Consider the following 113,881-nt stretch of genomic DNA (forward strand, 5'->3'; position numbering starts at 1 on the left):
CCGTTCCCGTGTCCGGGTCAGCCCTCCAGGACGTACCCCGCCCCGCGGACGGTGCGGATGCGGTCCGCCCCGATCTTGCGGCGCAGGTAGGAGATGTAGACCTGCACGAGGTTCGCCGAGGCCGGCTCGGACCAGACCTGGGTGGCCAGCTCGTCGTGCGACACGGTGGCACCCGGCTCGGCCAGCAGGGCGTTGAGCATGGCGAACTCGGTGGGCGACAGGGACACGGGGGTGCCGTCGACGCTCACCTCGCCGAGCTCGGTGTCCACGAGCAGCTCGCCGCGGCGGATCATGGTGTGGCCGAGGTTGCCGACGAGGCGCAGCCGCAGGCGGATGCGGGCGGACAGCTCGTCGACCGCGAAGGGACGCAGGACGTAGTCGTCCCGGTCGCTGCGGAGCTGCGCGATCACAGACGAGCGGCGTTCACGCGGCGTCAGCACGACGACCGGCACCGAGGGTGACTCCGCATGGACGGCGGCCAGCACGGCGGCGTGCTCGGGGCCGGGCAGGTCGACGTCGAGCACCAGCAGGGCCGGCGGCGAGGCCCGGACCGAGTCGAGGACGGCGATGCCGTCGCTGACCAGGTCCGCGGGCATGCCGTCGGCGCGCAACGAGCGCAGCACGGAGGTCGAGGCGGCTGTCATGGGCAGCGCCACGAGGACGGGGGCATACGGGGGCACGGACGATCGAGCCGTCGCCTGAGACGGCACGAACACGGACGCACCCCCCGGGGGAGCAGCGGGGAGCATCGCGTTACAGCTTGACCGGGATTCGTCCTCACTACAATCCGTCAGCGGTCGAAGTGCCTGTTTCGCACCGACGAACGGCACCGCCTGAGAACCTCACTGCTCTGTTCGGACCAGTGCGCGCGGGGATCTCTCGACCGTTGCCACGCTCCAGCGCGCTCGGACGACCTGTCGGCGCGGGCACGCAACCCCGGCTCTCAGGATCACAGGAGATCCCTCGGGGTCCTCCATAGTGTTGCCCATCATGCGACGGAAACCCTCCGCTGCGGCAGACCGGCTCGATCCCCGCGAACTGGTTGCACGACTCTCCGCAGAGCACAGCTCCCCCTCTGTGCACTCCCCCGCTCGATCGGGTGGCGGCCGCCATGCGGCGGCACCGGCCGTCCCCGCGGCCCGCACCCCCGATCCGGCCGAGTACCTCGACGCCCCCCTGCTCACGCACACCGCGTCGTTCTCCCGTATCGACCCGGACTCGCGTATCGACCCGGACCGGGCGGAGGCGCCGGACCCCGAACCGGCGACCGCCCCCGCCGGGCTGGCCGTGGTGACCGCCGACCCGGACGACCCCGAGGCGTCCGTGATCGAGCGCGAGGCCACGACGGTGGTGCCCCGCCCGCGGACCGGCCGCCGACGCGCGCCGCGGTCGATGATCAGGCGGCTCGCGCCGCTGACCATCGGAGCGGCCGTCGTGCTCGTCGCGGCGCTGATCGCGGTGCTGCTGCGGCCCGCGTCGCAGGACGGCCCGGATCTCGCGGCCTCGCTGGCGTCGAACGCCGCCGCCCAGGCCACGCCGCCCACGACGACGTCGTCGACCGGGGTGGCGGAGGTGCCGGCCCCGCCGGCCCTCGCCGACGCGGCCAAGGCCGCCCGCACCGAGGCGACCACGACCACGCGCAAGCCGGCGCCCACCACCACCAACCGGGCGGCCGCCCCCGGCACCCAGGCCGCCGCACCGCGCGCCACCGGCTCGGCGAGCGACGGCGCCACCGCCGCCGGGGCCAAGGGCTGGACGCTCGTCGGCGGGGACGAGTTCAACGGTTCGTCGCTCTCCGGCCAGTGGGGCGCCTACGACGGCGCCGGGCACGGCGGCAACGGGCGGCGCACCCCGAACGCCATCTCGGTCGGGGGCGGTGTCCTCACGATCACCGGCGACTCCAACGGCAACACCGGCGGCCTGGCCTCGAACGACAGCCGCCAGTACGGCAAGTGGGAGATGCGGGCCAAGTTCCCGGCGGGCGACGACCAGTACCACCCGGTGCTGATCCTCTGGCCGACGGACATCGCGTGGCCGCAGGGCGGCGAGATCGACTTCGCGGAGACCAGCAGCGCCTCGAAGGACGTGTCGTTCTTCCTGCACTACAGCGCGTCGAACCAGCAGAAGTCCGCGCAGAAGGCCCTGGACATCACCCAGTGGCACAACTACGCGGTGGAGTGGACGCCCAGCGGCATCACCGGCTACATCGACGGCGTGCAGTGGTTCCAGAGCACGGACAAGGGCACGCTGCCGCCCGGCAAGATGCACCCGACGATCCAGCTGGACTACTTCCCGGACGGCGGGTCGCCCCGACAGAGCCAGCTGATGGTCGATTGGCTGCGGGTCTACTCCTAGAACCAGCGCTCGACCACGGCGAGCCCTTCGCGCAGCAGCGTGAGGGGCTCGCCGTCGGCGATCTGCCAGATCACGGCGGCGCCCGCGAGGCCGGCCAGCAGCACGAACACCGCGAGCCAGCGCCCGAGAACCACGTGGCGGCGGCGGCGGCGCCGGCGGGCGGCCAGCTCGTCCCAGGTGGTGGGCCCGCGGTGATGGCGGGCCCGCTGGACCGGGATGCGGTCGGTGGGCACGTCGGACAGGTGCACTGAGCTGATCGTCATGGCGGCTCCCGGCGGACGGTGCGGTCACCCGGACTGTCGAACGGGAATCCCGGTGCGTTAGCGAAATCCGTAGGCCGAAAGGTCTAGCGGTCTGCGCCGTCTCCGCAGGTCACCGCGGGTAGCGGATGAGGAGCGAGGCGTGCACGTCGGCGGTGCCCTCCGCCGCGTACCCGTGCGGGACGTCCGCGGCCCACTCGAGGAAACCGCCCGCCTCGGCCCGGCCGGGTGCCTCGACCGGGCCCGCACGCAGGCACCCCGCGAACACCGTGGCGTGCTCGGTGACGCCCGGGTGGTGCGCCGGGGAGACCTGGCTCGCCCCGGCGGGGATCTGCATCCGGTAGAGCTCGTAGGTGGCGGGACCGTCGTCGAAGGCCCGGAGCAGGTCGATCCGCACCGCCCGGCCGACGATCCGGGCCGGCCGCCCCTCGACCAGCGCGGTCAGCGCCACCCCGAGCGCCGCGGCCACCGAGTGCAGTGTGTCGAGGGTCGGGTTGCGGGTGCCGGCCTCGAGCCCCGAGAGCGTCGCCTTGCCGACGCCGGCGGCGCGGGCCAGCGCGGACAGCGACATCCCCCGCTCCTCCCGCAGCGCCCGGATCCGTGGGCCGACGTGATCGGAGCCGCCGGGGAGCGCGGTTGCCGGGTCCGGGGTCACGCGGCTACTGTCCCACATCGTTCCGTTTACGGAACGACGAGAGGGGGTGCCGTGCGAGGAACGGCAGGAGTCGCACGGCCGGTCCTCGCCGGGGTGGTCACGGCCGTCGTCGGCTTCGGGGGATCCTTCACCGTCGTGCTCGCCGGGCTCAAGGGGGCCGGCGCGACCGACGCGCAGGCGGCGTCCGGGCTGCTGGTGGTCGCGGTCGGGTCCGGCGTGGTCGCGCTGGTCCTGGGCCTGCGCACCCGGCTCCCGATCAGCATCGCCTGGTCCACGCCCGGCGCGGCGCTGCTGGCCACCGCGGGCGTGCCCGAGGGTGGGTTCGCCGCGGCCGAGGGGGCGTTCCTGCTGTGCGGGCTGCTGATCGTGGTCACCGGGCTGGTGCCGGCGCTGGGCCGGCTGATCGCCTCCATCCCGGGGCCGATCGCGGCGGCGATGCTCGCCGGCGTCCTGCTCGACATCTGCCTCGCGCCCGTCCGCGCCCTGCACGACGTGCCGCTCATGGCCGCACCGGTGATCGTCGTCTGGGTGCTGGTGACCCGCTTCGCCCGGCCCTGGGCCGTGCCCGCCGCGCTGGTCACGGCCGTGATCGCGATCCTCGTCGCCGGCAGCCCGACCGGCGCGGAGCACCTCGCGCCGACGCTGGAGTTCACCTCCCCCGCCTTCACGCCCGCGGCGCTGATCGGCATCGGGCTGCCGCTGTTCCTGGTGACCATGGCCTCGCAGAACGTGCCGGGGATGGCGGTGCTCGCGCAGTACGGCTACCGACCCCGGCTGCGTCCGATCCTGCTCTCGACGGGGCTCGCCACGCTCGCCGTCGCCTCCTTCGGCGGGCACGCGATCAACCTCGCCGCGATCAGTGCCGCGCTGGCCGCGGGCCCGGACGCGGATCCGGATCCGAAGCGGCGGTGGATCGCGTCCGTCACGGCCGGGATCGGGCTCGCCGTCCTGGGGCTCGGCGCCGGGCTGGCCGCCGCGCTGCTCGTGCTCGCGCCGCCGGTGCTCGTCGAGGCCGTCGCCGGGCTCGCGCTGCTCGGGGCGCTGGCCGGGGCCCTGTCGTCGGCCGTCTCGTCGGCCGAGGGACGGGAGCCGGCGATCGTCACCTTCGTGGTGACGGCGGCGGGGATCGCCTTCCTCGGCCTCGGCTCCGCGTTCTGGGGCCTCGTCGCGGGCCTGGCCCTGCACTTCGCCTTCCGCCGCCGCGCCCAGGCCTGACCCCGCGAGTCGGCAGTTCCGGGAGGCCGAATGTGACGGTCACGACGTCGTGAGCGTGTGTTTCGGCCTCCCGAATGTGCCGACTCGCGGGGGGTTAGAGGAGGGTGCGGCGTTCGAGGAGGGGGCGGATCTCGGGATTGCGGCCGCGGAAGTTGCGGTAGGCCTCCATGGCGTCGATCGCGCCGCCCTTCGAGAGCAGCTCGCGGCGGAAGCGGTCGCCGTTCTCGCGCTTCAGGCCGCCGTTCTCCTCGAACCATTCGACGGTGTCCGCGTCGAGGACCTCGGACCACAGGTAGGAGTAGTAGCCCGCCGAGTAGCCGCCCGCGAAGACGTGGTTGAAGTAGGTGCTGCGGTAGCGCGGCGGGATCAGCGGGTGCGCGATCCCGGCCTTGCGCAGCGCCTGCGCCTCGAAGGCCAGCACGTCGTCCACGGTGTCGTCGACGGTGAGGGTGTGCCAGGCCTGGTCCAGCAGCGAGGCGGCGAGGTACTCGGTGGTCCGGAAGCCCTCGCCGTAGGTGCGGCTGGCCAGCAGCTTCGCGAGGAGCTCCGCCGGCAGCGGCTCGCCGGTCTCGTGGTGCTTCGCGTAGCGGGCCAGGATCTCCGGGCGCTCCAGCCACATCTCGTTGACCTGCGACGGGAACTCGACGAAGTCCCGCGGCACGGACGTCCCGGAGAAGGTCGGGTACCGCACGGCCGAGAAGAGCCCGTGCAGCGCGTGCCCGAACTCGTGGAACAGGGTGCGGACCTCGTCGATCGTCAGCAGCGTCGGCTCGCCGGCGGCGGGCTTGGTGATGTTGAGGGTGTTCATCACGACGGGCTTCTCGTCGAGCAGGAAGGACTGCCCGACCAGCGCGTTCATCCACGCGCCGCCGCGCTTCGTCTCGCGCGCGTAGTAGTCGCCGCCGAACAGCCCGATCGGCGTGCCGTCGACGTCGAACACCTCCCAGAACCGGACGTCCGGGTGGTAGCCGGCGAGGTCGTGCCGCGGGTGCAGCTGGATCCCGTAGAGCTGCTCGGCCGCGTGGAACACCCCGTGCTCCAGCACGGACTCCAGCTCCAGGTAGGGGCGGAGCAGAGCGGCGTCGATCTCGAAGCGCTCGCGGCGGACCCGTTCGGCGGCGAACGCCCAGTCCCACGGCTCGAGGACGCCGGCGCCGGCGAGCTCGACCGCCTCGGCGTCGGCGTTGCGCATCGCGGGCGGGGTGAGGTCCGCGAGCATGGCGGCGACGGCGTCGACCGTGCCGGCCGTCGAGTCCTCGATGACGTAGGCGGCGTGCGTCGGGTAGCCGAGCAGGCGGGCCCGTTCGGCCCGCAGCGCCGTGATCCTCAGGACGATCTCGCGGGTGTCGTGCTCGTCGCCGCCGGAGCCGCGCCCGACCGACGCCTCGAAGACCTCGCGCCGCAGCCCCCGATCGGTGAGCGAGTCGAGGACCGGCTGGTTGGTGGGCAGCACCATCGTCAGCAGGAAGCCGCTGGTGTGCCCGCGGGCCTCCGCGGCCGCGGCCGCCGCCGAGATCGCGCCCGGGGACAGGCCGTCGAGCTTCGCGGGATCGTGGACGTGGACCGCGGCGGCGTTCGCGCCGGTCAGCAGGCGCGCGCTGAACGTCGTCGACAGGGAGGAGAGCTCGGCGTTGAGTGCCGTGAGCCGCTCCTTGTCCGCATCCCCGAGCTCGGCGCCGGCCCGGACGGCGTCCGTGTGGTGGCGCTCGACCAGCCGCGTCGACTCGGGATCGAGGTCCTCGCGGGCCTCGTGCACCGCCTGGATGCGGGCGAAGAGCCGAGGGTCGAGCGCGATCGCGTCGGAGTGGGCCGCGAGCATGGGCGCGACGACGGCCCGGACCTCCTCGATCCGGGGCGAGGTGTGCGCACCGGTGCGGGTGAAGAACACCCGCGAGACCCGGCCCAGCGTGCCGCCCGAGCGCTCGAGCGCCTCGATCGCGTTGGCGAACGTCGGCGGGCCGGCGGCGATGATCGCCTCGACCTCGGCGCGCTGCTCCGCCATGCCCTGCTCGAAGGCCGGGAGGTAGTCCTCGTCGGTGAACGAGGCGAAGTCCGGCAGGCCGTAGGGCAGCGTGCTGGGGCGGAGGAAGGGGTTCGCCATCCGGCCACGGTAGCGGGGAATCGGACGGTCGCGGTCCGTGATCGGCTACCGTCGCCACCACCGAGGGGGACGGGTGGGGCACGCGGAGGAGTTCGGACCGTACCGGCTGGACGAGCTGGTCGGCCGTGGCGGCATGGGCGAGGTCTGGCGCGCGTGGGACACCCGCCGCAGGCGGACCGTCGCGCTCAAGCGGCTCGGCGCCGAACACTCCGGCAACCGGGAGTTCGAGGCCCGCTTTCGCCGCGAGTGCGAGCTGGCCGCCCGGCTCGCGGCGCCGCACGTCATCCCGATCCACGACTACGGCGAGATCGACGGCCGGCTCTTCCTCGACATGCGCCTGGTCGACGGCGAGGACCTCGGGTCCCGGCTGCGCACCCTCGGCCGGCTCGAGCCCGCCGCGGCGGTCGCCGTGATCACCCAGCTGGCCTCAGCCCTGGACGCCGCGCACGCCGCGGGGCTGGTGCACCGGGACGTCAAACCGTCGAACGCGCTGATCACGGCGGACGACTTCGTGTACCTCGTGGACTTCGGGATCGTGAAGGCGCTCGCCTCGGACACGGTCCTGACCAGCACGGACGGCGTGGTGGGCACGGCGGGCTATCTCGCGCCGGAGCGGATCACCGGCAGCGGTGAGGACGCGCGGTCGGACGTCTACGCGTTGGCCTGCGTGCTGTACGAGTGCCTCACGGGCAGCAAACCCTTCCCGGCGGCGACGGCCGCCGCGGTCGTCCTCGCGCACGTCAACTCCCCCGTGCCGCGGCCCGGCGACCGGGACGCGCGGCTGCGGGCGTTCGACGCGGTCGTGGCGGCGGGGATGGCCAAGGAACCGGCGGCGCGGCCGGAGTCGGCGGGGGCGCTGGCGCGGATGGCCGCGGCGGCGTTGCGGGCGCCGTTCGTGCCGGTGGGGCCGCCGTTGGCGGGTGGTCCGACCGCATTCGGGCCCACGCTGCCGGGGCCCGGAGGGGCGGCGCCGTCCTCCCGGTCGGGGCCCGGAGGTGCGGCCTCCGCTCCCGCCGCGGCCTCGGGCGGCGGGTCGAGCTCGGGCGGCGGTCCGGGCCCGGGCTCGGGGCCGTCTGCGCCCGGCGGGTACGCGCCTGCCGGATCGGGCAACGGGTACGGCGGTGGGTACGGCCCCGGCGGCACCCGGGCCGGCGGAAGGGGCTTCGCCGAGGCCCCGCCCACCATGATCGGCCCGGTCTGGGGTTCCACGCCCCCGCCGCAGCCCCCCGCTCCCCCGCGGCGACCCCGCTGGCCGTGGGCGGCCGGGATCGGGGTGCTGCTCGTGGCCGCGGCGGTCGCGGCCGTGGTCGTCCGGCCCTGGGAGCGCCAGGCCGATCCGGTCGTCGAGGTCCCGGTCATCACCTCGTCGACCACCGCCGCGCCGCCGACGCCGCCGCCTGCGGCCGTCCCCGCGGTGCAGCGGATCGTGTCGCTGGGCGGGGATCCCCGCTCCCTGGTCGTCGACGACCGGGATGCGCACGTCGTGATCGTCCCGAAGCGGTTCACGGACCAGGTCGTGCCGGTGGAACTGGCCAGCGGCGCCGTCGGGTTGCCGCTCGACGTGTCCGAGGCCGGTGGCGGGATCGCGCAGGACGCCGCCGGCGGGCTCTGGGTGCCGCGCTGCGCGCCCGGCGGCGGGGCCTGCTCGCTCGACGAGGTGGAGCGGGAGGGCCCGCTGCGCACGGGGGCGGCGCTGGACCGGGTGCCCACCAACCTCGTGCTCGAGAAGCGGACGGGGCTCGCGCACGTCGTCGTCCTCAAGGGTGGGGTCAGCTCGGTGGCCGGCGTGGACACCGCGACCGGCCGCGTGGTCGGCGGGCCGGTGCCGCTGGGCAGCGGCAACGCGAACCTCGCCCTCTCCCCCGACGGGAACGTGCTCGCCTTCGCCGACGGCACCGGCCTCGTCTCGCTGATGTCCACCCGGTCGAGCCAGGTGCTGGGCACGGTCGCGACCGGCGAGGGATCGACCTACCTCGCGTTCTCCCCCGACGGCCGGCGGCTCTACGTGAGCGCAGGCGCGGCGGGGACGGTCGCGGCGGTCGACGTCGCCACCCGCCGGCTCGCCGCCCCCGCGATGCCCGTCGACCCGGGGCTGGCGGGGATCGCGGTGTCCGCGGACGGGAGCCGACTCTACGTGGCGGACAAGGACAGCGGGATGCTCGACGTCCTCGACGCGGCCACCCTGAAGACCCTCGCCCCGGCGATCCGGATCGGGGGCGCCCCCACTGTCGTCGCGGTCTCGGGCAACCGGGTCCTCGTGCTCGACGAGGCCACGGACAGCCTGGTCGTCCTCGGCTGAGTTCCACGCCGGGGCCCGGACGTCCTCACAGGGCGGCGGCGCGTTCGCCCAGCATGACCGCCGTCGCGGCGGGCCCTCGCCGGGGAACCGTGGGAAGGACGGAGGTGTCCGCCACCCGCAGGCCGTCGACGCCCAGGACGTGCAGGGACTCGTCCACCACCCGACCCATCGCGGCGCTTCCGCACAGGTGAACCGAGGTCGTCAGGACCTCCGCGATCCAGCCGTCGAGGCGGCGGTCGTTGCCCAGCATGAAGCCGTCGGGGGTGCTGCGCCACAGGCCGGCGCAGCGCAGGAGGTCCGCGGCGACGCGGATCGCGGCGCGCAGGCGGCGGCGGTCGGCCTCCGTGCGCAGGTAGCGGTGGTCGAGGTGGGGCGGGGCGAGCGGGTCCGCGGAGGTGATCGTGAGGTCGCCGCGGCTCTCCGGGTGCTGTAGCGCGCACATCAGGTGCAGGTCGCCGTCGGGGACGAAGGGGCGGGCGTACAGCAGGATCTCCAGGTCACCGGCCGGATCGGACCCGGAGTCGAGGTTCAGGGAGGCCTGCCCCGCGACCGCGTCCGGGTGGATCGGGCCGCCGGGCCAGCGGAAGGGCAGGTAGACGCTGGGATGGTCCGAGAAGCCGGCGCCGACCGGGAGGTCCTGCCGGACCGGCACACCGGCGGCGGACAGGACCGGAGCCGGGCCGATGCCGCTGTGCATCAGCAGGGTCGGGGTGCCGACGGCCCCGGCGCAGAGCCAGATCTCACCCCCGCGGATCGGGCCCTCGGTCGTCTCCACGCCCGCGGCCCGGCCGCCCTCGACCAGCACCCGGAGGGCCCGGGTCCCGCCGAGCACCGTCAGGGGGTGGGCGGGGGCGGTTCCCCACGGCGGCGGCAGGTACGCCGTCGCCGCGTTGACCCGCACGCCGTCGACCGCGTTGGACGGGATGAGCCCCGCCCCCGGCGGCCCGCCCGCGTTCTTGTCCGGCTCGGCCGGATAGCCCAGCGCCGCGCAGGCCTCGAGGAACGGGGTCGTCACCGGTGCCAGCAGCGCCCCGGCGGGGCGGGTCACCCGGAGCGGGCCGCTGCCGTACCCGAGGTCGAGGTCCTCGGCCGTGTAGAACCGCGCGACCTCCGGGAGGGACCAGCCGGGGACCGCCCAGTCCGCGAAGTCCTGCGGCACGGCCCGCACGAAGTACGCGCCGTTGATCGCGCTCGAGCCGCCCACGACCCGTCCGCGCGGCACGGCGACGGTGCGGTCCCGGATCAGGGTCGCGGCATACGCCCAGTTCAGCGCATGTCCGGGGGCGGTCGCGGCGAGCGACGCCACCCTCGTCACGTCCGGCGGGGAGGACTCCGGACCCGCCTCCACCAGGCACACCGAACGATCACCGCGCGCGGCCAGCCGGCCCGCCAGCGCACAGCCCGCGGAGCCCGCGCCCACCACCACCACGTCGTACATCGAGTGCGAGGATGCCCCACGTGAGCCATCCTGCGAACGATCTCGCCGAGTTCGTGTCGGCCTCGCCGACCCCGTACCACGCGGTGGCCGAGGCGGTCCGCCGGTTGCAGGAGTCGGGCTTCACCGAGCAGGTCGAGACGGCCGAGTGGGACGACACCCCCGGCGGGCGGTACCTGGTGCGCGACGGCACGCTGCTGGCCTGGTCGGTCGGCGACGGCGTCCGCCCCGGGGCGCCGCTGCGGATCTTCGCCGCCCACACCGACTCCCCCACGCTCAAGGTCAAGCCCCGCCCGGACACCGGCGCCGCGGGCTGGCGGCAGGTCGCCGTGGAGGTCTACGGCGGCGCGCTGTGGAACTCCTGGCTGGACCGCGACCTCGGGCTCGCGGGCCGGCTCGCCCTGTTCGACGGCCAGGTCGTGCCGGTGAACGTGGACCGGCCGCTGCTGCGCGTCCCGCAGCTGGCGATCCACCTGGACCGGCAGGTCAACCAGGGTCTGACGCTCGACGCCCAGCAGCACCTGCTGCCCGTCTGGGGCATCGGGGACGTGCACGAGGGCGACCTGATCGAGTTCCTGGCCGCCGAGGTGGGCATCGACCCGCGGCAGGTCGCCGCCCACGATCTCGTGGTCCACGACCTCACCCCGCCGGCCCTGATCGGGCGCGACGAGGAGCTGCTCGCCTGCCCGCGACTGGACAACCTCGCCTCGGTGCACGCCGGGCTCGCCGCGCTGCTGGCCGCGGCCCGCGCGAACACCGGCACCATCCCCGTCTTCGTCGGGTTCGACCACGAGGAGATCGGTAGCGGCTCGGCGACGGGCGCGGCGGGCCCCCTGCTGGAGACCCTGCTGACGCGGCTGGCCGGCGGCTTCGACGGGCGGTCCCGCGCGTTCGCGGCGTCGCGCTGCCTCTCCGTGGACGTCACGCACGCGGCGCACCCCAACTACCTGGAGCGCTACGACCCGGGGCACCGCAGCATCCCGAACGGCGGCCCGTCGCTCAAGGTCAACGCCAACCAGCGCTACGCCACGGACGCCCCCGGTGCGGCGGCCTGGCAGCGGGCGTGCCGCGGCGCGGGCGTCCCGACGCAGGTGTTCGTCGGCAAGAACACGGTCCCGTGCGGGACGACGGTCGGCCCGATCACGGCGACCCGGCTCGGCATCCGGACCGTGGACGTCGGCATCCCGGTGCTGTCGATGCACTCGGCCCGCGAGCTGTGCGGGGTCGACGACCCGGGCCATCTCGCTGCCGCGGGCGCGGCATTCCTCGCAGACGCGACATAAACGCCACTCCCGGTTGCCGGTCACCCGGACGAGGGTGACCGTCGCCACATGGCGGACACAGAGGGCGTTCTCCGGTCACAACGGCGTCGGGCGGTGTTCGCCTCGACGGTGGGCACCACGATCGAGTGGTACGACTTCTTCCTCTACGGGACGGCGGCGGCGCTCGTCTTCCCCAAGCTGTTCTTCCCGGGCGCGGACCCGTACGTCGGGATCCTGCTGGCGTTCGGCACGCAGTTCGGCGGGTTCGCCGCGCGCCCCATCGGCGCCGCGATCTTCGGCCACTACGGGGACCGGATCGGCCGCAAGTCCACCCTGATCGTCACGTTGCTGCTGATGGGGATCGGCACGGCCCTCATCGGGCTGCTGCCCTCGTACGCCGCGATCGGCATCGCCGCGCCGATCCTGCTGACCGTCCTGCGGATCCTGCAGGGCGTCGCGGTCGGCGGCGAATGGGGCGGCTCGGTGCTGCTCGCCATGGAGTGGGGCACGACGAAGCGGCGCGGCTTCATGGCCAGCTGGCCGCAGCTCGGGGTCCCGCTCGGCCTGCTGCTGTCGACGGCGCTGGTGCAGCTCATGTCGTCGACCACCGGTCCGGGGTTCCTGACGTGGGGCTGGCGGGTGCCGTTCCTGGCCAGCATCCTGCTCGTCGCAGTGGGGCTGTACGTGCGGCTGAAGGTGCTGGAGAGCCCGGAGTTCGCGGCGGTCAAGCAGAAGAAGACCGTGCACCGGATGCCGATCGTGGAAGCCCTGCGCACGCAGTGGCGCGAGATCGTCACCTCGGCCTTCGTGCGACTCTCGGAGCAGGCGCCCTTCTACATCTTCATCACCTTCGTGCTCACCTACGGCACCGAGCAGCTGCAGCTGAACCGCTCCGGGCTGCTCAACGACACCCTGGTCGCCGCGGCCGTCGGGCTGGTGAGTGTGCCGCTGTTCGGCTGGCTGTCCGACCGGATCGGGCGCCGGCTGATGTACGGCATCGGGATCGTGTGCACCGGCCTGTTCGCCTTCCCGTACTTCGGGCTGCTCGACACGCGCGTGGCCGGGCTGGTGCTGCTGGCGATCGTGGTGTCGCTGATCTTCCACGACATGCAGTACGGGCCGCAGGCGGCGCTGATCGCGGAGAGCTTCGGGACGAACATCCGCTACTCCGGCGCCGGGCTCGGGTACCAGCTGGCGTCCGTGATCGCGGGCGGGCCGGCGCCGCTGATCGCCGCCTGGATCCTCAAGAACACCGGCTCCAGCACGGGTATCGCCTGGTACATCGTGGGGTGCGCGGTCGTCTCCCTCATCGCGTTGATCCTCATGCCGCGCCCGGCCCGGGAGACCGAGAAGTCCGTCGAGGCGGCGGTGGCGCACGGCTGAGCTGTCCTGTGAGTGGCAATAGTCGCTATAGCGACTATTGCCACTCACGAGGTCGGCGGGCGGGTCGCGACGGCGTTACGGTTTGCCGGTGACCGATCCGACACTGTGGACCGCCCTGGAGATGGCGGCCGCGCTGCGCCGGAAGGACATCTCGGCCCGCGAGCTGGTCACGGCGCACCTCGAGCGGATCGACGCCGTCAATCCCTCGGTCAACGCGGTCGTCACCCTGGTGTCCGAGCGCGCGCTCGACGAGGCCGCGGCGGCCGACGCGCGGCTCGCCGCCGGCGAGTTTGTCGGGCCGCTGCACGGCCTGCCCGTCGCGCACAAGGACACCCACCAGACCGGCGGGATCCGCACGACCAGGGGCTCACCCGTCTTCGCCGACGACGTCCCGGCCGAGGACGAGCTGGTCGTCGCCCGGATGCGCGCGGCCGGGGCGATCACGATCGGCAAGACGAACGTGCCGGAGTTCGGCGCAGGCTCGCACACGTTCAACCCGCTCTTCGGGCCGACGCGCAACCCGTACGACCTCTCGCGCAGCGCCGGCGGCAGCTCGGGCGGCGCCGCGGCGGCGCTGGCCACCGGCATGCACCCCATCGCCGACGGCAGCGACATGGGCGGCTCGCTGCGCAACCCGGCGTCGTTCTGCAACGTCGTGGGCCTGCGACCCGCCCCCGGCCGGGTCCCGAGCTACCCCAGTGAGGCCGCGTACTCGCCGCTGACCGTGCAGGGCCCGCTCGCGCGCACGGTGGGCGACGTGGCCCTGCTGCTGTCGGTGCAGGCCGGGCCGGACCCGCGCAGCCCGATCTCCATCGACGTCCCGGGCTCGGTGTTCGCCACGCCGCTCGACGGGTCGGTGGCCGGCCTGCGGGTCGCGTGGTCGCCCGATCTCGGCGGCTCCATCCCGGTCGACGCCGCCGTCACCGCGGCCCTCGAACCGCAGGTCAGGGTGTTCGAGCAGCTCGGGGCCCAGGTCGAGCGGGCCGATCCGGACCTGCGCGGCGCCGACGAGGTGTTCCGGACGCTGCGGGCCTGGTCGATGGCGATGTCGCTCGGCCCCGTGCTCACCCGGCACCGCGACCGGGTCAAGGCCACGCTGGCCGGCAACATCGAGGAGGGCCGGCGGCTCTCCGGCTCCGACGTGGCGCGGGCCGAGATCCTGCACTCGGCCCTGTTCCAGCGCATGCGCGAGTTCTTCGACCGCTACGACCTGCTGCTCCTGCCGGTGTCGCAGCTGCCGCCCTTCCCGGTGGAGATGGAGTACCCGACCGAGATCGCCGGCGTCGCGCAGAGCTCGTACATCGACTGGATGCGCTCGGCGTACCTGATCTCTGCCTTCGGGCACCCGGCGATGTCCGTGCCCGCCGGGTTCACCCCGGACGGGCTGCCGATCGGGCTGCAGATGGTGGGGGCGCACCGCGGCGAACTCGCCCTCCTGCGTGCGGGGCACGCGTTCGAGCAGGCCACGCGCGTCGGGGAGGTCCGCCCCGCCATACTCGGCCGATGAGGTTCACCACCACCGTCGAGCTGGGCGGGAAGACCGCGACCGGCTTCGAGGTGCCCGCCGCGGTCCTCGAGGGGCTCGGCTCCGGCAAGCGGCCTGCGGTCAGCGTGACCATCGGCGCGTACACCTACCGGACGACGGTCGGGTCCATGGGCGGGCGGCCCATGATCCCGCTCAGCGCCGAGAACCGGACGGCCGCGGGTGTGGCCGCCGGGGACGAGATCGACGTGGAGATCGAGGTCGACACGGCACCCCGGACCGTCGAGGTACCCGAGGACCTGGCTTCCGCGCTCGCCGACGCCGGGCTCCGGGAGAAGTTCGACGCGCTCGCCTTCAGCCACCGCAAGGAGCACGTCCGGGCGGTGGACAGCGCCAAGGCGGCCGCCACGCGCGAGCGGCGGATCGCGAAGTGCGTCGAGATGCTGCAGGCGTGAATTCGTCCCCGGCGCCCGTGAGGGAACGGGCGCCGGGGGCGAGGGCACGCGTCAGCTCCCCCTGACGCGTCGGTCTTCGAGAATCCGCGCCGCCAGCTCCGGGATCAGCGCGTCCCGGGCGAAGCGGTGGCCGAAGTCCGCGTAGGCGAGCAGCTCGCGGTAGAGCAGCTCGCCGACCTCACCGGGATAGAGCCGGCGCGCCCGCAGCGCTGCGACGCGGATCTCGCCACGCTCGGCGTGCGGCATCTCGGTGGTCGTCATCGGCTCCCCCTTTCGAGTGATAACCAGCATGGGCCCCGATCCGAGTCCCCACCAGGTGGGAGAACTGCGTACGCAGTTCTGACGACTCGACTGTCCGGTGAGGGGAAACGATGCTGATCACGACCATGAACGACGTTCCGGGACACCGCGTCCAGCAGGTGCACGGGGAGGTCTTCGGCCTGACCGTCCGCTCGCGCAACGTCGGCTCCCAGATCGGCGCCGCCTTCAAGTCGCTCGCCGGCGGCGAGCTCAAGGGCATGACGAAGAACCTCGAGGCCAGCCGCCAGGAGGCGATCGACCGGCTCATCGCCAACGCCCAGGGGCACGGCGCCAACGCGATCATCGCGATGCGCTTCGACACCACGGAGATGGGCGACACCTGGACCGAGGTCTGCGCCTACGGCACGGCCTGCACCATCGTCCCGGTCTGAGGCCGGTCAGCGCCTGCCCGCCTCCGCCGGGTCGTCGGTGCAGTGGAGCCGGAGCTGGTAGCTGGCGTTGCGGAAAGCCCAGTTGGTCGCGCTGGAGTCCAGGGGTCCGCTCTTCGTCCCGGTGATGAAGTTGAGGCTCTTGCTGTTCGGGTCCGGCGACAGCTCCCAGCCGGTGATCGAGATCCCGATCGGCCACAGCCGATCGGGCAGGGCCTCGGACTGGGCGACCTCGACGCCGGGCGGGAGGGTCACGAAGTCGGGCGCGTACTTCTCCTTGGTCAGCCACGGGTGATCCGCCGGGCAGGTGTGCGCCGGCACGATCTCGCTCTGCAAGGGCGCCAGCGTGCGCCACGGGCCGTGGACGACGATCGTCGAGTCGTCGCCGGAGGTGGAGGCCGTGCTCGCCTGCGCCGCGGTCGCCCCGAGCACGGTGGCGGCGGTGACCCCGGCCGCGACGAGGGCGGTGCGACGGAGCCAGCTGTGCTTCGACATGACTTCTCCCTGAGGTGCAGCCGGTCCCGCTCAGCCGCCCGGGTGGGCGGTGCGTCCGGCATGGGAGAAATCTCGCCGATTGTGAGCCGCGCCACCGTCGGGCGATCGGGCCCGCCGGGGCCGACACGGACGTCCACCGATCGGAGGACCTGCGAAGCAGCTGGCGGAAGCGGAGGGATTCGAACCCCCGGACCCTTTCGGGACTCTCGCTTTCACGGTGTGCTGGCGCGCTGGTCAGACGGCGTTCTGGCTGCTCAGCCGTTCATCGGAGTACGGGCTCGGACGGGCTGAGCGGACCGGGTCGCGGCACGGGTTGCTGTCAGGTTGCTGTCCCCCGGCGTGGACCTGCCACGCCCTCACACTGCCCTCCGAGCGCCGTCCCGTCGACCTGGCGAAGCCCGACCGCCCGTCCGCTCGTGGGCGGCCCTTGATCCCACCGCCGGCCTACCTACGACAGCTCCGCCCACGAGTGGACGGGTGGTAGCCCTCGGGGAGGTCGTTGGGACGGCGCGGGCCGCCATCCTGTTGATCTGCCCGCCCGGCGAGGGCTACCGCTTGGCGCGCGACAGGGTCACGTCGTCTCTTTCTTACCTACGATCAGTCGCGCTCCGGTGGTCACTCGCCGCCTGGTCGAGACCGCCGGCAGGTTAGGGGTCACCCGGTCGAGCTAAGCCGCTGAGCTGCCGATACGTTCGGTTTGTGCGCCCTGGCGAGGCTCTTCACCGTGCTGGGGACGACGGTGCCCGAAGAGCGCGTCGCTACCTGGAGTCAACAACCCGGGTCAAGACGGTCTGGCTTAACACCGATCCGTACCAGGCTGGCCGCCTGACCTTCAAGTGGCCCCATGACCCCGGTACGTACTCGTTCGACCTCGGCGGCGTCTTCCACGAGGGAGACCTCGATCGCCAGCACTTCGCGGCAGAGTCGAAGGCCTACACGAACAACCAGAACCACCAGGCGACTGAGTTTCGGACATTCCTGGCTGGTTGCTACTGCGTAGACTTGGCACAACCGATGCTGTATCAGCACTATATGTGGCTGACATCACATCCGTTCAGCGTAGACGACTGGAGCAGACTGTGCCGCCCCGACTGGATCATCAAGTCGCTCCTCCAGGAACGCGCCCGCGCACTCGGAGCACAGGACGAGGCTGCTGCGAGAAGCAAGATCAACATGGACCTCGTCGAAGCACTCTCTAAGAAGCTATGGCTAACCCTGATACCTGACAGGCACGAAGAGCTCTCGATCACAAAGAGCAACAGAGCCCTCATCATGAGCAGAGCCGTAGAGGAGGAGACCCTGTGACTCTTCCAGCCTCCTACTCTGACGCTCTCGACGTTGCCTATTCAGGAAAGACTCCCGATTCAGTAATCGGCGCAGTGAAGCAAGTTATCATAAACCAGCTACGCGAGATGGACTCGCGAGTCGAAATCGAAAGCACGGACTTCTTCAATCACAGCTTTGCCCCAGACTTCGTGCTGCACTGGAAGACATCGTCGATTAAGAGAGAAGTCTACGTCCGGCAGTCGTCTAATGACCCATACTTTTCTGAAGACATCGCCCTCCTCGTTGAGAAGTCTCCCGTCGTCTTCAGTCTGGAGCCGACCCACGGGCGTATGCGGGTCCGGAAAGAGACTGAGATTGATGCTCGCAGAGGCGACACTCTTCTAACCGACGCTCCTGGGCTGCACGAGATAACAGAGCGACGTGCTGGAAGCAAAGTATTAGACGTCGCCTCCCCTTCGATACTTCAAGGCGGGCGAGGCGTCCTAGATGAGGCAACTGCCGATAGCGTTGCGTCGGGCATTTCAAGAGGATTCCTCTCCGCGGCAGCGCTCAGTCTTGAAGAAACAAGGGAGACTGTTGCCCTATTCAGGTACTTCTTCAAATCCAGCCATGCAGCACGCCTGACACAGTTCCTTCGCGCCGTTTGGATCGGAGCGGGTGGCGCATACGAGGACTTCCCAAGTGACTCGCACCTCGATCGAGAACTCAGCCCTGAGGCACTTTCATTTCTCCTCCAGATACAAGATCGCGCAGACCTTCATTTTTGGAGGAGAGTCGGCTATGGCTTGTCCATCGGTAAGCTCGGGAGCCTCGAAGGAAAGGAGACCGTCAACTTCGAACGCCTAATCCTCGCGAACTTCGATCGCATACAGGCAAGGGCTGCACAAGCCTCAGATCCAGTTGAGAAGACAGGCGATCGAGTCGACAGATTCGGTAGTTGGTCTTCCCAAGCAGACTGTCTGGTGTGGAGCGGATCATCTGGAGCGCTTACCTTCGTAGAAGCAAAGCGCGCGCTCACGGATGCTGTCGATGGCGATGAACCGAACGCTGTTCCACTTGTCGAACTTCTCGAACGAGCACGCCGCCATCAAATCTCTCTTGAGAATCTAGAGCTAGAGAGCAACGGAAGACTAGTCTCTTACGGGGCGTCTCCGAAGGGCCGCAATCGCGACATCTCGTTGGACGACGAGTTGCTCCGTCTTATAGAGTCACTTGGTCCCGCAGCCGTCGTAAGACGCGCAGCTGTGACACTTGCGAATTCTCGTGCCCTTACCTGTGACTTCGAGACTTCAGTAGCCGCCGGCAGAGCAGGTGCAAAATACTCCCTCCTAGACCTGCTTCGCAGTGCTGCGCCTCTGCTGATCGACCTTTCCGACACCGACAGCCAAGCGCTAGCACGCCTGATCGCTGACCACCTTGAACTCGTGCAGCCGATTCCTCTCTTCTAACTCGTCTCCGAACCGAGCCCTCAAATGGTCGAAGCGCCTTGGACGCTGCGGATCTCGGAAGGCATCGCTGTCACTGAACGGGATCAGCTCGGTCACGATGCGTCGCAAAGAGCACTCAGCTATGGAGTTCTGTGCGCGAACCAGTCATCGTGGGCGTACGCCACGACACAGGAGCCAGCAATGAGTGACGTCGCAACGATGATCGAGAGCGCATACCGGAACGTCGCCACAGCGTCAGACCCGGTGGGGGGCCGCCAAGCTGCGGCTGAGATCGCGAAGACGCTGGCTTCCTGGCACGTCTCAGAGATCATCGCAGCTAGCACCGCTGCTGAGGTCCTCCGCGGGGCCCTGACATCTGCTTTGGCCGCACGCTCCGAGCCGTCCACCGATTCAGTGTTTCCTGTCGCTCTCTTCGACATCAACTTCGCGAGCGGTACGGAATTCGCCCGGGCGGCCGCACTCGCGCGGTCACGGGGAGCAACCGCTGTCTACGGAATCGCTCTTTACCAGCTCGGCAGGAGCGGCCCTACAGCGGCGGAGTGTGGATTAGATGCACTCCATATCGTCAACCCGTGGATGAACGCTGACGACGACCGCGAAGCCGCCGAGCGGAGCATCACATCAAGTGGCTTAACCGCCTAACGCTGCAAGCGCTGCTGAGCATGCGCCCGCATGCTTCTCGGCCAGATCACCACCAGCCTTAACTGCAGCGTCTTTAGAACAGCCAAGGGCTAGGCCGATGTCACGCCCGTTCATTATGCGTATGTCTACGATTCCCTGGTCTCGGCAACCGAAGACCAGAGCACCTTCAATCATGAGACGGGTCCTCGGCGCTTGCAGCTTGCTCGGCTTGGGCGACTGGTCAGCAACCTTTACCACACACCGGTCGATACTCGCACCGGCCAACTTACTTCGAAGCGCTCTGACCAGGTCGTTGATCTGCTCGGCAACTGCGGTCGAGCCGCTCTTTAGTTCGAATACTTGCTCGACCGCCGGCTCTGCTGAGGTACCGCCCAGCACGACGCCTGTCACGACTGGCCGCTTGACCTGGTAAACGATACAGATACCGAGTGCACCCACGGCTGCACTATAGAGTGATGGCATGTCGCCGTCGAAGGCGCCGTACCCTGACGGCACAGTGTTCAATGGACGCTACGAGGTGCGCGGATTCCTCGGCCGCGGCGCAGCTGGCGCTGCCTACAAGGTGTTCGATGCCCACCTCGGCGTAGAGGTTGCCCTCAAGCTGCTGGATCCGGTCGGAGGAGGACCTGCGGCGTGGAGCGAAGCTCAGGTCCTGGAGAAGCTCGGAGGCGATTACCTCCTTCCCGTCCACAACGCAGACGTCATCGCCGGAACCGATATTCGGTTCATCACAACAAAGCTGATGACGGGCGGAGACATTGCAACCGCTTGTCAGCGACTGGGCGTAGCGATAGCGACCGCGACAGCCTGGTCGTCGCAAATCGCTCACGCCGCTGAACGCCTCCACTCATATGGCCTGCTTCACCGAGACATCAAACCTGGAAACTGTTTCCTCGGGGAGGATGGCTACGCCTATCTAGCCGACCTTGGGATGGCTATTTCAATCGATCCATCAGGTACATCACTTCCGGATGGAACTCCAGTGACGGTAGCGCCCGAAGTGCTCGATCCCCAGAGTGGTTACTGCTCCGTGAAATCAGATGTATTCTCATTGGGAGCAACCACGTTCTTCATGATAACCGGAGAGTACCCGGTGGCCGACACAGGCCAAGGAAAAGCTCAGTACCTTGATGATGTCCGCTCTGGGAAAGGGAGACGTCTCCGCGAGTTGTCACCGCATGCCACGAAAAGCATGGCGATAGTGATTGAACGCGCTCTATCTAAAAATCCCGAAGATCGACAGACGTCCGCCCTTGAATTTGCCAACCAGCTCGCGACGGCCACTATCCATCGGCGCAGCTGGCATCGTGTCGAACACGCAGGGCACCATTGGTGTCTTGAAGCGCCTAAAGAGAAGACGCGGCAAGGAGCGGTGATCTGCACAAACGGAGCCTCGCCCGGTTACAGAATTGAGTCGAAGACATCGTCTGGGCGTGCTATTCGGGATGGTCAGCGGTCGGGAGTGAAGCTGCGTGATATACCAAAGGAGCTACGCACGATCACTGCGTCGATTTAGTAACCCGGCGAGTCCAGCGGCAACCTCCGTGCGTGCCGCTCGCTGGGCGGGGACCGGCCGGAGGCCGCACGCCCCGGCCAGCGGAAGCGGCGCGGCGGCAGAGCCGCCGCCTTGATCAGGTAGAGAAAGTCTGAACCCGGCGGCCTCGCGGCGGTTGTCGGGCTCCGCTTGATCGGTAACACGCTGGCTCCAGTTGAGGGGTAACGCTCCCGCCCTCGGTTCTGCTCGATGCGACTCGTCGTCGTGTGGAGGGGCCGGGGCTGATGCTCGTGGAGTTGAGCGTCGTGGAGCAGCGCTATCACGCCGTCATGGAGGTCCTGTCCGCCGGAGCGCCGGTGGTCGAGGTCGCCGCCCGCTACGGCGTGTCCCGCAAGACCGTGCACGCCTGGGTCCGCCGCTACCGCTCAGACGGCCTGGCCGGGCTTGCCGACCGATCCCATCGCCCGCACCATCATCCGTGGCAGCTCGCCCCGGACGTCGAGGCCCGCATCTGCGAGCTGCGCCGCGCCCACCAGTTCGCGCACGCGGTCCTGCGCAACGCGCTCTCCAACGCCGTGCGTGAGGAGCTGGTCGGTCGCAACGCCGCGAAGCTGGTCAAGATGTCGAACCCGGAGTACGACGTCGGCGCCGGCCTCGACCCGATCGCCGCCCGCGCGCTGCTCAAGCACATCGCCGACGACCGCCTGTTCGCGTTGTATCTCTGCGCGATGGTGCTCGGGATGCGGCGCGGCGAGCTGCTGGGGCTGACGTGGGACGCGGTCGACCTCGACGGCCACCGGCTCGTGGTTCGGTAGTCTCTGAGCTGGATGCAGGGCCGCGCGGTGCTCCTTCCGCCGAAGACTCGCGCCTCGCGCCGGGTGATCCCGCTGCCGGAGGTAGTCGTGACCGCGCTGCGTGATCATACGAAGAAGCAGGAGGACGAGAAGCTCGCGGCTGGTGAGACATGGGATGACAGCGGGTTCGTCTTCACCACCCGCCGCGGCGCTGCCATGTCGCCCTACACGCTTGGGAAGTACTGGCGGGATCTCCGAGATACCGCGGGCCTGGAGACGCTGCGCTTCCACGACCTCCGCCACACCGCTGTGTTGCTGCTGCTGGCCCTCGGTGTCCCTCCGCACGTCGTACGGGAGATCGCCGGGCACAGCGACATCAAGGTTACGATGACCGTCTACGCTCACGGAAGTTTGAATGAGAAGAGACTAGCGCTGTCGCGATTGGGAAGCGCACTAACGAGAATGGCAGACGAGGCCTGACTTCAAGAGTTGTGTTCGCCATCTTCCACCTGACGACTGCCGATACCCGGCGTCGAAATCCGCGGAGGCTTCGGGAATGGCCGCTTTCCAGAGATCTTCTGCAGTTTGAGCTCCTCCATCATTTGTTCTGGTGGAGTCTTTCGGACTCGAACGACTAAGTCCTCGTAGAACTCCTGATACGTCCCTTCCGTGCGACGCTGCCGTTCAGTTCGGATGAATGGCCACAGCTTCTCCCAGCAGGCCAACGCACTGCCCCCCATGAACGCCAAGATGAGCTTCTCAGGCGCAGCTCCCGTCGCCACCAGCGCGGCCAGATTATCCCAGAAATGGGACACTGCCAGCGCGTCGCTCTTGACCTTTGGCGGCAGCTCCTCAAAGTCTTCCGTACCGCTTTCATTCAATTGATAGACGGTCCACACCTTCTCCTTGAATTCCGGACTCCTGAACTCCTTGAACATGTCCACCGCCACTGGGAACATGTTCGCCCTTTCGAGAAGGCGGACCTGTCGCAGGGCAAAGAATCCGGACACCAGGATAGCGAGTAGAGAGAACACGAGCGCCAATATCGTTAGCGCCATACTGACCGCCGATCCACTATTGAAGGGCCAATGGAATGCATCCTATAGACGGTTAGCCCACTCTGCACGGACCCGACGCCCGGTATACGAAGGGCCCGCGCAGCCTCGTGGCACGAAGGCTCCGCCGACCGACATCACGCGGGCGTTGCTGTCACCGGTTGCTTTCAGCGCCCCGACGCGACAGGGCCGAAGATCTGTGATCATGCCTCTGAACTGGCGGAAGCGGAGGGATTCGAACCCCCGGACCCTTTCGGGACTCTCGCTTTCAAGGCGAGTGCATTCGGCCGCTCTGCCACGCTTCCGCGGGGCAGCCTAGCGGGCGGGGCCGGCGGCTAGGGACACTCCCGCAGACCGGCGACCACCCGCTCCAGGAAGTCCGCCGCCTGGGCCCGTTCGCTCGAGTCCAGCAGGTCGACGACGTAGCGGCGGACGCCGGAGACGTGGGTGGGCGCCGCCGCGGAGAGGCGCTCGTACCCCGCCGGGGTGAGGCAGGCGAAGATGCCGCGGCCGTCGGAGGCGTCCCCGTCCCGGCGGACCAGGCCGGCCTTCTCCAGCCGCGAGACCTGGTGGGACAGCCGCGACTTCGACATGGCGAGCATGTCCGCGAGCCCGCTCATCCGCATCCGGTGGTCCGGCTGCTCGGAGAGCACCACCAGCACGCCGTAGTCCATGTGGGACAGACCGTGCTCGTCCTGGAGATCGCGGTTGAGGCGCGCGTCGAGCAGCGTGGCGGACAGGATCCAGGCACGCCAGAACCGCATCTCCTCGTCGTCCAGCCACTGCGGCGACGACCCGGACCCTTCCGACACGGAAGGCAGCTTAGTCATCGGGGACGAGTCGACCCCGCGCCCGCGGTGTGGTGGGATCTCGATCGTCGCCCCGCCGGGGATCCGGTCGGGCGCCGAAAGGGGTGCCGGGATGCGGTTCGACGAGAACGCCGAGCTGGACACGTCGCGGATCGACGACCAGCGTGGATCCGGTGGCGGGGGCGGTAGCCCGCTCGGCGGGCGGGTCGCGCTGGGCGGTGGCGGGCTGGGCATCGTCGGGCTGATCATCTTCTTCCTCATCTCCGCGCTCGGCGGGGGCGGCACCACGACCGGGGGCGGCGGGCTCGGCGGTGGCCTCGCCCTTCCGAGTGGTCTCTCCGGGCTGTCGTCCGGCCAGAGCACCGACAACAGCCAGATCGCGCAGAGCTGCCGGACCGGCGCGGACGCGAACCGCAGCGTGGACTGCGAGGTCACCGCCGTCCTCAACTCGCTCGACGGCTACTGGTCCGACGCGTTCTCCCGCTCCGGCCAGACCTTCCGCGCCCCCCGCACCAACTTCTTCAACGGTCAGGTCAGCACCGGCGGCTGCGGCTCGGCGACCTCGGACGTCGGCCCCTTCTACTGCCCCGGCGACTCCGAGATCTACATCGACCTCTCCTTCTTCCAGGAGCTGCAGACGCGCTTCGGCGCGCAGGGCGGCCCCTTCGCCCGCGCCTACGTGATCGCGCACGAGTACGGCCACCACATCCAGAACCTCCTCGGCACGAACCGGCAGGTCCGGGCCGGGGACAGCGGGCCGACCTCGGGTTCGGTGCGGCTGGAGCTGCAGGCGGACTGCTACGCCGGCGTCTGGGGCAACCACGCCACGACCACGCCGACGTCGTCGGGCCGCCCGCTGATCACGGACGTGGACCAGGCGGACATCAAGGCCGCCCTGGACACGGCCTCGCGGATCGGCGACGACTACATCCAGAGCAACCTCGGCGGCGGCCGCGTGGACCAGAGCCAGTTCACCCACGGCAGCTCGGCGCAGCGCGAGAAGTGGTTCAGCACCGGCATCCGGACCGGCGACCCGGCGCAGTGCAACACGTTCACCACCAACAACCTGGGCTGAGCTCACGACCGGGCCAGCACGTCGAGGGCAGCGCAGTCGCACGGCGCACCGAGGGCGAGCAGGCCCTCGACGACGGGCCCGGGATCGAGGCCGCGGCGGTGTGCCCAGCGCCGCGTCTTGTGGAGGCTGCCGTCGCAGCCGCGGGCGTCGAGCGCGCCGGCGAGCCACCGTCCGAGGAGCCGGACGTGCTCGACCGGCAGGCCGAGGGCGGTGCAGAGGACACCGGCCCAGCTCGAGTGCGGGTCGTCGGGGAGGTCCGAGTGGTTCATGGCGCCGACGCTCGGTGTCGGCACCGACAGTCCAGGCCGGGTCAGGGGCCGAAGGGCCCGAGTTGTCCACAGGTCGGGTTCGCGCAGGTCAGCGGAGGCGGTGGGCACTCACAGGAAGACGAGGGACGGGGAGTGGCCGACGACGTCGAGGCTCCACCCCGGCCGTCGGTAACCCTCGGCGGACAGAAGTAGCCGGTGCTCGACGACAGGCTCACCGCGCGGCGCGACCAGGGCCGAGCCGTCGGGCAGGTAGCCCAGCCTCGCCGACACCCGTAGGGACGCCGTGTTGCCGGCCAGGGCACCCGAGCGGGCCTGCCGGGCACCCAGATGGTCGAAGGCGTAGGTCAGGACGGCGGCGCGCATCTCCGTGCCGAAACCCTTCCCCTGGTGGGCCAGCCCGAGCCAGGAGCCCGTGTCGACCTCGCGGAGCACCGCGAAGTTCCGCCCGGTCATGCTCTGCACCCCGACCACCCGGCCCTCGTGGCGGACCAGGAAGTGGAGCGTCCACGCCTCCGGGGAGAAGCGGGCCCGCTCGCCCCAGAAGTGCTGCAGGATGCCGCGGCCCAGGTAGCGCGGGTCGGCGTCCGTCCAGGCGTACTGGAAGGGCATCTCCTCGGGCGGGTGCACGCCGCCGTAGGCGAGCTCGACCAGCTCGTCGAGGCCGGCGTCGTCGTCCGGGCGCAGCTCGAGGCGCGGGGTGCGCAGGACCAGGGCGCGGGCGGGCCAGTGCATGCCCCGGGAGCGTGCCGCACTGCGGGGAACGGGTCGAGGCGAATAGCGTCGGTGAGCATGTACGCCATCACCGTCCCGGAGCCGGGCGGGCCCGAGAACATGCACTGGACCGAGGTCGAGGACCCGAAGGCGGGGCCGGGCGAGGTCGTCCTCGACGTCGCGGCATCCGCGGTCAACCGGGCCGACCTGCTCCAGCGCGAGGGGAACTACCCGCCGCCGCCCGGGGCGTCGGAGATCATCGGGCTGGAGTGCTCGGGCGTGATCTCCCAGGTCGGCGACGGGGTGTCGGGCTGGTCGGTCGGCGACTCCGTCTGCGCGCTGCTGACCGGCGGCGGCTACGCGACGAAGGTGGCGGTCCCGGCGGCGCAGCTGTTGCCGGTCCCGCAGGGCATCGACCTGGTGACGGCGGCGAGCCTGCCCGAGGTGGCGTGCACCGTGTTCTCCAACGTGGTGTCCTTCGCCGGCCTCGCCGCCGGCCAGACGCTCCTGGTCCAGGGCGGCAGCTCGGGTATCGGCACCCACGCGATCCAGGTCGGCAAGGCGCTCGGGGCGCGGGTCGCGGTCACGGCCAACCCGGCGCGGTTCGACGTCTGCCGCGAGCTGGGCGCGGACATCGTCCTCGACTACGCGGGCGACTTCGCCACCGAGCTCAAGGAGGCGACGGACGGGCGCGGCGCCGACGTCGTCCTCGACAACATGGGGGCCAAGGGGCTCAAGGCGAACGTGTCCGCGCTCGCGCCCGACGGCCGGCTCATGGTCATCGGGATGCAGGGCGGGGTGAAGGCCGAGCTCAACATCGGGGCCCTGCTGGCGAAGCGGGCCAGCGTGACGGCGATGGGGCTGCGCGGGCGCCCGGTCGACGGGCCGCAGGGCAAGGGCGAGGTGGTCCGCGGGGTCCGGGAGCGGATCTGGCCGCTGGTGGCGGACGGCCGGGTGCGGCCCGTCGTGCACGGCCGCTTCCGCCTGCAGGACGCCGCGGACGCGCACCGGACGCTGGCCGCCGGGGGCGTCGTCGGCAAGCTGGTGCTCGTCGCGCCATGATGGGCACATGACGGCACCAGACGAGAGCGACGGGCAGCAGCAGGTCATGGTCGTCGGACCGGACGGGCGCCCGGTCGGGATGGCCGCCGTGCCGCACGGCGACGACGAGGACGGCCAGGCCGGCCTCGGCGGCATGGTCGAGCAGCCCGCGAAGGTCATGCGGATCGGCACCATGATCAAGCAGCTGCTGGAGGAGGTCCGGGCGGCACCGCTCGACGAGGCCTCCCGGGCCCGGCTCCGCGAGATCCACGAGAACTCGATCAAGGAGCTGGAGGAGGGACTGGCCCCCGAGCTGCGGGAGGAGCTCAACCGGCTCTCGCTGCCCTTCACGGACGACTCGGTGCCCAGCGAGGGTGAGCTGCGGATCGCGCAGGCCCAGCTGGTCGGCTGGCTGGAGGGGCTCTTCCACGGCATCCAGACCGCGCTGTTCGCCCAGCAGATGGCGGCGCGGGCGCAGCTGGAGCAGATGCGCCGCGGCCTCCCACCGGGGATCGGTGGCGCGCAGATGCCGGGCCAGCCTCAGGAAGGTGGCGGCAGGGGGACCGGTCAGTACCTCTAGGCGGTCGCGGGCAGCCGGTTCCGCAGCATCCGCGCTGGTCGCGGGCGGTGCACCACCGCTCGCGGCGGGTCACGGAGGCGTCGGTACCCTCGTCGGGTGGCCGTGACCGTGGACGAGGACACCGCCGGGCGTGCGCGCCCGGTGATCGCCGATGCGCCCGGCTCGCGGAGCTGGGCGCGGGCGTTCGGCGACCTCCGCGAGGGCTGGCGCCAACGGGCCCTGTGGGGGCACCTCGGCTGGCAGGACATCAAGCAGCGGTACCGCCGCTCGGTGCTCGGGCCGCTCTGGATCTCGATCTCGATGGGCGTCATCGCGCTCGGGCTCGGCGTCCTCTACTCGCTGCTGTTCCAGGTCGACATCGCGACGTTCCTGCCGCACGTGGCCGTCGGCCTGCTGATCTGGAACTTCATCTCGGGCTGCATCCTCGAGGGCAGCGAGGTCTTCATCGCCAACGAGGGCCTGATCAAGTTCCTGCCGGCCCCGCTGTCGCTGCACATCTACCGGCTCGTCTGGCGGCAGACGCTGTTCTTCCTGCACAACCTGGTGATCTGGGCGGTCCTCGTGATCGTCTTCCCGCACCCGCTGAGCTGGACGCTCGTGCTGGCGGTCCCCGGCTTCGCGCTGCTGGCGGTCAACGGCGGCTGGATCTCCATCCTCTCCGGCATCCTGGCCACCCGGTTCCGGGACATCCCGCCGATCATCGCGAGCGTCGTCCAGCTCGCCTTCTACATGACGCCGATCGTCTGGTCCGTCGACATCCTGTCCGGCAACCCCGCCGTCCAGGAGCGCGCCCGGCTGGTGGAGATCAACCCGCTCTACCACTTCCTGGAGATCGTGCGGGCGCCGCTGCTGGGCCAGCACATCGCCTGGTTCTCCTGGGCCGTCGTCGGCGTGATCACGGTCCTGGGCTGGGCCGTCGGGCTACTGTGCATGCGTAACTACCGGGCCCGCGTGGCCTACTGGGTGTGAGATGAACGAGCCGAGCATCGACCTCGACCGCGCCTGCGTCGACTTCCCCATCTTCGACGCCAAGTCGCGCTCGCTGAAGAAGTCCGTCCTGGGACGGGCCGGCGGCCGCATCGGCACCGAGTCGCGGGTGCCGATCATCGAGGCGCTGCGGGACATCTCCCTCGCCCTGCGCAAGGGCGACCGGGTGGCCCTCGTCGGGCACAACGGCGCCGGCAAGACCACCATCCTGCGCCTGATGGCCGGCATCTACGAGCCCACCCGCGGGCGCGCCGCCGTCCGCGGCAAGGTCGCGCCCATCTTCGACCTCGCCGTCGGGATGGACCCGGAGATCTCGGGCCTGGAGAACATCATCATCCGCGGGTTGTTCCTGGGGATGACCCGCAAGGAGATGAACGCCCGGGTCGACGACATCGCCGAGTTCACCGAGCTCGGGGACTACCTGTCGATGCCGCTGCGCACCTACTCCACGGGTATGCGGGTGCGGCTCGCGCTCGGCGTCGTGACCAGCATCGATCCCGAGATCCTGCTGCTCGACGAGGGCATCGGCGCGGTCGACGCCGAGTTCCTCGCCAAGGCCCGGGACCGGCTCAACGAGCTGGTCGAGCGCTCCGGCATCCTCGTGTTCGCCTCGCACTCCGACGAGTTCCTCGCCGACCTGTGCGACACGGCGATCTGGATGGAGCACGGCACGATCAAGGAGTTCGGCCCGCTGCGCGAGGTCCTGCACCACTACAAGGGCCGGGACGTGCTGGCGGACCACTACCTCCACGGGGACAAGTCCGCGTGACCGCACTGCCGCCGGGTTCGGTCGTCGCCGTCGTCGTCACGCGGCACCGGACCGAGCTGCTGGTCGACTCGCTCGCCGCGATGGCCAAGCAGACCCACCCGATCGCCCACCTGGTCGTCGTCGACAACGGGCCGGACCAGCCGGCGCGCGAGATCGTGGAGTCCTGCGGGCTGCCCGCGACCTGGCTCCCCTCCTGGCACAACCTCGGCGGGGCCGGCGGCTTCGCACTCGGCATCCTGGCCGCGCTCGCCATGGGCGCGGACTGGGTCTGGCTGGGCGACGACGACGGGCACGCCGGATCCGAGTCCGCCCTGGCGGTCCTGATGGACCTGGCCGTCCGCAGGGACCTCGCGTCGGTCTCGCCGGTCGTCGCGGACAAGGCGGATCCGGACCGGCTGGCGTTCCCGCTGCGTCGCGGGGTGGTCTGGCACCGCACCCGCACCGCGCTCCTCTCGGCGGACGGGGACGGCGACGACGAGCTCCTCCCCGGCATCGCGTCGTTCTTCAACGGCGCCCTGGTCCGGGCCTCGACGCTCGACGTGATCGGCGTGCCGGACCTGCGGCTGTTCGTCCGGGGCGACGAGGTGGAGTTCCACCGCCGGATGGTCCGCTCCGGGCTGCCCTTCGGCACCGCGCTGCAGGCGACCTACCTGCACCCGCAGGGCGGCGAAGAGTTCAAGCCGATGCTCGGCGGGCGCCTGCACGCGCAGGACCCCGAGGACCCCACGAAGCGCTACTACACCTACCGCAACCGCGGGTTCCTCATGAGCCAGCCGGGGATGCGGAAGATCGGGATCCTCGAGATCCCCCGCTTCGCCTGGTACTTCCTCGTCACGAAGAAGCAGCCGCGCGCCTTCGTGGAGTGGCTCCGCCTGCTCAACCAGGGCCGCTCGGAGCGCTTCCACCGCGCCCCCTGAGCTGCAGCCCCCGGCGCTCGGAGACCCTGAGCGGTGCTCGGGGGGCTCGAGTGTCACCGAGCGGTGCTCGAGGAGCTCGGGCGTCACCGAACGGCGCTTGGGCTCTCCCGCGTCGCTGAGTGCGTGAGGATCCCGAGCTCGCGGAGCGTGGTGATCGTTCTCGGAGGTACGTGGTGGTGCTCCCGACCGCACTGGAGTCACCTTCGTGCCGATCATGCGGCTCATGATCGATCCGAGGGTGACACGAGCGCGGCGACGGTCGCGGTGGTGTCGCGGTCGGACCGATCTTTGCGACGTGTGCGGGGTCGGCCGCCGGCGCCGCGGGCACCTCGCTACCCTCGTTCCGTGACCGCGACCCAGCCCGAGGAGGCTCCTGCGCCGGCCGCGTCCCATGGGCTCGTCGCACAGCTGCTGCGGTTCGCCGCGGTCGGCGGCATCTCGGCGCTGGTCGACTTCGGGGTCCTGCACCTCGTGCTGCTGACGGACGTCCCGTCGTGGCTCGCGCGCGCGATCTCGTTCATCTGCGGAACCACCACGGCCTACTTCCTCAACAAGCGCTTCACCTTCGGGGAGGCGGCCGGCGGTCGAGGGCGGCTGGCCGGGTTCGTCCTGCTCTACGCCACCACGTTCGCGATCGCGGTCGGCGTGTACCAGCTCGCCCTCTCCTTCCTTCCCGAGATGAGCTTCAAGACCTCGATCGCCTGGGTCATCTCGCAGGGCACCGCGACGGTGATCAACTTCGTGATGCTCCGCACGGTTGTCTTCCGGAGCACCCCCACCTCCTGACCGGCGGGTTCATCCGGGCGCCGGTGCGTCCTGTCGAGGCCCGAGCTCGCTGACGCTCGAGGCCGGAGCTCGCTGACGCTCGGGGCTGCAGCCCGGACGTCGCAGACGTGTGTTTCGGGCTCCCGAAAGTGCCGACTCGCGGGTTTGGGTTGCGGCCACCAACAGCTTTGCGCTACAAAGTTCCTCACGGCGCAGAGTTCGCTGCGTCGCGGAGCTCGCGGGGGGAGCCATGACCGAGGTGCACGACGATCGTCCGGGCAGTGCGGCGGACGCGTTGGCGATCATCCAGGCCCAGCAGGCGCAGGTGTCGTCGGCGATCTCGCCGAAGGCCTACCTGTTCTTCCTGTTCTGGGGCGCGGCCTGGATCGTCATGGGGGTGTCCGGCTTCCTCGCCGGCATCGACGTCTTCCCCGGATGGGTCGCGGGAGTGCTCGGTACCGCCGCGATCGTGGCGGCGGGGATCGCGAGTGCGGTCGTCGGGATCCGGTCGGGCCGCGGGCTCGCCGGGCAGTCGACCCGCCAGGGCATGCTCTACGGGCTCTGCTGGCCCTTCGCGATGGTCGGGGTGAGCGTGTTCGTGGCGGCGATGAGCGCGGTCGGCGGGCTCTCGAGCGACCAGATGGCGATCATGGTCCCGGCGGCGTACGCGCTGGTGGTGGGCGCGCTGTATGCCGCGTCTGGGGCCGTGTGGGGCTCGATGAACAACTTCGTCCTCGGCATCTGGATCGTGGTCGTCGGCGGGGTCTCGCCCTTCCTCGGCACCCCGGCCAACCTGCTGTTCTTCGGGGTCGGCGCGGGCGGCGGGATGCTCGCCGTCGGGGTGGCGGAGCTGGTGCGTTCCCGGTGACCGGTGTCCCCCAGCTCGATCCCGTCATCCACGCCCAGGCCCGCCTGCGCGTGACCGCGAGCCTCGCGACCCTCTGCGAGGGCGATCGCGTGACCTTCCCCCGACTCCAGGAGCTGCTCGACATGACCGCCGGGAACCTCTCGACGCACCTGCGCAAGCTCGAGGACGCCGGGTACGTCCTGATCACCAAAGCGCACGAGCGCCGCACGCCCGTCACGTACGTGGAGCTGACCCGCGACGGGCGGCGCGCGTTCGAGGACTACACCGCGGCGCTGAAGTCCCTGCTCGGGGACGCGACGTGATCGCCCGGGCGCTCGGCGTGACCCGCCGGTTCGGGTCGACGGTCGCGGTGGACCAGCTGGATCTCGACGTCGCGGCCGGCGAGCTGGTCGGCCTGCTCGGGCCGAACGGCGCCGGCAAGTCCACGCTGATCAGCCTGCTCGTGGGGCTGCGCAAGCCGGACTCCGGTCGCGTCGAGCTGTTCGGCGGCGACCCGCGCGACGCTCGGTTCCGCCGGGAGCTGGGAATGACTCCCCAGGAGACCGGGCTGCCCACGACGCTGCGGGTCGGCGAGGTCGTCTCGTTCGTCTCGCGGCACTTCCCCGATCCCCTGCCGGCCGGCGAGCTGCTGGAGCGGTTCGGGCTCAGCGGACTGGAGAAGCGGCAGACGGGTGGGCTCTCCGGCGGGCAGAAGCGGCGCCTCGCCGTGGCGCTCGCGTTCGTCGGCCGGCCGAAGCTCGTGGTGCTCGACGAGCCCACCACGGGTCTGGACGTCGAGGGCCGCCGGGCACTGTGGGAGGGCGTCCGCCACTTCCACGCCGAGGGCGGCACGGTGCTGCTGACCAGCCACTACCTCGACGAGATCGAGAACCTCGCGAGCCGCGTGGTCGTCGTCGGCAAGGGCCGGGTGATCGCCGACGGGCCGGTGGACCACGTCCGCGGCCTGGTCGCCGTGAGCCGGGTCAGCCTGACCTGCCCGGTGCCGCCGCCGCTCGACGGCGTGGTGCACAGCGAGCGCGAGGGCGACCGCTGGGAGCTCCACACACCCGACGCGGACGCGCTCGTCCGCCACCTGGTCCGGGCCGACGTGCCGTTCACGGCGCTGCAGGTCCGGCCGGCATCGCTGGAGGAAGCCTTCCTCACGCTCACCGGGGAGACGTCATGACGCTCGTGGCCGCGCACTACCGGTTCCTCGTCCTGGAGCAGATCCGGATCCCGATCGCGCTGCTGTCGTCGGCGCTGTTCCCCGCGCTGTCGCTGCTGTTCTTCGTGGTGCCCTTCGACTACAGCAACGATCCCGCCGCCGCGACCACGTCGGTCGCCCAGCTGATCGTCTTCGCCGTGATGACGAGCTTCCTGTTCACCTTCGGCGTCGGGGTGGCGGACGACCGGGAGAAGTCCTGGGATCCCTACCTGCGGACGCTCCCGGCGCCGGCCTGGCCGCGGATCGCCGGCCGGGTGCTGATGGGCGCCACGTTCGCCCTGCTGTCGGTGATCCCCGTGACGATCGTCGGGGCGCTGTTCACGAGCGCCACGGCCTCGCCGCTGCAGCTGCTGCTCGGGCTGGTCGCGCTGGTGGTGGCGGGGCTGCCGTTCCTGTTCGGCGGACTCGCGATCGGCTACTCGATGCCGGTCAAGGTCGCCCTGCCCGTGACCAACCTGGTGTTCTTCCCGATCGCCTTCGGCGGCGGCCTGCTGATCCCGCCCGGCCTCTTCCCGGGCTGGCTGCAGGGGGTGTCGACGCTGCTGCCCTCGCGCGGGGCGCGGGACCTGGTGGTCTGGGCGGTCGTGGGGACGCCGCCCTCCGTGCTCGCGGTGATCGCCATGGGGGTGTGGGCGGTCGCCACGGCGGCGGTCGCGGTGTGGGCGTACAAGCGCGACCAGGGCCGCCGGTTCCACTGAGCCCTCGTGAGTGGCGATAGTCGCTCTGGCGACTATCGCCACTCACGGCTACACGAGGTGGCCGGCGATCCGGTAGCGGCGGCGGACGACGACGGAACCGATGCCCGAGCGTCCGTAGATGCGGAAGTGGGGGGCGTGGGCGGGGGCGACGGGGACCCGGCTGCGGACCATGCCCAGGCCTGCGACCAGGCCGTCGAGGTCCGCAGTGGCTCCGGCCGGGACGAAGAGGCGGGCCGCGCCCGCGCCGAGCTCCAGCTCGATCTCGACGACGGGATGGGTCAGCTCGGCCTCGGTGAAGTCGAGCAGGACCGCGCCCATCGTGCTCTGGACCCGTAGCCGCGCCGGGACCTCCCAGCGGCCGGTGCGGCGCAGCGAGCCCACGCCGGCGCGGAGGACGAGCGGCGGGCCGACCGGAGTGCTGAGGACCGGCTCGTCGTCCGGGAGGTCCTCGAGCGGGGGGACGAGATCGGCGGCGAATCGGGCCGCGTAGACCACCTCGAGCCGTTCCTCCAGCTCGGAGAAGGTGATCCGGCCCTCGCCCACGGCACGCTGCAACCGGACCGCGGCACGCTCCCGATCGGCGTCGGAGATCCGGATGCCGGGGCGCGGGCCCGCGGGCTCGACCCGCGCCGGCGGGCGCGGCCGCCAGATCGAGGACCCGCTCATCCGTGCAGCGTAGCGGCCATCCGGGGTGGGCACGCGGGTCGAAGGGCGACCGTCGGTAGCCTGACTCCCGATGACCAGCCCAGCCAGCGAGACCCGGACCCTGCACGGATGGGGGCGCACCGCACCCACCGTGGCCACGGTGATCACGCCGCGCGGCCCCGACGACGTCGCCGCCGCGATCACCGGGGCGGGCACGCGCGGGATCATCGCCCGCGGCCTCGGCCGCTCCTACGGCGACCCGGCGCAGAACGCCGGCGGCACCGTGCTCGACATGACCGGCCTGTCGCGGATCCACACGATCGACGCGGACACCGGGCTCGTCGACCTCGACGCCGGTGTCTCGCTCGACACGCTGATGCGCCGCGCACTGCCCTTCGGCCTGTGGATCCCGGTGCTGCCGGGTACCCGTCAGGTCACCATCGGCGGCGCGATCGGCGCGGACATCCACGGCAAGGCGCACCACGTCGTCGGCAGCTTCGGCAACCACGTCGTCGCGATGACGCTCGTGCTTGCCGACGGGTCGGTCCGCGAGCTCACGCCGGAGGGTCCGGACGAGGAGCTGTTCTGGGCGACCGTCGGCGGCATGGGGCTGACCGGTGTCGTCGTGCGGGCCACGCTGAAGCTGCACCACGTCGAGACCGCGTACTTCAAGGTCGACACCGAGCAGATCGGCACCCTCGACGAGCTCATGCGCCGCCAGACCGAGGACGACGAGAAGTACGCCGAGTCGGTCTCCTGGTTCGATGCCGTCACCACCGGGGAGCACTTCGGCCGCGGGCTGCTGACCAGGGCGAACCACGCCGTGCTGGACGATCTCTCGCCCAAGCAGCGCCGGGACCCGCTCAAGTTCGACGCGCCGCAGCTGCTGACCGTGCCGGACGTGTTCCCGCCCGGGATGCTCAACCGCTGGACCGGCAAGGCGTTCTCCGAGCTCTGGTACCGCAAGTCGCCCACCAAGCTGGGTGCGGTCCAGAACATCACCCAGTTCCTGCACCCGCTGGACATCGCGGGCGAGTGGAACCGGGCGTACGGGCCGCGCGGGTTCCTGCAGTACCAGTTCGTGGTGCCGCTCGACCGGGACGACGTGATCCGCGAGGTGCTCTCGCTGGTCACCGCGGCCGGGCAGGTCTCCGCGCTCAACGTGCTGAAGCGCTTCGGCGAGGGCAACCGGGCGCCGCTGTCCTTCCCCAAGCCCGGCTGGACGCTGTGCCTGGACATCCCGATCGGCCCCGGCCTCGGCGAGCTGTGCGACGAGCTGGACCGCGTGGTGCTCGACGCCGGCGGCCGGCACTACCTGGCCAAGGAGTCGCGGACGACGCCGGAGGCGATCCGGCGCGGCTACCCGCGGCTCGACGAGTGGCGCAAGGTCCGCGCCACGGTGGATCCCGAGGGCGTGTTCGCCTCCGACATGGCACGACGACTGGAGCTGATCTGATGATGGACGCCGTCGGTAACCCGCAGAGCATCCTGCTGCTGGGTGGGACGTCCGAGATCGGGCTCGCGACCGTCGAGGCCTTCGCCACCGACCGGCCGCTCCGCGTCGTGCTCGCCGGCCGTGCCTCCACCCGGCTCGACGAGGCGAGGACCCGGCTCGAGGGCCGCGGGTGCGCGGTCGAGACCCTGGACTTCGACGCGGTCGCCGTCGACACCCACGCGTCGGTGGTCGACAAGGCGTTCGCCTCGGGCGACGTCGACGTCACGATCGTGGCGTTCGGCCTGCTCGGGGACAACGAGGAGGCCTGGACGGACGCGGCCAAGGCCGTCGAGCTGGCCCAGGTCAACTACACCGCCGCGGTCTCGGTCGGCGTGCTGGTGGGCGACAAGCTCAAGGCCCAGGGCCACGGTTCGCTCGTCGCGCTCTCGTCGGTCGCGGGCGAGCGGGCGCGGCGCTCCAACTTCGTCTACGGCTCCACCAAGGCCGGCCTCGACGCCTTCTACTCGGGCCTCACCGAGGCCCTCCGCCCGTCCGGCGTCACCGTCACGGTCGTCCGCCCGGGCTTCGTGCACACCAAGATGACCGAGGGTCTGAAGCCCGCCCCGCTCTCCACGACCCCCGAAGCGGTCGCCGAGGTCATCGTGCACGCGGTGCGGGTGAAGCAGGAGCTCGTCTGGGCCCCGGCCCCCCTCCGCTTCGTCATGTCGGCGCTGCGCCACGTGCCTCGGCCGCTCTTCCGCCGACTGCCTCTCTGAGGCCGCCTCTGCGAGCCCCGGCCCCACGTCGGGACCCGTGTCCTGTCGATCGTGGGAGCCGGGGCCGTTCAGACCTGAGGGCGATGCCGGCCCGCGAGGCCGACGACGATGATCCCGGCCAGGAGGGTGATCCCGGCGCCGACCTGCAGGGCTGTGCCGGACCCCGTCACGAAGGCCTGCGTGATCGCGCCGTACCCGGTCGGGTCGAGGTCGAGCGCGGCGGCGACCGTGCGGGGTACCGGATCGTGTGCCTGCAGCGCGGCGGGCAGGTGGCCGGCGAAACCGGCGACCGTGATCGTGCCGATCACGGCGATGCCGAGGGCACTGCCGAGCTCGCGCGTGGCCGACTGCAGGCCGCCGGCCACGCCTGCCTGCGCCGCCGGCAGCCCGGAGGTGAGCACGGTGGTGAGGGTGGGGAGCGCCAGGGCGAATCCGATGCCGAGCACCACGAGCCAGAGTGCGTAGGCGAGGAAGGACTGGTGGACCGCGAAGGAGAGCCCGAGCAGGCCGCCGCTGATGAACAGGAAGCCGGCGCCGAGGGTGACCGGGACGCCGATCCGGACGGCGAGAACGGGCAGGAAGCGGGAGCCGACCAGGATCGGGATCGCCAGCGGCAGCGTGCCCAGCCCGGCCTCGATCACGGTGAAGCCGCGGCCGTACTGGAGCAGCGAGGAGTTCAGGTAGAACAGGCCGAAGCTGCCGAACCAGGTCACGAGCATCCCCAGGCTCGCGCTGGACAGCAGTGGCGAGCGGAACAGCCGGGGATCGAGGAGCGGGTGCGTGACACGCAGCTCGACGAGCACCCAGGCGCACCACAGGAGCACCGCGAGGACGAAGGCGCCCAGCACGACCGGGCTTCCCCAGCCGCGTTCGGGGCCCTCGATGATGCCGCCGAGCAGCGCGACGGAGGCCGCCACGATCAGCACCGTGCCGGCCGGGTCGAAGCGGCGGAACGTGCGCGGGCTCGCCTTGGTGGCGAGCATGATGCCGGCGGCGCAGAGCGCGGCGAGGGGGACGATCCCGGCGAACAGCGTCCGCCACGAGCCCGAGCTGAGCAGCGCGGCGCCGCCGAGGTTGCCGAGGGCACCGGCCAGGCCCGACACGATGCCCCAGGTCCCGAGCGCGCGGAGGCGCTGGGCTTCCCGGGTCGCGTGCACGAGCACACCCACGCAGTTCGGCAGGACGAGGGCGGCGCCGAGCCCGGACACCGTCCGGCCCACGAGCATGATCGCAACCGTGGGGGCGAGCGCCGAGGTGGCGGCGCCGAGGGCGAGGACGAGCAGGCCGGTGAGCAGCGTGCCCTTGCGTCCGAAGCGGTCGCCGACCGCGCCGCCGGGGATGACGAGGCAGGCGAAGACGATGACGTAGGCGTCGACGATCCACAGCAGTTCGGCCGAGCTCGGGTGCAGGGAGCTGGCGGCCAGCATCGGCTGGGCCACGTTCATCGACGCGACGAAACCGACGACGAGCAGGGTACAGAGGCAGACAGCGATCAGGGCCAGCGTCTCGCGCCGCCTCACCGAGGCGGAGGCTTTCGTGGTCGTCGCGGGGCCACCGGCCTCACCTGTCATGACACGCATTGCGTTCCTTCCCTCTCCCCCGGTGCGGGTTGGCGCACCGAGGGATTACGAGTCACAGTGTCCCGAAAAGCTAACAGATAACGGTGCACACTGTCCATGAACTCGGTGAGGGGTCGGCCCCTACGATCGGTGCGGGGTGTCCGGCGGAGGGAGCGGGGATGGGCGGCGAGCACGGCAAGGTCGGTCGCCCGCGCAGCGAGGAGGCCCGGATCGCGGTCCTCCACGCCGTCGACGATCTCGTGGCCGCGCGCGGGTACGGCGCCGTCACCCTCAAGGGCATCGCGGAGCGTGCCGGGGTGTCGCGCCAGACCATCTACCGCTGGTGGGCGACCAAGGCCGAGATCCTGCTCGAGGCCAGCGTCACCGACGCCCGCCAGGAGCTGGACGTACCGGCGCACGACGATCCCGTCGACGACCTCACCGCGTACCTCGAGGCGCTCGTCACCTTCCTCACCAGCTCGGATGCCGGTGCGGCCTACCGGGCACTGGTCGGCGAGGCCCAGCACGACAAGGCCGTCGGCGAACTGCTGAGCGGCACCGACCCGATCGGGCAGAGCGCGGCCGTCGTGATCGCTCGCGCGGTGCCCGCCGAGGCCCTGACCGTCCCGATGCCGCAGGCGACGGCCCTGCTGGTCGGCCCGGCGTTCTTCTGGATCCTCAGCGGCCGACAGCCGGGCGATCTCCGACCCGACACGCTCGCCCGCGAGTTCCTGAGCCGCGCGGCTCCGTCCCTCGGCGCTGCCTGAGCGGGGCTACCAGGTGTCGACGTGGAGGACCTCGTCGAGGGGCTGGCGGGGGGCGGGCTTGAAGGTCGTGCCCTTCGTGTACGCGACGGGGAGGAGGACGCCCTGGCGGACCTCGGGCGGGATGCCGAGGTACTCCGCGATCTCCTTCTCGTAGCTCAGGTGCAGGGTCGTCCAGGCGCTGCCGAGGCCGCGGGCGCGCAGGGCGAGCTGGAGGCTCCAGGCGGCCGGGAGGAGGGAGCCCCAGAGCCCGGCCTGGTTCGACGACGACAGCTCGGCCGACGCCTCGATCGCCCCGATGACCAGCACGGGAGCCTCGGCCATGTGCTCGGCGAGGTACTCGGCGCTGGTGGCGACGCGCTGCTGGGTCGCGTCCCGGTCGGCGTCGCCGGTGGGGTTGCCGGCCGCGTAGATCGGGGAGTTGCGGTAGCGGTCGAAGGCGCGGGCGTAGTACTCCGAGACGACGCGGCGCCTCTCCGGGTCCGTCAGCACGATCCAGTGCCAGCCCTGGCGGTTGCTCCCGCTCGGGGCCTGCAGCGCCACCTCGAGGCTCTCCCGGATCACCTCGAGCGGCACGGGGCGCTCGAAGTCCAGGCGCTTGCGGACGGAACGGGTGGACGTGAGCAGGTGGTCGGGGTCCAGCGGGAGCAGCTCTGCCATGGGCACGATCATGCCCCGCGGCGGATCGCTCCCGCAGCTCAGCGGGGGTCGTGAGTGAGAATGAAGACGGACCGCTCCCCCTCGCCGGGGTTGAGGAACAGGCGGCCGGCGCCGCGCTGGGCCAGGGCGGGGGCGCGGCGGGTGTCCAGGAGTGCCGGGACCTTGCCGTAGGGGCCGCGCCACAGGCCGTCGGAACCCTCGCGGACGACGGTGAAGCCCGACGCCGTGAGGAGGCGGCTCCAGTCCTCGTGGGGGCGCAGCGAGTGGCCGGGGCGGGCGGCCCACCACTCGGACCCCGTCAGGGCCCGGCCGCGGCCCGCGGGATCGGCGACGGCGACGAGGAGCCGGCCACCGGGCGCCACCACCCGGCGCCAGGTCAGCAGGATCCGCGGGACGGCGTCGGCCGGGACGGTGTCGAGGACGTCGATCGCGACGAGGCTGCGGAAGCCGTCCGTCGGGAGCTCGTCGTCGGACTCGTGGACGGGGCAGCCGGGAGCGGCCGCCCGCACCGCGTCGGGATCGACGCCGACGGCGAGGCCCGAGGCGGGGCCGAGGCCGGCCAGCCGGCGCAGCAGGGCGCCGGACCCGCAGCCGTAGTCGAGGTAGGGGCCGCGGCCGACGTGCCGGCGGACGAGCTGGACGTACCAGGAGAGCAGCCGGTCGTCAGTGCTCGGCGCCTCCACCGAGCCGCTCACTGCCGTTCACGGGTGTCGATGCGCTCCACGCCGACATCGTGGCAGCCGGGTTCCCGGGGCCCGGCTCGGGCCCGGCTCAGCGGGTCTTCGGCCCCCGCTGACCCGCGATCTGCGGGGTGTGGGGCTGGTCCCGGTGGACGCGGTGCCGGCCCCGTCCGCGGGCCCCGACCAGCTCGTCGGCCAGCTCGGGATGGGGGGAGCGCACGTGGGCGCGGCGGGCCTCGACGACCCGCTCCACCGGTCGCTGCACGGGAACGGCGGCGGTCACGGGCTCCTGCGGTCCGGTCGTGGGCTCGCTGGGTGCAGGAATCCGGAGGGCCGGCTCCGGGAGGGCACGCTCCGCGGCGGCGTGGTCCGGCGCGAACTCGGCGGGTCCGACGGGCTCCGTGGCGTGGACCGGCGGGAACAGACCGGGGAGGGCAGGCTCCGCGGCATGGGTCGGCGCGAACGCCGCAGGGCGGACGGGCTCCACGGCGGGGGTCGGCGCGAAGGCAGCGGGGCGGACGGGCTCTGCCGCGGTGGGCTGCGGACCCGCGGGACGCAGCTCCACCGGAGCCGACCAGGCCGCGGGGCTGAGGGGCTCGGGGGCCGGGGCGGGGACGGGGCGGAGCGGGGTGATCGGCGCCGGCCGCTCCACCTCCGCGGCGAACGCCGGGAACGGCACGGCGGGGCGCACCGGCAGGACCGGGGCGGGCTCGGAGCGGTGCGGCTCCCCGCCCCGGAACGGGCCCGCGTCCGCGATGCCGACGGCGAGCTCGGGCTCCAGCGGCGGGAGAGCCGGGAAGGCCCGGGTGTCGGGGTCCTGCCGCGCCGACTCCGTGTCCACCGCGGCCCCGACGACGACGGGCGCGAGCGGCCTGGTCAGGTGCAGCACCTCGGTGGGCAGCTCGGCCACGGGCGTGCTCGCGACCGCCTTGGCGGTGAGGCGTTCGGCGCGGGCCGCGGAGGCCCGCAGCTGCACCCCCCACTGCGCCGGCAGGTCCTTCATCGCGGCCCGCGCCGGCTCCTCGACCCACCGGAACAGCAGGTGGGCGGCGACGAGCGTGCTCAGCAGCACCGCGAGCGCGACGAGGTGGGTGAGGATCCGCCCCGGGGCGAGCAGCGAGCTGCCGCCGAAGCCGCCGTAGCGGCGCATCGCCAGCCAGAACACCTCGAACATCGGGATGTGCACGAGGTAGAGCGCGTAGGAGATCCGACCGCCGTGCACCATCGCCGGCGTCGAGAGCAGGCGGGCGAGCCCGGTCGGGCGGGCCAGCGCGAGCGCCCCGACGAGCACCGGGAACAGCACGATCACCACGCCGCCGCGGCCCGGGGCGACGTACTCCCCCGCGACCAGGCCGACGGCGATCAGGACCGGCGTGAGGGTGGCGACCCGCGACGCTGCCTCCGAGGTCCGCATCCGCCGCACCGCCAGGTACGCCAGCACCCCGCCGCCGAACCCGCACAGGATCCGGACGAGCCAGCTCCACGGGTAGTACGGGCTGCCGGTCGCGGCGTAGGCCAGCGCGATCGGCGCCATCATCGCCACCGCGCCGAGCCCGAGGACGACCACCGGCAGGTTCCGCATCCGGTGGGCGACCACGGCGATCAGCGGGAACAGCAGGTAGGCGAGCCACTCGGCGCTGATCGACCAGGTCGAGCCGACCCAGGACGCGCCGTCGAAGTAGCTGTTGTCCCAGAGCTGCACCATGAACAGCTGCTGCAGCCACTCCCCGACGGACAGCGTCGGCTGGACCGCCTGGAAGGCGATCTCCGGGTCGGCGCCGTAGACCGCGCGGGCCACCAGCCAGATCCCGAACATGTGGAACACCAGCACGTAGGCGGGCCAGATGCGGCAGGCCCGGGCCCACACGAACCGGCCGGCCTCGCGGGCGCGCAGCCGCGGGCCGAGCTTGTCCAGGTATGTGTGCGCGATCACGAAGCCGCTGAGCACGAAGAACAGGTCGACGCCGAGCGCGCCGTTGGTCAGCAGGGGTCCGAGCAGGTCGGACACCGCGGCGACGCCGGGCAGCGCGGTGAAGTGGAAGTGGAACAGGACCACCCAGCCGGCGGCGACGATCCGCAGCCCCGTGAGTGCCCGGAACTCACCGGTGCGTACCTGGGGGGCCTGCTCAGCGGTCGCCGTCACAATCGCCACAACGACGGCTCCCGATCAACGTCACGGGTGTCCCCCAACTGCGCCCGAACAGCCCAACGTGTTACGCAGAGTGCCGGAATCCCCAGATTGTCATTCTTGATGCCCGGGCCGGATGACATCCGATGGACGGCCCTGCAGCGGCCGGAAGGTCGCGGGATAGCCTCGGGCGTCGTGCTGACCACCGACACGGTGGCCGTCCGCTCCCCGGATGCCCCCGCTCCTCCCCACCCGGCACGGGGTCCGCGACGGCTCGCCGCCGCACTCGGCCTGCTCTCGGCCGTGCTCTCGATCGCGATCCCGTTCCTCCCCGTCTCCCAGAACACCGCCGAGCTGTCCTGGCCCACCGCCACGGCCGGCACCGCCCCCGTCACCGCGCCCCTGGTGACGCTGCGGCCCGAGTCCTTCGACGCCACGATCGCCTGCCCGACCCTGCGGAGCCTCGACGCGCGCGGCCCCGCCACGGTCTTCACCACCACCGCCCCCGGAGCCCCGGACGGCGCGACCGTCGGCATGCGGGTCGGGATCGACGGCGGCCTGCTGACCGTCGACGACCGCGGCCGCCGCCTCGCCGAGAGCCCCCTCCCCGCGGGCGACTGCACGCTGGTCGTGCGGTCGGACGCCACGAGCACCACCGTGACCCTCGGCGGCACCCGGCTCAGCGGCTCCACCGAGGACCTGCGACCCCAGGTCGTCGGCCTCTGGTCGGATCTCGACCAGGCCCGGGATCCCGTGGCGGGCACGGTGATCCGGTTCGCGACGGACAACCGCTTCGACAGCGCCCCTTCCTGGACCAAGATCGCCGCCGGCGCACTGGCGGTCGTCGCCCTGCTCGGCTGCCTGCTCGTGCTCCGGCGCCTCGACGACCGCGACGGCCGCCGGATGGTCCACACCGGACGGCTCTCGGGACGCCTGCGCGGCCACGACTGGCTGCGCGACTCGGCGGTGGTCGCGCTGCTGGCCGGCGCCACCGTGTTCGGCAGCATGACGCCCGACGACGGCTACATCCTGACCATCGCCCGCGGCGTCGAGACCTCGGGGTACATCGGCAACTACTACCGCTGGTTCGACGTCCCCGAGGCGCCGTTCGGCTGGTTCTACGAGCTGTACTCGCGCTGGATCGGGGTGAGCGACGCCGTGCTGTGGCTGCGGATCCCGGCGCTCGCCATGGGCGTCGCCTCGTGGTTGCTGATCAGCCGCGGGCTGCTGCCCCGCCTCGGCACCCGGGTGCGCCGCAGCCGGTCCGCCGGGTGGGCCGCGGCAGGCGTGTTCCTGTGCTTCTGGATCCCCTTCGACAACGGCCTGCGGCCCGAGCCGGTGGTCGTCATCGCGGCGCTGCTGTCGCTGGTCCTGCTCGAACGGGCGCTGGTGACACAACGGCTCGTGCCCATCGCCTTCGCCCTGGTCTCGGGTGCCTTCGCGGTGGCCGCCACGCCGACCGGGCTGATCGCGTTCGCCCCGCTGCTGGCCGCCGGACGTCCGTTGCTGCGGCTGCTCTCCCGGCGCGCCAAGGCATCCGGCTGGCTCCCGGTGCTGCTGCCGCTCGTGGCCGCGGGGGTGGTCGTGCTCGTCGCGGTGTTCGACGACCAGACCTGGTCGACGATCGCCGAGGCCACACGCGTCCGCACCGAGATCGGGCCCAACCAGCCCTGGTACCAGGAGCTCTCGCGCTACGACCTGCTCTTCTCCGACACCCGCGACGGCTCGCTGATGCGCCGCTTCCCGGTGCTGCTGCTGATCCTCTGCCTGATCGTGAGCACCGCGGTGCTGTTGCGGCGCAAGCGGATCCCGGGCGCCGCGCTCGGGGTGTCCCGACGGCTGATCGGCAGCAGCGTCCTCGGGTTCGTGGTCCTGGCCCTCACCCCGACGAAGTGGACGCACCACTTCGGCGCGTTCGCCGCGCTCGGGGCGGGCATGGCCGCGCTCGCCGCGCTGGCGACGGGCACCAGCGTGCTGCGCTCGCGGCGCAACCAGGCGATCCTGGTGGCCGGGCTGCTGGGCATCACGGCGTTCGCGTTCGCGGGCCCCAACACCTGGTGGTACGTCTCGAACTGGGGCGTGCCGTGGTTCGACAAGCCGCCGTCCGTCCGCGGGATCTCGGCCACGTCGCTGCTGCTGCTCGCCGCCGCGCTGACGCTCGTCTACGCGCTGGTGGAGCACCTGCGCGGGCCGGTCATCCCGCGGCCGGTCACGTTCAGCCGCGCGCCGCGCCTGAACAACGCCCCGATCGCGGCCTTCTGCGCACTGATGGTGCTGTTCCAGATCGCGGGACTGGCCAAGAGCGTGCAGAAACAGTGGGGCAGCTACTCGCTGGCGGGCGACATCGTGAGCGACCCGACCGGATCCCGGTGCGGGCTGGCCGGGCGGATCCTGGTGGAGACGGACCCGGAGCGCGGGCTGCTGCCCGTCACCACCGGTCCGGGGCTGCCCGGCGACTCGTCCGGGTTCACGCCGGACGGCCTGCCGCCGGACGGGGCCGGCTCGCTGCGCGACACCGACGGTCAGGGCAACCATGATCCCGGGGTGACCGGGACCGGGCCGCACGGGCCGGTCACGGGCAGCTGGAGCCCGGACCTGCAGGCCACCGGCGACTACCGCAGCCCCTGGTACGCGCTGCCGCAGGCGGCCCGGGACGGGGCCGCGCCGCTCGTGCTGGGGGTGGCCGGGCAGATCGGCTCCGGCACCTCCGTCACGCTGCAGTTCTCCCGCGGCGGCGAGGTCATCGACACCGTGGAGCCGTCCGGCTCGGGCGGCGCGGTCACCGCCACCTCCGACCCCACGGGCACCGGCTCGGCAGGGCAGGGCTGGCGCGACGTCCGGCTGAACCTCGCCGGGACCACCGCCGCCACCGCCGACGCCGTGCGGGTCATCGCACGGGACCGGGCGCTGGGACAGGCCGGATGGGTCGCCGTCACCGCGCCGCGGGTGCCGCAGCTGACGCCGTTGACGCAGGTCGTGGCGGGGACGACGGGCTACCTGGACTGGCCGACGGCCTTCCCCAGCCCGTGCCTGCAGCCGTTCGGGATCCACCGGGGCGTCGCCGAGCTGCCGGGCTACCGGATCCTCGCGGACCCGCAGCAGCGGGCGGTCGGGGACGCCTGGGGCTCTCCGTCGACGGGCGGGCCGCAGGGCTGGATGGACCAGCTGGTGCGGCAGCGGGTGCTGCCGACCTACCTGCAGGGCCAGTGGGACTTCGACTGGGGCCAGCTGCGGATGCTGGAGCCGTACGCCCCCGCCGGGGCGCCGGACGTCGAGAAGGGCCTGAGGACGATGTGGGGCTGGCAGCAGGAGGGCCCGATCGGCGGCCCCCCGACCGACCCGCCCCTCGACCGCCCGTAACCCCGACACCCGCGTTATGGATCCTCGACGCGCTCGGAAGCCCTCCGAAATCGCGTTGAGGATCCATAACGCGTCAGGGGGTGTCGCGGGAGAGGGCGAGCCACCCCCACCCCGGAGCGCGGGGCGGCCGGGCCGGGCTGGCAGCCTGTGCGCGTGGCCTCCCCCGCACGCCCCGCCCCCGATGCGCTCCGGGAGGAGCCGGGCCCCCCGCCCGCGCCCCCGCGGCGGCGCGGGCTCCTCGCCGGCGTGCTCGGGCTGGTCGCGCTCGCGTGCGCGGTGGCCTTCCCCTTCGCGCCGGTCGTGCAGCCGCAGGCGGACTACTCGTGGGGCGGCGCCGGCGCGGTGCCGACCGCCCTCCCGCTGATGCCGTACCAGCCGACCCAGCTCACCGCCGTCGCCACCTGTGGGGCGGCCCGCGCGCTCGGCGACGGGACGCTCATCGCCACCGTGCCCGCCGACCCGGACCCCCGTGCCGCGCGGCTCGACGGGCTGCGGATGGCGGTCCGGGGCGGATCGCTGCTGGTCACGACCGCGGGCGTGGCGTTCGACCCGATCCCGCTGCCCGCCGGCGACTGCACCGTCGAGTTCCGCAGCGACCCGACCGCCACCACCCTGCTGCTGAACGGGGCGCCGGTGGTGAACCGGGCCGGGGACCTGCGCCCGGCCGTCGCCGCCCTGCTCACCGACGCCCGCGACACCTCCGGCCTCGGCGTCCGGCTCACCGCCGACACCCGTTTCCAGACGACGATCTCCCCGGTCAAGACCGTGATCCTCGTGATCGGGGTGCTCGCGGTGCTCGGCATGATCGTCGCGCTCGCCCGGGCCGAGGACCGGCGGCGGGTACGCGTGCTCCCACGCGGCTGGTGGCGGCCCCGGCTCACCGATCTGGCCGTGACCGCGACACTCGCCGTCTGGTGGGTGATCGGGCCGGTGACCGTCGACGACGGGTACATCGCGGGGATCGTGCGGGACCGGGCGTCGTCGGGGTTCATCGGGAACGTCTACCGCTGGCTCAACGCCCCCGAGGCCCCCTTCAGCTGGTTCTACGACGTCTACTTCGTGTGGTCGCAGGTCTCCGCGTCGACGCTGTGGATGCGGCTGCCGTCGATCCTGCTCGGGCTGCTGAGCTGGTGGTTGCTCTCCCGGCTGGTGGTGCCGCGGCTGCTGCCCCGCGCCGGCCGCGGGATCCGCTGGCTCGCCGGTGCGACCTTCCTGATCTGGTGGCTGCCGCTCACCCTGGGCCTGCGGCCCGAGCCGTGGGTGGCCGCGGGCACGCTGCTGGTGGTCGTCGGGGTGGAGCGGTCGCTCGCGCTGCGGCGGCTGACGCCGCTGGTCCTGGCGCTGCTCGTCGCGGGCGTGACGACGGCGGTCACCCCGGGCGGGCTGATGGCCTTCGCCCCCGTGATCGCCGGCGCGGTGCCCCTGCTGCGGACGCTGCGCACGTCGCGCCTCGGGCCCGTGGTGATCGTGCTGTCGCTGCTCGCCGCGCCCGCCGCCGCGGTGTTCCTGATGCTGCCGGACCAGAGCCTCGCGTCGATGCTCGAGGCCACCCGGGTGCGCACCCTGATCGGCGGCGGGCAGCCCTGGTACGCCGAGTACAACCGCTACGCGCTGCTGCTCACCGGCGACGACATGCAGGGCTCGCTGGGCAAGCGCGCGCCGGTCCTGCTGTCGATCGTGGCCGCGGTCGCCGTGCTCTGGGCGGCCGGGCGCCGGTTCCCGGGCGGGCCCGCGCGGCGGATCACCGTCACGTTCCTGCTCGGCCTGGCCGCGATGACCTTCACGCCCACCAAGTGGACGCAGCACTTCGGCGACCTCGCCGGCGTCGGGGCGGCGGTGCTGCTGCTGGGGATCGTCGCGGTCGGCAGGCGGTCGCTCGCCGGGCGGACCGCACCGTGGCTGGCCGGCCTGGGTGTGGTGACCGTCGTCGGGTCGCTGGTCTGGGCCGGGCAGAACATCTGGCCGTTCGTCTCGAACTGGTGGGGGCTGAGCTGGAGCTCCGTGCCGCCGCAGGTGGCGGGCTTCGGGGTGGCGACCCTGTGGCTCGGCCTCGGCATCCTGACGGTCGGGGGCACGCTCCTGGTGCTCGCGTGGCGCCGGGCCGGCGGGGGCGCCCCGGCTCTCCCCCGTCTCCTGCCGACGCCCGCGTCGGTGACCGTGGTGCTGGTGGTCGCGGTCGTGGCACTGCAGGTGCTGACGTTCGCGCGGACGAGCTGGACCCACCGCGACAGCTACACGCTGGCGTCGGACGCCGTGTCCACGCTCCGCGGCGCCCCCTGCGGCCTGCAGGAACGGCTCTCCGTCGAGACCGATCCGGCAGCCGGCCTGCTGCCCGCCGACGGGCCCGGTGGGCTCCCGGTCGTCCCGGTCGACGTGGGTGGCACGGCAATGCCCGGCATCCGCGCGGTCGGCACGGGCGACACCGCGTGGTTCACCCTCGATCCCGCGCAGCGCGACGGCCGGCTGCCGGTCGTGGTGACGCTCAGCGGCGCGCTGCGCGGCGGTGACGTGCTGGCCGCGGAGTTCGCGGGCCCCGCCGGCACGGTCTCGCGGAGTTCGCTCTCGCCCAGCGGGAACACCCCGACCGACGTACGGCTGATGGCGCCGGGCGGGGCGGACCGGGTGCGGCTCGTCGTCGACGTCGACCCGGTGGACACGCCGGCCGTCGCCTCCCTGCCCCGCGTCCCCCGCCTGACCCCGATGGACCAGCTGCTGCCGCGCGGCACCGAGGCGATCCTCGACTGGCCGGTCGCCTTCGTCTTCGGCTGCCTCACCCCGGCCCCGCTGCCCGACGGCACCACCGCGCTACCGCAGTGGCGGGTCGCGCCGCCGCAGGCGGACAACTCCGGGGCCGTCACCTACGCGCCGAGCTTCGGCGGTCCGTTCGCCGCGGCCCGGCTGCTCGTGACCGAGCAGCGGATGGCGACCTACCTCGACGGCGACCCCACCCGGGATGCCGCGCAGGTGTACCGCTGGGTGCCGCGTGAACCACTGGCCACGGCGCAGCCGCAGGTCAGCGAACGGACGGTGTCCGGATGGTCCGAAACGGGGAGGACCCGCGTCCCGGGGCTGGATCCGGTGGGGTGACCCGCGACACGACCTGGGGTGTTCCGCCGTTCGAGGGTGCCGTACTCCACAATAGGGATCGGTCCGGGGCGATCCCGGCGCCGTGGCCCGACCGGAGGACCGACCCGCCATCATGCTCAGCACCGCCGAGACCAGCGACGCCGTGACGCCCGCAGCCGCCGCGACGGAAGGCACCGGTCCGGTCCGGCTCCTCGCCCAGCGCGGTCTCTTCTTCGGCCCCTCCGCACTGGTCCCGGAGGACCTCTACTCGAAGGTCGCGCGCGGTGTGGCCCGCCGTGACCGGGGCTCGGTCATCCTGGCGCCGGGCACGACCGTGCACACGAACACCTACTTCGGCCGCTTCCACGCCACCTACTGGCAGCGCTGGACGTCCGTCGAGCGCGTCGAGGTGACGGCCACGGCGTCGGGCACCGGGCGGATCCGGCTGCTGTCCTCGGACACCAACAAGGTCTGGCGCTACACGGACGCGGCCGAGATCGGCACCGCCGTGGGCCCGGAGACGTGCGAGATCCGCCTGAGCGGGCCGATCGACCGCTTCCTCGACGGTGGCGGCATGTGGCTGGAGATCTCCTCCGAGCTCGGCGAGCTGACCGTCTCGGACGTGCGCTGGACGGTGCTCGCCCCCCGCTCGGTCCCCGCCACGGACATCGTGATCTGCAGCTACAACCGGGTCGAGGAATGCCTCGACACGCTGCAGGCCCTCGCGGACGATCCCGAGGCCCTCGCCGTGATCGGCACGGTCCGGGTCGTGGACCAGGGCAGCGACCCGCTGGAGTCCCGGGACCGGTTCACCGCCGTGTCGGCGGCGCTCGGCGAGCGCTTCGTCTACGTGCGCCAGCCCAACCTCGGCGGCGCCGGCGGCTTCACCCGCGGGCTCTACGAGGCCACGAGGGGCGCCCCCGAGGAGCACCGCGACGTCCTGCTCATGGACGACGACGTGATGCTCGAGCCCGAGCTCCTGATCCGGCTCACCACGTTCGCGGCCAGCACCACCACGACGACCATCGTCGGCGGGCAGATGCTCAACCTGCTGCACCCCGGCCACCTGCACGTCTCCGGTGAGTACGCCGACCCGGAGAACCTGATCAACGGCCTCCCCACGCCCGGTGCGCTGAGGGAGGCCTACCTCCTGGGCGCGGACGACCGGGGGCTCCCGATCAACCAGGAGCGCCGGACCGACACGATCTACAACGGCTGGTGGTCCTGCCTGATCCCGGCGGAGATCGTCCGCCGGATCGGCTACCCGCTGCCGATCTTCTTCCAGTGGGACGACGTCGAGTACGGCTACCGCGCCCGCGCGGAGGGCTTCCCGACCGTCTCCCTGCCCGGGGCCGGCGTGTGGCACGGCGACTTCGGGTGGAAGGACTGGGACGAGTGGCACCGGTACTTCAACCTGCGCAACGGCCTGATCATGTCGGCGCTGCACACCGGCTTCTCGACCACGAAGATCGGCGCCCGGGTGGCGCACCTGCTCTCGGTGTACCTGCTCGGCATGCACTACGGCCTGTCGGCGACGCTGCTCCAGGCGGTCGAGGACTTCCTGGAGGGCCCGGAGATCCTGCGTGACGGCTCGGCCGAGTCCGCCGCCCGCATCCGCGCGATCCGGGCCGAGTACCCCGAGACCAAGCTGCACAAGATGTCCGACGTCGCCGAGGACTTCCGGGCGCTGGGTGTCGAGCGCGCCGCCGGCGAGCCCAGCAACGAGCTGGTCACCTGGCTCAAGCGGGTCGTCATCCAGACCAGCGGCAAGGCGACCCGGCCGATGGGCTTCATCCCGGCCGGCGACGCGCACTGGTGGCACGTCGGGCTGTTCCGCCGCGCCGTCGTCACGGACATGGGCGAGATGGGCGTGCGCATCCGCGAGCGGGACCGCGACAAGCTGTTCGCGCTGGCCAAGCGGGGCACGGTGGCCCTGCGCCGGCTCCGCGCGGAGGGTCCCGCGGTGGCCGAGCGCTACCGCGCCGCGGTCCCCGAGCTGACCAGTCGCGAGAACTGGACCCGCCTCTACGACCTCGAGGACTGACGCCACTCGTGGCTGCGTCGCGGTGCCGGAGCACCGCGACGCACCCACCGGGCGTTCAGGACTTCTTGTCGAAGATCTCCGTGGCCCAGGCGTCGCGGCTGGTCAGCCAGGGCTGGGCCTCGCGGTAGCTCGCCCGGAGCTGCGGCCAGCGCTTCTGCACCTCGCGGTGCAGCTCGAAGGACTCCCGGACCATCTTCTTGAACAGCTCCGGGTCGCGGCGGCGGAAGGTGACGCCGCGGCCGTCCGGGGTGGACACGGTGGCCGAGTCGAGGTGCGACAGCACGAACCACTGCGCCTTCTTCCACGGCACGTTCCGCTGCGGGACCTTGGCGTGCTCGGGGTTCGGCGCCTTCAGGTTCCGCGCGATCCCCTTCACCAGGCCGAGCCCGGCCTTGACGCGACCGACCGGCGGCTCGGGGAAGAGCTGGGCACCCAGGGCGTCGAGGGTCGAGAGCGGGACCTCGGTGGCCGAGTCGAGCGGGCGGCCGTCGTCGTACTCGGCGCGCTCGGCGCGGATCTCCCCGAGGACCACCGGGAGCTTCGGGAACAGCGCCTCGGGGCCGGCCAGGAAGTCCGTGAGTCCCTTGATCTGCAGCGCGACGGCCGAGTACTCCATGAGCATCAGGTGCCGCAGCGTGCGCTTGAAGCTCTCCTGCAGCATCGCCTTGGGCGAGTCCGGGCCGTGCAGCGCCGCGGCGACGAACCGGTTGCGGTAGTGGAAGTACGCCTGCCAGTCCGAGCTGTCGTCCTTCTCGATGAAGCTCATGTGCCAGATCGCGATGCCCGGCACGGTCGCCGTGCGGTAGCCGCGGCCCCGGGCGCGCAGGCCGTACTCGGCGTCGTCCCACTTGATGAACAGCGGCAGCGGCAGGCCCAGATCCTCCGCGACGGAGCGCGGGATCAGGCACATCCACCAGGCGTTGTAGTCGACGTCCACGCGGCGGTGCAGCCACGGCGTCTGTCGCAGGGTCTGGTCCGCCAGGTCGTGGTGCGGCTCGGTCTCCGGCGCGCTGCGCCACATGAACTGGTTGCGGTCGACGACCTCACCCATCGTCGACAGCTGCGAGCGCGACTGCAGCGACAGCATCTGCCCGCCGACGAGCATCGGCTCGCGGGAGAACCGGGAGAACGCGATGGCCCGCAGGATGGAGTCCGGCTCGAGCAGGATGTCGTCGTCCATGTAGAGGATCTGCTCGCAGTCGGTGCTGCCGAGCGCCTCGTACATGACCCGCGCGTAGCCGCCGGAGCCGCCGAGGTTGGGCTGGTCGATGATCCGCAGGCGGTCCCCGAGGACCGCCGCGGCCTGCTCGTACCCGGCCTGGTCCCGGACCTTCCTCGTGCCCTGGTCCGGCAGGATCACGGCGGTGACGGACGCGAGGACCGCCGGGTCCTCACCGATCGCGGTGAGGGTGGCGACGCAGTCCGCGGGACGGTTGAACGTCGGCATGCCGATCGTGACGGCGGCCCGGCCGCGGGGCTGAACGCCGTCCGGGGCGTGCCAGCCGCCACCGTGGAGCACCAGCTCCTCGTCGACCGTGGTGAGGTCGAACCAGTACCAGCCGCCGTCCTCGAAGGGACGCAGGTCGAGCGGCATGTCGACCTCGTGGCGACCGCCGCCGAACAGCTCCCCGCCGACATAGATGTGCGAGCCGTCGGCCTTGGATCGGTAGACGTCGACCCGGCCGGCGCCCTCCAGCGACAGCTTCAGCCGGATGTCCGTGAGCGCCGACCAGTGCCGCCAGTAGCCCGCCGCGAAACCGTTGAAGTAGGCGCCGAAGGAGACCTCGCTCTGCGCGGGCAGCACGGCGGTCGTCCGCGACGTCACGCGCAGGGAGCGCCCGGTGCTCGCCGAGACCGTGAGGGTCATCGGCTTCTCCTGCGTCCCGGGCACCGGCGTGGTGGGCGCCAGGGTGGTCCCCGCCCGCTCGTCGACGTACAGGGCGCGCACGGCCAGCGGGTCCGCCGGCCGGGGCAGGATCACCCGCTGCAGCAGGGTGTCCCGCGCGGGCTCCCGGGGGTCGTCCTTGCGCAGCTTCTCGGCCGTGGGGGCGGTGGTCATCGTGGGCGTGGCCTCAGTTCCGGCGGGTCGGGGCGGGTGACGGGGCGGTCAGTCCTCGGCGACGGTGCCGGAGAGCGGGGTGCCGTCCGCGAAGTGCGGGGTGATGCGGTTGTCGAACATGGTCAGCGCCGACCCGATCGCCATGTGCATGTCAAGGTACTTGTAGGTGCCGAGGCGGCCGCCGAACAGCACGTTGCGGTTCGCGGTCTCCTTGCGCGCCAGCTCGCGGTAGCGCTCCAGCTTCACCCGGTCGTCCGGCGTCCCCACCGGGTAGTACGGCTCGTCACCGGACTCGGCGAAGCGGCTGTACTCGCGGACGATGACCGTCTTGTCCTTCGGGTAGTCCCGCTCCGGGTGGAAGTGCCGGAACTCGTGGATCCGGGTGTAGGGCACGTCCTGGTCGTTGTAGTTCATGACGCTGGTGCCCTGGAAGTCGCCCGTGTCTCGCTTGACCTCGATCTCGAAGTCCAGCGTGCGCCAGGACAGCTCGCCCTCGCTGTAGTCGAAGTAGCGGTCGAGCGGGCCCGTGTAGACCGTCGGCAGGTCACCGAGGGAGTCCCGCACGTCGAAGTAGTCCGTGTCGAGGCGGACGGTGATGTTCGGGTGCGCCGCCATCTTCTCGAGCCACGCGGTGTACCCGTCGACCGGCAGGCCCTCGTAGGTGTCGTTGAAGTAGCGGTTGTCGAAGGTGTAGCGCACGGGCAGCCTGCTGATGATCGACGCGCCCAGCTTGGTCGGGTCGGTCTGCCACTGCTTGGCGGTGTACCCCTTCACGAACGCCTCGTAGAGCGGGCGCCCGATCAGCGAGATCGCCTTCTCCTCGAGGTTCTCCGCGTCGGCGGTGTCGAACTCGCTCGACTGCTCCGCGATCAGGGCGCGGGCCTCGTCCGGCGAGTGCGACTTGCCGAAGAAGCTGTTGATCAGCGCCAGGTTCATCGGGAAGGCGTAGACCTGCTCGCCGACGCGGGCGAACACCCGGTGCTGGTAGTTCGTGAACTCGGTGAAACGGTTGCAGTACTCCCACACGCGCTTGTTGGAGGTGTGGAAGAGGTGCGCGCCGTACTTGTGGATCTCGATGCCCGTCTCGGGCTCCGGCTCGGAGTAGGCGTTGCCACCGATGTGACCGCGACGGTCCAGGACGAGCACCTTCTTGCCCAGCTCGGCAGCGGCGCGTTCGGCGATCGTCAGCCCGAAGAAGCCCGAGCCGACCACGACGAGATCGAACGCGGAGGCAGAGCTCGCGGAGCCGACCATGGGCTGAGAGTCAGTCACGGACACCGAGGGTAGCGGCGCCTTCCGACACGGCCCCCTCGGGTGGCCCACCTGCTCGGAGAGCGGGGCACACGGCTGGCAGACTGCCCGTCGAGCGCCCCAGGGCGCCCACCGCGCGAACGACCCGGTCCACGTGTGCCCCACCCGAGGGCCCGCAGGCTCCGGGTCGGATGGGGATCGAATCGGATGACCTGGCTGACCGCAAGCTTCGTCGCACTCGCGGCGATCGCCTGGGTGGTGATCCCCGGTGCCCTCGCCACCTACGGCCTGGGGCTGCGGGGAGTCACCGCCTGGGGGGTCGCGCCGGTCGTGTCGGTCGCGACGATGTCGGTCGCCGCCATTCTGGGCGGAGCGCTGCACATCGCCTGGTCGCCGGTCTTCGCCGCCGTCGCGGCGGCCGTGGTGGCCGCGGCCGCGACGGGGATCGGGATCCTGGTCCGGCGCCTGCGCGGTGGCGCACCCCGCGACGGCGACGGCCGCCTCCCCCTCGCCGCCGGCGCCCTCGGCATGCTCGGCGCGATGGCGCTCGGCGCGCTCACCGTGCAGAACGGAATGGGGACCCCCGACGCGTTGTCCCAGACCTACGACGCGGTCTTCCACTACAGCGCGACGGCGCGGATCATCGAGAACGGCAACGCCTCGTCGCTGCTCCTCGGCACGGTGACGAGCCCGGGAGCGGGATCGGCGTTCTACCCGGCGGCGTGGCACGACTTCGCGTCGCTGATCGCGCTCAGCACCGGTGCGTCCGTCCCGCTGGCCAGCAACATGGCGGCGTTCACGGTGGCGTCCGTGGTCTGGCCGCTCGGCTGTCTCGTCCTCGTCCGGCAGCTCACCGGCCCGTCGGCGGTCGCCTCGCTCGTCACCCCGATCGTGGGCATCGCCTTCGGAGCGTTCCCCTGGACCCTGCTGGCGTTCGGCGTCCTGTGGCCCAACCTGCTCGGTTTCGCCCTGATGCCGGCCGTCCTCGCCGCCCTCCTGGCCGTGTGCGGACGCCCGGTGGGGGACGACTCGTCGATCCCCCGGGCCACCGCCGTGGTGCTCCTCGGCACCGGGGCCGTGGCGCTCGGGCTCGCTCACCCCAACGCGATCTTCAGCCTCGCGGCGATCGGCGCGGCGCCCGTCCTGTGGGGCCTGCTCAGCTGGGCGATCCGGAAGTTCCGCGCCCGGCAGATCGCCGCGCCGGCCGTGACGCTGGTGCTGCTGGCGGCGGCCCTTGCCGGCCTGGCCGTCTTCCTGGTGAAGTCGCCGCTGTTCGACAACGTCCGGTCCTTCAGCTGGCCCGCCTACCAGAACCCCGCTCAGGCCACGGGCGAGGTGCTCACCAACGCGACGAACGGGAAGGACGCGGCCTGGGCGATCTCGCTCGTGGTGGTCCTCGGTGCCTTCGCGGTCGTCCGGCGCCCCGGGCTGCGGTGGCTCATCCCCGCGCACCTGGTGTCGGCAGGTCTGTTCGTCTTCGCGTCGTCGCTCAAGACGCCGCTCGCCGCCCTGCTCACCGGCTTCTGGTACAACGACTCGTACCGGCTGGCGGCGATGATCCCGGTGACCGGCGTCTGCCTGGCCGTCGTCGGGCTCGTCGCCCTCGGGAGCCAGCTGGCGGGCGGCGCCGCCGACCGGCCCGGGCTCGCCGGGACCCGGCGCCCGGCACTGTTCACGGTGGCCGCGACCGCCGTCCTCGTCCTCGCATCGAGCTTCCTCTACGTCCGCGAGCACTCGGCCGTCATCGCGGCGAGCTACACGAACGGGCCCCTGGTCGACACCGAGGAACGGGCCTTCTACCTGCGGGCGGCCTCCTCGGTCCCGGCCGACGCCGTCGTCGCCCAGAACCCGTGGAGCGGCAGCGCGCTGTTCGAGGCGCTGACCGGGAAGCAGGTCCTCTTCCCCCACCTCGCCGGGGCGTGGACCCCCGACCAGCAGCTCCTGGCGGCCCGGTTCCGGGACGCGGCCGCGGATCCCGAGGTGTGTCGCGTCGCGGAGCGCCTGCGGGTGGACTTCATCCTCGTCGGCAAGCCCGACTTCTGGCAGGGCGACGCACGGGCCAACGACTTCCCGGGCCTGACGGCGCCGGCGCCCGGATCGGGATTCGACCTCGTGGCCGCGGACGGCGACGGGAACAGCCTCTACCGCCTGACCGGGTGCGCGGCCGGCTGACCGGACCGGGCGCCGTCAGCGCCCGACGATGTGCCGGACGAGCACGGAGGCTCCGTCCCGGTTGCGGAGGGCGCCGGGCATCCGGGTCAGGGCGTTGATCCTCGACGAGGTGTGGCGGCGCGCGGCCCGGGCGGCCCGCGGCCAGCCGCGGTCGTCCAGCCGGGCGGCCGTCTCGACGAAGAAGCGGCGCTCCTCGGCGAACCGGCGGCCGTCCGCCGCGTGGGCCGACGAGACCGAGCCGCTGTGGCGCCGGTAGTGGAAGCACGTCGTGGGATCGACGAGCAGGGACTCCCCGTCGAGGACGAGATCGAGGACCAGCGCCAGGTCCTGGACCACCGAGAAGCCCTCGCGGAAGCCGGTGCGCTTCAGCGCGTCCGCCCTCCAGCACAGCGACGGGAAGTAGAGCCAGTTGCCGCGGACGAGGCTCAGCGCGAGCTCCTCGCCCCGCAGGACGACCTGCTCCGAGACCCGTGGCGCGTAGACCCAGCGCTTCGCGAGGTCGACCATCCCCCGGGAGGGCTGCCCGTGCTCGTCGATCACCTCGACGCCGGGCTGCACGATCGCGACGTCGGGCCGGCGGGCGTAGGCCTCCCGGACGCACCGGACGTACCCGGGCAGCATCAGGTCGTCCGAACCGATGATCACGGCCAGCTCGTTCTCGACGAGCGTCACGCAGCGCTGGAAGTTCCGGTTGATGCCGAGGTTCCGCTCGTTGCGCAGGTAGACCACGCGCGGATCGTCGAGCGCGGCGCACCAGGCGGCCAGCGCCTCCTCGGCGCGGTCGCCGTTGTCGTCGACGATCGTGAGCCGCCAGCCGGGATCCGACTGGGCCAGGACGCTCGCGACGGCCTCCTGCAGCAGGTCCATCCGCCCGTAGTGAGGCAGGAGGATGTCGACCGTGGTCACAGGGCGTGCTCGTCCGACCGGATCGGGGCGCGGTCCACGTCACCGCTCGCCACGCTGACGACCGGTGTCCGGCGGAGGCCCCGCTCCGCGTTGATCAGCTCCGCCTCGCGGATCGCGACCGAGCGGGCGAGCTCGGTGTAGCGCCGGTCGACCACGCGGAAGCGCTGGTACATGCTGAACATCCCGGCGATGAACGCGATCACCAGCCCGTACAGCACCAGGTCCGTGCCGCGGCCCACCCCCACCAGGTGGGCGAGCGCGGTGAGATCGTCCGGCCGCAGGACGGCGTAGACGTTGGCCACCGCGAAGATCACCAGGGCGATCCGCTTGCTCGCCTGGACGTAGACGGCGTTGCCGCTGCGCACGAAGACGAACAGCACGATCAGCACCGCGAGGAGCAGAAGGATCTGGATGAGAATCACGGGTCAGCCTCCCCGCTGCCGGACGGACAGGTCGAAGAGAATGTTGACGCCGTTGAGGAGCGACTGGCCCTTGCTCCGCGAGTACTCCGTGTAGCGGATCGAGACGGGGATCTCCCGGACCCGCCATCGCGAGCGTCCGAGGTAGGAGACGATCTCCGAGGCGTGCGCCATGCCGTTCATCGTGATCCGGAGGTCCTCGACCACGGGCCGGGTGAACACGCGCAGCCCGTTGTGCGCGTCCGTCAGCTTGAGCTTGCGCCCGGCCGGGCTGAGGAGCACCGCGGTCCGCAGGATGAGCCGCTTGAGGAACGGCACGCCGTCCGCGTGCTCCGCGAACCGCGTCCCGAGGACGAGGTCGACGGCACCGGAGCGGGCCACGTCGAGCATCGCCGACGCGTCCTCCACCCGGTGCTGGCCGTCCGCGTCGAACGTCACGAAGTACTCGGCCCCGGACTGCACCCGCGCGTACGACAGGCCGGTCTGCAGCGCGGCTCCCTGGCCGAGGTTCACCGGATGCCGCACGAGGTGGGCCCCGGTGCGGAGGACGGCGGCGACGGAGCCGTCACCGCTCCCGTCGTCGACGCAGACGACGTTGGGGAAGGTCTCGAGCAGCTGGTCGATGACCCCTTCGAGCACCTGCTCCTCGTTGAAGACCGGGATCACCACCCAGACGTCCTCGTTCAGGAGTGTGGTGGTCACGTGCTCTCCATCGGTCCGAGTGCTCCCGGTGGGGTCAGGCTCGCTGGGTCCGAGCTCGGTCAAACTACTCGCCCCCGGTCGCGGTCGAGGTGGCCGGCTCGCCCGACACGCCGGTCCGGAGGGCGGAGACCACCCCGACGGCCAGCAGCACGAGGACGACCAGGGGGCCCGCCAGCTGCGCGATCACCGCGGCGGTGATCGGGTCACCGGGAACGGCGAGCAGCAGCAGGAAGACGACCGTGCCGGCCGCCCACGCGCCGGTCACCCACCGCTGGCGGTTCAGCGCGATCAGCGTGGGCTGCACCACGAGGGCCACCATCATCACCAGCGTCGCGGCGCCGAGGAGGCCGAGGATCCCCGCGGACGGGCGCGCCGCGGTGTTGAAGAGCACCTGGGCGGCCCAGGGCCCGACCAGCATGCAGGCGAGGGCACCGAGCACACCGAGCACCGCGACGAGGGCCACCGCCTGCCGGAGCCGGCGCACGAGCTCGGCGTGGCGGCCGAGGGTCGCGGCCCGGGTGACGTGCGGAAGCAGGACGGCCTGGACGGGCGCGAAGAGGAAGAGGGGGATGCGGGCCAGCACGAACGTGGTGCCGAACACCCCGGCGCGCACGAGATCCTCCGGCAGCCGGTAGCTCACGACGACCGGTCCGACGTTCGCGAGCAGCTGGCTCAGCGCGATGGCCCCGAGCAGGTAGGCGAACGACCGTCCGATCCGCTCGGTCGGCGCCTCCGAGCTCCCGTCGCGGCGCAGACCGAGCACCGGGACGACGACCAGCGCGGCCACGGCGGACCCGATCGCGAAGGCCAGGCCGTAGGCGGTCGGGGACGCGACGGCGAACACCATCAGCAGCAGGCACGGGAGCAACCGGACGGCGCCCTCGACGTAGAGGGTGCGGGCGTAGACCTTGAAGCGCTGCTGCCCGCCGAGCAGGCCGCGGATCCAGTAGACGGCGCCGGAGCCGGCGACAGCGACCAGGAGCGCCGCGAGCAGGCCGACCTGGTCGTCGAGCACCCGGGCCAGGACCAGCGGCCACGCGGCCAGCACGACGACGGCCAGGGCCACGAACGACCACGACGCGAGGACCGCGGTCCTGCGGGCGATCGGCGCCACCGGCTCGCCCCGCGCGATCGCGGCGCTCACCGCGCGGCTCGTGGCCTGCTCCAGCGCCGCGAAGATGCCCGGTCCGGCGATGTTGATCAGCAGGTAGAGCGAGATCAGCGCGCTCAGCGAGCCGGCCTGGGACGGCGCGTGCAGCACGTGGCCGACCACGGCGACGAACACGTACCCCGCGGCGCCCAGAACGGCGAGACCGGCACCCAGATGGGCCGCAGTCCCGAGTCGCCCCGCCGTGGTCACGTGTCCACGGTAGTGCGGGCGATATCGACCACTTTCGTCAGACCCTCGCCAGCGTCACGAACTCGTTGTACGGGAAGATCCGCCCGGCCGCGCGGGGGAACGGGAACGAGTACTGACGGACCACCCGCAGGGCGGCCTGCTCGCAGAGCGACGCCACCTCCGGGAACCCGCAGAACCGGACGTGCGTGGCGTCGGTCGCGTAGCCACGCTCCTGCGGGGTGATCAGCACGACCTTCCCGCCGGGCCGGACCATCGGGAGGTAGGTCTTCAGCAGGCCGATCGCGTCGCTCTCGGGCAGGTGCTCCACCACGTGCGCGGCGAGCAGCGAGTCGAAGCTCCCCGGCTGCGACACGGGGCCGGCGAAGAACTCGTCGGCCGTGTAGGCCTCGAACCCGCGCTCGCGGGCGATCGCCACCGACGCCTCGTTGTGGTCGACGCCGACGCCGTTCCCACCGAGGTGCGCGAGATTGCGGCCGAGCCCGCAGCCGACGTCGAGCGTCCGGCCCAGGTCGAGGCGCCGGATGTTCCGGCGGTACGGGGCCTGCACGTCGAGCAGCTGCTTCCACTTCGCCTGCTCGAGGGTCCGGAGCCGGTCGGCATAACCGGGGACGTCGGTGCGGGGGCGCTCCTCGGGTGCTGTCACGGAGCCGAGTGTGTCCGGCGGGGCGCCCGGTTCGCAAAGAGACAGGTCGGAGGATCCGTCACCGAGCGATCAGCGGTCGCCTCGGGAGGGTCTGCCGGTCGGAATGCGGGTCACCGGCCGGGTCGGCCACGCAGCTCGTCGGCGGCTCCGGAGGCCACGGCGCGGCCAATCGGCGCCCTGGGAAGCCCTCGTCACCGCAGTCGACGGTGACGGGCGGTCACGAGGGCCCCCGGGTCAGTTGCTGTAGTGGGACGCGTCCCCCTGCCGGACGATGCTGCGGGCACCGTCGATCGAGACCGGGACGTCCCCGGCGAGGGTGATCCGGCGCAGCCGGCGGCGGTGGTCGTCGTAGTCGGCGACCGCGTAGTGCTGGGTCGCGCGGTTGTCGAAGAGCGCGAAGTCGCCCTCGCTCCAGTTCCAGCGGACCGTGTTCTCCAGCCGGGTCACCCGGTCCTGCAGCAGGTGGAACAGGGTCTGCGACTCCTTGGCGTCGAGCCCCACGAACTGGCGGACGAAGTGCCCGAGTACCAGGGCGCGCTCCCCCGTCTCCGGGTGCACGCGGACGACCGGGTGCTCGGTCTCGTAGGTGGTCGAGCGGAACTCGGCGCGGTAGGCGGCGACCTTGTCGCCGTCCTCGCCGGCGACGGGGGCCGCCTTCTGCGCGGCGGCGTAGTCGAACTGGTTGGTGTGCACCGCCCAGAGCTGGTCGACGAGGTTCTTCAGCGGCACCGGCAGCGCCTCGTACGCGGCGACGGTGTTGGCCCAGACCGTGGTCCCGCCGTAGGGCGGCAGGGTCAGGGTGCGCAGCGAGCTGATCGCGGGGATCCGGTCGACGAAGGTGACGTCGGTGTGCCAGCTGTTCGCCTTCCCGCGCTCGGAGTCGACGGGGAGGATGTGGGTCGCCTCGCCGCGCACGGTCGGGTGGGCGGCCGTCGGCTCGCCGAACAGCCGGACGAACGCGAGGTGGGAGTCGTCGTCGAGGTGCTGCTGACCACTGAAGATCAGCACCTTGTGCTTCAGCATCGCGGCCCGGATCTGCTCGACGGTCCCGGCGGACAGGTCGCCGCCGAGCCGGACTCCGTCGATGCGGGCGCCGATGTGTCCGGCGACACGGGTGACCGTCACGGTGCCGGTCTCGGTCCGGGTGGGCAGGTCGGCCTGCAGCGTCATCGAGAGTCTCCTCGGTGGGGTGGATGCCGCTCCGTTGATGGCGGCGGTTCCCGACCGTAGGAACGATTCCTGCTGCGCCACAACGATTCTGCTCAGCCGGATCGCAACATCGGGCGGGCGAGGATGCCGGGGCCCGAGCCGGGAGTCAATGTGATCCGAGGCGGTGATTCTTGGCGTCCCTGACCCCGCGGGGCCGGTGTTAGCGTCGCCGTCATGACTGACGGCCGCCTGCTCACCGGGTTCCGGCCCGGCGTGCGCCGCGGCCTGTGTGTGGCGATGCGCCGGCAGCTCGGCCTGCGGATGCGCCGCCACGTCGACTTCTGCCGGACCTCCGCCGCGCTCTGTCGGGCCTGACGCCGCTCCGCGCCAGCCCGACCGCCTTCCCACCACCGTCGCCGCACCGACCCTCCTGGGGCCGGGCGTATCCGGGTGGGCAGCCCACGAGGACCGATCTTGTCCCGAGCCGTGCCCCGATCCGAGCGGACCGCCAGGTCCCGCCCGAGCTCCCACCGTCGCGCCGCCGTCATCCGTGCCGGTGCGCCGCAGCCGGTCGGGGGTGCGGGCGCACCCGCGGCGGCGGCCGTGCTCGCGGGCGTGCGCAGGATCGGCGCCCCGTTCCGCGACGAGGTGGTCGCCGACACCGGCCTGTCGCACGCCACCGTCAACCGCCAGGTGGTGGCGCTGATCGAGGCCGGGCTGCTGCGCGAGCGCCCGGACCTGGTCCGCCCGGGCACGGTGGGCAGGCCGCGCGTCCCGGTCGAGATCGACCAGGACCGCTTCGGGGTCCTCGGCCTGCACGTGGGCCTGCAGCGCACCACGCTCTCCGTGGGGGACCTGCGCGGGACCGTGCTCGCCGCCGTCGACGTCCCGACGCCGAGCGGCGACGACCCGTGCCACACGCTGGGCATCCTGTCCGAGAAGCTGCGCCGCTTCGGGGACCGCTTCGGAGAACGCCTCGTCCTGCAGGTCGGGCTGGTCATCGGCGGCCAGCTGTCCGGGGACCGGGACCTGCTGGGCCACCGCCGCCTCGGCTGGGACACCGCCCCGATCGCGGAGATCGTGGACCGGGTCGTGCTCTCCGACGTGATCATGGTGCCGCAGATCGAGGCGATGGCGGGCGCGGAGTCGCTGCTGTCCCCGCACGTCGACGAGGGCACCACCCTGCACGTCTACGCCCGTGAGGCGGTCGGCGCCGTGCTGACCGTCGACGGGCACGTCCACGCCCCCAGCGCCGGCCCCGGCACCATCAGCCACCTGCCGGTCGGCGGCACGACGAGCTGCCCCTGCGGGCGCATCGGCTGCCTGGAGGCCTCCGTCGGGGACTCTGCCGTGGCCGGCGCCGCGCACCGGGCGGGCCTGGTCGACGCCCCGCAGATCGAGCGGGTGATCGCCGCCGCCGCCGGGGGGAGCCGGGCCGCGCACGCCCTGCTGGTCGAGCGGGCCCACCTGCTGGGCCGGGGCGTCGCCCTGGTCCGTGACGTGCTCAACCCGGACCGCGTCGTGCTGGCCGGGCAGGCCTTCACCGCCTACCGGCCCGGCCTCGCGCACGTGTCCGAGAGCTTCTCCGGCAGTACCGCGCTGCCGCCGATGAGCCTGCAGGTCAGCTCGTTCGGCCCCGCGCTGCAGGCCGTCGCCGCGTGCACGGCCGCGCTCCGCCCGATCTACGCCGATCCACTCGCAGTGCTCCGCAAGGTCGCGGCGCGCGATCGTCCCGAACCCGTCCCGCACCGAAAGGCCACTCCCCGATGATCCGCCCCGCCGCACGACCACTCACGGCCACGTCCCTCGACCGGCGCACCTTCGTGCGGGGGCTGGGCCTGGGCGGCCTCGTCGCCGGCCTCGCCGTGACCGGTCTCGCCGGCTGCGCGTCGGCGGTCGGTGAGCAGCGCGCGGCCGCGGCCGGGGGCGCGCCCGTCCGGGGCGGCACGCTGTCGGTGGCCGGGCGCTCGGACCTGGTGCCCGGCAACTTCTTCACCAACTCCAACGAGGGCGTCACCACGATCATCGGGCTGGTCTACGACTCGCTGATCCGGTACCCGAACGACCGGGTCGAACCGCAGCCGCGGCTGGCCACGGCGTGGCGGCTCGCCCCGGACGGCCTGTCCCTGACCCTCGACCTGCGCGACGACGTGACGTTCCACGGCACGGGCGGTGCGGTCGGGCGCCCGTTCACCTCGAAGGACGTCGAGTTCTCGCTGCGCACCTACGCCGACCCGAGGTGGGCCGGGCAGATCCGCAGCACCGCGGCCGCGATCACCGGCTACGACACCAGCGACCCCCACCGGATCGTGCTCACCTTCGCCCACCCGCTGTCGAACATCTTCGACCTGCTCGACACCGTGCCGATCGTCGACTCCGGCTCGCTCGACGCGCTGGGTCGCGGCGAGGCGTTCGTGGGCACCGGGCCGTTCCGGTTCGAGTCCTGGACGCCGAACTCCAGGCTCACCTTCGTCCGCAACGAGCACTACCGGGAACCGGACCGGCCCTACCTGGACCGGGTGCAGTTCACCATCGTCACGGACTCCCAGGCCGCCGTCGCGGGGCTCCGGTCCGGCCAGTACGACCTGGTCAGCGGGCTGCCGTACCGCGACTCCCAGACCCTCGGCTCGACCGCGGGCTTCCACGCGATCTCCCTGCAGGGTGCGGAGCTGCAGAGCTACGTCGGCACGAACGTCACCGCGCCCGGGCTGTCCGATCGCCGCGTGCGCCAGGCCATCGCCTACGCGATCGACCGGCAGCGGATCGTCGACGAGGTGCTGCGCGGGTCCGGCTACCCCGTCAACCTGCCGTGGCCGAAGTACTCCCCGGCCTGGGACGAGCGGAAGAACGCGACCTTCGGCCGGGACCTGGCGAAGGCGAAGGCGCTCGTCGCCGAGGTCGGCGCGGTGCCGGTGATCCCCTTCAACTTCCAGGCCGACGACGCGGCGCACGCCGCGATCGCGCAGATCGTGCAGGCCGAGCTCGCCGAGGCCGGGATCACGGTGACCCTGGCCCCGCTCGAGGCGGCGCAGTTCGTCAAGCAGCTGATCGGCGCGCAGTTCCCGGGGATCTGGACGACCTACCACAGCTGGGCGCAGTACACCCCGGCCAACCTCACGGTCAGCGCGTACCCCTTCAACGCACAGAAGAACGCGTCGAACTACGTCTCGCCCGCCTACCAGCAGGCGGCGAGCGCGGCGTGGCAGCTGCCGGGCGCCGACGCGCCCGGGGCGCGGGCGGCCTACGACGCGCTCAACGACCAGCTGCTCGACGGCCTGTTCCTGATCGAGATCGGCGTCGGCGTCCGGCAGCTGGCGGCGGCCGACCGGGCCCAGGGCATCGGGTGGACCAAGCGCGGGGAGATCGACCTCACCAGCGCCTACCGGGCGGTGTAGACCGGTGCTGCGCTATATCGCGTCGCGGCTGCCGTCCGCCCTGGTGGTGCTGGTCGCCGCCTCGATCCTGATCTTCTCGCTGCTCCGGCTGGTGCCGGGCGACCCGGCGACCACGCTCGCGGGCCCCGACGCCTCACCGGAGGCCCTCGCCGCGATCCGGGCCTCGCTGGGGCTCGACGAGCCCGTGTGGCTGCAGTACGTGCACTGGCTGGGGGCGCTGGTCACCGGCGACCTCGGCCGCTCCTACCTGATCGGCGGCCGGATCACGGACCTCGTGCTCGCCGGGCTGGTGAACACGGTGGTGCTGGCGGTCGCCGCGATGCTCCTCGCGGTGCTGTTCGCGCTGGTCGTCGGCGTGGGCGCGGTGCTGAGCCGGTCCCGCACGGTCGACGCGCTGGTCACCGGGGCGAACACGGCGGCGCTCGCGCTGCCGCCGTTCGTCACCGGGGTGCTGCTCGTCCTCGTCTTCGCGGTGGTGTGGCCGGTCCTGCCCGCGGGCGGGGTGCCGCCCGCCGGGTTCGCCGCCCGCCCGGACATCACGGTGCAGTACCTGCTGCTGCCGGCGGTCTGCCTCGCGCTGCCGGTCGCGGCGGCGATCACCCGCTTCCTGGTCGAGTCGCTGCGCACCGAGCTCGCCCAGCCCTACGTGCTCACCGCCCGCGCGCTCGGCATCCCGCGCCGGCGCATCGTGCTGCGTCAGGCGCTGCCCGCCGCGCTGCCGAGCATGGTCACCGCGCTGGGCATCCAGGTCGGCACCGTCCTCGGCGGGGCCGTGCTCGTCGAGGCGATCTTCACCTGGCCGGGGCTGGGCCAGCTCGTCGAGCAGGGGATCAGCCGCCGCGACTACCCGGTCGTGCAGGTCCTGCTGCTGCTCTCGGTCGCGGTGTTCGTGCTGGTCCAGCTGCTGACGGACGTGGCGCACGCCGCGCTCGACCCCCGGATCCGGATCGGAGGATCGCTGTGACCCTGGTGGAGGAGACCCCCCTCGCGGCGCAGCCGGCAACCGCGCCGGACGTGCGGGACGTGGGTGTGCCCGCCCCGCGGGCCCGCTGGTTCACCGCGCTGCGACACGGGCGCGGGCTCGCGGGCGCGCTGCTGGTCGGCGTCGTCCTGCTGGCCGGGCTCGCCGCGCCGCTGCTCGCGAAGTACCCGCCGCTCGAGCAGATCCCCGGCGCGAACCTGGTCCCACCGGACGCCGCGCACTGGCTCGGTACCGACGAGGTCAACCGGGACGTGCTCAGCCGGGTGCTGTTCGGCATCCGGGCGGACCTGCTGGTGCTCGTGACGGCGGTGCCGCTCGGGGCGCTGGTCGGGGCGTTGGCGGGGTTGCTGTCCAGCCTCTCCGCCGCCACGGACGTCGTGGCGCAGCGGGTGTTCGACCTGCTGCTCGCCTTCCCGGTGCTGATCCTCGGCATCGCGCTCGCCGCCGTCGTCGGTCCCGGGCTGACCACCGTGGGCCTGGTGATCACCCTGGCGGAGATCCCGGTGTTCGGGCGGCTGCTGCGCGGCGCGGCCCTCCGGGTGCGGGAGATGCCCTACGTCGAGGCGGCCACGGTGGTGGGCGCCGGACGCTGGTGGGTGCTGCGCCGCCACGTCCTGCCCAACGCCGTGGAGCCCGCCGGCGTGCAGCTCGCCGTGTCCCTGTCCGTCGCCGTGTTCGTGGAGGGCGCGATGAGCTTCATCGGCATCGGGATCCGGCCCCCGGACCCGTCCCTCGGGTCGATCATCGCCGACTCGGTGAGCAAGCTCGACGCCAATCCCGCGATGGCGCTGGGCCCGCTCGCGGTGGTCGTCGCGCTCGTCCTCGGTTTCCTGCTCGTCGCCCAGGCCCTCGCGGCGGGACGGCGGGTGGCCGGATGAGCGGGCCGTCGGCACAGCCCGCGGTGAGCGGGCCGTCGGCACAGCCCGCGGTGAGCGGGCCGTCGGCAGAGCCCACGGTGCTGGAGATCGCGGATCTGCGCGTCGGCTTCCCCGGGGCGGTCGCCGTCGCCGGTGTCGATCTCACCGTGCGCCGCGGCGAGGTCGTGGCGCTGGTCGGCGAGTCCGGGTCCGGCAAGACGATGATCGCCCGCTCCGTGCTGGGCCTGCTGCCCGCGACCGCGACCGCCACGGGCAGTGTGGAGCTGGCCGGGACGCAGGTCGTCGGTGCGGACGAGGCGGCGCTCGAGGCGTTGCGCGGCTCCCGGGCGGCGATGGTGTTCCAGGAGCCGCAGACCGCGCTCAACCCGGTCCGGACGGTCGGCTGGCAGCTCGTCGAGGCGCTGCGCGCGCACCGCCCGATCCCGCGGTCGGCGGCCCGCGCGCGGGCCGTGGAGCTGCTCGAGCTCGTCGGGATCCCGGAGCCCGAGCGGCGGCTGCGGTCCTACCCGCACCAGCTCTCGGGCGGGCAGAAGCAGCGGGTGGTGATCGCGCTGGCCCTGTCCGGGGAACCGGACCTGCTCCTCGCGGACGAACCGACCACCGCCCTGGACGTCACGGTGCAGGCGCAGATCCTCACGCTGCTCCGCGACCTGCGGGACCGGCTCGGCGTCGCGGTCCTGCTGGTCACGCACAACATGGGTGTGGTCGCCGAGCTCGCGGACCGGGTCGTGGTGCTGCACCGCGGGCGCGTGGTGGAGCGGCGCGCGGTCCCGGAGCTGTTCGCCCGCCCGGCCACCGACTACACCCGCGACCTGCTCGCGTCGGTCCCGGCGCTGCCCGAGCAGCGTCGGGACGCACCCGACCCGGAGTTCGGCGAGGACGCGCTGCTCACACTGGAGGCCATCTCCGTCGTGTATCCCGCGAAGCGGGGCAGGCCCGCGTTCCGCGCGGTGCACGACGTGAGCCTGGCCGTGCGGCCGGGTGAGGTCGTCGGGCTGGTGGGTGAGTCCGGTTCGGGCAAGACGACGATCGGGCGCGCCGCGGTCGGGCTGGTGCCGGTCACGGCGGGCCGCGTCCTGCTCGACGGCCGGGACCTCGCCTCGCTCGGGCGGGCCGAGCTGCGTGCCGCCCGGCGTGGCCTGGCGGTGGTGCACCAGGACCCGGCTGCCTCCCTGGACCCCCGTTTCACGGTGGGCGAGAGCATCGCCGAACCACTGCTCGTCCACCGGGCTCCGGCAGCGCCGGCGCGGATCGCCGCGCTGCTCGAGTCGGTCCGGCTGCCCGCCGCCTACGCGGCCCGGCGCCCCGGGGAGCTCTCCGGCGGCCAGCGGCAGCGCGTGGCGCTCGCCCGTGCCCTCGCGCTGGCCCCGCGACTGGTGATCGCGGACGAGCCGACCAGTGCGCTCGACGTGTCGGTGCAGGCGGACGTGCTGGCCCTGTTCGACGACCTGCGCCGCGAGCTCGGCTTCGCCTGCCTGTTCGTGAGCCACGACCTGGGCGTCGTCGACCGGGTGTCGGACCGGGTCGCGGTGCTGCGCGACGGCGAGGTGCTCGAGCTCGGCGCGCCCGGCGAGGTGTTCGTCGACCCCCGGCACGAGTACACGAGGGCCCTGGTCGACGCCGTCCCGCGCGTGCCGGCCCGCGCCACGTCGTGAGCGACGCGCCGCTGCGGGCGGGGATCCACCCACCACGCTCCCCGTTCGCACGGAGCAGGTCGGGGAACCCGGACCGGAGCGATCGGCGGCCGGCTCCGCGGCGTCCGCCGGTCGGGACGTATCACCGGGCGGACGGTCACTACTCTTCCCGTTCGTGCGCGCAGTCGTCACCGGCGGAGCCGGTTTCATCGGGTCCAACCTCGTCGACGCCCTCGTGGCCCGGGGAGCCGACGTGCTGGTGGTCGACGACCTCAGCCACGGGTCCCGCGACAACGTCGCCTCGGGTGTCGAGCTCGCCGAGGTGGACATCCGGGACGCCGAGGGCGTGCGGAAGGCCGTCACCGGTTTCCGGCCGGACGTGCTGTGTCACCTCGCCGCGCAGATCGATGTGCGGGTGTCCATGGCCGAGCCGGCGCTCGACGCCACCACCAACGTCGTCGGGTCGATCAACGTGCTCGCCGCCGCGCACGAGGCCGGGGTGCGGCGGGTCGTCAACACCTCCACCGGCGGCGCCATCTACGGCGAGACGGACACGGTCCCGACCCCCGAGACGGTCGCGGCCGCGCCGCTGTCGCCCTACGGGATGAGCAAGCGGACCGTCGAGAAGTACGGGGCGTGGTTCCGGTCGGCGCGCGGGCTGGACGTCGTCACCCTGCGGTACGGCAACGTCTACGGGCCGCGGCAGGACCCGCGGGGGGACGCCGGCGTCATCGCCATCTTCTGCGAGTCCGCGCTGGCCGGGAAGCGGCCGACGATCTTCGGGGACGGCTCCCAGACCCGGGACTACGTGTTCGTCGGGGACATCGTGGGGGCCAACCTGGCCGCGATCGACGCGGCCGAGCTGCCCCACGACGTCTACAACGTGGGCACCGGCACCGAGGTGGACCTGCTGACCCTCGCCGAGCAGGTGCGCCTCGCCGCCGGCCTGGAGTCCTTCGAGCCGGAGCTCGCGCCGGCCCGGGCGGGCGAGGTGCTGCGCAGCTGCCTGGACGTGAGCCGGGCCCGCGAGGAGCTGGGCTACACCGCGCAGACCTCGCTGGTGGACGGCCTGGCCGCCACCCTCGCCTGGATCAGGACCCTCGACTAGGCCGTCAGAGGTCGGGCAGCTCGAACACGGGCGCTCCGGCCCTGGTGGACAGGAAGTAGCAGACCTCGCCGACGACGAGTGGCGTGATCATCGGGGCCTCGCGCAGGCTCGTCAGGACCTCGGCGCATCGGCTGTGGTGCTGATCCCTGACCGACGCCGCAGCGACGATGGGGCCGGTGTCGACCAGGATCACTACTCGCCGGTCTCCGCCCTCAGAACGGCTCGTGCGTTCTCGGCCAGGTCGGGCTCGGCGTCCTCGATGGAACCGACCCAGTCGAAGAGGTGGCCGCGAGGGGGGCCGCCGGCCGCCGTCAGCCCGCCGTCGATCACCTCGAACCGAACGCGCTCCCCCGCCCGCAGATGCACGCCGAAACGCTCGGCCACCTCGGCCAGCTCGGGCGGCACGACGAACTCCTGACCATGATGATCAGCGGGAACGGACACGGTCGACGCACCTCCTCGTCGTCACCATGATGGCACGGCGAGGCGCAGGACTAGACGTAGACGGCGAGGGTCAGCATCGCGACCCAGACCACGGCGAGGACCTGCAGGACGCGGTCGCTGAGCGCGATCTCGTCCGGGGCCCCGCCGTCGCCGTTGTCGACGTCGACGGAGTAGCGCAGCACGGCGATCACGAACGGGACGATCGAGATGATCGACCACACCGAGTTGTGGTGGGCCTCGCGGATCTCGAAGGCCCAGAGGCTGTAGGTCATGATCATGACCGTGGCCGAGAGCGCCCAGACGAACCGCAGGTACGAGGGCGAGTACGACTCGAGGGACTTGCGGATCTTCGCGCCGGTGCGCTCGGCGAGCATCATCTCGGCGTAGCGCTTGCCGGAGACCATGAACAGCGAGCCGAACCCGGCGACCAGCAGGAACCACTGCGAGAGCGGGATGGCCGCGGCGACGCCGCCGGCGATGGCGCGGATGAGGAAGCCGGAGGCGACGATGCAGATGTCGAGCACCGGCTGGTGCTTGAGCCAGAAGCAGTAGGCCAGCTGCACGCCGATGTAGACGGCCAGCACGATCAGCAGCTGCACCGAGGCGAACAGCGACAGCACGATCGCCGCGGCGAACAGCACCGCGGCGACGGTGAAGGCCACCGGGACCGGGACGATCCCGGCCGCGATCGGGCGGAAGCGCTTCTTGGGGTGGGCGCGGTCGGCCTCGACGTCGCGGGCGTCGTTGACCAGGTAGACGCCGGACGCGGCCAGGGAGAACGCGGCGAACGCGATCACGAGCTTGAGCGCGACGTTGCCGTCGAACAGGTCGCCGGAGGTGAACGGCGCGGCCAGGACCAGGACGTTCTTGACCCACTGCTTGGGCCGCATCGTCCGCAGCACGCCGGACACGAGTCCCAGCGGGGTCCGCTGCGGCGCCTCCACCGTCTCGGTGGGTACGTCCGTGCTGGTCATCGGCGCTTCTTCCGGGTCAGGCGCGGGATGACGCGCCGGGCGGCCAGGGCGACGCCGGCGCCGAGCGCCGATCCGGTCGCCACGTCGGTGGGGTAGTGCACGCCGAGCACCAGGCGGGACAGCGCCATCACCGGCACGACGGCCAGCGGGGCCCGCGACCGCAGCAGCCCGCTGTAGAGCACGGCGGCGGCGGTGGTGGAGGTGGCGTGCGAGGACGGGAAGGAGAGCCTGCTCGGGGTCCCCACGAGCACCTTCACCGAAGGATGGTCGGGGCGGGGGCGGCGCACCACGCGCTTGACCCCGATCGACGCCCCGTGGGCGAACGCGACGGCGGCGGTGGACCACAGCCACTCGGCGCGGCGCTCGCGGTCCACGGCGGCACCGACGGCGCCGAGGGCGAGCCAGCCCAGGGCGTGTTCGCCCAGGTGGGAGAGGCCGCGGGCGGCGCTCACCACGGGCGGGCGGCCGACGGCGCCCTGCACCCCGGCCAGGATCCGCACCTCGGGCGAGGGCGGGAGGTCCGGGACCACGGTCAGCGACGCCGGGTGGGTGTGGGGAGCGGCCGGGGCCGACGTGTCGAGCGACCGGTCGGTCACGGGGCAGGCCTCCTCGCGCCGGCGTGGGAAGGCCGCGGGCGCCGATCTGCGATCTGTACGGCGGCACATGTTACGCGGCAGCGCACCGACGGCCTCGGCGGGGCGGGGTCAGAACCACCGTTCGAGGACGAGTGCGACCCCGTCCTCGTCGTGCCGCGCGGTGATCTCGTCGGCGATCGCGGCGACCGCCGGATCGGCGTTGGCCATCGCCACGCCGTGCCCGGCCCAGCGCAGCATCGCCTCGTCGTTCGGCATGTCGCCGAACGCCACGATCTGCTCGCGGGGCACGCCGTAGAGCTGCGCGACCTCGGCCAGCCCGGTGGCCTTCGACACCCCGGCGGGCGCGACCTCCAGCAGCCCGCCCGGGTGCGAGTAGGTCACGTCGACCTCGGTGCCGAGCCGCGGTGCCAGCAGCGCGAGCATCTCCGCACTCGTCAGGCTCGCGGCCCTGACCAGCAGTTTCACCGCGGGCCGGGCGAGCAGCGCGGCCCGCTCCTCGACGGGCGGGGCGGTGCCGGGCCAGGCGTGCTCGTAGTCCGGTTCGACGACGAACTGGGTGGCGGCGTCGTCGAACGCGCTGGTGCCGACCCGCTCGACCCCGAGCATCGCGCCCGGCAGCACCTCCGCGCAGGCCTGCGACAGGTCGGCCAGGGCCTCGGGCGGAAGGGCGTGGGCGCCGAGGATCCGGTCCTCCTCGACGTCGTAGAGCACGGCGCCGTTCGCGCACACCGCGTACCGGACGACGCCGAGCTGGGTGGCCACCGGCGGTATCCACCGCGGCGGGCGGCCGGTGACCAGCACGAACGGCACCCCGGCGGCGACCGCGCGACCCACCACGGCCGCGGTGCGCGTGCTGACGGTGTGGTCGGCGCCGAGCAGGGTGCCGTCGACGTCGCTCGCCACCAACCGCGGAGCCTCCACTCCCCCACACTACGGGCCGGGCGGGATAGCCTCGCCGCATGCGCGTGCTCGTGGTGTCGGCGCCCCTGACCGGGCACCTGCTCCCGATGCTCCCGCTGGCCGAGGCCCTCTGGGACGCCGGGCACGACGTGCTGGTGGCCACCGGCGGGGACGCGATGGCGGCGGACACCGGTGACCTCCCGGTGATCGACATCGCCCGGGACCTGTCCTTCCCCCGGATCGCCGCCCGCTGCATGGCCGCCCATCCCCTCGACGCGCGCGCGGAGATCGCCGGGACCGCGGGCACGCGGATGGTGGCGCGGCTGTTCGGCACGGTGAACGAGGAGCTGGCCGACGGCGTGGTGACCGTCGTCGAGCAGTGGCGGCCGGACGTGGTGGTCCACGAGCCGCTCGCGGTCGCCGGGGCGGTCGCGGCGGCCCGTCACGACCTGCCGACGGTGCTGCTGGAGAACTCGCTGTTCGACGGTCCGGCGCTGGTCAGGGCCACGGCCGGGTCGAAGATCATGCAGCGGGCCCTGCGCCGGCACGGGCTGGAGGAGCGCGGGCTGCCGAAACCCGAGGTGGTGCTCACGACCGCGCCCCGCAGCGTCGTCGGGGAGCGTGAGGGGCTGCCGATGCGGCCGGTGCAGCGTGGCGGCGGGGACGTCCCGGCCTGGCTGCGGGTGCCCTCGGACGCCGCGGACCGGCCCCGGATCCTCGTCTCGCGCAGCACGGTGCCCGGCCCCGGGGCCGACCCGATGCCCGCCGCGCTCGCCGCGGCCGCCGAGGTCGACGCCGAGATCGTGCTGGTCAGGCCCGAGCCGCGGATCGAGCGGCGGGCCGCCGGGAAGGTCCGGACGGTCGGCTGGGTGCCGCTCGTGGACGTCATGCCGCTGTGCGCGGCGATCGTGCACCACGGCGGCGCGGGCACCTCGATCGGCGCGCTGGCCGCCGGGATCCCGCAGCTCGCCGTGCCCGGCCCCGGCGACCGCCGGCACAACGCCGAGCTCGTGGCGCGCCGGGGGGCCGGCCTGGCGGGCAAGGTCACGGCCGAGGCGCTGCGCACCCTGGTGGCGGACGGCGAGCTGGCCGCCAACGCCCGCGAGGTCCGCACCGAGATCGAGGCCATGCCCCATCCCGAGGCCCGGGTGCCCGCGGTCGCCGCCCTCGTCCTGTGACGGTGCCGAGCCCCGTTGTCAGGAGACCAGGGTGTCAGGAGATCAGGGCGGAGGCGGTGAGGGCCGTGAGACCGGCGACCGAGCCGACGACGCGCACCACGTGGAAGCGGGTCCAGCGGTCCCGCTGCGCCGCCCAGTCCGGGGGCAGCGTCTCGACCGTCCAGCCCGCGATGCGGGTCGCGATCGGGACCTCGACCGCCACCGTCACCACGAGGGCGAGCAGGTAGAGCGCGAACGCCGCCACCGCGAGGGCGAAGGCGGGCCCGGTGGCCGTCACCGCCACCGGCACGATCGACAGCAGCGCGACGGGCATCAGGACCCGCATCAGCGGAGCGAGGTTGAGGTTCAGCCGCAGCCCGATCGCCAGGAAGGCGTCGGGGGTGAACTACGAGATCGAGCGCGTCAGCCCGATCCACGGGCCCCAGAACACACCGGTGACCAGGGCGCACAGGACGATGCCGGGCAGCGCGATCATGCGCTCATATTACAGTCACTGTAATTTCCGTGCCAGCGTCGCGGCGGCGCGGACGTCCCCCAGGACACGTTCCCGCAGATCGGCGCGGCCGACGTGCCGGGCGAGGGAGCGCAGCTGCACCCGCCAGAGGGCGACGACGGCGGTCGCCAGGAGCAGGATGCGCGGATCGTCCGGGTCCCGGCCGGTCCGCTCGGCCAACCCGGCGGCGGCGACATCGGTGATCCGCTCCGCCGTCACCGCCGCGGCGGCGCGCAGAGCCGGCGTGCGGGCGATCAGGGCCGACACCGCCTGCGCGTCCCCCGGCCCGAGGGCGCCCCCCAGCAGGTCGTCGAGATCCGCGACGATCAGCGCGACCGCGGCGTCGACCGGCTCCGGGCCGGCCACCGCCGCGCGGACAGCGGCCGCCCAGCGGTCCTCCCGGTCCAGGACCAGGGACTCCTTGGTCGGGAAGTGGTTGAACACCGTCTTCTCGACGACACCGGCGGCACGGGCGACCTCGGCGACGGTCACCTCGTCGAAGCCGCGCTCGAGGAACAGTGCCGTCGCGACGTCCGAGATCTCCCGGCGGGAGACACGGCGGCCCGGCAACGCCTCAGAGCCCGAGGGCCAGGAGAACGATCCCCAGCAGCGGGGCCACGAGCTGGACCGCGGCGGCGCGGGCCTTCGAGCGGTCCGAGAGCACCAGGACCAGGCCCGCGGCCACCATGCAGCCGGCGCCGGCGAAGACCAGGGTGAGCCCGGCCGTCGTCGAGCCGGTGGCGAACAGGACGATGCCCAGCACCACCAGCACGCCGAGGAACAGGTTGTAGAAGCCCTGGTTGAAGGCGAGCGGACGGGTGGTCAGGGCCTGCTCCGGCGTGGTCCCGAAGGTCGCCCGGGTCCGCGGGGCGGTCCAGGCGAAGGACTCCAGCCAGAAGATGTAGCCGTGGACCACCGCGGCCAGCCCCGCGAGGACCAGGCCGGCGACCGTCACGTCAGATGATCGCGACGGCGACGACGAGGCCCAGCGCGATGTGCGCGGCGGCCACGACCCAGGCCTCGGCCTTGAGCTCGTCGGCGGCCAGGACGTCGCCGATGTGGATGCCGGTGACCCACTCCAGCAGCCGCACGGCCGCCACCTGGGCGATGATCCCGACCAGGCCGAAGATCAGGGCCGCGAGCAGGCCCTCGGCGAGCAGGCCCGACGCGTTGTAGATGGCCGTGACCACGATGAACGCCATCGAGACCATGCCGGCGGAGGTGACCACCACGGCGCCGGGGCGGCCCTCGCGGACCAGCCGGTTGAGCTTGCCGGGCGTGGTGATGTCGATCGCCCAGAAGCCGAGCAGCATCAGCAGGGCGCCGAGCAGGGCGTAGAGCAGGATCGCGCCGACGCCGCGGCCGATTCCCGCGAAGTAGGCGGAGTCGAGGGCCAGGACCATGAGGTTCTCCGGGGGAGGCGAAGGGAACGGGAAGCGGGGGGTCGGTAGGTCGGCGGAGCCGACGGGGCGGGGAGAGCCGAGCCTCTTATTCGGGGATGCGGTGCGGGACGAAGGCGGCGCCGTCGTCCGTGACCAGGCCCGCGGTCTCGCGGATGCCCAGGCCCGCGGAGCCGTCGCCGACGATCCACGCACCCAGGGCGGGGCGGAAGCCGTCGAAGAGCGGCAGGGCGTCGAACAGCTGGTAGACGTACCCCTCGTCGCCGTACACGCCGCCGGTGGAGACCTGGGAACCCGGCGACACGATGTCGACGTTCGCACCCTCGCGGCCCAGCAGCGGCTTGCGCACGTACTCGGTGAGCAGCCCCGGGTCGTTGAGGTACGCCGGCAGCAGGTTCGGGTGCCCGGGGTACATCTCCCAGAGCACCGCGAGGATCGCCTTGTTGGACAGGATCGTCTTCCACAGCGGCTCGAGCCACAGCGTGTCCGGGAGGCTGCGGACCACGTGCTTGCCGAAGTCCTCGGTGAGCATCCACTCCCAGGGGTACAGCTTGAACACGCTCCGGATCGGCGCCTCGGCGAGATCCACGAAGCGGTCCAGGTCGACGTCCCAGCCGAGGTCCTCGATCCGCAGGCCGACGGTGTCCAGGCCGGCCTCGGCCGCCGTCTCCTGCAGGTACCCGACGGTCACGTGGTCCTCGCCGGTGGAGTCCCCGCCGGACCAGGTGAAGTGCACCTCGGAGCTGGGCAGCGAGGACTTGATCTCGCCGAACCGCTCGACCAGCCGCTCGTGCAGCGAGTTCCACTGGTCGTCGTCCGGGTGGGTGTCCTTGAGCCAGTACCACTGCAGGATCGACGCCTCGAGCAGCGTGGTCGGGGTGTCCGCGTTGTACTCGAGCAGCTTGGCCGGCCCGCCGCCGTCGTAGCGCAGGTCGAAGCGGCCGTAGACGTGCGGATCGTGCCGCTTCCAGGACTCGCCGACCTTCTCCCACGCCCACTCGGGGATGGCGAAGTCGCGGTACCGCTCGGTGGTGACGACGTGGTCCACCGCCTCGAGGCACATCGAGTGGATCAGCTCGACGTCCGCCTCGAGGGAGAGCACCTCGTCCATCTCGAAGACGTAGTGCACGGACTCGTCCCAGTACGGCCTGGCCAGGCCGTTCGCGTCCCGGCCCGGGGCGTCGAAGACGAGCCCCTGCTCACGGACGGTCTGCTGCCAGCCGGGACGGGGGGTCCCGCGTTCACGGCGCACCGTTCAGCTCCCGCTGCTTCCGCTCGAGGACGAGCCCCCGGACGAGCTGGACCCGCCGCTGGTACCCGCCTTGGACCCGCCGCCGGAGCCGCCGCTGCTCACGCCGAGACCGCCGCGGGAGATCGACTTGCCCGACGGGGTCTTGACGTTGCCGCTCGACGGCACGGACGTCGTCCCGCCGCTGACCCGCTGGCCCACGGTGCCGGCGCCGCCGTAGTTGTAGTGGTACTGGCCGCCGCCACCGCCGATGAAGATCGGGTAGAAGCCGCCTCCGCCGTAGTAGGTGGTGCTGGAGCCGGACGCGGGCGTGACGCAGTTCGAGTCGTCGACCACCACGTCGTTCGCGTCGACGCAGCGGGCCTCCGTGGTCTCGCCGTTCGACGAGACGGCGTAGCCGACCGCGATCAGCGCGACCACGCCGACCACGACGCCACCGCCGATCAGCAGCCGCTTGCGCTTCTTGCGGGACGCGGCGGCCTCGGCCGCGGCCTGCGCCTCCTCCTCGCGCCGGCGGGCCCCCTGTTCCCGGGCCCGCTTCTCGGCGAGGGTGGGTTCGCGGGGCGTGGTGCCGGCGTCCTGCTCGGAGATCCGGCCGCGAGCGCCGTTCCCGGCCTCCGCCTGCGGGCCGACCTGCTCGATCGGGCCCGTGTTCTCGCCGTCCGGACCAGCGCCATCACCCGGCGGCCGGTTGCGGCCGTCGTTCTCGCTCATACGTCACCCCCGCCCGCACGGTATCCGGTCGCGACGGGCCGGTGGTACCGGATGGCGTATCGGGTCGGTATCGACACTCCCGCCGGTTTCCGCCGCTCGTCCGTTGCGTCACCGGATCGGTACTCCGGGTGACGACGAACGGCAGACTCCTGCACTTCGCAGCACGAGCCCGACCGACGACCGCGCCGACGGGACACCGGTTCGGGGTCGCCCGGTCGGGGACGGCAAGATGGCCGACGACATGGACGAGCTCTTCACCCCGTCCGGCGAACGACCCCGACGCGGTTCCGACCGCAGCGGGACCGCCCTCGCCGACCGCCCGGTCCGCTCCCCACGGACGAGCCCGCCCGCGTCGCCCCCGAAGGGCGCGCGCGTGCCGGGAGTCCGTCAGGCGCGGCGAATCGTCGTGGCCGTGCTCACCGGCGCGGCGGTGATGCTCGGTGTCGGCATGCTCGACACGGTCGGCGGCGCCACGGTCCCCGTCCTCGGCACGCTGGCCGCGCTGCCGTCGCCGAACGGGACCGCCGCCGCGGTCAAGGACGTCCCGCCGCCGCCCACCGCCCCCGGTACCTGCCTGAACTGGACCCGGGCCGACGCGGCGGACACCGCTGTCGTCGACTGCGCGCGGCCGCACCTGTTCGAGCAGGCCGGCACCGTCCGGCTCGCCGACCAGTCCGCCCTGCCGGACGAGAACGGCTGGCTGTCGCTGGTCAACGAGCGGTGCACGCCGGTCGTCCTGCAGTACCTCGGCGGCAAGTTCGACCCGGACGGCAAGTTCCGGGTGGGCGCGCTCAAGCCGTCGCAGAAGAAGTGGGACGAGGGCGATCGCGAGCTGCGCTGCGGGCTGCAGAGCTCCTCGCGCTCCGGTGCGCTCTACCCGCTGTCCGGCAAGGCCGCGGACCAGGACCAGGCCGGCACGTACGCGATCGGCACCTGTCTGGGGATCGACGGCCGCAAGGTCGGCGACCCGGTGACCTGCACGGGCCCGCACGCGGTGGAGACGGTCGGGATCGTGGACCTGTCGCCGAAGTTCCCGTCCGCCTTCCCGGCCGTGGGCGACCAGGACGGCTTCCTCCAGCCGGAGTGCAGCAAGATCGCCGCGGACTACGCCGGCGGCGCCCAGGTGATCGCGGACAAGAAGCTCACCGTGTACTGGGACAACATCACCGAGGACTCGTGGAACGCGGGCACCCGCAAGGTGAACTGCAACCTGGCCGCGCTGCTGCCGGACCGCAGCGGGTTCGCGCCGGTCACGGGCACCGTCAAGGGCTCGGTGTCGGTGAGCGACCAGGCCGCGCCGCCGACCGCCGACCCGGCGAAGCCCGGCACGCCGGCCACCCCGGTCACGCCGTCGCCGAGCGCCTCGCCCGCGCCGCCGGTGGACTCCTCCGCGCCGGCGCCGCCGCCGTCCTCGGAGCCCGCGCCGCCGCCGTCCTCCTCCGCGGCACCCTCGGCGATCCTGCCCCTCCCGGGCCACTGATCCGGTGGTCCCGATGGGCCGGGACCGGTTCGAGGAACTGGTCTCCGACGCGCTCGACGAGGTCCCGGCCCGGCTCACCGCGGCGATGGACAACGTCGTGGTGCTCGTCGAGGACCGGCACCCGGACGATCCGTCGCTGCTCGGGCTGTACGAGGGTGTGGCGCTCACGGAGCGGACCAGCGACTACGGCGGCATCCTGCCGGACCGGATCACGATCTTCCGGGAGGCGGTGCTCGACATGTGCGACACCGAGGACGAGGTCGTCCACGAGGTGGCGGTGACCGTGGTGCACGAGATCGCCCACCACTTCGGCATCGACGAGGACACCCTTCACGAGCTCGGCTGGGGATAGGCCCGCAGGAACGCCTCCACCCCCGAGGTGACGATCCGGTCCAGCTCGGCGGCCGGCAGCGGCACGGCGCCGTGGAAGGTGCGAGGTCCTGCTGGCGCTGCGCGGTCTCGCGACCGGGATCGCCGTCGTGCCACCGACGATCGCGGCCTACCCCGCGGTGCGCCGCGAGACCTGACCGACCAGCCCGCCGCCTCGGTCAGCCCACACCCTCGTGAGTGGCGATAGTCGCTCCGGCGACTATCGCCACTCACGGGATCAGTGGGCCTCGGGGGCTGCGCCCGCCGTCACGTCGCCTTCTAGGGAGGGGCCGGAGTCCCACAGGTCGAGGGCCCAGCCCGACTCCGCGCTGCGGTCCCGGCGGAGGACCACCCGGCCCGTGTTGGGGACGTACCGGGTCGCGGCGGTGTCGCCGAGCAGGGCGGCGGCGGCGAGGCGGATCGCGGCGCCGTGGCTGACCAGCACCACCGCACCACCGGGGCCGTGCGCCCGCTCGCTCTGCTCCACGATCCGCTCGACCGCGGGCAGGTAGCGGGCGCGCAAATCCAGCGCCGACTCCCCGCCCGGCAGCGCGCGCGAGAGGTCGCCGCCCCACCAGGCGTCGTAGCACTCGTCGAAGTCCCGGCGGGCGGGCTTGTCGGAGCGGCCCTCGAGCTCCCCGACGAAGATCTCGTGCACCCCGTCGACCACGCTCACGCCCAGGCCGTGGGCCCGGGCGACCGGATCGGCGGTCTGCCGGGCCCGCAGCGCCCGCGAGGCGTGCACGGCGTGGACGGGCCAGTCCGCCAGCAGCTCGGCGACCGTGTCCGCCTGCGCCCGGCCCGTGTCGTTCAGCGGAGCTCCCGGCGGGACGGTGTCGAGGGCCTTGGCCACGTTGGCGTCCGTCTGGCCGTGGCGCAGCAGGACGAGTCGCAGCTCCTCCTGCTCGGGCTCCTCGGGGGTCACGTGCATGCTCCGTTCCGCAGTCCGTCCAGCCAGGCGGTCGCCGCCCGGTAGGCCTCGGCGTCCGCGCCGTTCAGGGGGACGGCCGGCGCTCCGGCGCCCGTGGCCGGCCCGGCCGACCCGGTCGCGCGCGAGTAGGACCCGAGGAAGCGCACGCTCTCGGAGCGGCGGTGCAGCGCGGCCAGCGCCTCGCCCATGGCCGGCTCCGCGACGTGCCCGCTGCAGTCCAGGTGGAACCAGTACTCGTTGTGCTTGTCCTTGATCGGCCGCGACTCGATGCGCGTGAGGTCGACCCCGCGCACGGCCAGCTCGGTGAGCAGCCCGAGCAGCGATCCCGGCCGGTTCTCCGTGGTCAGCGCCAGCGTGGTGCGGTCGTGCCCGGTGGGCGGGGGCGGCGGCGCGGGCCGGGTGAGGAGCACGAACCGGGTGACGGCGTCGGCGTTGTCGGCGATGTCGTCCGCCAGGACCTCGAGGCCGTGCTGGGCCGCGGCCAGCGGCGATGACACGGCGGCGTCGACCTCGCCGCGGGCGACCTGGGCCGCGCCCTCGGACGTCGACGTGGCCACCCGGACCTCGGCCGCGGGCAGGTTCTCCGCGATCCAGCCGCGGGTCTGCGCGATGCCGTGCCCGTGCGACGCGACGGCGCGGATCTCCGCCAGCGCGGTGCCGGGGCGGACGAGCAGCACGAACCGGACGGCGAGCACCGCCTCCTGGACGATCACCAGCGGTGGATCGGACACCAGCCCGTCGAGCACGGGCGGGACCGCCCCCTCGACGCTGTTCTCGATGGGGACGCAGCCGGCGTCGACGGAACCGTCGCGCACGGCGGCGAGGACCGCGGGATTGCCGGGGAGCGGCACGAGCTCCGCGCCCTCGGCCTGCGGGAGGGAGCGCAGCGCCTGCTCGGTGAAGGTCGCGTGCGGCCCCAGGAAACCGATTCGACGCACGGTCCGAGCCTAGGGCGCGGCTCCCCGGGCGATGCCGCCGGGCCCGGTGATCCACGTCGTTCCCGGCAAGCCGCCGGGCCGTCCTCGTACCGGGTGCAGCCGGGCGGGGCGGGGACGGTTCCGGAGCACCCCGTCCTCGGCCGTCCTGGCGAAGGGACTGGGCCGTCCGAACCCACTTTCGAACCGATCCGAACCGGCACCCGAAACCCCTACCGGGCGCGTCGTTCCCACGGGAGTAGGGGGCTCGTCGGCACGGCCGCCGCCCGGGGAGATCGCCGGACCTTGCCCCGGTCCGGCGGTCTCCCGCCACCGGGAACTCTCAGAGCAGCCCGAGGGTGGCGAACTCGCGGATCGACATCGGGTCCGGGTCGATTCCGCAGCAGCTGAACATCCCGCGCACCTGGTCGACGGTCCGGTCGGACATGTCCTCGACCTCGGCGACCAGCGCCGCGCCGTCCGTCTCGTGCAGGGCCGCGGCCACCGTGCCCTCGCCGAGGCCGAGCCGCCGCGCGGTGGCCACCAGCAGGTTCAGCACCCCGTGCCGGCCCCGGTCGCCCTCGATCTCGGGCGACGGCCGGACGGCCTCGCGCAGCCCGATCGCCGTGTACCCGCGGCCGGCGCCGACCGTGACGTCGAGGAAGCGCTCGATCTCCTCGACGCTCGGCACGTCCGACACCCGCTGCCCGCCGCAGCGCAGCTTGGGGGTGCAGCCGTGCTCGGCGACCCGGGCCACGGCGTCGAGCCAGGCCTCGGTCTCCTCCTCGCTCCCGCCGAGCGGGCGGCGCGGCTCGACCACAGCGGTGACGTCCTCGGGCACGAACTCCGAGACGCGCTCCAGCCAGATCGCGTCGACGTCCGGCGGCGCGGCCGTCTCGACCGTGCGCGGCGTGAGCAGGCTCGACCGCGAGAACACGGTCGAGAGCGCCTTCGGCACGGCGCCGAGCCCGGTGTCCACCACGAGCGCGAGCTCGACGGGCCGGACGGGCGCGGAGCGCGCCAGCTCCGTGACCAGGGCGGGGAGCCGGGAGACCGGGCAGACGAGGTGGCCGAGCATCGCGCCGTAGCCGCCGTCGCGGGCGGAGAGGTAGCGGGCCACGACCGCGTCGATCCCCGGCGCGGAGACGCGCGGCTGGACGAGGCTGGCGTCGTCGACGAGGCCGGCGAGGAGGGGTCGGATCGGCCACGGGTCGGCGGAGGATCCCGAGGGCACGGTCGTCACGAGCACAGACGCTAACCCGCCCTCCCGGGACGCCGACGAACGGGTACCTGGACAGACGGCCGTTCCCATGGCTAACTTAGCCTCACCTAACTCGGAGGTGACCACGTGGGACAGACCCGGCTACGGCGTCCGCCGGCTCCCGCAGATGCCGAACGCGCGCGCAGCGTGGCGGCCCGCGGCGGCGACGCGGCACTGGTCGGGACCGGTGGTCCCGAGCCCGTGGTGCCGATCGTCCATCACGTGCACGCCGACGGCTCCGCCGTCCTGCTGATCGACGACGACTCGCCGCTGCTGGCGGGGATCCGCGAGTCCGAGCGGGCCGAGCTGCCCGCGATGCTCGAGCTGGCCGACCGGGCCCCGGTGGACCTGCGCGAGCCGATCCGCGCGCTGCTGTGGATCAGCGGCTGGGTGCGCATCCCGGACCCGGCGACCGCCCGGCGGGCCGCGATGCAGGTGGCCGACGCGGCCCCGCACCACCGGCTGCTCGACCTCGGCCACGGCGCCACGCTGGTGAAGCTCACCCCGAGCTCGGCCGTGCTGGCCGACGCGGAGGGCACGGCCGCGCTGGCCCCGGTGGATCTCGCGGCCGCCCGTCCGGACCCGTTCTGCCGGATGGAGGACCGCTGGCTGTCCCACCTCGAGGAGGCCCATCCCGAGGTGTTCGACGCGCTGGCCCGGCACCTGCCGGCGCCGCTGCGGCACACCCTGGGTGCGCGGATCCGCCCGCTCGGCGTGGACCGCTGCGGGCTGCGCCTGCGCGTCGAGGCGCCGAACGGCGACCACGACGTGCGGCTGGCCTGGCCGACCGAGGCGACGACCGCCGAGGAGCTGCGGACGCAGCTGGGCCTGCTGGTGGGCTGCCCGTTCCGTCAGGTCGACGGGGCGGCCTGAGCCTTCAGGGCGGCCGCCTCCTGCTACTGGACGCGCCGGGTGACCTTGCGCTCGGCGACGAAGGACGCGATCGGGATCGTGCCCGCCAGCAGCACGAGCAGCGCGAACACCGGGGTGAACCGGGCGCGCTCGGCGAGCACGAGGGTGACCACGATGTACGCCATGTACAGGAAGCCGTGGAGCATGCCGATGATCGCCGTGGGCCGTGGATCGTCCCCGAGGTACTTCATGGGCACCGCGTAGAACACCAGCAGCACGAGCCCGACGCCCGTGATCCAGGCGAAGGTGCGGTAGAGCGGCAGCCGGAACCCGACGGGGCGGGGGCCGGCGGACTTCGCGGGGCTGCTCACGGGGGAAATTCTACAGCGTGTCGGAGTCGCGCTCGGCGAGGGCGGCCAGCATCCGGTTGTACTCGCTCAGCGCCGGGGCCTCCTTCTCGGTGGCCGGGGCGACCCGGGCCACCGGGCTGCGCGTGAAGGGCGAGTCCACCAGCGGCACGAGCTCCGGCTCGGGTTCGGGCCCTGGTCCGGACTCCGGCGCGTGCTCCCGGGCGACCTCCAGGTCCTGGCGCAGGAAGCGCCACCACATGTAGCCGAAGAACACCGCGAACAGCGGCCACTGGATGCCGTAGCCGACGTTCAGCGCCGAGCCCATGGCCGAGCCCGCGCGGCTCCACTGCCAGATCGCGGCGATCACGCACCCGGCCACGGCGAGGATCGCCAGCAGGTGCCAGGCGAGCCACCGGGGGGAGAAGACCACGCGCCACACACGGACGAGGGTACGCGGGCCGGTAGGTTCGTCGTGTGGGAGGAGCTGGCGGAACGAGCCGTCCGGACGCGAGAGCTACTCGGATCCGCAGCCTGCTGAGCGCTCCGCCGTCGGGCCTGCCGGAGATCACGGAGCCGGCCGCCCGCCGGCTGGTGGGCCTCGAGATCGCCGTGGTGCTCACCGTCACCCTCGGGTTGTCGGCGCTGCGCAGCGCGCTGTCGCTGCTGGACTCACTGCTCGCGCCCATCCCGATCCGGGACCAGCAGGTGGCGCTCAACGCCCCGGCGGCGCAGGCGGACTACGTCGACCTCGCCGTGCAGCTCGTGCGGGTGCTGCAGCTGTTCGGCTGGGGTGCGCTCGGCGCGTACCTGCTGCTGCGGGCAGGGATCCCGCTCGTCCGGATCGGGCTCGACCGCACCCGTCCGGGCAGGGACGCGCTGGGTGCCTGCGGGCTCGCCGCCCTCATCGGGATCCCCGGACTGGGCCTGTACCTGGTGGCCCGGGCCATCGGCGTCAGCCTCGAGGTCGCCCCCACGACCCTGGGTGACGTCTGGTGGCGCACCCCCGTCCTGATCCTGTCGGCCACGGCGAACGCCTGGGCCGAGGAGATCGTGATGATCGGGTACCTGCTCACCCGGCTGCGCCAGCTCGGCTGGTCCGCGGACCGCTCCGTGCTCGCCGCCGCCGTGCTGCGTGGGGCGTACCACCTCTACCAGGGGCTCGGCGGGTTCGTCGGGAACCTGATCATGGGGTTGATCTTCGGGCGGGTGTGGCAGAAGACCGGGCGGTTGTGGCCGCTGGTGGGCGCGCACGCGCTGATCGACGTCGTCGCGTTCGTGGGATACGCCCTGCTCCCGGCGGGGCTGATCAAGTGAGTGCTGCCTTACCCTGAGGCCATGTCCGATTCGAAGTTCCTGGCTCTGCTCCGCGACCAGATCCGCAGCGAGTTCACGGCCTCGCAGCAGTACACGGCCGTCGCGGTGTGGCTGGACGACGAGGACCTCCCCCAGCTCGCCGCGCACTTCTACGCGCAGGCGCTCGAGGAGCGCAACCACGCGATGAGCATGGTGCAGTACCTGCTCGACTCGGACAGTCGCGTGCAGATCCCCGGGACGGACGCCGTGGTGAACGACTTCTCCTCGGTCGAGGACGTCGTCCAGCTCGCGCTGAAGCAGGAGAAGGCGGTGACCGAGCAGATCACCGCCCTCGCCCGTACCGCCCGGGACGAGGGCGACTACCTCGGCGAGCAGTTCATGCAGTGGTTCCTCAAGGAGCAGGTCGAGGAGGTGTCCTCGATGTCGACGCTGCTCACCGTCGTCCGCCGGGCCGGCGACAACCTCTTCCACATCGAGGACTTCGTGTCCCGCGAGCTGAGCAAGACCGGCACCGACCCGTCGGCTCCCCCGGTCGCCGGCGGCCGCGTCTGAGATCGCGTCATGGAACCATAACGCGATTTTCCGCCCCAGATTTGCGCATTATGGTTCCATAACGCGTTCTGGAGGGGCGATTTCGGACGTTATGGTTCCATGGTGCGGGCTAGCGCAGGGTGACCTGCTTGCCCGCCAGGGCGTCCCTCGCGCTGTGCTCGGCGGCCGTCAGGTCGCTCGTGACGGCGAGGGCCTGGTCGAGCTTCGTCGAGAAGGCGGCGGCCGGGTTGCCCCACTCCTTGGCGTGCATCTCCCGGTCCAGGTCCCACACCGGCACGAGCAGGCCGTGGGCGCGGAAGGCGCCGGCGTAGCGGCTGCCCTCGCCGAGCTCCAGCTCGCCGGCCGCGGACAGCCGGGCCAGGGCGGCCATCAACGCGTCCTCGGGCTCGGGGCGGACCCAGCGCAGGTGCGCCTTGCTGCCGGTGTCCACCCAGTACGCGGCGCGGACGCCGTCCCCGCCGATCGCCTCGGTCGGCATGATCACCTGGTTGGCCCGCTCGACGGTGGCCGTGATCTCCGGTGCCGGCTCGTCGTCCGGGATCCACCAGGCGAAGTCCGGGTGGATCACCAGGTCCAGCTCGGCGTCGGCGTCCAGCACGTCCTGGAGCCGGACGACGTCGCCGGTCAGCCCGGGCCCGACGACCGGCAGCGCGGTGCCCGGCTCGGCCTCCTGCGCCCAGCGCAGCGCCTTGGCGACGTCCGCGGACAGGTCGCCCGACCGCGTCTGCACCTGCATGCCGAGCAGGATCTCGCCGTCGGGCCGGACCAGCGCCGCGGAGGCACCGGGCAGCACGGTGGCGATCCGGACCGGGCGCTCCCCCGCCTTCGCCAGCGGCAGCGGGGCGAGCGCGGACGGCAGGAACTCGCGCATCGCGACGAGGTCCGGCTCCGCGGCCAGGCCCTCGAACGGGCGGGTGACGATCACGTCGTCCCCGGCGCCGTGGCAGGCCTTGTACCGCTTGCCGGAGCCGCACGGGCAGGGGCGGCGGGGGTTCTCGCCGGCGGCACCGCCGGCACTCTTCTCGCGATTCTTCTCGGCCATGAGGCCTGTCACGGTAGCGCTTCCCGGCCGGAAGCCGGCATCAGCTCAGGGCGCGACGGAGACCAGCAGCTCACGCCGCGTGGCGCGGGGCGGTTCGAGCAGCGCGGTGAGCTCTCGCGTGACCCGCAGGGTGAGCAGCGCGGTGACGGCGGCGACCAGGTCGAGCAGCGCGTGCAGCACCACCCCGTCGGCCAGCGCCTGGGTGCCCGAGCGCAGCGACCACAGCGCCACGACCACCCCGAGCACCACGCTCACGCCCCACGCCGCCCACCACACGAGGATCGGCCGCGACGGCCGCGGGCGCTCGGCGGGCGGGCGGTCCAGCGCGAGGTGCTCGATCTCCGCGAGCACCGACCCGGGCACCGACAGGTTGAGCCCCGGCACCAGCCAGCCCGCGACGACGCCGAGCACGGATCTCGACGGCGTGGTGCCGGACCGCAGCGCGGCGGCCTCCCGCGCGCGCAGCGACCAGAAGATCACCAGCAGGCCGCAGCCCAGGGCCCCGGCGAGCGAGGCCCAGCCGCCGAAGGCGACCGCGCCGTCGGAGAACGCGACCAGCCAGGCCGGCAGCGCCTCGTCCCGGCTGAGCAGCAGCAGGACGTACCGCAGGGTCTCGGCCGCGAACCCGACGACGGCGACCCCGGCGGTGACCGGCAACAGCCAGGTCAGCGTGTGCAGGAGCGCCCCGGCGCGCGCGACGGGCGACTCCACGACGGGCGCCGCCTCACCGCGCCAGGGCAGCGCCGGGAAGCCCCAGCGCGGGATCGCGCGGTAGCGGGGCGGGCCGGTGTAGCGGAAGCGCGGGCGCACCGGCAGCGGCAGGGCCTTGCCGGGCGGCGGCTCGGCCACCCAGGCCAACGCCGCGAGGTAGCGGCCGCAGTTGGGGCAGAACGGGCCGGCCCCGGGGGGCGGCACCCTGCCGCACCGCGAGCACGCCGCCGGTCCCGTCATGTCAGAGGATCTCGGGCGTCCGGTCCGGGTCGGCCACGATCTCGCGACCGGTACCCGCCCAGGCCTGCATGCCACCGTCGACGTTCACGGCGGGGTAGCCCTGCTGCGAGAGGTACGCGACGACGCGGGCGGAGCGGCCACCGGAGCGACAGACGACGTAGAGCGGGTCGTCGTCCGGGACCTCGGTGATCCGCTGGGCGAGCTGGGACATCGGCAGGTGCCGCGAGCCGGGGGCACGGCCCGCGGCCCACTCGTCGGCCTCGCGGACGTCGAGCATGGCGGCATCGGCGGGCAGGTCCGCGACGGGCACCGACGGAACGGCGTTCATGCCGCCATCCTGCCACCGCCGCCGTGACCACCCTGTGAGTGGCGATAGTCGCTAGAGCGACTATCGCCACTCACGGGGCCTCAGACCTCGACGGTCGCCTTCTCGGCGCCCGCGCCGGTGAGGGAGCGGACCTCCATCTCGGCGTACTTCTCCGCGTTGAAGCGCTCTCCGCGGCCGACGAACGTCCCGATGACGCCGAGCAGGAAGGACACCGGGATCGAGACGATGCCCGGGTTCGACAGCGGGAACCAGGCGAAGTCCGCGGTCTTGATCATCGCGGTCTCGCTGCCGGACACGGCCGGCGAGAACACGATCAGCACCAGGCACACCGCGAGGCCGCCGTAGATGCTCCAGAGCGCGCCCATCGTGTTGAACCGCTTCCAGAACAGCGAGTAGAGGATCGTCGGCAGGTTGGCGCTCGCCGCCACGGCGAAGGCCAGGGCCACGAGGAACGCGACGTTCTGCCCGTTGGCCAGGATCCCGCCGCCGATCGCGACCACCCCGATGGCGACGGCCGTGCGGCGCGCGACCTTCACCTCCGCGGCCGGGCTGCTCTGCCCCTTCTTGATGACGTTCGCGTAGACGTCGTGCGCGAAGGAGGCGGACGCCGTGATCGTCAGGCCGGCGACGACCGCCAGGATCGTGGCGAACGCGATGGCCGAGATCAGCCCCAGCAGCAGCTCGCCGCCGAGCTCGAACGCCAGCAGCGGCGCCGCGGAGTTCTGCCCGCCGGGCGCCTTCGCGATCACGTCCGGGCCGACGAGCGCGGCCGCGCCGTAGCCCAGGACCAGCGTGAACAGGTAGAAGATGCCGATCAGCCAGATCGCCCACACGACGGACTTCCGGGCCTCCTTGGCCGAGGGCACCGTGTAGAAGCGCATCAGGATGTGCGGCAGGCCGGCGGTGCCCAGCACCAGGGCGAGGCCGAGCGAGATGAAGTCGACCTTGCTCTTGTACTGCAGCCCGGGCGCGAGGATGGCCTCGCCCTTGGGCGACGCCTGGACGGCCGCGCCGAGCAGCGACGAGAAGTTCAGGCCGTACTTGCCGAGCACCCAGAACGTCATCACGAACGCGCCCACCACCAGCAGCGCCGCCTTGATGATCTGGACGTAGGTGGTGCCCTTCATGCCGCCCACCAGCACGTACGACACCATGACGAGCCCGACGACGGCGATCACGATCGCCTGCCCGAGCCTGTTCGAGTTCGGGATCTGCAGCAGCAGCGCGATCAGCCCGCCCGCGCCCGCCATCTGCGCGATCAGGTAGAAGAACGACACCACCAGCGTCGACGTGGCCGCCGCGGCCCGGACCGGGCGCTGCTTCATGCGGAAGCTCAGGACGTCGCCCATCGTGAACTTGCCGGTGTTGCGCAGCAGCTCCGCGACCAGCAGCAGCGCCACCAGCCAGGCGACGAGGAAGCCGATCGAGTAGAGGAACCCGTCGTAGCCGTTCACGGCGATCGCGCCGGCGATGCCCAGGAAGCTCGCGGCGGACAGGTAGTCGCCGGAGATCGCGGTGCCGTTCTGCGAGCCGGAGAACGAGCGCCCGGCCGCGTAGTAGTCCGACGCCGTGCGGTTGCTGCGGCTGGCGCGGAACACCACGACCAGCGTGACCAGCACGAACAGCGCGAAGATGCCGATGTTGAGGCCGACGTTGCCCACCGCGCTCTGCCCCTGCGCGATCGTCATCACCGGCCCTCCACCGCCGTGCGGATGCGCTCGGCGGCCGGGTCCAGCGTCCGGTCCGCGAAGCGCACGTACATCGTCGTGATCACGAACGTGGAGACGAACTGCAGCAGCCCGATCACCAGGCCGACGGTCACGTTCCCGGCGACCTTCGTGCCCATGAACACCGGCGCGTAGGAGGCGAGCAGGACGTACCCGAGGTACCAGACGAGGAAGATCGCGCTCATCGGGAAGACGAAGCGGCGGAGCCGGCGGCGCAGGTCGGCGAACTCCGCGCTCGCCTGCACCTGCTCGTACACCGTCCCGCCGGCGCGTTCGCCGGTGGTGCTCATAGGCCCTGTTCCTCTCGGTGCGGGCCGGCACCCCCTCCGGCGCCGGCGCCCGTTACAGGGCGAACGACGCGGACGGCCCGGGGAGACGGTTCCGTGGCGGAACGAGCGTCAGGCGGACGTCTCCGACTCGCGTTCCACGCGGTCGCGGGACAGGCCGAGCCGCTCCGGGGCGTGCAGCTGCAGCAGCGTCCGGTCCGCGTCCAGCGGAACGGACTTCCGGGTCAGCTTGCTCACCACGACCATCGTGAGGAACGCCAGCGGCACCGCGACCGCGGCCGGGCGCAGCAGCAGCACGCCGAAGGCGCCGTCGGGCACCGCGCCGGCCAGCGCGAACCCCACGCCGATGGCGGAGAGCACGCCACCGACGAGGATCCCCCAGGTCGCACCCGCCGGCGTCAGGCCGCGCCACCACACGCCGAGCACCAGCAGCGGGCAGAAGGTCGCCGCGGACACCGCGAACACCAGCGGCACGGTCAGGCCGAGATCCAGCCTGGTGACGCCCAGCGCGAGCGCGATGGGCACGATCGCCGAGAGCACGGCGGCGAGCCGGAAGTCCCGCAGCCGGCCCCGCAGCACGTCCGTGAACAGCACGCCGGCGAGGCTCACGACCAGGCCCGACGACGTCGACAGGAAGGCCGCCGCGGCGCCCGCGGACACCAGCCCGCCCAGCAGCCAGCCCGCCCAGCCCTGGCCGAGCGCGGCGGTGGGCACGAGCAGGACCGCGCCGTCGGAGTTGCCGTCGACCAGCAGCTGCGGGGTGAAGGCGCGCGAGAGCAGGCCCAGCAGCGTGACCAGCACGAACACGCCGCCGATCATCGCCAGGACGACGACGGTGGTGCGGCGCGCGGCCCGGCCGTCCGGGATCGTGTAGAAGCGGACGAGGACGTGCGGCAGGCCCATCGTGCCGGCGATGCCGGCGATCAGGATGGAGTAGATCTCCAGCAGGCTGGCCGAGTCGGAGCGCGGTTCGAGCCACTCGCGGTCCGTCGTCGGGGAACCGGCGGGGACCGGGATGCCGGTGCCGGCCGCGAACGACAGCTCGGTCCCCCGGTCGACCACGTGGACGCCCGGCTGCCAGGTCAGCGGCCCGTCGACGGCCACCCCGTCGACCGTGCCCCGCGCCGTCAGCGGGGTGGGGGCGGCGACCTCGAGCTTCGCCGGCGTCTCCACCGATACCGTCGTGGCCGCGGTGAACTCCGGCGCGGTGGGGCGGTCGAGGTCGCGGCCGTGGCTCGCGAACAGCACGAGCGCGACGAGCGCGGGGATCGTCAGGGCGGTGAGCTTGAGCCAGTACTGGAAGGCCTGCACGAAGGTGATCGACCGCATGCCACCGGCGACCACGGACAGCACGACCAGCACCCCGGCGCCGGCGATCCCGACCCAGGACGGCAGCGACGTGAGCGTGGTCAGCGACAGTCCGGCGCCCTGCAGCTGCGGGAGCAGGTAGAGCCAGCCGATCAGCAGGACGAGCGCGGTGCAGATCCGGCGCAGCCGCGGCGAGTGCAGCCGGGCCTCCGCGAAGTCCGGGATCGTGTACGCGCCCGAGCGCCGCAGCGGGGCCGCGACCAGCAACAACAGGGCGAGGTAGCCCGCGCAGAAGGCGATCGGGTACCAGAGCGCGGTGGCGCCCTCGCGCAGCACGAGCCCGGCGATGCCGAGGAAGGCCGCGGCGGAGAGGTACTCGCCGGAGATCGCCGCGGCGTTCGGCACCGCGCCGACCGTCCGGGACGCGACGAGGAAGTCCGACGTGCTGCGCGCGACGCGCACGCCGAGCGACCCGATGATGACGGACGCGAGCCCGACGAGGCCGATCGCGGCGAGCGCGATGATGGAGGGAGTGCTCACGCGGTTCTAGTCCTGCACGTGTTCGGCGAAGTTCTGCTCGACCTTCTCGGCGCCACGGGTGTGCCACCAGCCCAGGACCAGCAGGAACGGGTAGACGAGGACGCCGAGCAGCACCCAGGGCAGCCGCAGCCCGAACACCTCGAACCGGCCGAGCCCCGGGACGACGGCGAACAGGATCGGCAGGGCCACGAGCACCACCACGGCGACGGTGCCGACGCGGAGCGCCATGCCGAGCTGGCCACGGATCAGGTTCTTCAGGAGCAGGGCCCCGACGGCGGTGTTCTCCTGCACGTCGACCACGGTGCGGACGGTCTTGGCGACCCCCTTGCGCTCCGAGAGGACCACGCGGACGCGGCGCGGGGAGCCGTCGTCGGGATCCTCGAGCTCGAGGAGCTCGGCCCCAGACCGTCCGGTGTGCGCCGGGACGGGATCGATCAGCCCGACGTCCGTGCGGTCCGGGTCCAGGTCGGTGGGCTGCTCCCGGACCACCCCGGGGGACGAGTGCTGCACGGGGAGCGAGCTCGCGCGCGAACCGTCGGCCGGGACCGGGGGCGAGGCGAGGCCCTCGGGGCGGGGCAGACCGGGGTACGACGGGTGCAGGGTCACCGACTGCCGGACGGGCTGCTGCTGGACGGGCTGCTGGTGCACCAGCGCCTCGGTCCGGGCCAGGCCGGGGTGCGAGGGATGCGCCTCGGGCCGGGCCACGCCGGGCAGGGAGTCGTACCCGGCGTCGAGGCTCTCCTGCCGGGCGAGGCCGGGATGGGACTGCTGGATGTCGGCGCGCGGCCCGCCGGGACTCGAGTCGTACGCCGAGCGCGGCTCCGCCCAGCTGCCGCTCTCGAAGTCCGCCGCCCCGTCGGTCGGACGGGTCCACGACCGCTCGCCCGGGTAGGTCCGCGGCTGCGGGGCACCGCCGTCCGGGAAGTGCGTGAGCCGCGCCGGCGGGCGGCCGAGCCCCTCGGGCGGCCTGCCCTCGCGCGACACCTGGCGGATCGGCACGCTCGCCGGGCCGAGAACCCGCTCGAAACCGGCGGCGTCGCCGGACTGCGGGCCCGACTCGTCGTCGTAGTCCGGGTAGGCGGCCGGGTCGAGGTAGTCGCCGCCGGAGTCGCGGAGCAGCTGGGCCACGCCGAGCTGGTCCGTGTCGCCCTCGTCGCGCGCGTGCCGGCCGCGTCCGGAGCGGGCGTTCTCCTCCATCCGCTTGCGCATCTCGCGCTGCAACCACAGGGCGCCGGAGTCCTCGGGTCCCTCGGGCGCGCCGATCACGGGGACCCGCCCCGGCACACCGGAGCCGCCCTCCCCGTCCCCGCCCCCGCGATCGTGCGGGCCGGGTTCCACCGACGGCGGGTAGCCGTCGATGTCCGTGGTCACTGGCTACTCACCTGCTGCTCACCTCTGGCTCCACGCCTGCTTCGTGGCGCGGACCAGCCGGTCCTTCAGCTCACGGGTGTGTCGGCGGGAGACGGGCAGCTCGGCGGTGTCCGGCCCGGAGCCGACCCGCACGACGTACCCGGACCCGGACAGCCGCAGCTCCGTGACCAGCGGCAGCGCCACCAGGAAGGAGCGGTGGATGCGCACGAACCCGGCGTCTCGCCAGCGGTCCTCCAGGACCGACAGCGGGATCCGGACGAGGTGGCTGCCCTCGGTGGTGTGCAGGCGGGCGTAGTCGCCCTGGGCCTCGACGTAGCGCACCGCGGAGCGCGGCACGAGCTTCGTGGTGCCCGCGAGCTCGACGGGGATGACCTCGTCCTCGTTGCTCTCCTGCGGCGCGGCCTCGGCCGGGGCGGCGGTGGAGCGGTTCGCGATGATCCGGTCCAGCGCGGCGGCCAGGCGCTCCTCGCGCAGCGGCTTGAGCAGGTAGTCCTTGGCGCCGACCTCGTAGGCGTCGACCGCCCGGTCGTCGTGCGCGGTGACGAACACGACCTCCGGCGGCTGCATCATCGAGCCGAAGACGCGGGCCAGCTCCAGCCCGTCGAGACCCGGCATGCGGATGTCCAGGAACACGACGTCGACGTCCGTGCGCTCGGCGATCCTCGTCGTCCCGGGGGGCGGGCCACCCGGCGGGCGCCCGCCGCTGCCGGGGATCGCGTGCTCTCGGGGGGCCTGGGCCACCCGGTTGTTCAGGATGCGGAGGGCTTCGGTGGCGTCCGAGGCCTTGAGCACGACGCCGACCCGGGGGTCCCCGTCGAGCAGGAACGCGAGTTCTTCGAGAGCCGGCTGTTCGTCGTCCACTGCGAGGACGACCAGACCTCCGGAGCTGTCGGTGCTGTCCACGATCTCCTCATCCTGCGTGCCCGGTGCGCCGCCGGACCCGCCCCTCGTCGGTGGCGAAACCCGGCACTGACGACCATGGTGACGGTCATCGGGGCCGGATGCCAGGGCATCTCATCAATCTGCGACCGATCGGCTACACATCGAACGGGTGATGTCCGGGCTTCGCGTGGGTTCGCCCACCGCCGGCGACACTACAGACCGTAGCGTGCCCAGCTCGCTCTGATGTCGGCCGCCTGGGCGAGTCCGAGGGCGACATCCGCCGCAGCGCCGCCCCCCGACCCGGTGAACAGGCCCGCCGCGGGCTGCCCGAGACCCAGCCGGGCGAGCAGCGGCTTGCGTCCCTCGACCGGGGTGAGCCGGGCCCCGGGGAAGCGCTCCGTGAGCACGCCACGCGGCGTGCCGAGCCCGTCGACGAGCCCCAGCCCGACCGCACGTGTCCCGGTCCACACCTCACCGGTGAACAGTTCGGTGTCCTCGGCGAGCTTGTCGCCGCGCCGCTCGGTCACCCAGTCGCGGAACAGGCCGTGCAGCTCGTCCTGCAGCCCGCGCAGCCAGACGATGTCCTCCTCCTTCTCCGGGAGGAAGGGATCCAGTCGCGACTTCGACGCCCCGGCGGTGTGCAGCCGGCGCTCGATGCCCCAGCGCTGGATCAGCCCCTCGAGGCCGAAGCCCTGGCTGATCACCCCGATGGAGCCCACGATCGAGGTGGCGTGGGCGTAGATCTCGTCCGCGGCGCAGGCCAGCCAGTACCCGCCCGACGCCGCGACGTCCTCGCAGAACGCCAGCACCGGGAGCTCGTGCTCGTCGGCGAGCCCGCGGATCCGGTCCGCGACCAGCGCGGACTGCGTGGGCGAGCCGCCCGGGGAGTTGATCAGCAGCGCGACCGCGACGGCCTTCTCCGTCTCGAACGCCCGCTCGAGCACCTTGTCCGTGGACGCCGCGTTGATCATCGCGCGGGGCACCGGCCCCTGCTGCGGGGCGATCACGCCGCTCAGCCGCACCATCGGCACGACGGCCTGGTCGCCCTTGTCCCCCAACCTCCCGGGCAGTCGCGAGCTCAACCGGTCGGGCAGACGGAGCGCGGAAGTCATCTCCCCACGCTACCGACTCCCCCCTGAGCGCGTTATGGATCCACAACGTGCCGGAGCGGCCTACGACATCGCGTTATGGAGCCATAGCTGCCGTTCGGAGGCCCCGAAACGACAGGTGTGGCTCCATAATGCGGCTCGGTCAGACACGAATGCCGGCGCGGAACTTCGGGACGCGCAGGGTGATCTTCATGCCCGCGCCCACGGCCGTGTCGACCACCAGGCCGAAGTCGTCGCCGAAGGCGGAGCGCATCCGGTCGTCGACGTTGCCGAGGCCGACGTGCGCGCCGGAGAGGTGCGCGTCGTCGAGGTCCTCGGTGAGCCGGGCCGGGTCCATGCCCACGCCGTCGTCCTCCACGATGATCACGCACTCGGCGCCCGCGTTCTCCGCGGTGATCGTGATGGTGCCGCCGTTGGGCTTGCCCGAGAGGCCGTGCCGCACCGCGTTCTCCACCAGCGGCTGCAACGCCAGGAAGGGCAGCACCACGTTGAGCACCTCGGGCGCGATCTGGAGCTTGATGTTGAGCCGGTTGCCGAAGCGCGCCTTCTCCAGCGCGATGTAGCGCTCGATGTTGGTGAGCTCGTCGCTCAGCGTCGTGTACTCGCCGGCGGTGCGGAAGGAGTACCGGGTGAAGTCCGCGAACTCGATGAGCAGGTCGCGGGCGCGCACCGGGTCGGTGCGGATGAAGGACGCGATGGTGGTGAGCGCGTTGTAGACGAAGTGCGGCGAGATCTGCGCCCGCAGCGCGCGGACCTCGGCCCGGTTCAGCCGCGCGCGGGACTCGTCCAGCTCCGCCAGTTCGAGCTGGGAGGACACGTACCGCGCGACCTCCGCGGTGGCCCGCAGCAGCACCGGCCCGGCGGTGGCGGTGGTGAGCGCGGCGAGCGTGCCGATGATCTGGCCCTCGCTCTCCAGCGGCACCGCGACGATCCCGCGCACGTCGCAGCTCGGGTACTGGCAGGCGATCCCGCTGTGGCTCTGCACCTGCTGACGACCGGTGGAGATCACCGTGTCCGCGAGGGTCATCACGTCCGGCTTGTGCTGGTCCGCCTCGCCGTCCCAGGCCAGGACCTCACCCCGGGCGTCGGTCATGGTGAGCGCACAGGTGTCCAGCAGGGTGCGCAGGTACGGCAGCGCATAGGCCGCCGAGTTGGGGTGCAGCCCCTCCCGCAGCGCGGGCGCCGCGAGCGCGACGGTGTGCAGCGTGGCGAACGTGGCCCGCTCGAGCGGGCTCGCGAACGTGTTGCGCCGGGCCCTGCGCAGCATGAGCAGCAGGACCACCACGACGAGCGCGACGACGACCGCGACGAGGGCCAGCACGAGGGGGGACGAGAGCACGGCGGGCACGCTGCTACCTCACCAGACGCGAGAGGCGGCGGTCGGCGAGGGGCTTCCCGCCGGTCTGACAGGTGGGGCAGTACTGGAAGGACCGGTCGGCGAAGGACACCTCGCGCACGGTGTCCCCGCAGACGGGGCAGGGCAGGCCGGTGCGCGCGTGCACCCGCAGCCCGGAACGCTTCTCGCCCTTCAGCGATGCGGCGCCCTGGCCGACCGACCGCGCGACGGCGTCCTCCACCACGGTGCGCATCGCCTCGTACAGCGCGTCGACCTTCTGCTCGTCGAGCCGGCCGGACACGGCGTACGGGGAGATCCGGGCGGCGTGCAGGATCTCGTCCGAGTACGCGTTGCCGATGCCCGCGATCCAGCGCTGGTCGGTGATCAGGTTCTTGATCCGCTCGGTGTGCCCCTCGAGGAGCTCCCCGAAGCGCGCCCGGTCGACCTCCAGCGCGTCCGGACCCAGCCTCGCGATGCCCGGCACCTCCTGGGCATCCCGCACCAGGTACACGGCCAGCCGCTTCTGGGTGCCGGCCTCGGTGAAGTCGAACCCCGGCCCGCCCACGGCGTCGAGGTGCACGCGCAGCGCCAGCGGTCCCCGCCCGGTCGGCTTGGGCGGGGCGCTCGACGCCTGCTCGTGCCAGCGCATCCAGCCCGCCCGGGACAGGTGCGTGATCAGGTGCAGCGCCGGGGAGTCCGGCCGGTCCTCGAAGTCGACCGAGAGGAACTTGCCGTGCCGGCTCGCGCCCGTGATCACCCGGCCGACCAGCGCGGACACCGGCGGATCGAAGGTCTTGAGCACGCTCATGCTCGCCACGTCCACCCGCGCGACCGGCCGGTACACGGCGTGGTCGCGCAGGTGCTGGGCCAGGGCCTCGACCTCGGGCAGCTCGGGCATCAGCTCACCGACATCTCGAGTCGACCGCCCCTCAGTTGACCGGCTGCAGCGGGCTGTCGGCGTGACCGGGGGTGCCGCGCTGGCGCAGCGAGAGGATGACCACGCGCATCTCCTCCTGGGCCCGGCTGACCCCGCGGACCTTGCCGACCCAGTGCTCGCGGCCGGCGTCCTGCCCGTAGTGGCCCTCGGTCTCGGCGACGATCTTCCAGGGCCGGCGCAGGTACCAGCGGACCGGGAAGAAGCCCAGGATCACCGCGAAGGCCAGCCAGTACCAGATCGGCACGTGCACCTGGGACTGCGAGAGCAGCGGCCAGGCGATCACCGCGACGCCGAACACCACCAGCGCGCAGATGACCATGACAACCGCGCCGCGGCCACCGTCGACGTCGTGCTCGAACTCGTCGCCCATCGCCGGGGGCGACCAGTCGATGCGCCGACTGACCTCCCACGTCCGCCCGTCGTTCGAGACGACCGTCTTCCGCGCCATGTGCTCCGCCCTGGTTCGAACCGGGCTCCACTCTCCCACATCCGCGGGCCCCGATCGGGTTCTCGCGGCGGGCCTGTGGACAACTACTCCGGGCAGGCCGGAGGGACCGGCGTCACGGGCTTCGCCCCGGGCGTCAGGAACGTCGTGACCAGCAGCTCCGCCGGGCCCGCGCCGGTGTTGCGCACCATCGATGCGACCCCTTCCCCGACCACCGCCACCCGGCCGGGACCCAGCACGGCGGGGGCGCACGCGTCCTGCTCCCGGACCGTGACCTCGCCCGATCGGACGAGGGTGAGCGCGGTACCCGGACGGGTCTCCCAGCCGACCTGCTCGCCGGGCTGCAGGATCGCGGTGCGGACCTGGTAGTCGGCGTTCGGCGGAGTGCGGAAGCGCAACGGGATGTCCACCGTGCCGGTGCCGAGCACCTCGGGCACGGGCGGACCGGCACTCGTCGGGGTGACGGCGACCGGCGCCGCGGGCGGCGGGGCCGCCGGTGCCGGGGCCGAGCCCAGCTGTCCCGGCTGGGCGCACCCGGCCAGCACGCCGCCGGCCGCAGCCAGGACGGCCAGCACCGCGACCCGACGACCGATCAGCCCCCCGACCAGGGCATTCGTCCACCCGGGCCGCTCGTGGCCGTCCGTCGCAGCCCCGCTCGATCTCACTCGCACGCCTCCCGCGATCGCGTGGTCCGAGCCTATCGAGAGGCCGCCCGGGTACCGCAGGCGGGGAAAACCGGTGGCCGGGATCACCTCGTTTCGTGGAGAAACGAGTTGGCGTTGCACGACGACAAGGTCCATGCTTGCCGACAGCAACTCCTTGCGTGATACACGCAAAATTCTGGTAAAGAGCACCCCAGGAGCAGGGATGACCGCACAGCCCGTCGCGGGCCCGGACGTGTCCGAGCACGATCTCGTGCTCGCGGACCGCGTGGTCCAGGGGATCGGGATGCTGATGCGCGTCGTCAAGCGGGCGGTACCCGCCACCCAGGACTACGGTCTCGAGGCCGCGACCCTCCCCGTCCTGGCCCGGCTCGGGGCCGAGGGCCCGCAACGCTCCGGTGAGATCGCCGCGGCGATGTGCGCCGATCCGTCGACCATCAGCCGGCAGGTCGCCGCCCTGGTCAGGGCCGGGCTCGTCGAGCGCCGGGCCGATCCGGGCGACGGGCGCGCCAGCCAGCTCGCCACCACCGCCGAGGGCCATCGGGTCCTCGACGCCGAACGCCGACGTCGCGCCGAGCAGCTCGCCAGCGCCCTGACCGACTGGTCCCCCGAGGCCCGCGGCCGGTTCGCCGACATGCTCGACCGCTTCGTCACCGATCTGCAGAAGCACGATGGAGGGACCCGATGACCAGCCCGTCCGCCACGGCCGCGAGGCCGGCCCAGGACACGAGCGGGGGAGGTGAGCTCTCCCACAAGCAGATCGTCACGATCCTCGTCGGCCTGATGCTCGGCATGTTCCTGGCCGCGCTCGACCAGACCGTCGTGGCGACCGCGATCCGCACGATCGCCGACGACCTGGGTGGCCTGTCCCAGCAGGCCTGGGCCACCACGGCCTTCCTGATCACCAGCACGATCACCACGCCGCTCTACGGCAAGCTCTCGGACATCTTCGGTCGCAAGCCGCTGTTCCTGACCGCGATCTCGATCTTCCTCGTCGGGTCGGTGCTCTGCACCTTCTCGCAGTCGATGTACATGCTGGCGGCCTTCCGCGCCGTGCAGGGCATCGGCGCCGGCGGCCTGTTCTCGCTGGCCCTGACGATCCTGGGCGACATCGTCCCGCCCCGGCAGCGCGCCCGCTACCAGGGCTACATGCTCGCCACGTTCGGCACGTCGAGCGTGCTCGGCCCGGTCATCGGCGGCCTGTTCTCCGGTGCCGCGACCATCGGCGGCATCGACGGCTGGCGCTGGATCTTCCTGGTGAACGTGCCGATCGGCGCCGTCGCGCTGGTCGTCGTCGCCAAGGTCCTCAACGTCCCGCACACCGCCCGCGCCCGGCGCATCGACTGGCCCGGCGCCCTGACCCTGGCCATCGGCCTGGTGCCGCTGCTGATCGTGGCCGAGCAGGGCCGCGAGTGGGGCTGGGGCTCCACGCAGGCGATCGTCTGCTACATCATCGGCGTGGTCGGCCTGGTCGCCTTCTACTTCTGCGAACGCGGCTACGGCGACGACGCGCTCATCCCGCTGCGCCTGTTCCGCAACGGCGTGTTCAGCCTGACCAGCATCGCCGGCATCGTCATCGGTATGGGCATGTTCGGCGGGATCGCCCTGTTCCCGCAGTTCCTGCAGATCGTGCACGGCGCCTCGCCGACCGCGTCCGGCTTCCTGATGCTGCCGGTCGTCGCGGGCATCATGATCGGCTCGGTGCTCTCCGGCCAGGTCACGTCCCGGACCGGCCGCTACAAGGTGTTCCCGGTCGTCGGCACGGCGCTGATGGTCGCCGCCCTGGTGATCATCTACTTCCGGCTCACCCCGGACATCGCGCTGTGGGAGCTCGACCTCTACATGGGCCTGTTCGGGCTCGGCCTCGGCGGCTGCATGCAGACCCTCGTGCTGGCCGTGCAGAACGCCGTCCCGGCCCGGGACATGGGTGTCGCCACGGCGTCGTCCACGTTCTTCCGGCAGATGGGTGGCACGCTCGGCACCGCGATCTTCCTGTCCGTCATCTTCTCGACGGTCGGCGACAAGATCACGAACGCCTTCGCGGGCGACGCCGGGCAGACCTTCCGCTCGGCCCTCACGGACCCGGCTGTGCTCGCCAACCCGGCCAACGCCCAGATCGTGCAGGGTGCGCAGAGCGGCAACCTGTCGGCCGCGTCCGGCGTGCTCAACGACTCCGCGTTCCTGCAGCAGATCGACCCCCGCCTGGCCCGGCCGTTCCTGGTCGGCTTCACGGACTCGATGACGCTGACCTTCCTGATCGCGGCCGCCGTGATCGCCGTCGCCTTCGTCATCGTGCTGTTCGTCCGCGAGGTGCCGCTGCGCACCATGTCGGGCGCCCAGGCCCGGCTGGCGGAGGAGCAGGGCGCCGACCCCGCCGCCGTCGCCGCGGCACCCGAGCCCGCCGAGGCCGTCGGTGACTTCCACACCAAGGCCGAGCCGCAGGCCCCCGCGTGGGGTGAGCCGGAGCGCAACGGCGCCTTCGCCGCCACCGGGCCGATCCCGACCAACGGGAACGGTTCCGGTGCCCTGAACGGGAACGGGAACGGGGCCGACGGCCGGGGCCGGCACGCGCTCAGCGGCGGGCTGCCCGCCGCGGAGCTCCCCCCGCCGCCCGTCGGCGAGGGTCCCGAGGTCAACGGCATCGTGCACCGCGCCGACGGCACCGGGCTCCCCGAGGCCGTCGTCACCCTGACCGACCCGGCTGGCCGGCAGGAGGGCCGCACGGTCACCGGTCAGGACGGCACCTACCGGATCCCGCTGGCCAACGGCGGCACCTACCTGGTCGTCGCCACGTCCGGCGCGTTCCAGCCGTACGCGGCCATGGTCGCGGTGGCGGACAAGCCGGTCCGCCACGACATCCCGCTCGCCGGGACCTGCGGCGTGCGCGGCCTGGTCCGCGACGGCGCGGGCGGCGTGATCACGGAGGCGACCGTCGCCCTGATCGACGCCCGCGGCGACGTCGCCGCCACCGGACGTCCGGACGAGACCGGTCGCTACACCCTCGAGGGCGTGCCCGAGGGCCGCTACACGCTCACCGTCACCGGGCCGTCGTTCGCGCCGGTCGCCGCCTCGGTGGAGCTGCGGACCGGGCTCACCACGGACCACGACGTCGAGCTGCCCCGCCGTGCCCGGCTGACCGGCTCGGTCGTCGCCGCCAGCGACGGCCGCGGGGTCGGCGAGGCGCTCGCCACGCTGATCGACGCACGCGGCACCGTGGTGGCCTCGACGGTGACCGGGCCGGACGGCTCGTTCGCGTTCGAGAACCTGCCCGGCGGCACCTACACGCTCACCGCCAGCGGCTACGCGCCGGTGGCCACGGTCGTGCAGGTCGGCGCGGGCGGGGTGACCACGGCCGACGTCGAGTTCCCGGCGCCCTCCGGAGCCACGTCGGTGAACGGGGTGGCCGCCGCGGAGGGAGTCGGGCGGTGAGCGCGGTCACGGGACGGTTGATGACGCCGGACGGCTGGCCCGTCACCGGCGGCACGCTGACCGCGGTCGACGTGACCGGCGTGCAGCGTGGCCGGTCCGCCAGCCGTGAGGACGGCGGGTTCGTGATCGACGGCCTCGAGAACGGTCCCTACACGGTGATCGCCGCGGCGGCGGGCCACGAGCCCACCGCCCGGACCGTGCAGGTGGCCGGGGAGCGGTCCACGCTCGGCGTGCTGGAGCTGGCGAAGGTCGGCGGCGACGTGCTGCCGGCCCCCGGAACCTGGACGATCGACCCGCACCACTCGAGCATCCAGGCCACCGCCCTGCACCTGGGGATGAGCCGGATCCACGGGCGGCTGCGGAACTTCTCGGGCCGCATCCAGGTGGCCGACCCGCTGGAGAACAGCTCCGTCGAGGTCTCCATCGACCCGCGCGGCGTGGACTCCGACGACACGGACCGGGACACGCACCTGCGCAGCCCGGACTTCCTCGACGTCGACGTCTACCCGGAGATCACCTACAAGTCCGACGGGCTGACCCGGATCGACACCCGGCACTGGCGGGTCGACGGGGTGCTCACGCTCAAGGGCGTCAGCGCACCGGTGACCCTCGACGTGCACTACCGGGGCACGGGGCCGGACCTGTGGGGTGGCACCCGCGCGGCCTTCTCGGCCAGCACGGAGATCTCCCGGGACGACTTCGCGATCTCCTGGAACCAGAGCGTCCTCGCGGGGGTCCTGGCCATCGGCCGCACCCTCCGCATCGACATCGACATCCAGGCCGTCCTCGGCTGAGCTCGCCGTCGCGCCCGCCCGCACCAGTGCGTTATGGAGCCATAACGTCCGGATCGGGCGGGCTGTGGCGCGTTATGGCTCCATAACGCCTGGGAGGGTGCTGAAAGCTCCGGCCGTCGCCAGCCTTTCAGCACCCTCCCTAGAGGGCGGCGGCGGAGCCGACTCCCGAGCGGCGGTCGGCCGCCGCGCGGAGCAGGCCGTCCGTACCCCTCCCCACGGCCGAGAGGCGGCCGAGGGCCCAGGGGCCGGCGTCGGTGATCCGGTGGCCCCGGCGGCGGAGGTCCTCGAGCGTCCCGGCCCCCAGCCGCGACTCGACGACGAGCCCGCCCGGCTCCCATCCCCGCGGCGCGAACGACGCCGGGAACGACGTCGTGTGCCAGGTCGGCGCGTCGATCGCCGCCTGCAGGTCCAGGCCGGCGCGGGTGTGGGCGAGCCAGAAGCAGAGCTGCCACTGGTCCTGCTGGTCGCCGCCCGGGGTGCCGAACGCCATCCACGGCTCCCCGTCCCGCAGCCCGAGCGACGGCGAGAGAGTCGTGCGCGGCCGCCTGCCGGGCGCGAGCGAGCTGGGCAGGCCTTCCTCGAGCCAGAACATCTGGGCCCGGGTACCGAGGCAGAAACCCAGGCCGGGGACGGTGGGCGAGGACTGCAGCCAGCCGCCGGACGGGGTCGCGGAGACCATGTTCCCGGCCGCGTCGACCACGTCGATGTGCACGGTGTCGCCGCGGGCCACGCCGTCGCGGGTGAGCGTGGGTTCCCCCGCGGCCCCGGAAGCCGGGGCCGCCGCCGCGCCCGCCGACCCCTCACTCGCCGACCCTCCGCCCGACAACCCTCCGCGCGACGACCCTCCGCGCGACGACCCTCCCCCGCCGACCCTCCGCGCGACGACCCTCCCCCCGCCGACCCTCCGCGCGACGACCCTCCCCCCGCCGACCCTCCGCGCGACGACCCTCCGCGCGACGACGCACCTGCCGCCGACAGGTCGCCGCCCGACGCACTCCCGTTGCGCCCGGCCGCCGTCCGGGCGCCTGCGCCGGACGTCGTGCTCGGGAGATCGCCCGCAGGCTCGGCCGTCCCCACGGTCGGCTCACCCGTGCCGGGGCCTTCGGTGCCCAGCCCGATCGGCCGGTCGAGGTCCGCGGCCAGGGCGGCGATCCGCGGCGAGCGGCCGTCCGGTGATCCGGGGCGCAGCTCGGCCGAGGCCTCCACGCCGATCAGCCGCCGGCGTGCCGCCGTGTAGCCCTCCGCGAGCAGGGCGTCCATCGGGACGGGCGCGCTGTCCCCGTACCACGCCTCCCGATCGGCGAAGGCCAGCTTGGCCGCCTCCGCCGTGGTGTGGACCGTGTCCGCGGAGGCCACGCCGTCCACGAAGGACAACTCCGCCCCGTCGAGCAGCCGCAGCGCCTGCGCCAGCACCGGGCCCTGCGACCACGGGCCGCACTTGGCGACCTGCCAGCCCGCGCCCGCGTCCGTCACCAGGGCGTCCTCGGAGGTCGCCGACCAGGAGGCGAGATCGTCCGCGGTGAGGAGGCCGGCGTGGTCGGCGCCCGTCTCGTCGCGGACCGGGGTGCGGCAGAAGTCGTCGATCGCCTCGGCGACGAAGCCGCGGTACCAGGCGTCGCGGGCGGCGTCGATGCGCGCCTCGCGGCTGGGCCCGCGGGCCTCGCCGAGCAGCCGCTCCCAGGTCGCGGCGAGCGCGGGCAGCCGGTGCCGGGTCGTCGGCACGTTCCCGCCGTCCAGCCACTGCTCGGCCGAGCTCGGCCAGTGCCGGCGGAAGTGCTCGGCGACGGTCGCGATCGTCGTCGGGACGCGCGGGACCAGCGGGAACCCGTTCGCGGCGTAGCCGAGCGCGGGGGCGAGGACGTCGGCGAGCTCCCAGGTGCCGTGGTCGCGCAGCAGGGTCAGCCAGGCGTCCCAGGCGCCCGGGACGGTCGCGGCGAGCAGCCCGGTGCCGGGCACGATCGTCAGCCCCTCGGCCCGGTAGTGCTCGATCGTCGCCCCGGCGGGGGCGGTGCCCTGCCCGCAGATCACCCGAGGCCGGGGATCGGCCGCCGTGACGAACACCAAGGGGAGATCGCCACCCGGCCCGCAGAGGTGCGGCTCGACCACCTGCAGCACGAACCCGGCCGCGACCACGGCGTCGAAGGCGTTGCCGCCCCGCGCGAGGACGGTCAGGGCGGTGGAGGTGCCGAGGTGGTGGGTGCTGGCGGCCGCGCCCGCGGGTCCGGCCTTCTCGTACGTCCGGGGACTCACCCGCCCACCCTCGCACCCGCCGGCGCCCCACGCTGTGAGTGCGGAGCAGTGCTAGAGCACTGCTCCGCACTCACGGACGGCGTTGTCGCAGGTCAGCGGGGGTTGTGAGTGGTTACCGCCCCTCTAGGGGGCACAAGTGCTCACAGGAGCATCAGGAGGGCACCTTCGAGGGACAGGAGGTACTCCTTGGTCGCCCGGCCGCCGCCGAAGCCGCCGAGGCCGTCCGCGGCCAGGACCCGGTGGCAAGGCACGACGACGGGGATCGGGTTCGAGCCCATGATCGAGCCGACCCCGCGGGCGGCGGTGTAGCCGTGGCCCTCGTAGGCGCCGCTGGTGGCGGCCAGGCCGGCGTAGGTGGTGGTCTCGCCGTACCCGACACCGGCGTGCAGCGCCTGCAGCACGGTCCGCTGGGTGCTCGCGGTGAGCCGCCAGTCCAACGGCACCGTGAACTCCTGCCGGGTGCCGGCGAAGTACTCGGCGAGCTCGCGGGCGATCGGTTCGGTGCGCTCGTCCTCGACCAGGTCGGCGCCGAGCCGGGTCGCGGCGTCGGCGGCGCGCTGCGGCTGCTCGCCGAACGCGACGAGGCACAGCCCCGCCTCGCTCACCCCGACCGTCAGCGCCCCGATCGGCCCGGGGGCGGGGACGACCTTCCAGCTCAGCTCCATGCGCCCATCATGCTCCCGCACACACGCCCGAGCTGGCGGGTTTCGGACATCAGGCGGGGTAGGCCAGGCCCGTCGAGGAGTGGCAGCGGTACCCGTTCGGATTCTTCGCGAGGTACTGCTGGTGGTAGTCCTCGGCGTAGTAGAACTGCGTGAGCGGGGCGATCTCGGTGGTGATCTCGCCGTACCCGGCCGCGCGGACGACGTCTCCGTAGACCTTCGCCGAGGCCTCGGCCTCCTCGCGCTGCGCGTCGTCCGTGGTGTAGATCGCGGAGCGGTAGGTGGTGCCGACGTCGTTGCCCTGGCGCATGCCCTGGGTCGGGTCGTGCGTCTCCCAGAAGATCTTCAGCAGCTGCGCGTAGCTCACGACCGCGGGATCGAACACCACGAGGACGACCTCGGCGTGCCCGGTCCGGCCGGTGACCGTCTCCTCGTAGTGCGGGTTCTCCGTGAAGCCGCCGGCGTACCCGACCGCGGTGGTGTACACGCCCGGGACCTGCCAGAACAGCTCCTCGGTGCCCCAGAAGCAGCCCGAGCCGAACACGGCGCTGGCCAGGCCGTCGGGAAACGGCGGCGCCAGCGGGTGGCCGTTGACGAAATGCTTCTCGGGCACCGGCACCGGGGTCGACCGGCCGCGCAGCGCGTCCTCGGCGGCGACCATGGTGGTCTTGCGTCCCATCCCGAACATGGCCCGAGGCTACGTCAAAGTGCCGTCAGAGGTCCGAGGCGAGCGGGACCTCGCGGATCGCCGGCGAGCACATCCACTCCCGCAGGGTGCGCGTGGCCCGCACGTCGTCCGTGTTGTAGCCGAGCAGCCGCTCGCGTTGCGCGGCGTCCGGCGGCTCCCCGTCCATCCCCACGGCGTCGCGGTACCAGCGCATCGAGTTCTCGCCGCCGGCCTCGGGATCGCGCCAGCTGAACCCGGCGACGGGCGCGATCTTCTTCAGGCCCTTGCCCTGCGCGCAGAGGAACCACTCGTTGACCACGGCGAACAGGTCGACCCACCACTCGGCGGCGATGAACTCCTCGACGTCCGCGAGCGGGGGCACCCCGGGCATGCCGGCGAAGCGCCGCGCCGAGGACAGCAGCCAGCGGTTCTCCGCCTGCTCGTTGTAGCAGTAGGCCGCGAACGTGCGCCCGCTCGCGGCGGCCTCCGCCCGGATGCCGGAGAGCCACTGCCAGAACTCGCCGAACGACCGTCCCTCGTCCTGCGTGGGCACGGGATCCCAGGTCGCGAAGCCGCGGTAGCCCTCCGCCTCGTCCCCCGGGCGCATCCCGCCCGGGTACGACAGCTCGGCCCCCCACAGGTAGGCGCCGGACTCGCCGAAGCTCTCCATGTCGACGTCCACCTCGACGTCCGCCCGATACACCGGCACGGCCTCGACGCGCCGGGCCACCGCCAGGCCCCGCCGCCAGCCGCGGGCGAGGGCCACCGCGTCGGCGAACGGCATGCCCGGGATCGGCACGGGGGGCTCGGAGGTGGGATCGAGCGCGGCCAGGTCGTCGACCGTGTGGACGCCGATCTCGCGCAGCGCGCCCGCCGTGTCCCCGCGGACGACGAGGCTGACGTCCCGCTCCTCGGTGAGCCGCTGCTCGCAGGTCGGCCACCAGGAGCACCGCCGGCACTCCAGCACCCGCGAGGGCTCGGCCAGCGGCTCCTGCCCGGTCGCGGCCGCCAGCGCCACCGCGAGCCGGTCCGCGAACCGCTCGTCGTACTCCGCGAAGGTGCTGCGCTCCCCCGGCCAGTGGGCCTCGCGCAGGTCGTGCCACACCACGACATCCGCGTCCAGGCCCACGACGCCGCCGCGCTCGGCACCCACCACGTCCGGTGAGGGACCCCAGCCGGCCGCCGCGAGCATCCGCGCCAGGTGGGCCAGGCGCAGCAGGTCCCGCGGCTGGGAGCGGACCTTGCGCTCCTCGTCCGCCCGGGCCTGGTTGGGGAAGGGTGCCGCGAGCGGTGTGGTCCAGGCGCCGGAGCCGGGATCGGTGATCCGGTGGCGCACCACGATGACCGGTACGTACCCGCCGCCCGGCACGCGGACCAGCAGCTCCGCGCTGCCGCGGCGGCCGGCCGGGTCGACCGGGAGCACCGCGTCCCCGATCACGGCGGCACCCGCCGCCACCAGCTCGCCGGTGATCCGCGCCCGCTCGCTCGCACCGCCGCCCTCGGGGACCGCACGCCACGCCTGGCCCTGCGCCGAGGCCAGCACCTCGCCGATCTGCCGCCGGTGCTCGCGGGCATCGGCCCGGCGCTGCTCGATCGCCGGATCGGGCAGCGCCCGGGGCTCGGATGCGGCCGCCGGGTCGTGGTCGAGGTGCACGCGGCGGCGGCACCGGGTCGTGGCCCCGGCATCGAGCAGGGGCACACGCACGCGCTCGGGGCCGTCGGGGGCCGCCTGCCCGTCCGCTCCACTGATCGTCGCCGTCACACCCGAGAGGGTAGAGACCGGCACCGACAGTTCCGCGCATGCCACGTCGGGGCGCTGCCTCTAGGCTGCCGACGATCAGCAGTGCGGGGGACAGCGGGAGGCCACGGGACATGGCACGACGGAGCAAGGCGGACGCGGTGAAGGAGGAGGCTGCGGAGTTCTCGGACGTGGTGAGCCGTGCTGCGGGCACCGCGCTCGCCGCGGTCGAGGCCGTCACCGCCGACAAGCCGGGGCGCAAGGCCGCGAAGAAGGCCCGGAAGACCTCGAAGAAGGCGCAGAAGGCGCTGGCCAAGGAGGCCGGCACCGTCGCACCGAAGGACCTCACCCCCGCCCGCACCAAGCGTGCGATCGCCATGGGCAAGGTCGTCGTTCCGCTGCTCGCGCCGTACGTGATCGCGGCCGCGGGCGTCGCGCGGGCGCAGTGGGACGACAACCGGGCCCGGCGGCTCGGCGTGTCCGCGGACCAGCTCGGCCGCTTCACCGGCCGCGGCGGCTCGCTGCACGCGCGGATCTCCCGGGCCGGCGAGGCGCTGGCCCAGCTCGACGCGGGAGACGACATCACCCCGCGCGCCAAGACCTTCGCCCGCGAGACCGAGCCCCGGCTGGCCGATCTCGCGATGGCCGTGCGGGCCGCCGAGCAGATGCCGAGCGCGCGCCGCCGCACCGCCTTCCGGGCAGTGGCGGGCGAGCTCGACCGGATCGAGGACCAGCTCCTGGGGCACCTCGGCATTCGCCCGTAACACTCCCCACACCGGAACCGTCGGGGGTACCGACTACCGTCTGTGGGCATGTCCCGCCCCCGAGTCGCCGGTCCGAAGGACCGTCGCGCGCTCGTCCGGGGGGCGGCCCTGGCGTCGCTGATCACCTTGTTGACGGCGTTGGGGCACGTGGTCGGCGGTGGCACCCTGCCGGACCTCGGGCTGCTCCTGGTGCTGTTCCCGCTGCTCGCCGTCGCGCTGACCACGGCGGCCGAGCGGGCCCGCGGGCCGGTCGGGATGCTGCTCGTGCTCGGCGCGGGCCAGCTCGTGATGCATGAGCTGCTGCTGTTCCTCGGCCACGACCACGCGGCGCAGGGCACCGGGCCGGGCATGGTCGCGGCCCACGGCGTGGCCACCCTCGTCTCCGGCCTGTTCCTGCGGGACGCGGACCGGATGATCTCCGCGCTGGCCGGTGCGCTGCGCCGGATCCTGCCGCGCCGCGCCGTGCCGATGCCGGCGCGGCGGCCCCTCCACACGTTCGTCGCGGCGCCGGCCGGCGTCGCGCTCCTGGTCGCCCGTTCCGCGACCGCCGCCGTGGTGCGCCGCGGCCCACCCCTCCCGGATCCGATCCCCCGCTGATCAGATCCGCCGGTCCCCGTCGCGGGACCGGTCCGCACCCCGTGCCGCGATGCCTCGTGGCCGAAACCGGAGGAAACCCCGTGCTCACCCGTACCCGCCGCACCGCCCTGCGCGCCGCGGCCGTCACCGTCGCCGCCGGCGGCATCCTGCTGGGCGCCGCCGTGCCGGCGTTCGCGCACGTCACCGCCCAGCCCGGGACCGCCCAGCAGGGCGGCTACACCGTGATCACCCTGCGCGTGCCCAACGAGTCGGACACCGCGGGCACCACCAAGCTCGAGGTCACCTTCCCGACCGACCACCCGATCACCTCGGCCCGCACGACGCCGCAGGCGGGCTGGACCTCGGAGGTCACGAAGGGCGCGCTGCCCGCGCCGGTGACCGTGGACGGCAAGCAGATCACCCAGGCCGTCCTCAAGGTCACCTTCACCGCGCAGCCCGGCACCCGGATCGGGCCGAACCAGTACGTCGACTTCCCGATCTCGGTGGGCCCGCTGCCGAAGGGCACCGACCAGATCCTGCTGCCGGCGGCCCAGACCTACGACGACGGCCGGATCGTCAACTGGAACGAGCCGACCGTCCCGGGTGCCGCCGAGCCGGCGCACCCCGCCCCGACCGTCACGCTGACCGCGGCGACCGCCGCGGGCGGACACGGGCACGACGCCGGGGCTGCCGGCTCGGGCGACGACGCCGCCGCGAGCAGCACGGACACCACCGCCCGCTGGCTCGGCGGGGCCGGGCTGCTTCTCGGCGCGCTGGGCCTCGGCCTGGGTGGCGGCGCTGCGCTGCGCGCGCGGAAGTCGGCGCAGTCGTCCCCGGCCCCTGCGACGTCGGAGCCGGAGCACGCGCGGAGCGACTCGTGACCAAGGTGCTGCGGCTCGCGGCGGTCGGCCTGCTCGCCGGGCTCGCGCTGCTGCTCGGCGCCACTCCGGCGCTCGCGCACGCGCAGTTCGAGGGCAGCACCCCCGCCGACGGATCGAGCCTGGCCACCGGCCCGACGACCGTCACCCTGAAGTTCAGCGACACCATGACGCCCGGCTTCAACACGGTCACCGTGGTGGGCCCGGACGGCAAGGACTACCAACAGGGCGACGTCACGGCGAACGGTGACGCGGTGAGCGTCGGCGTCGGGCCGCTCGGGCCGGCCGGGAAGTACGAGATCGGCTACCGCGTGCTCTCCGACGACGGGCATCCCGTCACCGGCAAGGTCGGGTTCACCCTGACCCAGGCGGGGACGGGTGTCGGCAAGGCCGACCAGCCCATCCCGTCCGGGGACGCGGCGCCGGTCGCGGCCGCTGCGGACCAAGCGGCGCCCGCCGAGAGCGGCGGGATGCCGGTGTGGCCGTGGATCGTCGGGGCGGTGGTGCTGGTCGGCGCCGGCGTCGTCGTCGCGATGCGGCTGGGCAAGGGCTGATGGGGGCACCGGCCGCGCGGCGCGACTCCGCGGAACGGGTCGCCCCCGTCCTGTGGATCGCGCTCGCGGTCGGTGCCGCCCTGGTCGCCGGCATCCTGGCCGGCACGTTCGCGGCCGGCGACCTCACCCTGGCGGCCACGGCGTTCCGCGGCTCGACCGACGCCGCCGCGGTCGCCGCCGTCGGGCTCGGCCTGGTCACCGTTCTGGTGCCGACGTCCGCGCGGGACTCCCGCGGGACCACCGTGATCCGCCGCGGGGACCGGGCCACCGTGGTCGTGGCCGCCGGCTGGCTGATCGCCACACTCGTTTCCCTCGCGGTGCGGACCGCCGAGGCCTACGGGCGCCCGCTGGGGTCGATCGGCGCGGCGGAGGTAGGCACCTTCGCCACCCGGATCGCGGCCGGCCGCGGAGTGGTGCTGACGGCGCTGTGCGCGATCGCGGTGCTCGGCTGCGCGATCGCGCGGCTCCGCAACCCGGACGCGGTGCCCGGGCGGATCGTGCTGGTCGCGGCCCTGCTCGGTGCCCTGACCCCGGCCGTCACGGGACACACCGGTTCCTCGCCGGACCACCAGCTCGCCGTGGTCACCGTGGCCCTGCACGTGGGGGCCTCGGCGCTGTGGGTCGGGGGCCTGGGCGTGCTGCTGGTGCTGATCGCGCCGCAGCGCGCGCTCCTCGACCGGGCGCTCCCCCGGTTCTCCCGGATCGCCACCGTCTGCGTGTTCGGCACCGCACTCACGGGCGTGGCCAACGCGGCGCTGCGCCTCCCGACCCTCCCCGCCCTCGTGACCAGCGGATACGGGGTCCTGATCCTGGTGAAGACGGCGCTGGTCGCGATCCTCGGCGGCCTGGGCTGGCTCGCCCGCCGCCGGCTGCAGCGCGGCACGCTCCCGGTGCTGAGGTGGGCGGGGATCGAGGTCACGGTGATGGCGCTGACGATCGGCGTCGCCGCGGCCCTGAGCCAGACCGCCCCCTGATGATCTTTCCGGGGGTGGCCAGAGGGCCGTCCCCGACGTCATCCGGTCCCGCCCGCGACGATCACCCACCGCATCCGGCGCGGGCATCGGTTTCGAGCCACCTGGCCGCGCCGCCGCGGTGAGGTCCGCTGTGACGTCCGCTGTGATCAAGGCGCTGTGACCCCGATGAGCGAGGCCCGATGAGCGAGACCGGAGGACGGCGGCCCCGCCGCTCCTGGTCCCGTTCGGAGTCCCGGGCGGCAGAGCTGCGGTTGGTGCAGCCGGAGGAGCCGATGGGGCTCGCGCGGTCGGGTGCAGGCCGGAGGGGCCGATGGGCCGCCGGGGTCATTCCGACGCCCATGATCGTTCCGAGCGCTCCTTCGTGACGAGTGCGGCAGCGGCCCGGTGACGCTGCCGCGGATCTTCGCCTGGGTGATCGATCCGGGCGGCACGGGAGCGCCGGTGGGAGGGCGCCCCCGTGACTCTCGCGGTGATCAAGACCCAGTGTGCGGCGGAGATGTGTGGCCCTCGGGGAAGCGGGTGGCGCGGTCGCCCCGGGCGGCACGGGAGCGCCGGTGCGAGGGCGCTCCCGTGACTCTCGCGGTGATCAGACCCAGTGCGGCGGAGCGGTGTGGCCGTCCGGGAGGCGGGTGGTGCGGTCGCCCCGGGCGGCGGCGAGCTGCGGGGGCAGGAGGAACAGCACCCCGCGGAGGTCGGCGCCGGCGAGCTTCGCGCCGCGCAGGTCCGCGCCCGTGAGGTCCGCACCCCGGAGATCGGCGTTGCGGAGGTCGGCGCCGAGGAGGAGTGCGCCGCGCAGGCTCGCGTTGCGCAGGTCCGCACCTCGCAGACGGGCACCGATCAGGTCCGCACCACGGCGATCCGGTCCCTGCCCGCGCACCGTCTCGCTCACCGCGCTGAGCAGGGGGTTCGCCTCGCGGCGGCAGCCGTCGACGTCCACCCCGGCCAGCGCGGCCGGGGGCAGCGCGGCGAGCCCGGCGATCCGGGAGCGCAGCGCGGTCAGCTCCTCTCCGAGCGGACCGGCTCTGTCCCCCCGCGCGGCGCAGACAGCGCCGTCCTCGCGCGACCCGGTCGGATCGGCACCCGCCGGGGACGCCCCCGTCCGATCGGACCTCCCGCGCGACCCCGACTGACCGGACACCGTTGTCCGGGGACCGGCTCCGCGAGCTCCCTCCTGATCATCCTCGCCGGCCACTCCCGGAAGCCCCGCGGCCGCGCCGTCGAGCCCCACGGCCTCGTCCAGGTAGCGCAGTAGTTCGTGGAGGGCGCGCAGGACCGGGAGGGCGTCGAACTGGGCGCGGGCGAGCTCGGGGGAGGTCCGCCAGTCCCCCGTCGCCGCGATCACCTGCCCCGCCCCGAGGCAGTCGAAGACGGTGCAGCCCACCATCCCCAGCTCCCGGAGCTCGGAGTGGACACCGCAGCGGGAGTCCTCGCCGAGGTTGCGGCAGGGGGTCCCGGAGGGCTTGTCGAAGGCGAAGTCCGAGGACCGCGCGAAGGCGGGAGCCACGCAGCACAGTCCCGTACAGCGGGAACAGTCCGCCCGCAGGTCCTCGACGCCGATCACGGCCCGACGCTACGCCCGCCGACGGTGATCACCACCCGCGCCTGCCCCACACCGACGCGCGCCCGGCCGCCGCGCATCACGACCCCACCCGGTGATCGACGCCGGCGGTGCACAGCGGCCACCCACGGCCGTCCCGCACCGCGAGGGACGCCCTCCAGCTCGCCATGTCTCCCCGGACCGCCATGTCTTCCCGAGCCCGCCGCGTCTTCCCCAGCCCGCCACCCCCTGCCGGACCGCCATGCCCTTGCTATGTCTCCCCGGCCCGTCACGTCTCCCCCGGCCCGTCACGTCTCCCCCGGCCCGTCACGTCTCCCCCGGCCCGTCACGTCTCCCCCGGCCCGTCACGCCTTCCCCATCCCGCCACACCTTCCCCATCCCGCCGACCCGGGCCAGATCGCCACGTCCCCGCCACGCGCTCGCCGAATGATCATCACCGGCGCTGCGCCGCGGGCCGCGGGTGGCCGCACCACACCACCAGGAGCGATCACACCAGCCACACCACCGAGCAGCGCCCCACCCGGAGCACCCACCGACCGAGCCCACCGGGTCGAGCCCCGGGTCGAGCCGATCCGGGCTCACGCCACCTCTCCCGACATCGCACATTCGGCCTCCCGAATGTGCCGACTCGCGGGGTCGGGCGGTGGGTCAGGCGCGGTAGGCCTCCAGCAGGCGGAGCCAGATCTCGCTGATCGTGGGGAATGAGGGGACCGCGTGCCAGAGGCGGGCGAGCGGGACCTCCCCCACGACCGCGACCGTGGCGGAGTGGAGGAGCTCCGAGACGTCCTGGCCCACGAAGGTCGCGCCCACCAGCACCTCCCGCGCGGTGTCGACCACCAGGACCGCGGTGCCCTCGTAGCCGTCG

The 113,881-nt window shown here is 72.8% G+C and carries 111 protein-coding genes, 1 tRNA gene and 3 pseudogenes (1 of these 115 running past the window's edge); 53 read left to right on the plus strand and 62 right to left on the minus strand.

All coding sequences use genetic code 11. The annotated features are described in order from the left end of the window. Positions 1-17: 17 nt before the first annotated feature. Positions 18-644, minus strand: coding sequence for a winged helix-turn-helix domain-containing protein (locus ABD324_RS30615; protein WP_344425015.1), 627 nt, complete (start codon positions 642-644; stop codon positions 18-20). 433 nt (positions 645-1,077) lie between these two features. Between ABD324_RS30615 and ABD324_RS30620 the strand changes: the two genes are divergently transcribed. Beyond that, positions 1,078-2,355, plus strand: coding sequence for a glycoside hydrolase family 16 protein (locus tag ABD324_RS30620; RefSeq protein WP_344425018.1), 1,278 nt, complete (start codon positions 1,078-1,080; stop codon positions 2,353-2,355). Here the strand turns inward: ABD324_RS30620 and ABD324_RS30625 are convergent. Then, positions 2,352-2,618 carry a hypothetical protein gene (locus ABD324_RS30625; RefSeq protein ID WP_344425021.1) on the minus strand — a complete coding sequence of 89 codons (267 nt, stop codon included), beginning with the start codon at positions 2,616-2,618 and terminating at the stop codon, positions 2,352-2,354. The genes ABD324_RS30620 and ABD324_RS30625 overlap by 4 nt on opposite strands. Before the next feature lie 109 nt (positions 2,619-2,727). After that, complete coding sequence (locus ABD324_RS30630; protein ID WP_344425024.1) at positions 2,728-3,270, minus strand: helix-turn-helix domain-containing protein; 543 nt, start codon at positions 3,268-3,270, stop codon at positions 2,728-2,730. 51 nt (positions 3,271-3,321) lie between these two features. On the opposite strand from ABD324_RS30630, the gene ABD324_RS30635 reads away from it, so the two are divergent. After that, positions 3,322-4,485 carry a benzoate/H(+) symporter BenE family transporter gene (locus ABD324_RS30635; protein ID WP_344425027.1) on the plus strand — a complete coding sequence of 388 codons (1,164 nt, stop codon included), beginning with the start codon at positions 3,322-3,324 and terminating at the stop codon, positions 4,483-4,485. Positions 4,486-4,579: 94 nt separating this feature from the next. On the opposite strand, the gene ABD324_RS30640 is transcribed toward ABD324_RS30635, so the two are convergent. Then, positions 4,580-6,586 carry a M3 family metallopeptidase gene (locus tag ABD324_RS30640; RefSeq protein ID WP_344425030.1) on the minus strand — a complete coding sequence of 669 codons (2,007 nt, stop codon included), beginning with the start codon at positions 6,584-6,586 and terminating at the stop codon, positions 4,580-4,582. A gap of 73 nt (positions 6,587-6,659) precedes the next feature. Between ABD324_RS30640 and ABD324_RS30645 the strand changes: the two genes are divergently transcribed. Next, complete coding sequence (locus ABD324_RS30645; RefSeq protein ID WP_344425032.1) at positions 6,660-8,885, plus strand: serine/threonine-protein kinase; 2,226 nt, start codon at positions 6,660-6,662, stop codon at positions 8,883-8,885. A 25-nt stretch (positions 8,886-8,910) separates the two neighbouring features. Here ABD324_RS30645 and ABD324_RS30650 read toward each other — a convergent pair whose 3' ends face one another. Beyond that, positions 8,911-10,323: a GMC family oxidoreductase gene (locus ABD324_RS30650; protein ID WP_344425034.1), complete on the minus strand. Its 1,413-nt coding sequence runs from the start codon at positions 10,321-10,323 to the stop codon at positions 8,911-8,913. A gap of 20 nt (positions 10,324-10,343) precedes the next feature. Between ABD324_RS30650 and ABD324_RS30655 the strand changes: the two genes are divergently transcribed. The 4 genes from ABD324_RS30655 (at position 10,344) to ABD324_RS30670 (ending at position 14,903) form a co-directional block, all read left to right on the plus strand. Next, positions 10,344-11,603 (plus strand): M18 family aminopeptidase, encoded by a 1,260-nt coding sequence (locus ABD324_RS30655; RefSeq protein WP_344425037.1) that lies wholly within the window; start codon positions 10,344-10,346, stop codon positions 11,601-11,603. A 48-nt stretch (positions 11,604-11,651) separates the two neighbouring features. After that, on the plus strand, positions 11,652-12,965 hold the full coding sequence (locus ABD324_RS30660; RefSeq protein WP_344425040.1) for an MFS transporter: 1,314 nt from the start codon (positions 11,652-11,654) through the stop codon (positions 12,963-12,965). An 88-nt stretch (positions 12,966-13,053) separates the two neighbouring features. Then, on the plus strand, positions 13,054-14,472 hold the full coding sequence (locus ABD324_RS30665; protein WP_344425043.1) for an amidase: 1,419 nt from the start codon (positions 13,054-13,056) through the stop codon (positions 14,470-14,472). Next, positions 14,469-14,903: a YdeI/OmpD-associated family protein gene (locus ABD324_RS30670; protein ID WP_344425046.1), complete on the plus strand. Its 435-nt coding sequence runs from the start codon at positions 14,469-14,471 to the stop codon at positions 14,901-14,903. The genes ABD324_RS30665 and ABD324_RS30670 overlap by 4 nt, the downstream gene beginning before the upstream one ends. 51 nt (positions 14,904-14,954) lie before the next feature. Here the strand turns inward: ABD324_RS30670 and ABD324_RS30675 are convergent, their stop codons facing one another. Next, positions 14,955-15,164 (minus strand): hypothetical protein, encoded by a 210-nt coding sequence (locus ABD324_RS30675; RefSeq protein ID WP_344425049.1) that lies wholly within the window; start codon positions 15,162-15,164, stop codon positions 14,955-14,957. A 110-nt stretch (positions 15,165-15,274) separates the two neighbouring features. On the opposite strand from ABD324_RS30675, the gene ABD324_RS30680 reads away from it, so the two are divergent. Next, positions 15,275-15,595: a YbjQ family protein gene (locus tag ABD324_RS30680; protein WP_344425052.1), complete on the plus strand. Its 321-nt coding sequence runs from the start codon at positions 15,275-15,277 to the stop codon at positions 15,593-15,595. 6 nt (positions 15,596-15,601) lie between these two features. Here ABD324_RS30680 and ABD324_RS30685 read toward each other — a convergent pair whose 3' ends face one another. Continuing rightward, the gene (locus tag ABD324_RS30685; RefSeq protein ID WP_344425055.1) at positions 15,602-16,087 is read right to left on the minus strand and encodes a hypothetical protein; all 486 of its coding nucleotides are present in this window, start codon (positions 16,085-16,087) and stop codon (positions 15,602-15,604) included. Positions 16,088-16,786: 699 nt separating this feature from the next. Between ABD324_RS30685 and ABD324_RS30690 the strand changes: the two genes are divergently transcribed. The 3 genes from ABD324_RS30690 (at position 16,787) to ABD324_RS30700 (ending at position 19,464) form a co-directional block, all read left to right on the plus strand. Further along, on the plus strand, positions 16,787-17,392 hold the full coding sequence (locus tag ABD324_RS30690; RefSeq protein ID WP_344425058.1) for a hypothetical protein: 606 nt from the start codon (positions 16,787-16,789) through the stop codon (positions 17,390-17,392). Then, positions 17,389-18,822 (plus strand): hypothetical protein, encoded by a 1,434-nt coding sequence (locus ABD324_RS30695; protein ID WP_344425062.1) that lies wholly within the window; start codon positions 17,389-17,391, stop codon positions 18,820-18,822. Before ABD324_RS30690 ends, ABD324_RS30695 begins: the two co-directional genes overlap by 4 nt. A gap of 180 nt (positions 18,823-19,002) precedes the next feature. Continuing rightward, positions 19,003-19,464: a hypothetical protein gene (locus ABD324_RS30700; protein WP_344425064.1), complete on the plus strand. Its 462-nt coding sequence runs from the start codon at positions 19,003-19,005 to the stop codon at positions 19,462-19,464. On the opposite strand, the gene ABD324_RS30705 is transcribed toward ABD324_RS30700, so the two are convergent. After that, complete coding sequence (locus ABD324_RS30705) at positions 19,453-19,902, minus strand: hypothetical protein (RefSeq protein WP_344425067.1); 450 nt, start codon at positions 19,900-19,902, stop codon at positions 19,453-19,455. The genes ABD324_RS30700 and ABD324_RS30705 overlap by 12 nt on opposite strands. Before the next feature lie 22 nt (positions 19,903-19,924). On the opposite strand from ABD324_RS30705, the gene ABD324_RS30710 reads away from it, so the two are divergent. From ABD324_RS30710 to ABD324_RS30720, 3 genes and pseudogenes are all read left to right on the plus strand, one after another. Beyond that, positions 19,925-20,980 carry a serine/threonine-protein kinase gene (locus ABD324_RS30710; RefSeq protein WP_344425070.1) on the plus strand — a complete coding sequence of 352 codons (1,056 nt, stop codon included), beginning with the start codon at positions 19,925-19,927 and terminating at the stop codon, positions 20,978-20,980. Between the two features lie 263 nt (positions 20,981-21,243). Then, positions 21,244-21,492: pseudogene (locus ABD324_RS30715) on the plus strand (helix-turn-helix domain-containing protein); the annotation flags it as partial. 294 nt (positions 21,493-21,786) lie between these two features. Continuing rightward, positions 21,787-22,233, plus strand: a complete 447-nt coding sequence (locus ABD324_RS30720) for a site-specific integrase (protein WP_344425073.1) — start codon at positions 21,787-21,789, stop codon at positions 22,231-22,233. Positions 22,234-22,235: 2 nt separating this feature from the next. Here ABD324_RS30720 and ABD324_RS30725 read toward each other — a convergent pair whose 3' ends face one another. From ABD324_RS30725 to ABD324_RS30735, 3 genes are all read right to left on the minus strand, one after another. Further along, entirely contained in the window at positions 22,236-22,787 is a 552-nt protein-coding gene (locus tag ABD324_RS30725) for a DUF4760 domain-containing protein (RefSeq protein ID WP_344425076.1), read from the minus strand. A gap of 238 nt (positions 22,788-23,025) precedes the next feature. Then, a tRNA-Ser gene (locus ABD324_RS30730) sits at positions 23,026-23,113 on the minus strand. A 30-nt stretch (positions 23,114-23,143) separates the two neighbouring features. Continuing rightward, on the minus strand, positions 23,144-23,620 hold the full coding sequence (locus ABD324_RS30735) for a MarR family winged helix-turn-helix transcriptional regulator (protein ID WP_344425079.1): 477 nt from the start codon (positions 23,618-23,620) through the stop codon (positions 23,144-23,146). Between the two features lie 109 nt (positions 23,621-23,729). On the opposite strand from ABD324_RS30735, the gene ypfJ reads away from it, so the two are divergent. After that, positions 23,730-24,692 carry a KPN_02809 family neutral zinc metallopeptidase gene (ypfJ, locus tag ABD324_RS30740; RefSeq protein WP_344425082.1) on the plus strand — a complete coding sequence of 321 codons (963 nt, stop codon included), beginning with the start codon at positions 23,730-23,732 and terminating at the stop codon, positions 24,690-24,692. Positions 24,693-24,694: 2 nt separating this feature from the next. Here the strand turns inward: ypfJ and ABD324_RS30745 are convergent, their stop codons facing one another. After that, a complete protein-coding gene (locus ABD324_RS30745; protein WP_344425085.1) occupies positions 24,695-24,961 on the minus strand; it encodes a DUF2695 domain-containing protein in 267 nt (88 codons plus the stop codon). A 108-nt stretch (positions 24,962-25,069) separates the two neighbouring features. After that, on the minus strand, positions 25,070-25,693 hold the full coding sequence (locus ABD324_RS30750) for a GNAT family N-acetyltransferase (protein WP_344425088.1): 624 nt from the start codon (positions 25,691-25,693) through the stop codon (positions 25,070-25,072). Positions 25,694-25,750: 57 nt separating this feature from the next. Between ABD324_RS30750 and ABD324_RS30755 the strand changes: the two genes are divergently transcribed. From ABD324_RS30755 to ABD324_RS30800, 10 genes are all read left to right on the plus strand, one after another. Then, entirely contained in the window at positions 25,751-26,734 is a 984-nt protein-coding gene (locus tag ABD324_RS30755) for an NAD(P)H-quinone oxidoreductase (RefSeq protein ID WP_344425091.1), read from the plus strand. A 7-nt stretch (positions 26,735-26,741) separates the two neighbouring features. After that, positions 26,742-27,293 carry a bacterial proteasome activator family protein gene (locus ABD324_RS30760; RefSeq protein ID WP_344425093.1) on the plus strand — a complete coding sequence of 184 codons (552 nt, stop codon included), beginning with the start codon at positions 26,742-26,744 and terminating at the stop codon, positions 27,291-27,293. 96 nt (positions 27,294-27,389) lie between these two features. Continuing rightward, a complete protein-coding gene (gene wzm / locus ABD324_RS30765; protein WP_425565938.1) occupies positions 27,390-28,262 on the plus strand; it encodes a galactan export ABC transporter permease subunit Wzm/RfbD in 873 nt (290 codons plus the stop codon). A 1-nt stretch (position 28,263) separates the two neighbouring features. Then, entirely contained in the window at positions 28,264-29,049 is a 786-nt protein-coding gene (wzt, locus tag ABD324_RS30770; RefSeq protein ID WP_344425095.1) for a galactan export ABC transporter ATP-binding subunit Wzt/RfbE, read from the plus strand. Then, on the plus strand, positions 29,046-29,966 hold the full coding sequence (gene glfT1, locus ABD324_RS30775) for a galactofuranosyltransferase GlfT1 (RefSeq protein ID WP_344425098.1): 921 nt from the start codon (positions 29,046-29,048) through the stop codon (positions 29,964-29,966). Before wzt ends, glfT1 begins: the two co-directional genes overlap by 4 nt. A 345-nt stretch (positions 29,967-30,311) precedes the next feature. Further along, positions 30,312-30,752, plus strand: coding sequence for a GtrA family protein (locus ABD324_RS30780; RefSeq protein WP_344425101.1), 441 nt, complete (start codon positions 30,312-30,314; stop codon positions 30,750-30,752). Between the two features lie 229 nt (positions 30,753-30,981). After that, positions 30,982-31,599, plus strand: coding sequence for a hypothetical protein (locus ABD324_RS30785; protein WP_344425105.1), 618 nt, complete (start codon positions 30,982-30,984; stop codon positions 31,597-31,599). Beyond that, on the plus strand, positions 31,596-31,901 hold the full coding sequence (locus tag ABD324_RS30790) for a transcriptional regulator (protein ID WP_344425108.1): 306 nt from the start codon (positions 31,596-31,598) through the stop codon (positions 31,899-31,901). The genes ABD324_RS30785 and ABD324_RS30790 overlap by 4 nt, the downstream gene beginning before the upstream one ends. Further along, positions 31,898-32,764: an ABC transporter ATP-binding protein gene (locus ABD324_RS30795; protein ID WP_344425112.1), complete on the plus strand. Its 867-nt coding sequence runs from the start codon at positions 31,898-31,900 to the stop codon at positions 32,762-32,764. The genes ABD324_RS30790 and ABD324_RS30795 overlap by 4 nt, the downstream gene beginning before the upstream one ends. Next, positions 32,761-33,501 carry an ABC transporter permease gene (locus ABD324_RS30800; protein ID WP_344425115.1) on the plus strand — a complete coding sequence of 247 codons (741 nt, stop codon included), beginning with the start codon at positions 32,761-32,763 and terminating at the stop codon, positions 33,499-33,501. The genes ABD324_RS30795 and ABD324_RS30800 overlap by 4 nt, the downstream gene beginning before the upstream one ends. 48 nt (positions 33,502-33,549) lie before the next feature. On the opposite strand, the gene ABD324_RS30805 is transcribed toward ABD324_RS30800, so the two are convergent. Beyond that, entirely contained in the window at positions 33,550-34,167 is a 618-nt protein-coding gene (locus tag ABD324_RS30805) for a DUF1707 domain-containing protein (RefSeq protein WP_344425118.1), read from the minus strand. A gap of 70 nt (positions 34,168-34,237) precedes the next feature. On the opposite strand from ABD324_RS30805, the gene dprE1 reads away from it, so the two are divergent. Together dprE1 and dprE2 are read left to right on the plus strand one after the other, a co-directional pair. After that, positions 34,238-35,602: a decaprenylphosphoryl-beta-D-ribose oxidase gene (gene dprE1 / locus ABD324_RS30810; RefSeq protein ID WP_344425121.1), complete on the plus strand. Its 1,365-nt coding sequence runs from the start codon at positions 34,238-34,240 to the stop codon at positions 35,600-35,602. Next, complete coding sequence (dprE2, locus tag ABD324_RS30815) at positions 35,602-36,357, plus strand: decaprenylphospho-beta-D-erythro-pentofuranosid-2-ulose 2-reductase (protein ID WP_344425124.1); 756 nt, start codon at positions 35,602-35,604, stop codon at positions 36,355-36,357. The genes dprE1 and dprE2 overlap by 1 nt, the downstream gene beginning before the upstream one ends. A gap of 68 nt (positions 36,358-36,425) precedes the next feature. Here the strand turns inward: dprE2 and ABD324_RS30820 are convergent, their stop codons facing one another. Further along, positions 36,426-37,877, minus strand: coding sequence for an MFS transporter (locus tag ABD324_RS30820; protein ID WP_344425127.1), 1,452 nt, complete (start codon positions 37,875-37,877; stop codon positions 36,426-36,428). 218 nt (positions 37,878-38,095) lie between these two features. Here ABD324_RS30820 and ABD324_RS30825 point away from each other — a divergent pair, with 218 nt between their 5' ends. After that, positions 38,096-38,683: a TetR/AcrR family transcriptional regulator gene (locus tag ABD324_RS30825; RefSeq protein WP_344425130.1), complete on the plus strand. Its 588-nt coding sequence runs from the start codon at positions 38,096-38,098 to the stop codon at positions 38,681-38,683. Between the two features lie 6 nt (positions 38,684-38,689). On the opposite strand, the gene ABD324_RS30830 is transcribed toward ABD324_RS30825, so the two are convergent. From ABD324_RS30830 to ABD324_RS30840, 3 genes are all read right to left on the minus strand, one after another. Continuing rightward, positions 38,690-39,340 (minus strand): nitroreductase family protein, encoded by a 651-nt coding sequence (locus tag ABD324_RS30830; protein WP_344425133.1) that lies wholly within the window; start codon positions 39,338-39,340, stop codon positions 38,690-38,692. A 38-nt stretch (positions 39,341-39,378) separates the two neighbouring features. Continuing rightward, positions 39,379-40,023, minus strand: coding sequence for a methyltransferase domain-containing protein (locus ABD324_RS30835; protein WP_344425136.1), 645 nt, complete (start codon positions 40,021-40,023; stop codon positions 39,379-39,381). 88 nt (positions 40,024-40,111) lie between these two features. Continuing rightward, positions 40,112-42,163, minus strand: coding sequence for an acyltransferase family protein (locus ABD324_RS30840; RefSeq protein WP_344425139.1), 2,052 nt, complete (start codon positions 42,161-42,163; stop codon positions 40,112-40,114). Positions 42,164-42,343: 180 nt separating this feature from the next. Between ABD324_RS30840 and ABD324_RS30845 the strand changes: the two genes are divergently transcribed. From ABD324_RS30845 to ABD324_RS30855, 3 genes are all read left to right on the plus strand, one after another. Beyond that, the gene (locus ABD324_RS30845) at positions 42,344-45,508 is read left to right on the plus strand and encodes an arabinosyltransferase domain-containing protein (protein WP_344425141.1); all 3,165 of its coding nucleotides are present in this window, start codon (positions 42,344-42,346) and stop codon (positions 45,506-45,508) included. Positions 45,509-45,661: 153 nt separating this feature from the next. Further along, on the plus strand, positions 45,662-48,595 hold the full coding sequence (locus ABD324_RS30850) for an arabinosyltransferase domain-containing protein (RefSeq protein ID WP_344425144.1): 2,934 nt from the start codon (positions 45,662-45,664) through the stop codon (positions 48,593-48,595). A 112-nt stretch (positions 48,596-48,707) separates the two neighbouring features. Continuing rightward, a complete protein-coding gene (locus tag ABD324_RS30855) occupies positions 48,708-50,618 on the plus strand; it encodes a glycosyltransferase (protein WP_344425147.1) in 1,911 nt (636 codons plus the stop codon). 55 nt (positions 50,619-50,673) lie between these two features. Here the strand turns inward: ABD324_RS30855 and ABD324_RS30860 are convergent, their stop codons facing one another. Beyond that, positions 50,674-52,677, minus strand: a complete 2,004-nt coding sequence (locus ABD324_RS30860; protein ID WP_344425150.1) for a glycosyltransferase — start codon at positions 52,675-52,677, stop codon at positions 50,674-50,676. Positions 52,678-52,725: 48 nt separating this feature from the next. Then, positions 52,726-53,931 carry a UDP-galactopyranose mutase gene (glf, locus tag ABD324_RS30865; RefSeq protein WP_344425515.1) on the minus strand — a complete coding sequence of 402 codons (1,206 nt, stop codon included), beginning with the start codon at positions 53,929-53,931 and terminating at the stop codon, positions 52,726-52,728. Between the two features lie 204 nt (positions 53,932-54,135). On the opposite strand from glf, the gene ABD324_RS30870 reads away from it, so the two are divergent. After that, positions 54,136-56,100 (plus strand): DUF6541 family protein, encoded by a 1,965-nt coding sequence (locus ABD324_RS30870; RefSeq protein WP_344425153.1) that lies wholly within the window; start codon positions 54,136-54,138, stop codon positions 56,098-56,100. Between the two features lie 15 nt (positions 56,101-56,115). Here the strand turns inward: ABD324_RS30870 and ABD324_RS30875 are convergent, their stop codons facing one another. The 6 genes from ABD324_RS30875 to ABD324_RS30900 form a co-directional block, all read right to left on the minus strand. Beyond that, positions 56,116-57,006: a glycosyltransferase family 2 protein gene (locus ABD324_RS30875; RefSeq protein ID WP_344425155.1), complete on the minus strand. Its 891-nt coding sequence runs from the start codon at positions 57,004-57,006 to the stop codon at positions 56,116-56,118. Continuing rightward, entirely contained in the window at positions 57,003-57,428 is a 426-nt protein-coding gene (locus ABD324_RS30880) for a DUF2304 domain-containing protein (protein WP_344425158.1), read from the minus strand. Before ABD324_RS30880 ends, ABD324_RS30875 begins: the two co-directional genes overlap by 4 nt. Before the next feature lie 3 nt (positions 57,429-57,431). Next, a complete protein-coding gene (locus ABD324_RS30885) occupies positions 57,432-58,127 on the minus strand; it encodes a glycosyltransferase family 2 protein (protein ID WP_344425161.1) in 696 nt (231 codons plus the stop codon). Positions 58,128-58,191: 64 nt separating this feature from the next. Then, positions 58,192-59,487 carry a lipopolysaccharide biosynthesis protein gene (locus ABD324_RS30890; RefSeq protein ID WP_344425164.1) on the minus strand — a complete coding sequence of 432 codons (1,296 nt, stop codon included), beginning with the start codon at positions 59,485-59,487 and terminating at the stop codon, positions 58,192-58,194. 37 nt (positions 59,488-59,524) lie between these two features. Beyond that, positions 59,525-60,130, minus strand: coding sequence for a class I SAM-dependent methyltransferase (locus ABD324_RS30895; RefSeq protein WP_344425167.1), 606 nt, complete (start codon positions 60,128-60,130; stop codon positions 59,525-59,527). A gap of 234 nt (positions 60,131-60,364) precedes the next feature. Further along, positions 60,365-61,300 (minus strand): TauD/TfdA dioxygenase family protein, encoded by a 936-nt coding sequence (locus ABD324_RS30900; RefSeq protein ID WP_344425170.1) that lies wholly within the window; start codon positions 61,298-61,300, stop codon positions 60,365-60,367. A 213-nt stretch (positions 61,301-61,513) separates the two neighbouring features. Here ABD324_RS30900 and ABD324_RS30905 point away from each other — a divergent pair, with 213 nt between their 5' ends. The 7 genes from ABD324_RS30905 to ABD324_RS30935 all read left to right on the plus strand — a co-directional run bounded on the left by ABD324_RS30905 (position 61,514) and on the right by ABD324_RS30935 (position 69,276). After that, positions 61,514-61,654, plus strand: coding sequence for a hypothetical protein (locus ABD324_RS30905; RefSeq protein WP_344425173.1), 141 nt, complete (start codon positions 61,514-61,516; stop codon positions 61,652-61,654). 99 nt (positions 61,655-61,753) lie between these two features. Continuing rightward, positions 61,754-63,049 carry an ROK family transcriptional regulator gene (locus ABD324_RS30910; protein ID WP_344425176.1) on the plus strand — a complete coding sequence of 432 codons (1,296 nt, stop codon included), beginning with the start codon at positions 61,754-61,756 and terminating at the stop codon, positions 63,047-63,049. Further along, positions 63,046-64,674: an ABC transporter substrate-binding protein gene (locus ABD324_RS30915; RefSeq protein ID WP_344425179.1), complete on the plus strand. Its 1,629-nt coding sequence runs from the start codon at positions 63,046-63,048 to the stop codon at positions 64,672-64,674. Before ABD324_RS30910 ends, ABD324_RS30915 begins: the two co-directional genes overlap by 4 nt. Before the next feature lie 4 nt (positions 64,675-64,678). Further along, positions 64,679-65,638, plus strand: coding sequence for an ABC transporter permease (locus tag ABD324_RS30920; RefSeq protein ID WP_344425182.1), 960 nt, complete (start codon positions 64,679-64,681; stop codon positions 65,636-65,638). After that, positions 65,635-66,534: an ABC transporter permease gene (locus tag ABD324_RS30925; protein WP_344425185.1), complete on the plus strand. Its 900-nt coding sequence runs from the start codon at positions 65,635-65,637 to the stop codon at positions 66,532-66,534. Before ABD324_RS30920 ends, ABD324_RS30925 begins: the two co-directional genes overlap by 4 nt. Further along, complete coding sequence (locus ABD324_RS30930; RefSeq protein WP_344425188.1) at positions 66,531-68,189, plus strand: dipeptide ABC transporter ATP-binding protein; 1,659 nt, start codon at positions 66,531-66,533, stop codon at positions 68,187-68,189. The genes ABD324_RS30925 and ABD324_RS30930 overlap by 4 nt, the downstream gene beginning before the upstream one ends. 154 nt (positions 68,190-68,343) lie before the next feature. Then, positions 68,344-69,276, plus strand: coding sequence for an NAD-dependent epimerase/dehydratase family protein (locus ABD324_RS30935; RefSeq protein WP_344425191.1), 933 nt, complete (start codon positions 68,344-68,346; stop codon positions 69,274-69,276). A gap of 4 nt (positions 69,277-69,280) precedes the next feature. On the opposite strand, the gene ABD324_RS30940 is transcribed toward ABD324_RS30935, so the two are convergent. The 5 genes from ABD324_RS30940 to ABD324_RS30960 all read right to left on the minus strand — a co-directional run bounded on the left by ABD324_RS30940 (position 69,281) and on the right by ABD324_RS30960 (position 72,211). Then, complete coding sequence (locus tag ABD324_RS30940; protein WP_344425194.1) at positions 69,281-69,469, minus strand: hypothetical protein; 189 nt, start codon at positions 69,467-69,469, stop codon at positions 69,281-69,283. Next, positions 69,469-69,681: a hypothetical protein gene (locus tag ABD324_RS30945; RefSeq protein WP_344425196.1), complete on the minus strand. Its 213-nt coding sequence runs from the start codon at positions 69,679-69,681 to the stop codon at positions 69,469-69,471. Before ABD324_RS30945 ends, ABD324_RS30940 begins: the two co-directional genes overlap by 1 nt. A gap of 89 nt (positions 69,682-69,770) precedes the next feature. Further along, positions 69,771-70,694 carry a decaprenyl-phosphate phosphoribosyltransferase gene (locus ABD324_RS30950; protein WP_344425199.1) on the minus strand — a complete coding sequence of 308 codons (924 nt, stop codon included), beginning with the start codon at positions 70,692-70,694 and terminating at the stop codon, positions 69,771-69,773. After that, complete coding sequence (locus ABD324_RS30955) at positions 70,691-71,290, minus strand: phosphatase PAP2 family protein (RefSeq protein ID WP_425565939.1); 600 nt, start codon at positions 71,288-71,290, stop codon at positions 70,691-70,693. Before ABD324_RS30955 ends, ABD324_RS30950 begins: the two co-directional genes overlap by 4 nt. A 108-nt stretch (positions 71,291-71,398) precedes the next feature. Further along, the gene (locus ABD324_RS30960; RefSeq protein WP_344425202.1) at positions 71,399-72,211 is read right to left on the minus strand and encodes an HAD family hydrolase; all 813 of its coding nucleotides are present in this window, start codon (positions 72,209-72,211) and stop codon (positions 71,399-71,401) included. Between the two features lie 38 nt (positions 72,212-72,249). Between ABD324_RS30960 and ABD324_RS30965 the strand changes: the two genes are divergently transcribed. Beyond that, positions 72,250-73,368 (plus strand): nucleotide disphospho-sugar-binding domain-containing protein, encoded by a 1,119-nt coding sequence (locus tag ABD324_RS30965; RefSeq protein WP_344425205.1) that lies wholly within the window; start codon positions 72,250-72,252, stop codon positions 73,366-73,368. A 34-nt stretch (positions 73,369-73,402) separates the two neighbouring features. Here the strand turns inward: ABD324_RS30965 and ABD324_RS30970 are convergent, their stop codons facing one another. The 6 genes from ABD324_RS30970 to ABD324_RS30995 all read right to left on the minus strand — a co-directional run bounded on the left by ABD324_RS30970 (position 73,403) and on the right by ABD324_RS30995 (position 77,224). Beyond that, positions 73,403-73,693: an anthrone oxygenase family protein gene (locus tag ABD324_RS30970; protein WP_344425208.1), complete on the minus strand. Its 291-nt coding sequence runs from the start codon at positions 73,691-73,693 to the stop codon at positions 73,403-73,405. A gap of 165 nt (positions 73,694-73,858) precedes the next feature. Further along, positions 73,859-74,431: a TetR/AcrR family transcriptional regulator gene (locus tag ABD324_RS30975; protein WP_344425211.1), complete on the minus strand. Its 573-nt coding sequence runs from the start codon at positions 74,429-74,431 to the stop codon at positions 73,859-73,861. Between the two features lie 4 nt (positions 74,432-74,435). After that, positions 74,436-74,816, minus strand: coding sequence for a DUF1304 domain-containing protein (locus ABD324_RS30980; protein WP_344425214.1), 381 nt, complete (start codon positions 74,814-74,816; stop codon positions 74,436-74,438). 1 nt (position 74,817) lies between these two features. After that, a complete protein-coding gene (locus ABD324_RS30985; protein ID WP_344425217.1) occupies positions 74,818-75,264 on the minus strand; it encodes a DUF350 domain-containing protein in 447 nt (148 codons plus the stop codon). An 85-nt stretch (positions 75,265-75,349) separates the two neighbouring features. After that, entirely contained in the window at positions 75,350-76,513 is a 1,164-nt protein-coding gene (locus tag ABD324_RS30990; protein ID WP_344425220.1) for a glutathionylspermidine synthase family protein, read from the minus strand. 3 nt (positions 76,514-76,516) lie between these two features. Then, positions 76,517-77,224, minus strand: a complete 708-nt coding sequence (locus ABD324_RS30995) for a hypothetical protein (RefSeq protein WP_344425223.1) — start codon at positions 77,222-77,224, stop codon at positions 76,517-76,519. 229 nt (positions 77,225-77,453) lie between these two features. Between ABD324_RS30995 and ABD324_RS31000 the strand changes: the two genes are divergently transcribed. Then, entirely contained in the window at positions 77,454-78,704 is a 1,251-nt protein-coding gene (locus ABD324_RS31000) for a septum formation family protein (protein WP_344425226.1), read from the plus strand. Between the two features lie 13 nt (positions 78,705-78,717). Beyond that, positions 78,718-79,056 (plus strand): metallopeptidase family protein, encoded by a 339-nt coding sequence (locus ABD324_RS31005; protein ID WP_344425229.1) that lies wholly within the window; start codon positions 78,718-78,720, stop codon positions 79,054-79,056. 255 nt (positions 79,057-79,311) lie between these two features. On the opposite strand, the gene ABD324_RS31010 is transcribed toward ABD324_RS31005, so the two are convergent. The 3 genes from ABD324_RS31010 to ABD324_RS31020 form a co-directional block, all read right to left on the minus strand. Beyond that, positions 79,312-79,998 (minus strand): histidine phosphatase family protein, encoded by a 687-nt coding sequence (locus ABD324_RS31010; protein WP_344425232.1) that lies wholly within the window; start codon positions 79,996-79,998, stop codon positions 79,312-79,314. Continuing rightward, entirely contained in the window at positions 79,995-80,942 is a 948-nt protein-coding gene (gene pheA, locus ABD324_RS31015; RefSeq protein WP_344425235.1) for a prephenate dehydratase, read from the minus strand. The genes ABD324_RS31010 and pheA overlap by 4 nt, the downstream gene beginning before the upstream one ends. Positions 80,943-81,261: 319 nt before the next feature. Next, positions 81,262-82,161: a hypothetical protein gene (locus ABD324_RS31020; RefSeq protein ID WP_344425238.1), complete on the minus strand. Its 900-nt coding sequence runs from the start codon at positions 82,159-82,161 to the stop codon at positions 81,262-81,264. A 105-nt stretch (positions 82,162-82,266) separates the two neighbouring features. Between ABD324_RS31020 and ABD324_RS31025 the strand changes: the two genes are divergently transcribed. Continuing rightward, on the plus strand, positions 82,267-83,052 hold the full coding sequence (locus ABD324_RS31025) for a DUF2470 domain-containing protein (protein ID WP_344425241.1): 786 nt from the start codon (positions 82,267-82,269) through the stop codon (positions 83,050-83,052). Between the two features lie 23 nt (positions 83,053-83,075). On the opposite strand, the gene ABD324_RS31030 is transcribed toward ABD324_RS31025, so the two are convergent. Both ABD324_RS31030 and ABD324_RS31035 read right to left on the minus strand, forming a co-directional pair. Next, positions 83,076-83,402: a DUF3817 domain-containing protein gene (locus ABD324_RS31030; protein WP_344425244.1), complete on the minus strand. Its 327-nt coding sequence runs from the start codon at positions 83,400-83,402 to the stop codon at positions 83,076-83,078. A 10-nt stretch (positions 83,403-83,412) separates the two neighbouring features. After that, the gene (locus tag ABD324_RS31035; protein ID WP_344425247.1) at positions 83,413-83,820 is read right to left on the minus strand and encodes a hypothetical protein; all 408 of its coding nucleotides are present in this window, start codon (positions 83,818-83,820) and stop codon (positions 83,413-83,415) included. 116 nt (positions 83,821-83,936) lie between these two features. Here ABD324_RS31035 and ABD324_RS31040 point away from each other — a divergent pair, with 116 nt between their 5' ends. Both ABD324_RS31040 and ABD324_RS31045 read left to right on the plus strand, forming a co-directional pair. Then, entirely contained in the window at positions 83,937-84,695 is a 759-nt protein-coding gene (locus ABD324_RS31040) for a CPBP family intramembrane glutamic endopeptidase (protein WP_344425521.1), read from the plus strand. Between the two features lie 21 nt (positions 84,696-84,716). Beyond that, positions 84,717-85,247, plus strand: a complete 531-nt coding sequence (locus tag ABD324_RS31045; protein ID WP_344425251.1) for a ferritin — start codon at positions 84,717-84,719, stop codon at positions 85,245-85,247. A 109-nt stretch (positions 85,248-85,356) separates the two neighbouring features. Here ABD324_RS31045 and ABD324_RS31050 read toward each other — a convergent pair whose 3' ends face one another. The 13 genes from ABD324_RS31050 to ABD324_RS31110 form a co-directional block, all read right to left on the minus strand. Then, the gene (locus tag ABD324_RS31050; protein WP_344425254.1) at positions 85,357-86,289 is read right to left on the minus strand and encodes a DUF5926 family protein; all 933 of its coding nucleotides are present in this window, start codon (positions 86,287-86,289) and stop codon (positions 85,357-85,359) included. 45 nt (positions 86,290-86,334) lie between these two features. Further along, positions 86,335-87,204 carry a DUF4328 domain-containing protein gene (locus ABD324_RS31055; protein ID WP_344425257.1) on the minus strand — a complete coding sequence of 290 codons (870 nt, stop codon included), beginning with the start codon at positions 87,202-87,204 and terminating at the stop codon, positions 86,335-86,337. Between the two features lie 37 nt (positions 87,205-87,241). Beyond that, positions 87,242-87,568: a rhodanese-like domain-containing protein gene (locus ABD324_RS31060; RefSeq protein ID WP_344425260.1), complete on the minus strand. Its 327-nt coding sequence runs from the start codon at positions 87,566-87,568 to the stop codon at positions 87,242-87,244. Between the two features lie 80 nt (positions 87,569-87,648). Continuing rightward, positions 87,649-89,256 carry a solute symporter family protein gene (locus ABD324_RS31065; protein ID WP_344425263.1) on the minus strand — a complete coding sequence of 536 codons (1,608 nt, stop codon included), beginning with the start codon at positions 89,254-89,256 and terminating at the stop codon, positions 87,649-87,651. After that, on the minus strand, positions 89,256-89,585 hold the full coding sequence (locus ABD324_RS31070) for a DUF485 domain-containing protein (RefSeq protein WP_344425265.1): 330 nt from the start codon (positions 89,583-89,585) through the stop codon (positions 89,256-89,258). The genes ABD324_RS31065 and ABD324_RS31070 overlap by 1 nt, the downstream gene beginning before the upstream one ends. 108 nt (positions 89,586-89,693) lie before the next feature. After that, on the minus strand, positions 89,694-91,430 hold the full coding sequence (locus ABD324_RS31075; protein WP_344425268.1) for a sodium/solute symporter: 1,737 nt from the start codon (positions 91,428-91,430) through the stop codon (positions 89,694-89,696). A gap of 6 nt (positions 91,431-91,436) precedes the next feature. Continuing rightward, complete coding sequence (locus ABD324_RS31080; protein WP_344425270.1) at positions 91,437-92,801, minus strand: hypothetical protein; 1,365 nt, start codon at positions 92,799-92,801, stop codon at positions 91,437-91,439. 18 nt (positions 92,802-92,819) lie between these two features. Beyond that, positions 92,820-93,704, minus strand: coding sequence for a LytR/AlgR family response regulator transcription factor (locus tag ABD324_RS31085; protein WP_344425272.1), 885 nt, complete (start codon positions 93,702-93,704; stop codon positions 92,820-92,822). Positions 93,705-93,895: 191 nt separating this feature from the next. Then, positions 93,896-94,795, minus strand: a complete 900-nt coding sequence (locus tag ABD324_RS31090; RefSeq protein WP_344425275.1) for a S49 family peptidase — start codon at positions 94,793-94,795, stop codon at positions 93,896-93,898. Positions 94,796-94,934: 139 nt separating this feature from the next. Then, positions 94,935-96,140 (minus strand): sensor histidine kinase, encoded by a 1,206-nt coding sequence (locus ABD324_RS31095; RefSeq protein WP_344425277.1) that lies wholly within the window; start codon positions 96,138-96,140, stop codon positions 94,935-94,937. A gap of 4 nt (positions 96,141-96,144) precedes the next feature. After that, a complete protein-coding gene (locus tag ABD324_RS31100; protein WP_344425280.1) occupies positions 96,145-97,026 on the minus strand; it encodes an Fpg/Nei family DNA glycosylase in 882 nt (293 codons plus the stop codon). 31 nt (positions 97,027-97,057) lie between these two features. After that, positions 97,058-97,513 carry a hypothetical protein gene (locus tag ABD324_RS31105; protein WP_344425283.1) on the minus strand — a complete coding sequence of 152 codons (456 nt, stop codon included), beginning with the start codon at positions 97,511-97,513 and terminating at the stop codon, positions 97,058-97,060. Between the two features lie 83 nt (positions 97,514-97,596). Continuing rightward, positions 97,597-98,175: a cupin domain-containing protein gene (locus ABD324_RS31110; RefSeq protein ID WP_344425286.1), complete on the minus strand. Its 579-nt coding sequence runs from the start codon at positions 98,173-98,175 to the stop codon at positions 97,597-97,599. A 202-nt stretch (positions 98,176-98,377) separates the two neighbouring features. On the opposite strand from ABD324_RS31110, the gene ABD324_RS31115 reads away from it, so the two are divergent. From ABD324_RS31115 to ABD324_RS31125, 3 genes are read left to right on the plus strand one after another with little or no spacing between them, the layout of a single operon-like run. Further along, a complete protein-coding gene (locus ABD324_RS31115; RefSeq protein WP_344425288.1) occupies positions 98,378-98,860 on the plus strand; it encodes a MarR family winged helix-turn-helix transcriptional regulator in 483 nt (160 codons plus the stop codon). Then, positions 98,857-101,601 carry an MFS transporter gene (locus tag ABD324_RS31120; protein WP_344425291.1) on the plus strand — a complete coding sequence of 915 codons (2,745 nt, stop codon included), beginning with the start codon at positions 98,857-98,859 and terminating at the stop codon, positions 101,599-101,601. Before ABD324_RS31115 ends, ABD324_RS31120 begins: the two co-directional genes overlap by 4 nt. Further along, on the plus strand, positions 101,598-102,395 hold the full coding sequence (locus tag ABD324_RS31125; RefSeq protein WP_344425293.1) for a YceI family protein: 798 nt from the start codon (positions 101,598-101,600) through the stop codon (positions 102,393-102,395). The genes ABD324_RS31120 and ABD324_RS31125 overlap by 4 nt, the downstream gene beginning before the upstream one ends. 139 nt (positions 102,396-102,534) lie before the next feature. Here the strand turns inward: ABD324_RS31125 and ABD324_RS31130 are convergent. The 5 genes and pseudogenes from ABD324_RS31130 to ABD324_RS31150 all read right to left on the minus strand — a co-directional run. Beyond that, positions 102,535-103,164: pseudogene (locus tag ABD324_RS31130) on the minus strand (gamma-glutamyltransferase); the annotation flags it as partial. Positions 103,165-103,643: 479 nt separating this feature from the next. Then, positions 103,644-104,645, minus strand: a pseudogene (locus ABD324_RS31135) (gamma-glutamyltransferase); the annotation flags it as partial. A gap of 140 nt (positions 104,646-104,785) precedes the next feature. Next, positions 104,786-105,310 carry a methylated-DNA--[protein]-cysteine S-methyltransferase gene (locus ABD324_RS31140; protein WP_344425295.1) on the minus strand — a complete coding sequence of 175 codons (525 nt, stop codon included), beginning with the start codon at positions 105,308-105,310 and terminating at the stop codon, positions 104,786-104,788. Between the two features lie 49 nt (positions 105,311-105,359). Next, positions 105,360-105,995, minus strand: a complete 636-nt coding sequence (msrA, locus tag ABD324_RS31145; protein WP_344425297.1) for a peptide-methionine (S)-S-oxide reductase MsrA — start codon at positions 105,993-105,995, stop codon at positions 105,360-105,362. Between the two features lie 25 nt (positions 105,996-106,020). Then, positions 106,021-107,679: a TM0106 family RecB-like putative nuclease gene (locus ABD324_RS31150; protein ID WP_344425524.1), complete on the minus strand. Its 1,659-nt coding sequence runs from the start codon at positions 107,677-107,679 to the stop codon at positions 106,021-106,023. 167 nt (positions 107,680-107,846) lie between these two features. On the opposite strand from ABD324_RS31150, the gene ABD324_RS31155 reads away from it, so the two are divergent. From ABD324_RS31155 to ABD324_RS31175, 5 genes are all read left to right on the plus strand, one after another. After that, the gene (locus ABD324_RS31155) at positions 107,847-108,476 is read left to right on the plus strand and encodes a DUF6474 family protein (protein WP_344425300.1); all 630 of its coding nucleotides are present in this window, start codon (positions 107,847-107,849) and stop codon (positions 108,474-108,476) included. Between the two features lie 48 nt (positions 108,477-108,524). After that, positions 108,525-109,073 (plus strand): hypothetical protein, encoded by a 549-nt coding sequence (locus tag ABD324_RS31160; RefSeq protein WP_344425303.1) that lies wholly within the window; start codon positions 108,525-108,527, stop codon positions 109,071-109,073. Positions 109,074-109,153: 80 nt separating this feature from the next. Further along, entirely contained in the window at positions 109,154-109,933 is a 780-nt protein-coding gene (locus tag ABD324_RS31165; RefSeq protein WP_344425306.1) for a YcnI family copper-binding membrane protein, read from the plus strand. Continuing rightward, the gene (locus tag ABD324_RS31170; protein WP_344425309.1) at positions 109,930-110,484 is read left to right on the plus strand and encodes a copper resistance CopC family protein; all 555 of its coding nucleotides are present in this window, start codon (positions 109,930-109,932) and stop codon (positions 110,482-110,484) included. The genes ABD324_RS31165 and ABD324_RS31170 overlap by 4 nt, the downstream gene beginning before the upstream one ends. Next, positions 110,484-111,458, plus strand: a complete 975-nt coding sequence (locus ABD324_RS31175; RefSeq protein ID WP_344425312.1) for a copper resistance D family protein — start codon at positions 110,484-110,486, stop codon at positions 111,456-111,458. The genes ABD324_RS31170 and ABD324_RS31175 overlap by 1 nt, the downstream gene beginning before the upstream one ends. 586 nt (positions 111,459-112,044) lie before the next feature. On the opposite strand, the gene ABD324_RS31180 is transcribed toward ABD324_RS31175, so the two are convergent. Both ABD324_RS31180 and ABD324_RS31185 read right to left on the minus strand, forming a co-directional pair. Then, a complete protein-coding gene (locus ABD324_RS31180) occupies positions 112,045-113,019 on the minus strand; it encodes a pentapeptide repeat-containing protein (RefSeq protein WP_344425315.1) in 975 nt (324 codons plus the stop codon). Between the two features lie 645 nt (positions 113,020-113,664). Beyond that, positions 113,665-113,881 carry the end of a dihydrolipoyl dehydrogenase family protein gene (locus ABD324_RS31185; protein WP_344425320.1) on the minus strand. Its footprint extends 1,166 nt past the window's final position, so 217 of the gene's 1,383 nt are visible here — the last part of the coding sequence; the start codon falls outside the window, past its right edge — the gene reads right to left on this strand; the stop codon is at positions 113,665-113,667.

Origin of the sequence: Pseudonocardia ailaonensis, assembly GCF_039531635.1 — a bacterium.
Lineage (GTDB): Bacteria > Actinomycetota > Actinomycetes > Mycobacteriales > Pseudonocardiaceae > Pseudonocardia > Pseudonocardia ailaonensis.

Coding starts and splice junctions, on each gene's coding strand:
- ABD324_RS30615 (WP_344425015.1), bottom strand. CDS start 644: ATGACAGCCGCCTCGACCTCCGTGCTGCGCTCGTTGCGCGCCGACGGC.
- ABD324_RS30625 (WP_344425021.1), bottom strand. CDS start 2,618: ATGACGATCAGCTCAGTGCACCTGTCCGACGTGCCCACCGACCGCATC.
- ABD324_RS30640 (WP_344425030.1), bottom strand. CDS start 6,586: ATGGCGAACCCCTTCCTCCGCCCCAGCACGCTGCCCTACGGCCTGCCG.
- ABD324_RS30650 (WP_344425034.1), bottom strand. CDS start 10,323: ATGTACGACGTGGTGGTGGTGGGCGCGGGCTCCGCGGGCTGTGCGCTG.
- ABD324_RS30660 (WP_344425040.1), top strand. CDS start 11,652: ATGGCGGACACAGAGGGCGTTCTCCGGTCACAACGGCGTCGGGCGGTG.
- ABD324_RS30670 (WP_344425046.1), top strand. CDS start 14,469: ATGAGGTTCACCACCACCGTCGAGCTGGGCGGGAAGACCGCGACCGGC.
- ABD324_RS30675 (WP_344425049.1), bottom strand. CDS start 15,164: ATGACGACCACCGAGATGCCGCACGCCGAGCGTGGCGAGATCCGCGTC.
- ABD324_RS30680 (WP_344425052.1), top strand. CDS start 15,275: ATGCTGATCACGACCATGAACGACGTTCCGGGACACCGCGTCCAGCAG.
- ABD324_RS30685 (WP_344425055.1), bottom strand. CDS start 16,087: ATGTCGAAGCACAGCTGGCTCCGTCGCACCGCCCTCGTCGCGGCCGGG.
- ABD324_RS30700 (WP_344425064.1), top strand. CDS start 19,003: ATGAGTGACGTCGCAACGATGATCGAGAGCGCATACCGGAACGTCGCC.
- ABD324_RS30710 (WP_344425070.1), top strand. CDS start 19,925: ATGTCGCCGTCGAAGGCGCCGTACCCTGACGGCACAGTGTTCAATGGA.
- ABD324_RS30720 (WP_344425073.1), top strand. CDS start 21,787: ATGCAGGGCCGCGCGGTGCTCCTTCCGCCGAAGACTCGCGCCTCGCGC.
- ypfJ (WP_344425082.1), top strand. CDS start 23,730: ATGCGGTTCGACGAGAACGCCGAGCTGGACACGTCGCGGATCGACGAC.
- ABD324_RS30745 (WP_344425085.1), bottom strand. CDS start 24,961: ATGAACCACTCGGACCTCCCCGACGACCCGCACTCGAGCTGGGCCGGT.
- ABD324_RS30750 (WP_344425088.1), bottom strand. CDS start 25,693: ATGCACTGGCCCGCCCGCGCCCTGGTCCTGCGCACCCCGCGCCTCGAG.
- ABD324_RS30755 (WP_344425091.1), top strand. CDS start 25,751: ATGTACGCCATCACCGTCCCGGAGCCGGGCGGGCCCGAGAACATGCAC.
- ABD324_RS30760 (WP_344425093.1), top strand. CDS start 26,742: ATGACGGCACCAGACGAGAGCGACGGGCAGCAGCAGGTCATGGTCGTC.
- wzt (WP_344425095.1), top strand. CDS start 28,264: ATGAACGAGCCGAGCATCGACCTCGACCGCGCCTGCGTCGACTTCCCC.
- ABD324_RS30785 (WP_344425105.1), top strand. CDS start 30,982: ATGACCGAGGTGCACGACGATCGTCCGGGCAGTGCGGCGGACGCGTTG.
- ABD324_RS30800 (WP_344425115.1), top strand. CDS start 32,761: ATGACGCTCGTGGCCGCGCACTACCGGTTCCTCGTCCTGGAGCAGATC.
- ABD324_RS30805 (WP_344425118.1), bottom strand. CDS start 34,167: ATGAGCGGGTCCTCGATCTGGCGGCCGCGCCCGCCGGCGCGGGTCGAG.
- dprE1 (WP_344425121.1), top strand. CDS start 34,238: ATGACCAGCCCAGCCAGCGAGACCCGGACCCTGCACGGATGGGGGCGC.
- dprE2 (WP_344425124.1), top strand. CDS start 35,602: ATGATGGACGCCGTCGGTAACCCGCAGAGCATCCTGCTGCTGGGTGGG.
- ABD324_RS30825 (WP_344425130.1), top strand. CDS start 38,096: ATGGGCGGCGAGCACGGCAAGGTCGGTCGCCCGCGCAGCGAGGAGGCC.
- ABD324_RS30830 (WP_344425133.1), bottom strand. CDS start 39,340: ATGGCAGAGCTGCTCCCGCTGGACCCCGACCACCTGCTCACGTCCACC.
- ABD324_RS30855 (WP_344425147.1), top strand. CDS start 48,708: ATGCTCAGCACCGCCGAGACCAGCGACGCCGTGACGCCCGCAGCCGCC.
- ABD324_RS30860 (WP_344425150.1), bottom strand. CDS start 52,677: ATGACCACCGCCCCCACGGCCGAGAAGCTGCGCAAGGACGACCCCCGG.
- glf (WP_344425515.1), bottom strand. CDS start 53,931: ATGGTCGGCTCCGCGAGCTCTGCCTCCGCGTTCGATCTCGTCGTGGTC.
- ABD324_RS30870 (WP_344425153.1), top strand. CDS start 54,136: ATGACCTGGCTGACCGCAAGCTTCGTCGCACTCGCGGCGATCGCCTGG.
- ABD324_RS30900 (WP_344425170.1), bottom strand. CDS start 61,300: ATGACGCTGCAGGCCGACCTGCCCACCCGGACCGAGACCGGCACCGTG.
- ABD324_RS30905 (WP_344425173.1), top strand. CDS start 61,514: ATGACTGACGGCCGCCTGCTCACCGGGTTCCGGCCCGGCGTGCGCCGC.
- ABD324_RS30915 (WP_344425179.1), top strand. CDS start 63,046: ATGATCCGCCCCGCCGCACGACCACTCACGGCCACGTCCCTCGACCGG.
- ABD324_RS30930 (WP_344425188.1), top strand. CDS start 66,531: ATGAGCGGGCCGTCGGCACAGCCCGCGGTGAGCGGGCCGTCGGCACAG.
- ABD324_RS30950 (WP_344425199.1), bottom strand. CDS start 70,694: ATGACCAGCACGGACGTACCCACCGAGACGGTGGAGGCGCCGCAGCGG.
- ABD324_RS30965 (WP_344425205.1), top strand. CDS start 72,250: ATGCGCGTGCTCGTGGTGTCGGCGCCCCTGACCGGGCACCTGCTCCCG.
- ABD324_RS30970 (WP_344425208.1), bottom strand. CDS start 73,693: ATGCGGGTCCTGATGCCCGTCGCGCTGCTGTCGATCGTGCCGGTGGCG.
- ABD324_RS30985 (WP_344425217.1), bottom strand. CDS start 75,264: ATGGTCCTGGCCCTCGACTCCGCCTACTTCGCGGGAATCGGCCGCGGC.
- ABD324_RS30995 (WP_344425223.1), bottom strand. CDS start 77,224: ATGAGCGAGAACGACGGCCGCAACCGGCCGCCGGGTGATGGCGCTGGT.
- ABD324_RS31000 (WP_344425226.1), top strand. CDS start 77,454: ATGGCCGACGACATGGACGAGCTCTTCACCCCGTCCGGCGAACGACCC.
- ABD324_RS31005 (WP_344425229.1), top strand. CDS start 78,718: ATGGGCCGGGACCGGTTCGAGGAACTGGTCTCCGACGCGCTCGACGAG.
- ABD324_RS31045 (WP_344425251.1), top strand. CDS start 84,717: ATGTCCGATTCGAAGTTCCTGGCTCTGCTCCGCGACCAGATCCGCAGC.
- ABD324_RS31050 (WP_344425254.1), bottom strand. CDS start 86,289: ATGGCCGAGAAGAATCGCGAGAAGAGTGCCGGCGGTGCCGCCGGCGAG.
- ABD324_RS31060 (WP_344425260.1), bottom strand. CDS start 87,568: ATGAACGCCGTTCCGTCGGTGCCCGTCGCGGACCTGCCCGCCGATGCC.
- ABD324_RS31065 (WP_344425263.1), bottom strand. CDS start 89,256: ATGACGATCGCGCAGGGGCAGAGCGCGGTGGGCAACGTCGGCCTCAAC.
- ABD324_RS31070 (WP_344425265.1), bottom strand. CDS start 89,585: ATGAGCACCACCGGCGAACGCGCCGGCGGGACGGTGTACGAGCAGGTG.
- ABD324_RS31090 (WP_344425275.1), bottom strand. CDS start 94,795: ATGACTTCCGCGCTCCGTCTGCCCGACCGGTTGAGCTCGCGACTGCCC.
- ABD324_RS31100 (WP_344425280.1), bottom strand. CDS start 97,026: ATGCCCGAGCTGCCCGAGGTCGAGGCCCTGGCCCAGCACCTGCGCGAC.
- ABD324_RS31105 (WP_344425283.1), bottom strand. CDS start 97,513: ATGGCGCGGAAGACGGTCGTCTCGAACGACGGGCGGACGTGGGAGGTC.
- ABD324_RS31115 (WP_344425288.1), top strand. CDS start 98,378: ATGACCGCACAGCCCGTCGCGGGCCCGGACGTGTCCGAGCACGATCTC.
- ABD324_RS31120 (WP_344425291.1), top strand. CDS start 98,857: ATGACCAGCCCGTCCGCCACGGCCGCGAGGCCGGCCCAGGACACGAGC.
- ABD324_RS31140 (WP_344425295.1), bottom strand. CDS start 105,310: ATGGAGCTGAGCTGGAAGGTCGTCCCCGCCCCCGGGCCGATCGGGGCG.
- msrA (WP_344425297.1), bottom strand. CDS start 105,995: ATGTTCGGGATGGGACGCAAGACCACCATGGTCGCCGCCGAGGACGCG.
- ABD324_RS31155 (WP_344425300.1), top strand. CDS start 107,847: ATGGCACGACGGAGCAAGGCGGACGCGGTGAAGGAGGAGGCTGCGGAG.
- ABD324_RS31160 (WP_344425303.1), top strand. CDS start 108,525: ATGTCCCGCCCCCGAGTCGCCGGTCCGAAGGACCGTCGCGCGCTCGTC.
- ABD324_RS31175 (WP_344425312.1), top strand. CDS start 110,484: ATGGGGGCACCGGCCGCGCGGCGCGACTCCGCGGAACGGGTCGCCCCC.